At 34.7% G+C, this 83,071-nt stretch carries 55 protein-coding genes (1 of these 55 only partly in view); 27 read left to right on the plus strand and 28 right to left on the minus strand.

The features are described 5' to 3' along the window. From B0A75_RS13740 to B0A75_RS13750, 3 genes are all read right to left on the minus strand, one after another. On the minus strand, positions 1-1,617 hold the 5' portion of the coding sequence (locus B0A75_RS13740; protein ID WP_089054844.1) for a TonB-dependent receptor domain-containing protein. 378 nt of this gene lie to the left of the window's left edge; only the first 1,617 of its 1,995 coding nucleotides appear in the window; it begins with the start codon at positions 1,615-1,617; the stop codon falls past the left edge of the window. Between the two features lie 62 nt (positions 1,618-1,679). Next, entirely contained in the window at positions 1,680-2,531 is an 852-nt protein-coding gene (locus B0A75_RS13745) for a hypothetical protein (protein ID WP_089054845.1), read from the minus strand. An 80-nt stretch (positions 2,532-2,611) separates the two neighbouring features. Beyond that, positions 2,612-2,983 (minus strand): hypothetical protein, encoded by a 372-nt coding sequence (locus B0A75_RS13750; RefSeq protein ID WP_244284402.1) that lies wholly within the window; start codon positions 2,981-2,983, stop codon positions 2,612-2,614. Between the two features lie 124 nt (positions 2,984-3,107). Here B0A75_RS13750 and B0A75_RS13755 point away from each other — a divergent pair, with 124 nt between their 5' ends. The 7 genes from B0A75_RS13755 (at position 3,108) to B0A75_RS13785 (ending at position 9,805) form a co-directional block, all read left to right on the plus strand. Beyond that, entirely contained in the window at positions 3,108-3,584 is a 477-nt protein-coding gene (locus tag B0A75_RS13755) for a c-type cytochrome (protein ID WP_089054847.1), read from the plus strand. 34 nt (positions 3,585-3,618) lie between these two features. Beyond that, positions 3,619-5,592, plus strand: coding sequence for a Sec-dependent nitrous-oxide reductase (gene nosZ, locus B0A75_RS13760; protein WP_089054848.1), 1,974 nt, complete (start codon positions 3,619-3,621; stop codon positions 5,590-5,592). A 61-nt stretch (positions 5,593-5,653) separates the two neighbouring features. Further along, the gene (locus B0A75_RS13765; protein ID WP_089054849.1) at positions 5,654-6,661 is read left to right on the plus strand and encodes a nitrous oxide reductase accessory protein NosL; all 1,008 of its coding nucleotides are present in this window, start codon (positions 5,654-5,656) and stop codon (positions 6,659-6,661) included. 32 nt (positions 6,662-6,693) lie between these two features. Next, a complete protein-coding gene (locus B0A75_RS13770) occupies positions 6,694-7,926 on the plus strand; it encodes a nitrous oxide reductase family maturation protein NosD (RefSeq protein WP_089054850.1) in 1,233 nt (410 codons plus the stop codon). After that, the gene (locus B0A75_RS13775) at positions 7,923-8,645 is read left to right on the plus strand and encodes an ABC transporter ATP-binding protein (RefSeq protein ID WP_089054851.1); all 723 of its coding nucleotides are present in this window, start codon (positions 7,923-7,925) and stop codon (positions 8,643-8,645) included. The genes B0A75_RS13770 and B0A75_RS13775 overlap by 4 nt, the downstream gene beginning before the upstream one ends. After that, a complete protein-coding gene (locus tag B0A75_RS13780) occupies positions 8,629-9,396 on the plus strand; it encodes an ABC transporter permease subunit (RefSeq protein ID WP_089054852.1) in 768 nt (255 codons plus the stop codon). The genes B0A75_RS13775 and B0A75_RS13780 overlap by 17 nt, the downstream gene beginning before the upstream one ends. A 37-nt stretch (positions 9,397-9,433) precedes the next feature. Beyond that, positions 9,434-9,805: a group III truncated hemoglobin gene (locus B0A75_RS13785; protein ID WP_089054853.1), complete on the plus strand. Its 372-nt coding sequence runs from the start codon at positions 9,434-9,436 to the stop codon at positions 9,803-9,805. Between the two features lie 152 nt (positions 9,806-9,957). Here the strand turns inward: B0A75_RS13785 and B0A75_RS13790 are convergent, their stop codons facing one another. From B0A75_RS13790 to B0A75_RS13805, 4 genes are all read right to left on the minus strand, one after another. Continuing rightward, positions 9,958-10,554: a Crp/Fnr family transcriptional regulator gene (locus B0A75_RS13790; protein WP_089054854.1), complete on the minus strand. Its 597-nt coding sequence runs from the start codon at positions 10,552-10,554 to the stop codon at positions 9,958-9,960. A 414-nt stretch (positions 10,555-10,968) separates the two neighbouring features. Further along, entirely contained in the window at positions 10,969-12,198 is a 1,230-nt protein-coding gene (locus tag B0A75_RS13795) for an MFS transporter (protein ID WP_089054855.1), read from the minus strand. Positions 12,199-12,202: 4 nt separating this feature from the next. Next, positions 12,203-12,412, minus strand: coding sequence for a hypothetical protein (locus B0A75_RS13800; protein WP_089054856.1), 210 nt, complete (start codon positions 12,410-12,412; stop codon positions 12,203-12,205). Positions 12,413-12,424: 12 nt separating this feature from the next. Next, positions 12,425-13,018 (minus strand): TetR/AcrR family transcriptional regulator, encoded by a 594-nt coding sequence (locus tag B0A75_RS13805; RefSeq protein WP_208861272.1) that lies wholly within the window; start codon positions 13,016-13,018, stop codon positions 12,425-12,427. A gap of 224 nt (positions 13,019-13,242) precedes the next feature. Between B0A75_RS13805 and B0A75_RS13810 the strand changes: the two genes are divergently transcribed. After that, complete coding sequence (locus B0A75_RS13810; protein ID WP_089054857.1) at positions 13,243-13,644, plus strand: DoxX family protein; 402 nt, start codon at positions 13,243-13,245, stop codon at positions 13,642-13,644. A gap of 93 nt (positions 13,645-13,737) precedes the next feature. Here B0A75_RS13810 and B0A75_RS13815 read toward each other — a convergent pair whose 3' ends face one another. Genes B0A75_RS13815 through B0A75_RS13825 form a run of 3 tightly spaced genes read right to left on the minus strand, consistent with a single transcriptional unit; the run spans position 13,738 to position 26,625 of the window. Then, complete coding sequence (locus tag B0A75_RS13815; protein ID WP_089054858.1) at positions 13,738-15,666, minus strand: OmpA family protein; 1,929 nt, start codon at positions 15,664-15,666, stop codon at positions 13,738-13,740. Positions 15,667-15,677: 11 nt separating this feature from the next. Further along, on the minus strand, positions 15,678-16,601 hold the full coding sequence (locus B0A75_RS13820; protein ID WP_089054859.1) for a PorP/SprF family type IX secretion system membrane protein: 924 nt from the start codon (positions 16,599-16,601) through the stop codon (positions 15,678-15,680). A gap of 28 nt (positions 16,602-16,629) precedes the next feature. Next, positions 16,630-26,625 (minus strand): PKD domain-containing protein, encoded by a 9,996-nt coding sequence (locus tag B0A75_RS13825; RefSeq protein WP_089054860.1) that lies wholly within the window; start codon positions 26,623-26,625, stop codon positions 16,630-16,632. Between the two features lie 537 nt (positions 26,626-27,162). Here B0A75_RS13825 and B0A75_RS13830 point away from each other — a divergent pair. Next, entirely contained in the window at positions 27,163-28,782 is a 1,620-nt protein-coding gene (locus tag B0A75_RS13830) for an arylsulfatase (protein WP_089054861.1), read from the plus strand. Positions 28,783-28,937: 155 nt separating this feature from the next. Here B0A75_RS13830 and B0A75_RS13835 read toward each other — a convergent pair whose 3' ends face one another. The 11 genes from B0A75_RS13835 to B0A75_RS13885 all read right to left on the minus strand — a co-directional run bounded on the left by B0A75_RS13835 (position 28,938) and on the right by B0A75_RS13885 (position 45,950). Beyond that, on the minus strand, positions 28,938-29,858 hold the full coding sequence (locus B0A75_RS13835; RefSeq protein WP_089054862.1) for a DMT family transporter: 921 nt from the start codon (positions 29,856-29,858) through the stop codon (positions 28,938-28,940). Position 29,859: 1 nt separating this feature from the next. Beyond that, the gene (gene nagA, locus B0A75_RS13840; RefSeq protein WP_089054863.1) at positions 29,860-30,999 is read right to left on the minus strand and encodes an N-acetylglucosamine-6-phosphate deacetylase; all 1,140 of its coding nucleotides are present in this window, start codon (positions 30,997-30,999) and stop codon (positions 29,860-29,862) included. Between the two features lie 46 nt (positions 31,000-31,045). Further along, positions 31,046-32,188, minus strand: coding sequence for a sialidase family protein (locus B0A75_RS13845; RefSeq protein ID WP_089054864.1), 1,143 nt, complete (start codon positions 32,186-32,188; stop codon positions 31,046-31,048). Positions 32,189-32,271: 83 nt separating this feature from the next. Beyond that, complete coding sequence (locus tag B0A75_RS13850; RefSeq protein WP_089054865.1) at positions 32,272-33,456, minus strand: AGE family epimerase/isomerase; 1,185 nt, start codon at positions 33,454-33,456, stop codon at positions 32,272-32,274. A gap of 108 nt (positions 33,457-33,564) precedes the next feature. Continuing rightward, positions 33,565-35,670: a GDSL-type esterase/lipase family protein gene (locus B0A75_RS13855; RefSeq protein WP_089054866.1), complete on the minus strand. Its 2,106-nt coding sequence runs from the start codon at positions 35,668-35,670 to the stop codon at positions 33,565-33,567. Between the two features lie 130 nt (positions 35,671-35,800). Next, positions 35,801-37,042, minus strand: a complete 1,242-nt coding sequence (locus B0A75_RS13860) for an MFS transporter (protein WP_089054867.1) — start codon at positions 37,040-37,042, stop codon at positions 35,801-35,803. 66 nt (positions 37,043-37,108) lie between these two features. Beyond that, positions 37,109-38,281: a galactose oxidase gene (locus B0A75_RS13865; protein WP_089054868.1), complete on the minus strand. Its 1,173-nt coding sequence runs from the start codon at positions 38,279-38,281 to the stop codon at positions 37,109-37,111. Between the two features lie 29 nt (positions 38,282-38,310). Next, positions 38,311-39,231: a dihydrodipicolinate synthase family protein gene (locus B0A75_RS13870; protein WP_089054869.1), complete on the minus strand. Its 921-nt coding sequence runs from the start codon at positions 39,229-39,231 to the stop codon at positions 38,311-38,313. Positions 39,232-39,324: 93 nt separating this feature from the next. Next, entirely contained in the window at positions 39,325-40,788 is a 1,464-nt protein-coding gene (locus B0A75_RS13875) for a RagB/SusD family nutrient uptake outer membrane protein (RefSeq protein WP_089054870.1), read from the minus strand. A gap of 17 nt (positions 40,789-40,805) precedes the next feature. Then, positions 40,806-44,240 (minus strand): SusC/RagA family TonB-linked outer membrane protein, encoded by a 3,435-nt coding sequence (locus B0A75_RS13880; protein WP_089054871.1) that lies wholly within the window; start codon positions 44,238-44,240, stop codon positions 40,806-40,808. Between the two features lie 477 nt (positions 44,241-44,717). Then, the gene (locus tag B0A75_RS13885) at positions 44,718-45,950 is read right to left on the minus strand and encodes an ROK family transcriptional regulator (protein ID WP_089054872.1); all 1,233 of its coding nucleotides are present in this window, start codon (positions 45,948-45,950) and stop codon (positions 44,718-44,720) included. 268 nt (positions 45,951-46,218) lie between these two features. Between B0A75_RS13885 and B0A75_RS13890 the strand changes: the two genes are divergently transcribed. After that, a complete protein-coding gene (locus tag B0A75_RS13890) occupies positions 46,219-46,572 on the plus strand; it encodes a DUF488 domain-containing protein (protein WP_089054873.1) in 354 nt (117 codons plus the stop codon). Between the two features lie 8 nt (positions 46,573-46,580). Next, on the plus strand, positions 46,581-46,913 hold the full coding sequence (locus tag B0A75_RS13895; protein WP_089054874.1) for a 2Fe-2S iron-sulfur cluster-binding protein: 333 nt from the start codon (positions 46,581-46,583) through the stop codon (positions 46,911-46,913). A 10-nt stretch (positions 46,914-46,923) separates the two neighbouring features. Here B0A75_RS13895 and B0A75_RS13900 read toward each other — a convergent pair whose 3' ends face one another. Together B0A75_RS13900 and B0A75_RS13905 are read right to left on the minus strand one after the other, a co-directional pair. Then, complete coding sequence (locus B0A75_RS13900) at positions 46,924-47,637, minus strand: LytR/AlgR family response regulator transcription factor (protein WP_089054875.1); 714 nt, start codon at positions 47,635-47,637, stop codon at positions 46,924-46,926. 65 nt (positions 47,638-47,702) lie between these two features. Continuing rightward, positions 47,703-48,761, minus strand: a complete 1,059-nt coding sequence (locus B0A75_RS13905; RefSeq protein WP_089054876.1) for a sensor histidine kinase — start codon at positions 48,759-48,761, stop codon at positions 47,703-47,705. A gap of 540 nt (positions 48,762-49,301) precedes the next feature. On the opposite strand from B0A75_RS13905, the gene B0A75_RS13915 reads away from it, so the two are divergent. The 7 genes from B0A75_RS13915 to B0A75_RS13945 all read left to right on the plus strand — a co-directional run bounded on the left by B0A75_RS13915 (position 49,302) and on the right by B0A75_RS13945 (position 60,928). Beyond that, complete coding sequence (locus B0A75_RS13915; protein WP_089054878.1) at positions 49,302-51,179, plus strand: sodium:solute symporter family protein; 1,878 nt, start codon at positions 49,302-49,304, stop codon at positions 51,177-51,179. Between the two features lie 214 nt (positions 51,180-51,393). Then, the gene (locus tag B0A75_RS13920) at positions 51,394-52,359 is read left to right on the plus strand and encodes a glycoside hydrolase family 130 protein (protein WP_089054879.1); all 966 of its coding nucleotides are present in this window, start codon (positions 51,394-51,396) and stop codon (positions 52,357-52,359) included. A 7-nt stretch (positions 52,360-52,366) separates the two neighbouring features. Then, positions 52,367-53,434, plus strand: a complete 1,068-nt coding sequence (locus B0A75_RS13925) for a carbohydrate-binding family 9-like protein (protein ID WP_089054880.1) — start codon at positions 52,367-52,369, stop codon at positions 53,432-53,434. Positions 53,435-53,440: 6 nt separating this feature from the next. Further along, positions 53,441-54,520 carry a putative glycoside hydrolase gene (locus tag B0A75_RS13930; RefSeq protein ID WP_089054881.1) on the plus strand — a complete coding sequence of 360 codons (1,080 nt, stop codon included), beginning with the start codon at positions 53,441-53,443 and terminating at the stop codon, positions 54,518-54,520. A gap of 255 nt (positions 54,521-54,775) precedes the next feature. Then, positions 54,776-57,097, plus strand: coding sequence for a glycoside hydrolase family 20 protein (locus B0A75_RS13935; protein ID WP_089054882.1), 2,322 nt, complete (start codon positions 54,776-54,778; stop codon positions 57,095-57,097). 98 nt (positions 57,098-57,195) lie between these two features. Then, positions 57,196-58,680: an alpha-L-fucosidase gene (locus B0A75_RS13940; protein ID WP_089054883.1), complete on the plus strand. Its 1,485-nt coding sequence runs from the start codon at positions 57,196-57,198 to the stop codon at positions 58,678-58,680. Between the two features lie 55 nt (positions 58,681-58,735). Further along, positions 58,736-60,928 (plus strand): GH92 family glycosyl hydrolase, encoded by a 2,193-nt coding sequence (locus B0A75_RS13945; protein WP_394335288.1) that lies wholly within the window; start codon positions 58,736-58,738, stop codon positions 60,926-60,928. Between the two features lie 87 nt (positions 60,929-61,015). On the opposite strand, the gene B0A75_RS13950 is transcribed toward B0A75_RS13945, so the two are convergent. The 5 genes from B0A75_RS13950 to B0A75_RS13970 all read right to left on the minus strand — a co-directional run bounded on the left by B0A75_RS13950 (position 61,016) and on the right by B0A75_RS13970 (position 69,487). After that, positions 61,016-63,130: an alpha-L-fucosidase gene (locus B0A75_RS13950; RefSeq protein WP_089054885.1), complete on the minus strand. Its 2,115-nt coding sequence runs from the start codon at positions 63,128-63,130 to the stop codon at positions 61,016-61,018. A gap of 28 nt (positions 63,131-63,158) precedes the next feature. After that, positions 63,159-64,604: an alpha-L-fucosidase gene (locus B0A75_RS13955; protein ID WP_089054886.1), complete on the minus strand. Its 1,446-nt coding sequence runs from the start codon at positions 64,602-64,604 to the stop codon at positions 63,159-63,161. Positions 64,605-64,769: 165 nt separating this feature from the next. Beyond that, positions 64,770-65,774, minus strand: a complete 1,005-nt coding sequence (locus tag B0A75_RS13960; RefSeq protein WP_129056047.1) for an isoaspartyl peptidase/L-asparaginase — start codon at positions 65,772-65,774, stop codon at positions 64,770-64,772. A 51-nt stretch (positions 65,775-65,825) separates the two neighbouring features. After that, complete coding sequence (locus B0A75_RS13965; RefSeq protein WP_089054888.1) at positions 65,826-66,728, minus strand: ROK family protein; 903 nt, start codon at positions 66,726-66,728, stop codon at positions 65,826-65,828. Between the two features lie 299 nt (positions 66,729-67,027). Then, positions 67,028-69,487, minus strand: a complete 2,460-nt coding sequence (locus tag B0A75_RS13970; RefSeq protein ID WP_089054889.1) for a carboxylesterase family protein — start codon at positions 69,485-69,487, stop codon at positions 67,028-67,030. 495 nt (positions 69,488-69,982) lie between these two features. Between B0A75_RS13970 and B0A75_RS13975 the strand changes: the two genes are divergently transcribed. The 9 genes from B0A75_RS13975 to B0A75_RS14015 all read left to right on the plus strand — a co-directional run bounded on the left by B0A75_RS13975 (position 69,983) and on the right by B0A75_RS14015 (position 82,765). Further along, a complete protein-coding gene (locus B0A75_RS13975) occupies positions 69,983-70,849 on the plus strand; it encodes an AraC family transcriptional regulator (protein WP_089054890.1) in 867 nt (288 codons plus the stop codon). Positions 70,850-71,258: 409 nt separating this feature from the next. Continuing rightward, positions 71,259-72,695, plus strand: a complete 1,437-nt coding sequence (locus B0A75_RS13980; protein ID WP_089054891.1) for an alpha-L-fucosidase — start codon at positions 71,259-71,261, stop codon at positions 72,693-72,695. Positions 72,696-72,773: 78 nt separating this feature from the next. Beyond that, on the plus strand, positions 72,774-73,121 hold the full coding sequence (locus B0A75_RS13985) for an L-rhamnose mutarotase (RefSeq protein WP_089054892.1): 348 nt from the start codon (positions 72,774-72,776) through the stop codon (positions 73,119-73,121). Beyond that, positions 73,108-73,941 (plus strand): amidohydrolase family protein, encoded by an 834-nt coding sequence (locus B0A75_RS13990; protein WP_089054893.1) that lies wholly within the window; start codon positions 73,108-73,110, stop codon positions 73,939-73,941. Before B0A75_RS13985 ends, B0A75_RS13990 begins: the two co-directional genes overlap by 14 nt. Positions 73,942-74,000: 59 nt before the next feature. After that, on the plus strand, positions 74,001-74,780 hold the full coding sequence (locus B0A75_RS13995; RefSeq protein ID WP_089054894.1) for an L-fucose dehydrogenase: 780 nt from the start codon (positions 74,001-74,003) through the stop codon (positions 74,778-74,780). Positions 74,781-74,835: 55 nt separating this feature from the next. Then, positions 74,836-77,385, plus strand: coding sequence for a beta-galactosidase GalB (gene galB, locus B0A75_RS14000; protein WP_208861273.1), 2,550 nt, complete (start codon positions 74,836-74,838; stop codon positions 77,383-77,385). 23 nt (positions 77,386-77,408) lie between these two features. Then, entirely contained in the window at positions 77,409-78,746 is a 1,338-nt protein-coding gene (locus tag B0A75_RS14005; protein ID WP_089054895.1) for an alpha-L-fucosidase, read from the plus strand. 93 nt (positions 78,747-78,839) lie between these two features. Then, positions 78,840-81,509, plus strand: a complete 2,670-nt coding sequence (locus tag B0A75_RS14010) for a glycoside hydrolase family 3 protein (RefSeq protein WP_089054896.1) — start codon at positions 78,840-78,842, stop codon at positions 81,507-81,509. 65 nt (positions 81,510-81,574) lie between these two features. Next, complete coding sequence (locus B0A75_RS14015; RefSeq protein ID WP_089054897.1) at positions 81,575-82,765, plus strand: peptide-N-glycosidase F-related protein; 1,191 nt, start codon at positions 81,575-81,577, stop codon at positions 82,763-82,765. Positions 82,766-83,071 lie beyond the last annotated feature (306 nt).

Consider the following 83,071-nt stretch of genomic DNA (forward strand, 5'->3'; position numbering starts at 1 on the left):
AAATAGAGAATATTCTAAATTTAAATCAGCATTAAAAATAGAGGCATAGCTTATAGCTTCGTATTTTTTTACACCAGACGCTCCAATTGTCATAGGCAGAGTATTAGGATCAATTTGACCTACAATAAAATCATTAATATGAAAGTATGATGCTGTAATTTTTGTGTTTAAATGATTTGTTTTATAACCCAGTAAAAGATTGGCTTCTAGGGCTTTTTCGTTCTTTAAAAATGGATTTCCAATGTAGTCATAAAAATCACTGCTGTTATAAAGATAAAAACCATAACCTTCAGAAACCGAAGGAGCTCTTTCAGCATAAGCACCTCCAAAACCATATTCAAATTTGCCTTTTTTTTGAGTAAAGTTTGCTGAGAAACTTTTTAAGAAACGGTTTTTTGAAGCCTGCATTTCAGGATAAAAAATACGAAGGCTCTGTAATCCGAAATCATTTGCAACATCATTTGAATGAAATCCAACAGAAGTTCCAATTCTCAAAGTAGTTTCTGATGCTATTTTAATATAATCTTCAAGAGACAAGCCGTTGTAAAAAGTTCGTACATCAGGCCAAGTGTACATGAACATTAAATTTTCTGTGGGATCAGCAGGATACATTGTCATTTCGGCAATCGATTTGTTGTAGAAAGCATTCAAGTCTGCTGTAAAATCATGTATTTTATATTTCCCTTTTAGTTTAGAATAAAATCCATAGGTGTCAGACCAGCCCGGCATATCCATATGAATGGGAACTGATGGTCTTTTGGTATCATCCATTTTATGAGTTATGCTGTTTCCGTAAACCTTTGTTTCCCAGTTTGAAATAATACCAGAATCAGGGGTATAACGATAGCTTAAAGACATAATTTCGGCTTTTGCCAGCGAAACATCCATTGGCAGAGCAGGATAACCTACATTTGTTGCGTTATCATAAATTAGCGAAGCTTCCAGATTATTTCTCTTATTTATGAAATATCCGGCAGTTGCAGCAATGTTGTATTTGGTAAATTGAGAAAAATTAATTTCTTGATTTCCGCCGGCTTTATAATTCTCAGCATCACGATGCATAAAATCAGCATGAGCGTAAAACTTTTCATTATTGTAACCTAATGAACCTCCAATAATTTTTTGCTGATTGTTACTTTCATAACCTGAGTTAAAACTGCCATTCCACCCCAAAGTATTTTGACTAAAAACAGAACGTTTTAGATCTATAGAGCCGCCAATTGCCGCACCATGACAGCTTGCCTGCTGACCAGAAGCAACTGCTGCTTCTGATAAATTTGAAACTTCAACATATGAGGTTATAGGATCCATTTTATCAGTACAAGCTCCAAAAATGCGCATTCCATCAATAGTAATAACAGTGCGTTCTGTAGACATGTTGTTGATTGTAGGTTCCCAGGCATAAGCGCCTCTTTTTATCATATTTACTTTTGTAGATTTTTGCAGATAATCTTCTACAGAAGTCAATGATTTTGGCTGTTTTTGATGTAAAGCTGCTTTTTTTCCAATAACAATAATTTCATTTAAATTTTGAGTCGAAAGACTGTCTTTTTGTTGTTCTTGTCCCCAGCAGATTGTTGAAAAAATAGTTAGAATACATGCTGTTATCTTTTTCATCACTAGATAAATTATAAGAAAGAGACAACTAGAATTGCCTCTTTCTTGTTAATAATGAGTGCTTAAAATTCAATTTCAAAATAAAGACTGCTTGCTGGATTTTCTGTCGTTACAGGTTCTCCTTTTAGGACTTCATCTGAGGCATTTAAAAGCTGCATATTAATTTTCCAATATCCTGTCATGGTCAATGAAAGTTTTCCTTTATAGAAACTTCCCGCTTGGAATTGTACTAAATCGGTGTTATTTGGTGATCCGTGATTTCCCATACTTGGCATTCTAGGATCTATTTTTATTTTAAAATTGTTTACTGTGGTAAACGTCATCATATCTTCCATTTTATAAAGTCCAACAGCAGCATCGTTTACGGCTACTTTCGGATTCTCGGGTGCGATATAAGCCAGTACATATTTATTGCCGTTATTGTCTTTAAATGAGGTTACAGTACGTTTTGGCGATGCCGTTACAGCAATAGTATCTGCAACGGTATAAACAACATTGTTGATGGTGTAATTAATTTTAAGTTCCCAAAACTCCTTATCGTTTTGTGCCATCTGAAAAATAATATCACCTGAGTATAAGGTTTTTTTATCAGCCGTTTTGGTTACAGCTGATTTTGGACATGAATGCTGCATTGAAGTCATATGCATAATTGGTGTCCAATCAATTTTAGCATCTGTAATATAGGCGCTGCTTTTTTTGTCTTTTATTCTAATTGTAATGGTATTGTAGCCTTGAATTAGAGTGCCTTTTTTTGAGTACAGTTCAACAACATGATTGTCATTTGTTAATTCTTGAATTTTTTGAAGTCCAAGTGTTTCATCAGCAGGAATTGAAGTTGAAGAATCATCATCAGAAGAACATGAGATATAGGTAATTGCTAAAAGGAAAAGGGTAATGTATTTTAAAGTTTTCATAGAATATTAATTTAAATAAGGATAATACGATTTCTGCCGAAATAGATTTCGGAGAAAATAAAGTGTAAAACATTGAAAAATTAATAGTTGAAAGCTGGAGGACGAAATACAGAAACTGCGTCTAAATGGGAGTATAGGTTTTTATAGACTGAGTTTATTTTTGAGTGGATTGTATGTTCTGTTTCAAAACAAAATACTGGAAGGTTTACGATGAAAAGTACAACTGTTTCAGCAGTTTCTGTTTTTTTCTCGTTAGACGCAGGAACATCATTTTTATACGCTTTTGCAAGCTCTTTTTTTAAATGACATTTTCCATTACAGCTTAGTTCTGGAGCATTTTTGTTTTCGCATAACTCGGTAACAATGTAATGGTAGTTTACTACATAATCCAAAAATGGAAAGGCAGGTCTGAAAACCACTGAAAAGAGAAATATGTAAACAAAAAACTTCATCTGTTTATTTTAGAGTACGAAGGTATCATCAACTTTTTCTTTAAAGTATGATCGTAATCATAATTTAAGAAATACATCTTGTGGAACTTTGACCTGTAGTTTAACAAATAAAAAAAGCAAACACATGAACAAATTATTTTTAATAGCAATGTTTGGCATTTTCTTTTTCGTGTCCTGCGGAAAGGATAAATCAAAAACAGATGAAGATTTTTCGACTCCGCAGCCAGCAGAGAAAACTGCGGAAGCTGAATCATACGATCCTCAAAGAGGCCTCGGGAAATACTCGACTGTAGAATTAGGAGCTTCCTTAGATAAAGCAATGGCAGAAAAAGGGCTTAAAGCTGCCGAAGTAAAATGTACTTCATGCCACAAACCTACAGATGAAAAACTTGTTGGTCCGGGATGGAAAGGTGTAACGGAAAGAAGAACACCACAATGGATTATGAATTTTATCACAAATCCTGATCCTATGATTGATAAAGATCCAGAATTGCAGGCTCAATTAGAGCTTTGCATGATTAGAATGCCTAATCAAGGTTTAAGTGATGATGAAGCTAGAAGTATTCTAGAATATATGCGTCAGAATGATGGGGTAAAATAAACACCAAAATAATCGAATTCTAAATAATAACCTTATGAAAAATAACTTTTTAAAATCAGTTTTTGCCATTACTTTGGGCTGCGCTTTTTTTGTTTCTTGCAAGCCCAAAGACTCTTCAGATACTGTTGACGGCGATGTAGCCAGTAAAGTATATGTTGCTCCCGGTAAGTATGATGAGTTTTACAACTTTGTCTCTGGCGGATTCAGCGGTCAAGTTAGTGTTTACGGGCTTCCAAGCGGGCGACTGCTTAGAGTAATGCCTGTATTTTCTGAAGATCCTCAAAGCGGCTACGGCTATAGTGAGGAAACAAAACCAATGTTAAACACTTCTCACGGATATGTGCCATGGGATGACCAGCATCACCTTGATTTGTCACAAACAAATGGTGAGGTAGACGGGCGCTGGCTTTTTGCCAATGCAAACAATACGCCTAGAATTGCACGTATTGACCTTAAAACTTTTAAAACGGCTGAAATTATCGAGCTTCCAAACTGTGGAGGAAATCACTCTTCACCATTTATTACTCAAAATACAGAGTACGTGGTTGGAGCAAGCCGTTTTAGTGTGCCTGCCGATAATGATAATGGAGATGTGCCTATCAATACATACAAGAAAAACTTTAAAGGACACTTAAGCTTTGTCAAAGTTGGGAAAGAAGGTGAGTTAGATCTTGCTTTCCAAATTGTAACGCCTGGAGTTAATTTTGATCTTAGCCATCCAGGTAAAAAAGAGTCTCACGGATGGTTCTTTTTCTCTTGCTATAATACAGAACAAGCAAATACATTGCTAGAGGTAAATGCATCTAAAAATGATAAAGATTTTATCATGGCGGTTAACTGGAAAAAAGCAGAGGAATATATTAAAGCCGGAAAAGGAAAACGTGTTCCTGCAAACTATGCTCATAATACTTGGGATGAAAAAACACAAACAGCAAAATCTGAAATTAAAAAAGAGGTGCTGATTCTTGATGCTGCAGAACTTAAAGATATCTGTTATATGATTCCTTGTCCAAAATCACCTCACGGTTGTGATATTGACCCAACGGGAGAATACATTATTGGAAGTGGAAAATTGGCAGCTTTGATTCCTGTATTTAGTTTTACAAAACTGAAAGCAGCGATTGCTAATAAACAATTTGATGGATCTTATGCGGGTATTCCAGTAGTGAAATATGAAGCTGCGCTGCACGGTGAAGTTCAAAAACCAGGATTAGGACCTTTACATACTGAATTTGATGGTAAAGGAAATGCATATACAACAATGTTTGTTTCTTCAGAGGTTGTAAAATGGAATATTAAAGATCTTAAAGTTCTAGATAGAAAAGCAACTTATTATTCTCCGGGTCACCTTATGGTTCCAGGTGGTAATACAGAAAAACCTTTTGGAAAATATATGGTGGTTTATAATAAAATTACAAAAGATCGTTTCTTGCCAACAGGTCCTGAATTAGCACAAAGTGCACAGTTGTTTGATATCAGCGGAGACAAAATGAAACTGCTGCTTGATTTTCCAACAATCGGAGAACCGCATTATGCACAAGGAATTCCAGCAGATAAGATTCGTAACAACGGACAGTTGAAGTTTTACAAAATGGCTGATAACAAACATCCTTTTGCAGCCAAAGGTGAAAAAGAGACTAAAGTGGTTAGAGAAGGAAATAAAGTACATATTTATATGACGTGTATTCGTTCTCATTTTGCTCCAGATAATATTGAGGGAATTCGTGTAGGTGATGAGGTTTATTTCCATGTTACTAATCTTGAACAAGATTGGGATGTTCCTCACGGATTTGCTATTAAAGGAGCTAATACTGCCGAATTGCTGATTATGCCGGGAGAAACACTTACCTTAAAATGGACACCTCAGAAAAAAGGAATATTCCCATTCTATTGTACAGATTTCTGCAGTGCATTGCATCAAGAAATGCAGGGTTATGTTAGAGTTTCACCAGCAGGAAGTAACGTTCCAATTAGCTACAGTCTGGGAACTAATTTACCAAAAGAATAACTACTAACCAAGTAAAGGGGACAGAGCATATTCTTTGTTCCCTTTTTTATTTTGAATTATTATGAGAAATAATACAATTTCGACATTTTCTAAAATAGTTCTCTTGTTATCAGGATTACTTTTTATTGGATCCATTTTTGTGCCCATGTGGAAAATTGAATTAACTGCACCTCAATATCCTGAAGGATTGGTTTTAAAACTTCATGCTTCTAAAATTGCTGGTGATGTTGACATTATTAATGGGCTTAATCACTATATTGGTATGAAAACTTTGCATACTGAAGATTTTATTGAGTTTACAATTCTTCCCATCATTCTAGGTTTTTTTGGAGTTATCGCTTTGGGCTGTATATTTTATAAAAACAAGAAAATTTTATTTACACTCTTTGGCTCCTTTGTCCTTTTTGGAATAGCTGCCGGCCTTGATTTTTACCGTTGGAATTATGAATATGGTCACAACCTTGATCCAAATGCAGCCATACGTGTACCCGGAATGGCATATCAGCCGCCTGTTTTAGGGTATAAACAACTGCTTAATTTTGGTGCTTATTCGATCCCGGATATTGGCGGATGGATGTTGATTACTGCTGGAGTTTTACTTTTTCTGGCTGTACTAAAAGAAAAGAAAATGCTTTTTTTCAAAACAAAAACAGTATTAAGTATTGCAATAATGGCCGTTCTATTTTCTTCATGTTCAAATGATAAACCAGTTCCAATTAAATTGAATACGGACAACTGCGATTTTTGCAAAATGGGAATTACCGATGGAAAACATGGAGCAGAGATTATTACTGAAAAAGGCCGAGCTTATAAATTTGATGACCTGGCTTGTATGGTAAATTATACTAAAGAGAATCCAGAATTAAAAGTTAAAGGATATTACGTTCATGATTATACTTTAGAAAATGAACTAATTCCTGCCGAAAAAGCTTTTTATGTCTCTGGCGGTGCAATCAAAAGTCCTATGAATGGAAATGTTGCTGCATTTTCTAATAAAAGTCAAGCCAAAGCATTTGAAGCAGAATCTCAGGGACAAGAAAAGGAATGGAGCACTTTTATTGAAAAATAAGAGTACAACAACTCAAAACACAATTAAAAAATATGAAATTATTTCTAGGTCTTTTTCTATCGCTGTTTTTTTTCAATCTGCAGTCTCAGACTATTGAGGTTGGGAAAAACAAGGTAATAAAAAGTATAAAAAAAGCTATTGATTTGGCAAACCCTGGCGATACAATCTTGGTTTATAAAGGAGTGTATCGTGAGGGAAATATCGTGATCAATAAAAGAATTGTGCTGCAAGGAAAGGATTTTCCAATTCTTGATGGACAAAGAAAATATGAAGTGGTTTCTATCAAAGCTGATAGTGTTGTTGTATCTGGTTTTAAGGTAATAGATTCTGGTTACGGTTCTCTTAACGATCCTTGCGGTATTAAAATTTATGATAAAATAGGTGTAACGGTAAAGAATAATATATTGGAGAATAACTTTTTTGGCATTTACGCTCAAAAAGGGAGCAGCTGCATAATTGAAAATAACACCATAAAAGCATATCAAAAAGAAGAACAGCGCATAGGAAATGGTATTCATTGCTGGAAAAGCGATAGTATGAAGATTATCGGAAACAGAATTTCCGGGCATCGTGATGGTATTTATTTTGAGTTTGTTTCGAATTCGATTATCTGGAGAAACATTTCTAAAGGAAATATTCGATACGGACTGCATTTTATGTTTTCTAATGACGATTCGTACATCTCAAATGTATTTAAAAACAATGGAGCAGGAGTGGCAGTAATGTTTACCAAGAATGTAAAAATGTTCAACAATTATTTTGAAGAAAACTGGGGAGACGCTGCCTATGGTTTACTGCTGAAAGAGATTGCAGACAGCTATATTATTGGAAACAAATTTATACGCAATACTTCAGGAATCTATATGGAAGGCACGAGCAGAGTAATGCTTAATCATAACATATTTAAAGACAATGGCTGGGGAATGAAAATTCAAGCAAGTTGCATGGATAACGAAATTTCATTCAATAACTTTCTTGCCAATACTTTTGATATCAGTACTAACGGAAGTCTCGTTTTAAATCATTTCAATAGTAATTATTGGGATAAGTATGAGGGATATGATTTAAACAAAGACGGGATTGGCGATGTACCTTTTCATCCATTGAGCCTTTTTGCTGTTCTTACTGAGAATAATCCTTCGGCAATGCTTCTATTCAGGAGTTTTATGATTACGCTGTTAGACAAATCAGAAAAAGTACTGCCAAGTATTACACCTGATAATTTTATTGATGAAACCCCATTTATGAAATCTCTCATTTTATGATTACGATAAAAAATATAAGCAAAAAGTTTGGAAAACTTCAAGTGTTAGAACAGGTAAACCTTGAATTTAAAAAGGGAGAATGCATTGCATTAATTGGTCCTAACGGATGCGGAAAAACAACTCTCATTAAATCGATTCTTGGAATGGTGCTTCCTGACAACGGCGATATTTTGTTTCAAGAAAATTCTATTTTAAAAGAGTTTAATTACAGAAATAAAATTGGATATATGCCGCAGATTGGGAGATATCCTGATAATATGGAAATAGGCCAGATAATTAGTATTATTAAAGAAATTAGAAATTCAAAAACAGTTTTAGACGAAGATTTGATAAAAGCCTTTAATCTTGACAAAATGTATGCTAAACAAATGCGCACACTTTCTGGCGGAACTACTCAAAAGGTAAGTGCGGCACTGGCTTTTCTTTTTAATCCTGATGTTCTTATACTTGATGAGCCTACAGCAGGATTAGATCCATTAGCGTCTGAAATTCTCAAAGAAAAGATTCTAAAAGAACGTGACGCTGGAAAATTAATTTTAATAACATCACATTTATTAAGTGAACTCGATGATATGATTACTCAGATTATTTTCATGCAGGATGGAAAAGTACACTTTCATAAAACGATCAGCGATTTACTTGAATATACAGGCGAAAGCAAAATCTCAAAAGCCATAGCCGCAATCTTAAAAGAGAAACATCATGAACAGAATAATTAAAATTGTTTTACTCGATATACTTAAAAATAAGATTGTTGTTAGTTACACCATTATTTTAGCGTTACTTTCTTGGGGATCTTTTGGATTAGAAGACAATTCAGCTAAAGGATTACTTACTATATTGAATGTAATTTTGTTTACGGTGCCTTTAGTATCGATATTGTTTTCGACGATTTATCTTTATAATAGTGCTGAATTTATTGAACTTTTACTAAGCCAGCCTTTAAAGAGAAGAAAAATCTGGATTAGTTTATTTGCAGGCCTTTCGATCGCAATGGTTACCGCGTTTTTTCTTGGAGCTGGAATTCCGCTAATAATAAATGCACCAGGTATAGTTGGATTTATGATGCTTTTGGTGGGTTGTCTCATTTCAGTAGTTTTTGTCTCATTGGCTTTTTTAAGCTGTATTTATGCAAGAGACAAAGCAAAAGGAATTGGAGTTGCCATAATGTTCTGGCTGTATTTTGCAATGCTTTTTGATGCTGTAGTATTGTTTTTACTTTTTCAGTTTTCTGAATATCCTATTGAGAAAGCTATGGTTGGTGTAACAGCATTGAGTCCTATAGATTTGGCACGTATTCAAATATTACTGCATCTCGATCAATCGGCAATGATGGGGTATACAGGAGCGATTTTTAAAGATTTTTTTGGAACAACAATTGGACTGATACTATCTTTTTTATTATTGTTGTTATGGATCGTAATTCCGTTTTTTATATCTCTTAAAAAGTTTAATAAAAAAGATTTGTAAAAATATTTTGAACACAAATGAAGAAATAAATTGAAAGATGAAAACAGATATTAAAGACAAAGACGATATTATAATCTTAGTAGATGCTTTTTATTTAAAAATTAGAAGTGATCCTACTATTGGTTATTTGTTTACAGAAGTAGCAGCGGTAAACTGGGAAAAACACCTTCCGATAATGTATGATTTTTGGGATAATATTTTATTTCATACGGGAAACTTTGATGGAAATCCGATGATGAAACATCGAATGTTAAATCAGAAAAGCCTTTTGACGGAGGCTCATTTTAAGCACTGGACAAAGTTGTGGAAAAAAACGGTCGATGATTTGTTTGAAGGAGAAAAGGCTAGAGAAGTCAAAATTAGGGCTGACAATATCTCAAAAGCAATGATGAACAAAGTAATAAGTTAAAAAAGCGGGAACTATTGAAGTTCCCGCTTTTTTACTTTAAAACGTTATGAAATTTGAATTAATAATTTATCATTTAACCTTTTCTCAAAGGACGTGAATATTTGAACCATAGATTATGATTTGAGTCATACTGCTGTAATTTTTTAGACATTCTAGTAGAATAATTTGTGATCAATTATTTCAATTTTTTTATTCTTTTTCATGAGAGTCAAAGTTCTAATTACAGTTTCAACTCTTAATCCCGTAAAATCAGCAATTTCCTGACGTGTATATGGAATTTTAATTTTTTGATTCGATTTTGTGCTATGCTGTCTTTTAAAATTATCTAAAAAATATTGTATGCGATGTTCTGGTTTATGGTTAATAATATTTTTAGAGAAAACGATTTTATTATAAATTCTTGAGGCAAATAATTTCAATATTTTCTTTTGTGCTTCAGGATTTTCTTCAAGAAAAGAGAAAAAATTAAGTCTAGAAAGTTTTAAAATCACACAGTCTGTTTGAGCTAATGCCGATGCAGGATAGGGCTCGCCAATAATTAACGGCGGTTCTCCAAAACTATCTCCTTTATTAAATACACCAATAGTAAGATCTTTACCATCTTCGTTAGTGTAGCTCATTTTTACGGTTCCTTCTAAAATTTGAAAAAAGGATAACGCGGGATCATTCTCATAAAAAATGATTGCGTTTTTGGGAACTTTTTTTGCAATTGCTCCCCACGTATAGAGCAAATCAGTATCAATGTGCATTTTTATCAATAATTAATTTATTAATAAATGATATATGCTCTTCCTTTTTAATTCTACGTTTAACACTCTTATTCATTATGTTTTGGTTGGTTTGTGGTATTGTTTTAGCTTAACAAAGGAAAGAAATCATCAAAAGTAAAAACATGATAATTGTTAGTTTCTTGAAGTAATCTATTATTTAAAAATATTTGTAATTTATTAATTATTAGTTTTTTATGTAAAGTCAGGTGTAGTGGTTTTTTTTTGTATTTGATGAATCTGAAAGGTATTTTTTAAAGACATTTTCGTTCTCCAAAAACAGAAAAAATCTTACTTTTTAGTTTTTATCCCTACAGGTAAATAAAAAACTCCTACAAATAATGCAGGAGTTTTAAGTTTAGGTTTTATTTTGCTTTAAAAAAGCTTACAACTTTATCACTTTTTGTAAACAATTTTGCTGACGCGAGAGACTAAATAAATGCTTATAAGCATAATAACAGAAGCAACCATTGCTAGAGTATCATAATGTTCTAATGGTGCATAATTGTCTTTTTGTACTATGATTAATCCAGCGATCATAGCACCAAAACCTCCTGCCATTTGTTGTAGAGAAGAGTTAATACTCATAAAAGCTCCTCGATCCTGAGGTTCTGGTATTGCTGAGGTTAATGTTGTTGAAGGCACCATTCTGCTCATAATGGCCATCATCATTAAGATGTTAGTAACTAATACAATCCAAAATGGAGTAGCGGCAAAATGCGCATAAACATTCATTACAATTATAGCAAACAAAGTAGCAAAGGCAAAGAGCTTAAATTTGCTGAATTTATCACTTAATTTTCCTGCAATAGGCATAGTAATTAATGTTGCAACACCAGTAATCATAAAAAGTAAAGGTAACTCATCAGTGGTTACTTTTAAGTTGTTTATAGCAAAGGCACTTCCAAATGGCATCATCATAAAACCTCCAATAGAGAGCAGGGCAGTAGACAAGAAACCAACTTGATAGTGTGGTTTTGATATAGTATGCCACAAGTGTTGAATAGGTGTTTTTTCTTGTTTTAAACTTAAATGCTCCACGATTGGCTGCAGTTTAAAGGATAAAACCAAAGTTATTATCGCTGCCATAGCGGCAATCCATAAAAAAGGTACGTGCCAGCCCCAAGCATTAGCAATGTATAGCCCAATCGGAATTCCTAAAACTTGACTTACTCCAAATCCCATTTGAATAAATCCCATTACTTTTCCTCTTTGCTTCAGGCTGAATAAATCGGCAACAATTGCCATAGAAATAGAACCAATTACACCGCCAAATATACCGGTAAAAATACGCGCTGCAACAAGTAATATAAAGTTTGGTGCTATGGCACAAAATACAGTTCCTATTGTAAAGCCAATATAGAAGAAAAGTAAAAGTTTTTTTCGATCAAATTTATCAGCAAAACCTGCTGTTAACAGTCCTGAAATTCCAGCACTAAAGGCATAAGCCGAAACGGCAATACCAAATTGTGATGCCGTAATTTTTAGTGTTTTCATCATAATATCTCCAAGAGGCGACATTACCATAAAGTCGAGCACAACTGTAAATTGTGTAAGGGCTAAAAGAAATATAACAAGTTTTTGATAGCCGTTGAAACCTGTTTCGAGTGTTTGTTTTTCGTTCATTTATTTAAAGTTCTTTGCAGTCAAAATTAAGAAAGTTCAACATCTCGATTATTTGATCTGCGTTTAGATTTTTACTTATAATTCTGAGTACACAATCAATATCTTCTTGATCGATACTCCATTGCAGGATTGATTTGTTTGTATTAAAGAATGCTGCAATTTTATTTTTGCTGGTTTCTGTTTTTATATTAGTAGCAAATATCATGACATTCATGGCTATTAATTTTTAGGGGGTTAGTGCTTTGATTACTAAACGTAATGCTTCTTGTTGTACATCGTTTGTTAATTTAAACGGAGTGGTTCCGCCCAATCCTTTTCCTTTTTCATGAAAACGCAGTAAATTGTATAAAGGTCCGTAAGCGATACTCCAAAACACTTCTTTTGTAACTGGTACGATCTCTTTTCTCTCGATGGCTCCATTTAGAAATTTTGTCATAATTTCTTTTAATTCCATCAAGCTTTCATTTACTATAAAATCACCGTAGTTTGAATTCTGGAGAATCTCCCAGCAAACCAGTTTATCAGTGTTGTTCATCATAAATGAAGACCGATTTTCCCATTGCTTAGCAAGCCCTATTGCAAAAGGCATATCGGGAGTAAAGTCTTTTAAAGAGCTTTTAAAAAAGAATGTTCCCATCTCAATCCCTATTTTTTTTATGAGATCCTCCTTATCTGCATAATAAATGTAAAGGGTTGCGACAGAGATACCGCATTCTTTTGCTAAACGATTCATTGCAAAGCCTTCAATGCCATACTTTACAATCATTTCTATCGTTTTTTGCTTAACTAATTCTTCTTTATTACTATCTCTAGTTCTCAAATGAAAGGATATTTAAATTGAAAACAAAGATATAATAATAAGTGAACGTTTGCTTATTTATAATAAAAAAAATATCCAACGTTATTTAAAATAAAAAATAGAAATTTTTTTACAGATTTAGATTGTATGTTTTTTTTGCTATTTTTACTAACAGCAGTTATCGTACAAAATGGTGAATTTTGTTTATAAAACTGGTTTGTCTGACTAAATTTAATTCTTAAAAAATGAAAAAAAACAATGATTTTGGCCTTTTAATACTTCGTATTACAATTGGATTATTAATGCTTTTGCATGGTTTTGCAAAGTTCAATGGAGCTTTAGATTATATTTCGGGAATGTTAGTAGAAAAAGGTCTTCCAGGTTTCTTTTCGTATGGTGTATTAGTGGGAGAAATTCTAGCCCCAATTGCTATTATAGTTGGTTTTAGAACCAGAATCGCAGCATTAATTTACGCTTTTAATTGTTTTGTTGCTGCATTAATGGCTCATAGTGCTGATATATTTAAAATGGGTGAGCATGGTGGCTGGGCTTTAGAATTGCTTGGTTTGTACTTTTTTACTGCACTTGTTTTATTTTTTACTGGAGGAGGAAAGTATAGTGCTTCTACAAAAAGTAATTGGGATTAACATATTCTTGATAAGAGCTCAAATAAAAAAAACGGTTTAATACCGTTTTTTTTTATTCCATATTCTAAGTTTAAACTTTGTAATTTAAGGTTTTTACATTTTTGTAATAATGAATTCGCTTCGTCTGTTCATTTGATGCTGTGCTTCGGTACATGGGACACCGTTTGAGCAATTATTAATAAGCTGGGTTTCGCCGTAACCAATCGCGCTTTCAATTCGTTCTGCAGCAATTCCTTGAGAGATTATATAATCTCTGGTAGCTTTGGCTCTTCGATCAGATAATTCAAGATTGTATTGATCATTGGCTCTTGAATCTGTGTGAGATTCAATCTTAATGACTACTGTAGGATATTGATTCATTAATAAAACTACTTTGTTAAGTTCTATTGCAGCATCATAGCGTATATCTGATTTGTTGAGGTCAAAGAAAATAATTCCGATTTTTATTTTTAGAATACCATCTTTACGTTCTATAAGATTTGGATCAAGTCCAATTGGTACCTCGGTTATTCCTGAATTCTCGGCAGTAACGATTGCTTTTGATGAGGTTGTAAAGTTATCTTTAGCAGCTTCTATAGCGTAAGGAGTATTGCAATTGATGTTTTCTTCAAACTCAAATTTTCCATCCATTCTAGAAACGGTTTGCTGTAATTGCTGGTTTTCATTGTTTTTGAGTGTAACTATGGCACCTGGAATTTTTTTATTCGATATGGCATCAAAAACGTAACCTTCTATAGATTGTGTACAGCTTCTTTCGAAAGAGTAAATATCATCATCGCCTTTACCTGTTTTTCTATTTGAGCATACAAAACCTTTGTTGGTTTCTTCATTTACAATATAGCCAAAATCGTCTAAACTGCTGTTTAAAGGTGCACCAAGATTTACGGGTGAATTAAATACTTCATTATTTAATCGGCTTTCAAAAACGTCAAGACCTCCTAAACCTAAAAAACCATCAGAGGCAAAGTACAAGGCTTTGTCTGTTATAAACGGAAACATTTCGCGTCCGCTGGTATTTATTTTCTCGCCTAAGTTTTTAGGATTCGAATATTGGTCTTCGTCTAAAATGTCTACCATAAAGATATCGGTAGAACCAATTGTTCCGGGCATATCAGAAACAAAATAGAGCTTTTTACCGTCTTTGCTTACAGTTGGCTGTCCAACAGAATAGTTGTCACTGTTAAACGGAAGTTCTTTTAGATTTTCCCATCGAACGGTGCCATTGCTGTTTTCTACTGCTTTGGCAGAGTATAATTTTAAATTATTTACACCTTTATCGTCTCTTTTTAATTTGCCGTTATAATTGTTTCTAGTAAAATAAATGGTTTTTTCATCTGGAGAAAAAGCGACACAAGCCTCATGATATTGGGTTGTAATTTCTTTTGCGAAACGTTCCTTAAAAGTTACGTTTGTTTGTGTCGGACTTATTTTTCCCAGCTGCATATTTAAATAAGGCTGATCGTTCCACCCGTATTTTGCTGTTTTTAAAAAGGAAGAATCTACTGTTGTTGAGTAAACTAAGTCGCCTTTATAGAACATTGGTGCGAAATCGGAGTAAGCGGAGTTTATTTCTAGATTTTCTAGGATAAACTGTGGTTTTATTTTCTTTATATCTTCGAGAGTTACCGTTTTTAGAGAGAAGTTTTGTGCTCTAGAATCTGAGGATTTTTGTTTCTCGGAGAAATTTTTCATCCATTTTTTTGCCAGATCATAATTCTTTATTCCCTGTAAAGATTGTGCATAACGAAAGTAATATTCTGCTGAAACTTCGGCAGAATAATCAGCAAGCAGTTTGCTGTACCATTTGCTGGCATCTTGCATTTGGGTATTAAAATAGTGTGCATCTCCTAAACGCTGCAAAATTTCTTTTGAAGTATCGCCATTTTTTACGGATAGTTCATATGATTTTGCGGCATCTATATAGTACATTTTATCAAAAAGAGCATCGGCCGTTTTGTTCTTTGTTTGCGCATTAACCATTTGGATGATTAGCAAGGCGAGTATAATAATTCTTTTTTCCATGGCTGCTAGTATTAAAAGAATCTAGGAGATTTTAATCCCTTTTTGCGTGATACTAATTCAAATCGGAGCATAATTTCGTGTGTGCCGCTATTGTAGTTTTGTAATTCTGTGGTAGTATAATCATAAGCGTAGCCTACAAGGAATTGCGGTGTGATTTGTAACGATGCTAAAGCACTTACAGAATCTGCTGTTCTATATGAAACACCAAGTGTTACGCAGTTATTGAACATAAAATTGGCTGAGAAATCGGCAATTAATGGAGCTCCGGCTACATATTTTACCATTGCAGCTGGTTTAAACTTAGTGTGAGCTGAAAGGTCAAAAACAATTCCGCCTATAAGATAAAGATGCATTCGTTCATTGACTAGATCATCGGCAATATCATCATAATTGTATCGTTCTCTAGTCATAAAATTTGGAACAGCCAATCCGATATAATCTCTTTCGCCGTGCCAATATAATCCCGCACCAACTACCGGAAGGAATTTATTGGTGATATTTTCACGAAACTGAACATCTGGATCTCTATAACTTCCTTTTGTCCAGTCAATATTTATTACTCTTCCACCTCCTTTAATTCCGAAAGATAATTTATGGGTTTGTCCAGATGGAATGGTGTAAGAGAAGTTAGCATCAAGATATTGCTCTTCCGAAGGGCCTATTTCTTCGCTTACTACAGATAACCCCAAACCTACGTTTTTTCCAAGTGGAGTATCGAGTGTAAAAGACTGTGTGTTTGGTGCTCCTTCAAGTCCAACCCATTGTGTTCTATATATACCAGTTATAGCTAAATGCCCTAATGAGCCGGCATACGCAGAGTTAACACTAAGCGTATTATACATATACTGTGTGTATTGGGGATCTTGCTGAGCCATCGCACCAAATACAGAAAGCATTGTAAGGATTGTGAAAATCTTTTTTATACTTTTAATCATAGCCAATTCTATTTTGGTTATTGCTATTTTATTTTAAATAAAGCCATCCAGATGTTTTTGGGGAACCATTTCCTAGATCAAGAATATAGAAGTAGGTGCCTTCTGGAAGTGTTTTTGCAGATCCGTCTGCCTTACCGTCCCAAGTGTTATTGTACCCCTTTTTGTAATACACTAAATTACCCCAGCGATTAAATATTTCGAGTTGATTGTCTGGATATTGTGAGATACAGTCGATGTAGAAAGTATCATTTTGGCCATCATCATTTGGAGAAAATTCATTAAAAATTTTCAAACAATTTGGAGCAACAGTTGCGCTGTCTTGGTTATTTGACGAGTTGCTGTCTATTTGATCCATTTTAACAAAGTGAGCCGTGTTTAAATAGTCATTAAAATCAACCACTTTTGCAGTAATTGTCAAAGTTTGAGATCCTTTTACAGCTACAGATGGAATTGTCCAAGTTCCTGTTGTACTGTTGTATACTCCAGACGATACAGTGAATGTATCTAATTTATAGCCTTTAGGAAGTATATCTTGAACTTCGACATTTGTAGCAGTTAGGTTTCCAAGATTTTCAGCTGTAATAGTAAAGGTTACGGTGCTGTACATTGGCACATCTGTTTTGTCAACTTCTTTGTTTATAGCAATATCTGTTGATGAAATGTTGATGAATTCTGAGTCTTCGTCATCTTCGCTTTGATCGCCATTATCGTTATTTGGTTTACTATCAGGATCGTATTGATCACTTGCAGTTACTTGGGCAACATTTAAATAATCGTAACCATCAAGTCCGTGCGGACTTGCAACGGTAACTTGATAAGTTAAAGTAATGCCTCCAACTGGAACAGTTAAATTAGTCCATTTTATGATGTTGCCTCTAAATAATCCTCCGTTTGAGATATTGGTAATATTTCGATAGCCTAACGGAATTATATCATCAACGGCGACTCCAGTTGCTTGACTTGGTCCTTCGTTGTTAAGCTGTAAGGTAAAGGTTATAACCTCGTCTACATTTGGATTTTTATTGCTTACCGTTTTTTCTAAACTTAAATCAGCGATAGAAACATTGATTTGACTACTGCCATAATCATCTTCTGTGGTAACTCCGTTATTAGGAGTAGAATCTGGATCGGGCATGTTACTTGCGGTCACTTCTGCAATATTGAGATAATCTCCTGTGGCGTTTACTGTTGCAGTAACTTGCAAAGTATGAGAATCCCCATTTACAAAAGAACCGATATTCCAGATTCCAGTATTTCTATTATAAGATCCTTTTGTAGCGGTAAAACTCTTAAAAGTATAGCCAGAAGGAAGTAAATCTTTAACAAGTACACCCGAAGTATTTTGTGGACCGCTATTGGTTATCACAACTTCAAAAGTAACTTGCGCTCCAACTTGCGGAGTTGCATTATTAACCGTTTTGGTCAAAGATAAATCTGCAGCTTGATTAGTTGGAGTCGTGACAGCTGTTGCATAATCATCTTCTGTAGTAACTCCATTATTAGGAGTTGAATCAGGATCAGGAAGATCTGCTGCCGTTACCTCGGCAATATTAGTATAGTTACCTGTAAGATTTACCGTTGCCGTTACTTGCAGTGTTTCAGATTTACCGTTTATCAAATTTCCTACAGTCCATAATCCAGTTGACGGATTATAAGTTCCCGTAGAGATTGTAAATGAATTATAAGTATACCCAGATGGGAGTAAATCTGTTATTTGCACGTTAGTATTAGTATCTTTTCCACCATTAGTCACCACAACTTCAAAAGTAACTTGAGAGCCCACAAGAGGAGTTGTATTGTTGACAGACTTAGTTATTGATAAATCAGAGAATGGAGGCGGAGGTGGAGTTTTTTCAACTATTAATATCTTAACGGAAGCAAAATCATCCTCTGTTGTAATTCCATTATTTGGTGTTGAATCAGGATCAGGAAGATCGGCGGCAATTACTTCAGTAGTATTCACAAATTCTCCAACGATACTAGCTATTGCATTGATTTGAAGTGTTTCAGATTGTCCTTTTCTTAAATTTCCTATATTCCATAATCCTGTAGTTGCATTATATGTTCCTGTGGAAACAGTATAGCGGTTAAAAGTAAAACCTACTGGAAGTAAATCAGTTACTTGAATACCAGTATTATCCTGTGGACCATTATTGGTTATTACAATTTCAAAAGTGACTTCTGTGTCTATTATTGGAGCCGCATTATCTACAGTTTTTGTTAAAGATAAATCAGATGTTTGATTGATTGGTGTAGTTGTCGCAGTTGAATAGTCATCTTCGGTAATAACTCCATTATTAGGTGTTGAATCAGGATCCTTAATATCTGCTGCTATAACTTCTGCAACATTAGTGTAGTCCCCAGTAGGATTTACGGTTGCCATTATCTCTAAGGTTTCGGATTTTCCATTAACTAAACCATCTACAGTCCAAACTCCAGTTGTAGAATCATAAGTTCCTGTAGAGATGGAATAACCATTAAAAGTATATCCGCTTGGAAGCAAATCTCGAACCTTAACGCCAGTATTATCTAATGGACCGTTATTGCTGACAATAATTTCGAAAATAACTTGAGATCCGACTAAAGGAGTAGCATTGTTTACTTTTTTTGTTAACGATAAGTCTGAATCAGTTCCTCTTAATATTGGTACTGTAAATGCAGTATCGTAATCATCTTCAGTGGTTACTCCATTGTTTGGAGTTGAATCTGGATCTGGAAGATCTGCTGCTGTTATTTCGGCAGAATTAACATAATTTCCAGTTGGATTTATAATTGCAGTTATTTGTAAAGTTTCAGATTTTCCGTTATTTAAGTTCCCTATATTCCATAGTCCTGTGGTTGGATTATAAGTTCCAGTTGAAACAGTGAATCCACTGTATGTATACCCAGAAGGTAATAAATCAGTTACTTGAACACCTGTGTTATCTTGTGGTCCGCTGTTAGTTACTACAATTTCAAAAGTATCTATTGAACCGACTACAGGAGTAGCGTTATTTACTACTTTAGATAATGACAGATCCGAAGATTTATTTATTGGAGTTGTTGATACAGCTGCGTAATCATCTTCTGTTGTTATTCCATTATTTGGAGTAGAATCAGAATCAGGAAGATCTGCTGCTGTAATTTCTGCAATATTGGTATAATCTCCCACAGGGTTTACCGTTGCAATTATCTGTAAGGTTTCAGATTTTCCATTTATCAAATTGCCTACATTCCAAATACCAGTAGTTGAATTGTAAGTTCCTGTTGAAATTGTATATCCATTTAAGATATATCCAGAAGGTAGTAAATCTTTTACTTGAACTCCTGTATTATCTTGCGGGCCGTTGTTTGTTACAATTACTTCAAAAGTTACTAATGTACCTACAAGCGGAGTGGCATTATTAACGGTTTTAGTTAGTGATAGATCAGAAGATTGATATATTGGAACTGTCGTTGCTGTTGAATAATCATCTTCGGTTGTATTTCCATTGTTTGGAGTTGAATCTGGATCAGGGAGATCAGCAGCTGTTATTTCGGTGCTATTCGTGTAATTACCAGATGCATTTACTCGAGCTGTGATTTGCAGTGTTTCAAATTTCCCATTAACTAAATTACCTACAGTCCAAACTCCTGTAGTTGGATTATAAGCACCAGTCGACAGTGTAAAATTGTTGTATGTATATCCAGAAGGCAGTAAGTCAGTAACTTCAACACCAGTGTTATCTTGTGGTCCTCCATTGGTTACAATAATTGTAAAAGTGACTAAAGAACCAACTGTTGGAGTAGTATTATTGACTGTTTTGGTCAAAGATAAATCGGCTACAGCTGTTACTGGAGTTGTCGAAATCTCGGCATAATCATCTTCTGTTGTCACATTATTATTTGGAGTAGAATTTGGATCAGGAAGATCGCTGGCACTTACCTCAGCAGAATTAAGATAAATTCCTGTTGGGTTTACGATTGCAGTAACTTGCAGTGTTTCAAATTTTCCATTAACTAAATTTCCAATAATCCAAACACCTGTTGCTGGGTCATATGTTCCAGTAGATACCGTAAATGAATCATAGGTATAGCCTGAAGGCAGCTTATCGGTTACTTGTACACCAGTAGTATCATTTGGGCCATTATTGGTTACTATAATTTCAAAAGTAACATTGGAACCAATTAAAGGCGATGATTTGTTCACCGATTTAGTAAGTGATAAATCAGCTGTTGGTTGAATAGGAGTAACAATTGCATTGGCTTCGTCATCCTCGCTTTGATCACCATCATCATTGTTAGGCGTACTATCTGGGTCAGGTAAACTGCTGGCTGTTACTTGAGCAGTGTTGAGATAAATACCGCTAGGCAGTACTTTGGCATCAATAATAAGTGATTCTGCATCTCCATTATCAACAGAACCAACACTCCAAATACCTGTAGTACTATTGTATAAACCTGCTGTTGAACTGTAATTTACAAATTGATATCCCGTTGGCAGTAAATCCTTGATCTGAATTCCTGCAGCATTATTTGGACCGTCATTGCGAATGATAAGTTCAAAAGAAATCTGACTTCCTACTACTGGACTTGTATTGCCGGCCATTACATTTTTAGTCAATGATAAATCTGCAGAAGGTCCAATATAGGTAATTTCTGCATTGTCTTCGTCATCTTCGCTTTGATCACCGTCATCGTTATTTGGCGTACTATCAGGATCTGGTAAATCACTGGCAGTTATTTGAGCGACATTTTTATAACTTCCTAATGGATTTACAAATGCACTAAAAGTTAAGTTGGTGTTTGCACCATTTGCTAATGCGATATTTTTCCATTCAAGAGTAGCCGTTGCCACTTGGTAGGTTCCTCCAACTGATACAGATCCAGGAATTAATGTATAACCTACAGGAATAACATCCTGTACAGTTACTCCTGTAGCATTTCCAGGACCTTTATTGATTAAATTTAAAGTAAAGTTTACTTGTTGACCTGCAGCAGCAGATGTTGGCGTAACCGTTTTAGTAAGCTCTAAATCAGCGGATTTTAGTGTAATATTCGCACTTGCCATATCATCTTCAGGAAGACCGTTTCCTGGTGTACTGTCTGGGTCAACTTGACGGGCAGTTTGTACTTCTGCAGTGTTTTTATAATTTGCTGCTGTTGCAACATTAACCTTTGCAGTAATTTGTAACGTAATAGTGTTTCCGTTATTTAAGTTGCCAATATTCCAAATACCGGTAGTACTATTATATTTACCAGAACCATTATCGCTTACATAGGTATAACCCGGAGGAAGCTTATCTAAAACAGTTACCCCTGTGGCATTGTTTGGACCGCTGTTGGTTGCTCTAATCGTAAATATTACATTATCATTTATACTTACAGAAGTTGGTGAAACTGTTTTTTGAAGGGATAAATCGGCAACGTCTATTGAGACAGATACACTATCCTGATCATCTTCAGTTTCTATTTGGTTGTTTGGCGTACTGTCAGGATCAAATTGATCAGATTCTACAATTTCAGCCTTATTTAATGTGCTTCCAACAGTATTAATAGTAGCTTTGAATGTTAAATTTAGTCTTCCTCCGTTAGGAACCGTAAGATTGTACCAAGTCAAAGTATTATCACCTACATTATACTGTCCATTTAAATTTGCAGATCCTGGGACTATTGTAAATCCAGTAGGAATGTAATCTCTTACGGCTACACCAGTTGCAGTTACTGTTCCTCCAAGTGAATTGTTATTAAAAATTTGAATTGTAAAGGTTACTACATCTCCCGCACTACCATGAGTAGGAGACACAGATTTTGTTAGTTCAAGATCTGAAACGGAAAGTATTGTAAGGGTCATAACATCAGAAGAGACAGCACAATTTCCATTACTTACCGTCCATTGAAGTTGATATGTACCTGCAATAGTACCACTAATGGCTGTTGTGGGTGATGTACTGTCAACGAAACCTAAAGTACTTGGTCCTGTTATTTGAGTCCATTCTCCTGTACCTACTGTTGGAGGCAGAGCGTTCATGTTTACGGGAGAGAATTGGGGAACTGTCTGATTTGGTCCAGCGTCTGCAGTTGAAGGCTGGTCGTAAATGGTAACTATAACTGAATCTTCAGAGATACAACCATTACTATTTAATGTTGTCACCGTCCACAAAAATTCATAAGTGCCAGGCTGAAGTCCGAGCATTACAGAATTAGGGTCATTTGGAGCACCAATATTAACAGCAGGTCCCGAGACCTTAGTCCAAGTACCAATACCAGAAGTTACAGGAACTGCCGCCATAGTAGTAGAATCTACATTACATAATTCTTGATCAGGTCCTGCTTCTGCTTTTGAAGGCGGTATATCGTTAAAGGTTATCGAAACTTTATCAACAGAAGGCTGGCATGACGACGGATCTGTAAAAGAACCATTTGTTACTGTCCATGTTAATATGTAAGTTCCTAGAACGGTAATATTTGATAGGGTTGTAGTAGGACTGTTTGGGTTATCGATTACAGCGGTACTTCCAGATGGTACAGTATCAAAAGTCCATGTTCCAATACCTACTGCTGGTGGCACAGCGGCTGTTTTGTATGTAGTTTGACATGCAGCAGTATCATTGGGTCCTGCTTCTGCAGTACTAGGCGGAGCATTCATTTCAATACGAACTATATCAGATAGTGTTCGACAAGAGGCACTTTCAAAAACCCATTCTAAAATATAAAGTCCAGGAACAGTTAAGTTTAAAAGATTACTTTTTGGTGCCGTTGGTGTCTCAATAACAGCAACGCTTCCCGATGGTTGATAAACAAATTTCCATTCAGCTTTTGAAACATCTGGAGGAGGGAGGTTCCCGTCTAAAATTGTTTTGCCAGAAACATCAGCAATACAAAGATTTTGATCAGCTCCTGCATTAGGATCAACGCTTGCACCATTAAAGACATCTATATTTACTTCATCTGTAGATCCAGGACAAACCGGATTGGTAGAAGAAGATGTGGTATAGGTAAAGATATATGTGTTTCCAGGAACTACTGTAGCATTTGCAATATAACTGTTTGGAGGAGATTGTGTAATAACAACATCAGCAATATTTCCAGAGGTATTGGTAAGTGTCCAAGTTCCAGTTGAGTTTTCGTTGCCCATAAGCTGTATACTGGTAACATCACAATATGTTTTATCTGGACCAGCATTGGCAGCAGGAGTAACGGTTACAATCATGTCATCAAATGTTGGCGGACATAAAAACACACTTTTGGCATTAATTGTCCACCTAAATGTATAAGTTCCCTCTATAAGCCCATTGATAACTGTATTCGGATTGGATGGATTTACAATGTTTGGCTGATTTGGTGCACCAGTAACGACAGACCACTGACCCACTTCAAAAAAGCTGTCATAAGCATTTCCTGCCATCGTAACACTGGTAGTATTGCAAACATTTTGATCTGGTCCTGCAGCTGCAATGTGTGGAGGGATTCCAATAGTTAAGTTAATATCATCAAAAGCTTCTCCGCAAATATTTGCATTTACTGTCCATCGAAAAATATAATAGCCGCTAAATGCAAAAGTAAAAACAGCATTAGGATCATGTTGATCGCTGATCGTATAATTACCTGCACCTGATATTCTTGTCCAAGTTCCAACTGCACCAGCGCTGACTGTGGCAGCCATCGTTATTACAGAACCACAAGTTTCTTGATCAGGACCTGCTGAGGAAGCAGGTGGTGTAGCAGCAATGGTTACGTCTACACTGCTTGTGCTTGGTAAACATAATCTTAGTCTATTTGCTATTGCCCAGGTAAAAGTATATGTTCCTTCTCCTGGAACGGTTACCATAGTATTAGGATCATTTATATTGGCAATTATTACTCCTGCAGAAGGCGATACTGACCAAGTTCCAAAATCTTGTACTTCAGGTGTGTTTCCACTTAAGTTAAAGGTGCTGGTTCCATTTGGATAACAACTATCGGGGCCAGCATCAGAACTTGTTGGAGCAATACTATTTGTAGTAAGAATTTGAACATTGTCAGAGACAGAAGAACTACAGGAAGGCCCTGGATGCAAGTAAGATACTGTCCACTTTAACTCATATGTGCCATTTGTGGTTAAAAATCCTGATGCAATAGCGTTAGGGTCATTTATATTAGAAAATGTTATAGTATCAGGTCCAGAAACGTAACTCCAAGTACCTATTTCACCGCTTTCTGCTGGTTTAGCAGCAAGAGGCACATCACTTTTCGTACAAACTACATTATCAGGTCCTGCATCAGTAGTACCTAGTGAGCTTCCAGATACATATATTGTTACAGTCGAAATAGAAAATCCGCAGGTTGCTCCACCGCCTTTTGTTATATATTGAAAAACATAAGTGCCCGGAATAAGTCCGCTTACTTGTGTATCTACAGCAAAGACATCAGCAATTACAGCTTCATTAGGACCGTTTAGCTGGCTCCAAAAATGTAACCCATCGTCAGTAGCAACGCCAGAAAGCATTGTAGTGGTATCCCCGCAAGGCAGACTCACATCAGATCCTGCATTAGAAGGTGTTGGAGCACCTGAAACAAGAATGTTTAAAGTGTCAAAACCATAATCACAGCCTACATTTAATGCTCCGTTTTGACTTCTAATAAATTCAACTGTATAATCTCCCGCAGCTGTGAGGGTTAAAGTAAGTGAGTTACCAACATCTTGTAGTAAAGTTGGAAAAGGACCTAAAGGAGAGCCGGCCGGTCCATCTGTAATTCTATATTGATTTACTCCTGTACCTGTTACAGTAAGCGGAATTGTAAAAACTGTTGCATTGCAGCTTCCTACAATATCATTGCCATTATTGGCAACAATCGTTCTACTTGCACCATTATACTGTACATTATAGTCTTTAGTAAAAACGCAGCCTGTATTAGCATTGGTGAGAGTGTATCTGAAAGTATATGGATCTCCTGAATCAGAAATGTTTTTAACTAATGTTGTAGGATTTGTAGGTGAGATAATTTGGGCACCAGTGTCCCCTGCAATTTGTGTCCATTGAACAGTTTCACCTGCATACAATGGCGTTTGGGCTACTAGTGTAACCTGAGTGATGGTATTGTCACAAAAGTATATATTTTCGGCACCCCCAGGCAATGTTGTTACATCTTGCGTTGCTGGAGGAACAATAATAGTAACGGAAGCATTTCCAGAAGCACAAGGTCCTGTTACGGTCCATCTAAAAGTATAAGTACCTTCAGTTAGATTTGAAATTTGAGTAGTATTTGAAGTAGGATCGTTTATCGTTGGCGTATTTGGTCCGCTTACAAATGTCCATATTCCGCCTTGCCCGTTTAATCCGCATCCGCCATATGTACCGCTTAAATTGGTACTTTGTGTAGTAGTGTAACAATTACTTAATGTTTGATTTGGCCCTGCAGAAATAGGTTTAACACCGCCATAATTAGTCACCGTAATTTGCGAGGTAGTTCTGCAGCGAATTCCGGGAGCAAGTTCTGGACCTTCAATAACCCATTGTAATGTAGTTACCCCGCAGCTTGTTGCAGGCAGATTTATGGTTGAAGTAGGTAAGTTGGGAAAATTAATTACAACCCCTGCATTATTATTGCCTACAATTTCCCAGTAACCATTTTCTCCTGTATTCTGCGGTGTGTTTGCCGTAATAGTTAGTGTTCCTGCACTGTTAGGACAACTTGCTACGTCTCCGCCAGCTTGTGCTCGAGTTATAGGAGCAACATTAACAACTTTATCTTGATAGGTTAAAACACCATCACCGCAGACTGCACTGTATCTAAAAATGTAAGTATTTCCTCCTGTATAACCAGATACTGTAGTACTAGTACTGTTTGGAGAATTGATGACAACCGCAGGACCTGAAATTTGAGACCACAAAACATTACCTATAATTGGCGAAGGCGTGCTTCCTTCTAAAACTAATGCATCAGTTTCACAAATAGTGATATTTAGAACTCCAGCATTTACTGTACAGTTTTGAGCGAATGAATTTATAGTATTAAACAGAACTATAAATAATACTGGAATCAGTTTTTTAAAGTGCTTCTTAATTTGTAAAGATTGTCTCATAGGCTTCGAGATTGCAAAGTGGATACGAACAAGTATAACCACATTAAATTAAAATTTATGCTGTTCGTTAATTTCGAAAAGAATGATTGGTAATTGTAAATAGGGGGTACTCAAATTTATGAAAAGTTAGCTTTAAGATGCCGATTTATATGTTTCAAGTTATAATTTGCAACAAGAAAATTGAATAAAATAAGTTTTTTAAAAAGATTTTTTCAACAAAAACACTCATAATAAACACTGTTTTTGTTTTGTAATTAATTGATATGTTGTGTTTTGATATTTTTACGTTTTTATAATTGTATCTAAGATTGATTTATAACTCAACTTAAGGCCGATATTTATGTAAGCTTTTTTTCTTGAATTAGAAATTGGTTGCAGATTATAATTTGGAACATTATTGTGAAGTATTTACTTAGGCAGACTTTTTATATTATCTAAATTTGAGAATCAATATATTGGCATAAAGTCTTCCGCAGATAATTAAAACGTATTCCCATACAATTTCATTTATAAGTTATAATCTTTAAATTTTAAACTATGAAAAAAAATGCCTTACGAATACTTTTTGCATGTTTGTTCTGCATCGCTTCGATTGGAGTTATCCAAGCACAAACTAAAAAGAAGCCAAATATCATTATGGTAATTTCTGATGATACAGGCTGGGGAGATTTAGGAGTATATGGCGGCGGTGTTGGCCGTGGAATGCCAACTCCAAATTTGGATAGGATGGCTAAGGAAGGCATGCAGTTTTGGTCGTTTTATGGACAACCAAGTTGTACTCCGGGAAGAGCTGCGATGATTACTGGTAGAATTCCAAACAGAAGCGGTATGACAACAGTTGCTTTTCAGGGGCAAGGAGGTGGACTTCCGGCAGCAGAATGGACATTGGCATCTATTTTGAAAAAGGCAAATTATAAAACATACTTTTCTGGAAAATGGCATTTGGGTGAAGCAGATTATGCGATGCCAATTGCGCATGGTTTTGATAAAATGCAAAATGTGGTGTTGTATCACTTAAATGCTTATACGTATTGTTTTCCTTCATGGAATCCTGATATGGCTCCTGAAATTTCTGATTTTATAAAAAAAGCGACTAAAGGTATTCTTGAAGGAGAAGCTGGAAAACCAGCACGTGATATAGGTCCTGTAACAGAAGAAAATATTGCTGAACTGGATATAAATATGGTAGATAATAATCTAAAACAGCTTGATGAATATGGAAAATCAAAAGATCCATTTTTTATGTGTATCAATTTTGCCAAAAACCATCAGCCAAATTTGCCATCAAAACAATTTAAAGGAAAGTCACCAGCTAAAAGTAAATATGGTGATGCCGTTGTAGAAATGGATTATAATGTTGGCCGAATTATGGATAAAATTCGTCAGCTTGGAATTGCAGATAATACCATTGTAATTTATACAGTTGATAATGGTGCATGGCAAGACGTTCATCCAGATTCTGGATATACTCCATTTAGAGGATCAAAAGGAACTGACAGAGAAGGAGGAAGTCGAGTACCAGCGATTGCATGGTGGCCGGGACAAATTGAAGCAGGAAGCCAAAGTCATGACATCGTTGGAGGTTTAGATTTGATGGCTACATTTGCAAGTCTTGCAGGAGTGGAATTGCCAAAGAACGATAAAGAAGGAAAACCTATGGTTTTTGACAGCTACGATATGTCGAATGTTTTATTCAAAAAAGGAAAACCACTTCGTGACAGATGGTTTTACTTTACAGAAAATGAACTTTCACCTGGAGCTGTGCGTATAGGAAAATGGAAAGCAGTCTTTAATACTCGCGGGGATAATGGAGCACAAGCAGGAAGTGATATGCCGGGACAACAATTAGGCTGGAGAGGCGATCAAACTTATGTAGCAACTGTTCCCGCCGTATATGATTTATGGCAGGATCCGCAAGAACGTTACGATCTTTTCATGAACAGTTTTACAGAAAAAACATGGACAATGGTAATTTTTGATCAAGTTACTCTTGAACTTATGAAAACTTATGCAGCCGTTCCTCCAAGACCACAACAAAGCGGATCTTATGGCGGACCAATGGAAATTGGTAAATACAGAACTATTGAGCAGGCAAAACAATTGCTTAATACTAAACAGTTGTCGCTGCCGTCTTTGAGTGTCGATCCAAAAAATTAAATAATACTATCTTACTTTATATTACCAAGCCCGATACAAATCGGGCTTTTTTTATGGAATAAATCAAATGCGTGACAATATGTAAAAAAAGAAAGCCTTTAAAGTTGTGGCTAAAAAGGCTTTTCTCTTCTTCAAAAAATCAATTTAATTGTAGTTTACTTATGTGTTTTTTTTCTATCGATAGAAAGGCTGGTATACAATCCTATTATTACAAAGATTACCCCAAAAAGAGTATACAAAGTAAGCGGTTCATTTACCATAAAATAGGCAATTAGAAAACCAAAAATAGGACATAGAAAAAGCCAGTAAGAAGCTTTTATGGGATTAATTTTTAATAAATACAACCAAAATTGCACTGCTCCAATAGAAACAGCAATGGCCAGCCACGAAGTCGAAAACCAAAAATCACTGTTAAAAACATTTTGATCAGATCGATAGGTGATCCATAATACTGGAATCAGAAACACAGCTCCAATAATGGTTTGCCACCCATTAATGGTAAGAATGTGTAATCCGTTCCAGTTTTGTTTAGAGTAATAAATTGTGCCTAACGAATAAGCAATCATACTAGCAACTAAAATAAGTATGCCGCCGGGAGTTGCAAAACTGCTTTGCAATAAAGGATATGCCGCTAAAAAAACACCAATAAAACAAAGAAACAGACTAAGAATATTTTTAATTTTAATTTTATGAGATAACCAAATCGCCGAGATCAAAACAATAAAAACAGGATTAGTAGCAACAGCCAAACTCCCTAAACCGGCAGATACTTTTTGCATGGCGACAACATATAAGCCTAAATAAAAAGTAATATTAAACAAACCATAAATACTAATTTGAATCCACTCTTTTTTTTGAGGCAGTCGCTTTGCCATTAAAATATGAGAAATAAAAAGCATAATGCTTCCGGCTATTACAAACCTAAAAATTGAAATCACAAAAGGCTGTGCTGCATGAAGACCTATTTTGGTAGCGGTCGATGCCGATGCCCATAAAAAGGCAAATAATATTCCAGCAAAAATGATTTTAAATTCCTTGATTTTAGCAGTAATCGGAAGCAGTTTTTCTTTAACCATTTTATAAAACTGCCGTTGAGGTTTTAGAAAAATTAAGCGTTTCTATATTGGATAAATCAGCATTGAATTGAACAAAACTTGCCGGAAAGCCCGTTTTTATTTTTCCAAATTTCTCTCCTAATCCAATTGCATTTGCAACACGTATTGTTCCCATTTTTACAGCTTCATCTACAGAAATATTCAAATGATTATAAGCATTTTGAACTGCTTCTAACATTGAGATTGTAGCTCCAGCCAAATTACCTTCGTCATTTCTATAGAAGCCATTTTCAAGATGAGCATCAAAATTGTCCCATTTAAAACTTTCTACTTTTCGGCCTAAAAATGTCGCATCACTTATCAAAAAGAATTTATCTTGTTTAAGTTTATATGCTAATCTCGCGGCTGCATAATCGCAATGTGCACCGTCTAAAATAACAGGAGCATAAACATTCTCATTCTCAAAAACAGCACCAACTAATCCAGGTTCGCGATGACCGAATTGAGTCATTGCATTAAACAAATGTGTTACAAGGTTTATGCCTTTTGAAAAATAATGCTGTGCTTCTTTATAACCTATTGTAGAATGCCCTGCTGAAATTGTAATTCCGCTTTCTAAAAGCATATTCAATTGCTCGTCAGTAAAACATTCGGGAGCAATTGTAATAACTTTTATCACATCTTTCCCATATCTAATAATTTCTTCAAGTTCACTATTTGTTGGTTTACGAACCTGATCGATACTGTGCGCGCCGCGTTTTAACGGATTTAGAAACGGACCTTCTAAATGCATTCCAATTACACCATTATTGTGTTTTTTAATGTAATTTCGAGTCGCTTCAATTCCTTGCAGAATGGTTTCGTTAGAAGATGAAATTAAACAAGGCAAAACATGAGTTGTACCATACTTTAAACTTGAATCATAAATATCCTGAATCGTTTCTTCAGTAGGAGTCTGGCTGAAATAAAGTTTTTCACCTCCATTTATCTGAATATCTATAAATCCTGCCGCTATATGCTTTCCTTTTAAATCGAGTTGAGGTATATCGTTTGGAATTTCCTTTTGAACCGAAAGAATAACTCCATTTTCTACAATAATCACTCCGTTATCAATTATTTCCTCACCCGTATGCACAATAGCATTAACAATAGCTTGTTTCATTGTTTTATCTGTAAATTAAACTGCTCAATAAATTATGAATAGTTTCTTATTTCTTTAATTTTCCTTTTTTAGAAGGTTTTTTGTAATTGTCTTTCCCATCTGTAAGCCATTTTAATGAAAAGCTTACAAAAGTATTTTGAGTATAATCATCTTTCTCAAAGAATACCCCAATATCTCCATTTTCAAGTATTGTAAGAGACGAATAAGCAGAGCCGCCGCCGTATATAGTTTTTCCTTCTGTCCATGTTTTTCCTTCATCATAACTAATACGAACCGTTAGATTCATTCTGTCCTTTTCCATTTTAGCATTCGAAAACAGAATTCTATTCTTATCAAAACCATCAGTTTTAGCAGTGTATCGAATAATCTCAGCATTACAGCCTGGATCTATTAATTTAGGTTCTGGTTTAGTACTCCACGTTTTTCCCTCATCTGTAGAAGTATGCACATATCGCATTCCGCCTTTGTTTACTCTTGCATTAACCATCAAGCTTCCATCAGCCAATTCTATAATTTTTGATTCGTCTGCAGGTTTTATAGGTGTATCAATAAAGTACCATGTTTTTCCATGATCATCACTTCCAAAAATATATAAGCCGTTCGTTAAATTTACTAAAGTATGTAATAACTTTCCGTTTTTTGTTTGTATTCCGCGTCCAGAAGTTATAAACTTAAAATCCTTATGCCATTCAGGTTTTGCAATTTGGCTCGTAATATCTTGAGCTTTACTCCAAGTTTTACCATTGTCACTGCTTTTTACAACATGTAGATAATAAACATCTTTTTCCTTATCTAAATCCATAAAATTATAGAACAAAAAGATTTCATTAGTTTGTTTGTCTACAATCATCGAAGGATCTGATGCAGATTGCCCGAAAGGAAAATCGGCCACCTTTTCAATCTCCGACCATGTTTTTCCATTATCCGTGCTTCTGCGAATAACGATATTAATGTCTTTGCTCCATTTTAAATCGCCGCATGAAGGAACACGTTCGTCAATAGCAGCAATTAAATCGCCATTTGGAGCCGTAACTATAGATGGAATTCGAAAACAGGAAACATCCTTAACCATCGATTTATTAAATAAATCCTGGCTGGTGATTATGCCATCTGCAATTTTATAAGTGTCCTTCTGAGCATAAATTATTGTTGCAGAAGTTAATAATAGTAATGTGAAATATTTTTTCATAATTAAAATAAAAATAGATTTTTAGGTTTTATATTTCAGAAACATTCAGTCTAATTCGAATTGTTGTTGCTAATATATCTAAATTATTGGTTTAAAGTTTCATTTAGAAGCTGCAGGCAGTACCATTCTTGACGTGGTAAATGAAAAGGTCCTTTATAAAGATTTCCTTTTGCAGTTTGTGCAACGCTTCCGTCTCGATGCAGATAACCAAACCATTCTCCGTTTTCTTTATCATGAAACTTACTGTAAGAGTAGTCATGAATCATTTTATGCCATTTTGCATATTTTTCATTTCCAGTCATAGTGTAGGCGAGAAGCGTAGCAATAATTACTTCATTATGAGGCCACCAGAATTTCATATCCTGCCAATATTCCTGTACAGGATTGCCATATACATCAAGAAAATACAAAATTCCTCCATGTTCTTTATCCCAGCCGCGTTCCCACATATAATCGAGCATTTTACATCCCAATTCAATTAAATGCGGATCATTATTTCTATATTTTGCTTCATGCAGGATAAACCATGCGCCTTCAATCGCATGTCCCGGATTTAAAGTTCGTCCGTCAATATGATCAATAATAGAACCGTCTGGCGCAACCTGTTCCATCACGCATTCAATATCGTGTTTGACAAAATCATTTTCGATTTCAGCAATCCATTTAGTAATCCATTCATCACATCTTGGATCACCAATTGTTTCTCTTATCTGTTGTGCAGTGTTTATCATAATCATTGGAGAACCAATTCCTTTTGCTGGACGCACATCCGTATATTTTGGTTGTAACAATCCAGGTGTAGTGGCATATTTAATGCATTCTCCAAATAAATGACGTGCTTGTTCAGCAATCTTTTCATCACCGCTGGCTTTTGCGTAAGCACTCATGGCAATAACAGCAAAAGTCTCAGAGAAGTAATAACGGCGTTTGCGGATAGGACTTCCATCGCGCGTTACATGAAAAAACATTCTTCCATCCGTATCAAAACAATGTTTGTTTATAAAATCGATACCCGATTTTGCGCCGTCCAGCCATTCTTGCTTAGGTTCAATTGTATTATAAAGCGTTGAAAGAAGCCAAGCCGTGCGTCCTTGAAACCAAACCGATTTATCATCATCTATTAATTCACCCGTTTGATTTCGCATTAACAAATAACCGCCATGAACAGTGTCAATAGAGCGCGGAAACCAGAAAGGAACTGTATTTTTAAGTAATTGCTTCTGATAAAAATCTTTTAAATCTATCAGGTCTGTTGTTGTATAGCTCATTTTTTAAGTATTTTTTTATACCCATCGATATCGTTAGGCTTTGATTTACTATGTTTTACTATTTGTACTGTATTTTGGATACGTTTTATATATTGTGGGAGATGTATTCTAATTTGTGTTTGAAGAAATTAGTTCTGTTTGAAAAGTCGAGCAAGGCAAATTTTCCTCATTTACCAAATTGGCTTTTGTATAAGGTTTCCAAGCATACAAGACTGTTTTAATCTTTTCGATTTTCGGAATAATAATCTCAACTTGATTATTGACTATTTCAGCTTTACATTCTATTCTATTTCCTTTTTCGGTTACTAATTCAAAACCGATTAATTCCTTTTTATCTGCAGTTTGTAATTGTTTTGCATTTGAAAAAGAAACTAGAATTACATCTCCTTTTTGTATCGCTTTTAAAACAGCTGGACCTTCTGCAATTATGTTTTTTCCATAAGTATATTTTAAGGCAAGAAGAGCCAGTCTGTCTCCAATTTGTTTTTTCCTAATCGGATGCACATTTGTCGAATCGCCAAAATCCATACTCACCGCCATACCGCTGTTTGGAATTTCTTTCTGAACTCTGTTTTGCATATCTCTAAACGAAGGCCAAGACGGGCGATCGATACTTGATAATTGTACATAATAAAAGGGTAGAGAAGCTCCCCAAGCTTTTCGCCAGCTTTGAACCATTACAGGCATTAAATGTTCGTATAACTCAATATTATGTGCATTGCTTTCGCCTTGGTACCACAGAAATCCTTTTATGGGAAATTCTGTAAATTGAGCAACTCCTGCCTCATAGTTGTAACTTGGCGCGTATGGATGGCGTTGTTTTGGGTTTACAGCATTTTTTAAGTTTTCATCAGCTCGTGATCTCACCCAAGGCATTATAAAATCAGATTTTCGCCAGTTAGTTAAAACATCTACAACTTTATCGTCGTGTTCTAAAGTATATCTGTCAATCCAGGATTCTATAGGAGATCCGCCAACAGCAACTTCGATTAAGCCTATTGGTACATTTTCTTCTCTTGTAATATTTTGACCAAAATAAAAGGCAATTGCCGAGAAGTTTTTGGCACTTATAGAATCGCAGACTTTCCATTTTCCGGAGAAGTATTGTAATTGATTGGTTTTTTCTAAAGCAATTGAATCCCAAGCTTTTTCATCTGTTTCTCGAAGAACTTCAAAATTAAAGAGACGTAATGTGGTATTGTTTTGTGCATTTTTAATGACTGAAGTTCCGTTTTCGGCGTTTTTTAGTGGAAACGCCATATTCGATTGCCCTGAGCAGAACCAAATATCTCCAATTAAAATATTCTTTAAAACAATGCTTTTTTTGTCAGATGAAATTTTAATTTGATGTGTTCCGCCAGATTTCATTGCAGGAAAAATGGCTTTCCATTTTCCATATTCATTTGTGGTCACAATTTCTTTTTGATTGTCAAAGAATACTTCGATTTTACTGCCTCCGTTTGCGTTTCCGTAAATTGTAATTGGGTGTTCACGTTGTATTATCATATTATCGCTAAAAACGGGACCAAGTTTTAAACCTCCAAAATTCTGAGAGATATTTTCATAAACAGTCTGCGCTAAGATTGCTGCGCCTTCTTTTGTTGGATGTAAAGCATCTGGAAAAAGATCTGGACGATTGTATAATTTTTCATGAAGATCAATGAGTTTTACATTATTTGCGACGGCAATCTCAGAGATATGTTCCTGAATCTGCCAAAACCAATCTCGTGTTCCCGATTTAAAACGATTGTGTTCGTTAAAAATGGGAGTCATGCGGCAGATGTAAATTTTTACTTTTGGATTTTGTTTTTTTAACGTATCAATAATCCAAGAATAATCAGCATTAAAATCTTCTCTGTAATTCGGCCAGTTTCTAGGATCGGTATCGTTTAAACCTAAATGAATAATGGCGATATCTGGTTTGTAAGCGATAGCTTTGGCACATTCTTCTGTTTTGTAATAAGGTTTACTGCCTTTTTTTAAGAGTGTTGCACCGCTGTTTCCAAAATTTAGAACTTCAAATTTATTACCAAGCAAAATTTGCAGCTGCGACGGATATGATTCTGTTTTTGAATTGGCTAGAAGATATCCAGCTGTCACAGAATCTCCAATGCAGGCAACTTTTACAATATTTTGCTGCGCATTTATTTTAGTGTGAACGAGCACAAAAAAAAGCAAGGCGAGCAAGAGCAAATTTCGATTTAGTATTCTCATTTTCTAACTAAATTTTTAAAACTTAATACATTATAAGCTGGGCAGAGCGCAAGGCTCCGCCCTGACTTATAAAACCAAAAGCCAACTAATTAATTTTCAGGATAAATAAATTAAGGGATAACGTTACGTTTTAGGCATCGACAAAATCATTTACTTTGGGGCGTAAAAAACTGATTTGAGCGATTAATGCAACCAGAACGACACCGGCCATTAAGGAAAAACCATAACCTAAGCTGCCGGTATCGGCTGATTTACCTAACAATGACGTAACCAATGCACCGCAGGCAACTCCTGTCATATTCAAAACACCATAAGCGGTTGCTCTGTGTTTTGAAGAAACAAACTGACAGATAATAGGCATATTATTGGCATCGAACATTCCGTATCCTATACCAAAACATAAAACCGCTCCAACCACATGCCATAAAGAATGTCCAAAACCAATTAGCATTAATGCTGGAATTGTTAAACTTAAACCTATGGCACTGGTATAAACTCTTCCTTTTATATTTTTTTGAACCCATTTGTCAGATAAAATACCTCCAAATAGAACGCCTAATAATGATGAAAATGAAATGGTAATTGTTGCTAAAGGCCCAGCCTGATCCATTGAAATATCTAAGTTGTCCGAGAATAGGGTAGGAAGCCAGTTTTTAGTTGCCCAGCCCGGTAAACTTATAATGGCAAAATAAAACAGAATTACCCAAAACGAAATATTGGTAAATAATAATGCCAGACCTTTGAACAATGAATCTTTTTCATGTGTTTTATTAAACTTAGGGTCAAAAGTTTTAGTTTCGACTTTTTTCTCACTTAATAAAAAAACTAATAGAAATGAATAAACAATACCCACGATACCAAAGTGATGAAAAGTAGTGTGCCAAGAAAATTTAGCGGCAATCGTAGCGCCAAACCCCCCCAATGCTGAACCTACATATAAACCTGTCATATGAATACCAATGGCAAGTGATCTCGTTTTTTGCTGATGAAAATCGGCAATTAAAGATAAACCAGCAGGAATGTATAATGCTTCACTCACACCCATAACAGCTCGCAGCCAATAAATTTGATTATAGGTTGTGGCATAACCCATTGCATATGTTACAGCAGACCAAACAAACAAACTGCCTATAATAAGCCATTTTCTGTTTAACTTATCAGCAATAATTCCTGAAATTGGACTCATTAAAGCATAAATCCAAAGAAAAATAGCCATTAAACGTCCAAAGTTTTCACCAGACACCAATTCTGGAATATCATTTTCCATCGATGGTCTCATAGTGGCAAGCATCTGCCTGTCCATGTAGTTTAGTAAGGCTACAATCCAAAGTAAGGCGACTACTAACCAAGGATAATATTTAGAGTTTTTCATTTCTTTTAATATGGTTTATTTTTTGATTGTGTTTTGGTAAATCTAATAGGTTTTAGGATTGTTACGTTATTTGACATTTCCTATCATAACATCCGGCGTGCGTATTCCGGGTTTGATTTCCCCATTTGATAAAACAATTTTATTGTTCCATAATACTGCCGGTGTGGTTACATGTGCAAGAAAGGGAAGTTCTCCAATTTTTGACCATTTATTTGTTTGTGTGTTGTAAAGTAAAATAGCATTATAAAAGCCTTTATGCGTTGTATTTAATATGTTTTTCTCTGCAATAAGCTTTGATTTTTCTTCCTCAGAAGAAGCTTTTGAAATTTGCGATAAATACGTTTCGATTTTATGAAAAGTAGTTCCGTTATCTCCGCCGGTAATCAAAATGTATTGATTCCCAAATGCGACACCGGCACCCGCAGAAAAATTCGTCGTATTTTTACCATCAGTAATTATGGCTTTACTTTCCCAAGTTTGACTTTTTAAATTGAAAGCCAATGTAGTATTGTGTAAATCACTTATTCCTGATGGCGTTTTTGTTCTTCCGCCAATGATATAAATGTTCGTTTCGTTTTTATCTTTCTGAACTACTGCAACTGAATTCGCTAAAGCAAAAGGCAATTTTGGTAATAATTTCCATTGTGGTTCAGTAGTATTTAAATCAATACTAAAAACCAAATCAGATGATTTTGAAGCTTCGTCTCCACCAATTGCATATACTATATTATTTAAACTAGTAAGGGCAATATTGGTTACAGCAATTGGAAAATCGGGCAGTGATTTTAGTTCTATTTCATTTTGTTTGCCGTTCCATTTTAAAAGATATGCTTTTTTAGAAAGTCCATTTTCATTTTCTCCTCCAACATATACAATTCCAAGACTAGTTGATGTACTTCCTGCATATGCAATAGGTTCTGGCAATGAAATGGAATTTTTCTTATTCCAGTGATATTGATCTTTGCTTTTTTCTAAAACATGAATTTCTTTTGAATACTGTTTTTTTCCTCCTTCCCAAGGCATTTTATCAGGAAAATTTGCTCCGCCAGCCGTAATAAAAACGTCATTATAAACTCCGTTAATCGGACCTGCAAAACCTAGAGACAGACTTCCGTCTTCATTTTGTAATTGCGCGGCTTTTTGCCATTCGACGCTTTTTATAGTTGTTTTTTGCGCAGAACTTATTGTTGTCGACATCATAAAAAAGGTAAAAATTAAAGAAGAAAATACAGTATTCATAAAGGCTTGTTTTAGAAAAACGAACTTAATTATTTTGATTTAAATTCATCAAAATTTAAACCTTCAACATCTTTTTGGAATAACTCAAATTGTGCCGCACTCATATTTTTAACAGGTAATCTAAATTCGCCTAAATTATGCCCAACCAATTTCATATAGGCTTTTCCAACAGAAATTCCGCCGTATTTCCCTAAGAAACGAATCATATCAATAGATTTCTGCTGCAGTTTACGCGCCTTCACCAAATCGTTTGCATTAAAAGCGTCGATTAAATCATTGTACAATGGAGCAGCGTAGTTAAAAGTACTTCCTACAGCACCTTTTGCACCTAAAACTAGAGCAGAAAGCATATTTTCGTCACGTCCCCAAAGCATATCAAACTTTCCATCAGCATAACTCATACAGCTTTGAAAATCCATAAAATCCTCATGTGTATATTTCACGCCCGCAAAGTTTGGCAGTTTTCCGTCTAAAGCTCTAACTAAATCATACATTGCAATATTTACTCCTGTTAATACTGGAATATGATAGTAGTACAAAGGCATATTTGGAACACTTTCTCCAACTTTAATACAAATTTCTGCCAAGGTATCAACGCTTGATGGTTTGAAATAAAATGGTGCAGTTATAGAAACGGCATATAAACCAATTTCATAAGAGTGTTTTGCCAATTCGATGCAGTCCGTAAGCGAAGTTCCGCCAAGAAAAACCATTACTTTAAAATCGGCATCGTGATTCGAGCAATCAGCCCATGCCTTCGCAACAGCTTTCTTTTCTTCAAGCGAAATAGAAACACCTTCTCCAGTTGAACCAATAATGAATGCGCCGGTAACTCCATTTCTTTTTAAGAAAGCGTAATAAGGAGGAATCAAACTTAAATCTAGTTTTCCGCTGCTGTCGAATGGAGTAAAAGGAGCAGCAATAAGTCCTTGTAAATGTTCAATTTTCATGATTGTATTTTTTTATTATTGATGTGTTTTGTTGTAATCAGGCTGTGAACTTTTATGATTCTCAGCCTGATTTTAAACTTGTATTTTAAAATGTTATTTACTTAGAGGGTTTTGAACAATTTTTGGATTGAAATTAATGGTATTCTGAGAGATTGGGAACAGAACTTCTTTACCAGCAGTCATAGATGGCACTAAGCTTGTTTTGTTAAAACGAACCAAATCCCACCATGATTTACCTTCAAAAGCCAATTCTTTTAAACGCTCTTTTAAAATTAGATCATCATTTGCCGTTTGTGAACCGTTTGTGAAAGACGCCGTTGCATCAGCTCTTTTCATAACCAAATTCATTTCTGTTGATGGATCTTGACCTAAAGCGTTTTTAATTTCAGCTTTCATTAATAAAACATCAGCCCAACGGTATATAATAATATCACTTACAAATCGTCTAATTGTGCCATCAACCGTTCCATTATATTTAACCATTCCTGTAACAACAGGAGTTGTACCATTGTATAAAGTTAAATAAGTTGCTGCTTTTCTGGTATCTGAAGCAGCAAAGTTGAATCTTGTAATATCAGGTTGAACTCTCGAGATTCCTGCATTACCAGCTCCAGTTCCTAAGGTTCCAAAAACTGCAGTTGCCTGCGCTGCCGTTAATGGAGCAAAATCACTAGGTCCAACAAACATAAATTGATTCCAGTTATCTGACAATGAAGATGGTAAATCTGCTAGGGAATAACGAACAGCAAAAAGCACTTCGGCATTTCCTTTTTTATCATACGCAAAAACATCTTTAAAGTTAGGCAATAAAGTTGGAGTTCCTGGTATTGCATTCACAGCGGCTAAAGCTGTGTTTAAATCTGCCGTTCCTCCGCCCAATTGTTTCGCTGTCCACAAATAAACATCAGCTTTTAAGGCTTGAACTGAAGGCATTGCTAATTGCGTTGTGTTAATCGCTGTATCAGGAAAATTTGCAATTGCTTTGTCTAGATCTGATTTAATAAATGCAAATGTTTCTTGGATTGTATTACGCGGAATTATGTATTGCGATTGATTTGTATTTTCTGTTGGTTCTGTAACAATTGGAACACCACCCCACGAACGCGCCATAATAAAGTAGCATAAAGCACGCATTGTATACGCTTGTGCAAGGTATCTTTTTTGCTCTTTTGCGGTACTTGGACTAAATTGAATTTGCGGTACATACTTTAAAATCAAATTTGCCTGATGTATTGTAGTGTACAATCCTGCCCAATCTACGTCGATGTTTTGCGGCGTAAGATTGTTATTGTAATAATTGGCTAATGTTAATGGAGATTGAACTCCGCCAGTTATTTCGGCACTTCTTGCACCTCCAAGAAGATAATAGTTTTGCTGTGTTTGGATTCTGAAGTTAACATACATACCGTTTACACCAGCCTTTGCGTCGTCTTCTGTTTTCCAAAAACTATCAGAGGTAATTACACTATCAGAGGTTAGTTCTAATTCATCCTGACACGAGGTGAATAGTGAAAGACCAGCGAATAGTATTGTATATAAAAGAAATTTCTTTTTCATGATTTTAGTATTAAAATTTACAAACTGATATTTAAACCAAGTATAATGTTTCTAGGTACTGGATAAGTACCAGTAGATCCTGCAGCGTTTAAACCTAAACTAGATCCTCCGTCGATACCTTGCACCTCAGGGCTTAATCCTTTATATTTAGTAAAGTAGTATAAGTTGCTTCCTGTTACATACATACGAAGTGATGATAACCTTGCTTTTTCGACTAATGATTTTGGAAAGCTGTAACTGAATGTGATTTCTCTAATACATAAGTAATCTCCACTTTCGTAGTAACGGCTGTTTCCTTGAAACATGTTTGTGTTGTAAGCTGCACCGCTCGCTTCTGATCTGAATAAATTATTTTGATTGGTTTGATCTGCCCAACGGTAACGAGGAACATCTGTAATATCACCTTCTTTTTGCCAAGCTTGTGCACTTTCGGCTAATAAACCATAGTTTCCTTGAAACTGACCTAAGAAACGTGCTCTTGCTTCGTTGTATATTGTAGCTCCTAACGAATAATCTGTTCTTACAGTTAAAGAGAATCCTTTGTAAGCCGCATCAAAATTAAATCCTCCTACAAATGTTGGGAACATATTACCCATGTATTGTCTGTCTCGGCTGTCGATTATACCATTATTATCTGTATCTTCAAATACAGCATCTCCAGCAAATTTTTTACCAGTTGGGTTTCCGCCGTTTGCTGCTGTTTTTGTTACATATGTATCTTGAACTTTTAAGTTATAAGCATCGGCTTCTGCTTGATTCGAAAGAATATATAATTGTTTGTGTGCATAGAAATCTCCAATTTTTTGACCTTCCTGTAATCCGCCTACATATTTATAAGTACCGCTTTTTACATCGTAAATTTCAGTTCCGCCAATTCTGTTGTTTGTGTTTCCATTAAATGGAAGCTTTTCAACCGTATTGGTGTTGTGCGAAACGTTTGCTCCAACATTGATTTTCCAATCGTTTTGATTATAAACATTTGCTTGTACTTCAAGCTCAAAACCTTTACTTCTTAATCCTCCTAAATTGGTTAAAACGGTAGAGAAACCACTGTTTGAAGGTAAAGTCAAATTCGTTAATAAATCAGAAGTTAACTTGTTGTAGAAATCTCCAATAATTCTAATCTTATCATTATTAAACCCGATATCAAAACCACCATTAATTGTTTCAGATTGTTCCCATTTTAAACCTGGATTTGCAATTTGAGAATTAATGATTGCCGATTGTCCGTTGTAACTGTTGGCTATACCATTTGTAGAACCAGCATATAATCCGCCAGCCTGAAAATCGCCTAAAGTTCCTAAGTTACCATTTACACCGTAACTCCCACGAAGTTTAAGAGATGAAAAGAATTTAGGCATTACTTTTGTCCAAAACTTTTCTTCCTGCATATTCCATCCAGCAGAGATTCCTGGGAAAAATCCATATCTATTGTCTGGTCCTAAACTTGATGAACCATCATAACGGAAAGAAGCTGTTGCAAAATATCTGTTTTTATAGTCATAATTTAAACGTCCAAATACACTGTTTAAAACTAATTTTGTGTTGTTGCTGTAAACTGAAACTGGAACAGGAGACGAGTCTAAAGTTTGTGCTAAGTCAGAAGGACTTCCTTTTCCTGAAGCATTAAAAGCTTTAATTGTTCGATCGTATTTTGAAGCTCCCAATTTTGCATCAAAATCACCAATCGCATCCCATCCTTTTTTATAAGCAAAAACTCCTTCGTATTGTACTTGATAGATTTGATTGCTTAATCGAGTTGCAGTACGTGTATTGTCTACCAATCCGCTGCTTCCGCTTAAAAATGCTTGTTGAAAAGTATTGTCGTTTTCGTTTTCACTGTAAAGAGACATAGAAGGAGTGAAGGTAAAGTCTGTCGCCAGTTTTAATTCACCATCTACACTCATTTGCAGTTTATTGTTTTCGTTGATTCCTTTTACTTTACCCATTTGATATAATGGATTTCCGTTGATATTATTTTGCCCCGGAGCCAATGAACCATCTTCTAAATACATTTTTGTTGTAGGTGAGTTTCCTAAATATCTGTTGAAAACAACACTATTGGCAACAACTTGATTATTACTCGATTTAGAAAATAACACACGTCCGTTTAAAGTAAAATTATCAGCAACTTTTAATGATGCATTCAATTTACTTGTAAATCTTTGATAACCTGTAAAAATGGTAATTCCATCGCCTTTTAAGTAACCAAGGCTCAAATCAAAAACACCGGTATCAGTACCTCCGCTGAAACCAAGATTATGATTTTGCGTTACAGCACTTTGAAACAAAACGTCGTTCCAATCTGTGCTTTTGTAGATAATAGTATTACTTGGATTTAATGGATCTGCAATTTCCTGCCAGCCTTTTGCTTGCAATTGACTAACGGTATCGGCAGATAAATTAGATTTTAGTAAGGTTGCAAAAGGAGTATTACTCTGCAAATTATTTCCAGTTCCTGCAGGCGTAGCACCTGTTAACTGTCCTAATCGCGCAATACCTGTAGTTGTCGAAAGTCCTGCAAGTTCTGCAGCATTATATAAACCTTGACGTTGAAATTTAATATAATCTCCGCCATCCATAAAATCATATTTTTTTGCAATATGGCTGACTTGTGTAGAGGCATTATATGTAACTTTTAATTTGCCTGCTTTTCCTGTAGTAGTAGTAATGATAATTACACCATTTGAAGCTCTTGCACCGTAAATAGAGGTAGCAGCGGCATCTTTTAAAACTTGAAGCGAGGCTATATCTGCTGAATTTATATCGTCAATCTGCGTACGAATTACACCATCAACAATATACAAAGGTGTTGCTCCAGAAGGGTTGTCGATAGATGTACCTCCTCGGACTATCACATTAGATGCTTTTCCGGGTTGACCAGATGAAGTTTTAACCACCAAACCTGTTACACTTCCTTGCAAAGACTGGGTTACGTTTGAGTAAGGAACATTTTCTAAAACTTTTTTGTCTAGTTTAGAAACTGCAGTACTCAAAGTTCTTCTGTTCTGAGAACCATATCCTACAACAATTACCTCATTCATCTGTTGTCCAATTTCTTTCAAAACAATGTTGAGAGAACCTCCTGTTATTGTTACTTCCTGATCTTGTAAACCTATATAGGTAACAATTAAAGTGGTAGCATTATCTGGAACTTCAAAAGCAAAGTTTCCGTCAAAATCTGTTTGTGTACTTACATTAGTTCCTTTGGCAACGATATTTACACCCGGCAGTGATTCTCCTTTTTCGTTGGTCACTTTTCCGGTTACTTTCTTTTGAATAGGGTTGTTCTTTTTTACATTTTTATCTGTAAAAACAATACTTCTTTCCGTTTTTGCAGCAGCTAACTGCATAGTAAAAACTAAAAGTAACGTCGACGTTAATTTAATAACTTTTACGTGTTTAGGAGTAAACCTGCAATTTTTAGGTTTACTTTTAGGCAATAATTTCATACTTTTGTAATGGTTAGGTTAATAATAACTTGGTTAAAGGTCTATGTGTTTATTCTCCAATCATTGTTCCTAAATGGAACTTGGCCAGCTATGTTTCCAGCATTAGCTGGCTTTTTTATGATTAGAAATTAAACAGGGTATGCAATTGGTTCTATTGATAATTCTCTATGATCTTTAATTCTATTGTTATTGTATATAAAATTTGTATTCTCCTTTTTCTCCTTCCTGTGTTTATTTTTTAAGAGGATTTGATTAACCTCTAGTTAGATGACTTATAAATGTGTGCCGCTTCGTAATAATAAGTCATTATTCATTTTTTAAGTTATTATGGATTGATTAAATTTTAACAGCTTAACCAAGGTTATGATAACTTTACGAATAAATTATTTTATTATTACGAAGTAAAGATATAAAATATTTTAATATAATAACTTTAGTTATTAAAATATTTTAATAATTAACAAAAGAATCTCTAAATTAGTTGTTGATCAGAGGAAATAACATCTTTTCTTTTATAACGCAGCAGGCACCAATAACGCCCGCACGACGGCCTAAAGTAGATTTTTTAAGCTTCATATCACGGTTGACTAAACCAAGTGAGTATTTTTTTAATGCAGATTGAATCGGTAATAATGAATAGTCTCCTAACTGTGCGAAATCTCCTCCAACTACAAGTAAGTCAGGATTGAAGATGTTAAGTAAAATAGATAAATAACGACCCATTTTTTCGCTTTGCTGTGTTACAAGATCAACACAAAGAGTGTCTTCTAGATTTACAGCGCCTTTTATAATAGCGTGATGCTGAAGTTCTGATGAAGAATCGTCTAGAATTACCTTAGATTGTTTGCCTTCTTTTACGGCTTCTTTAAACTGGTTTACAAGTGACCAGCCCGATATTTCTGTTTCTAAACAACCCAGTTTTCCGCATTTGCACATGATTTCATTATTAAAAATGGTACTATGTCCAAACTCGCCTGAATAGCCTGATTTACCGTAATAAAGTTTTCCATCGGTAATCATCCCAATAGCAACTCCCCAGCTGTAGTTTACAAAAATTATGTTTTGCTCATCGTCGACAACTCCTTCACAATATTCACCAAAGGCCATTGCTCGAGTATCATTTTCTAGATGAACAGGAAGATCTAATTGCTCAGAGATTATTTCGGTTAAAGGTCTATTTTCGCTAAAGAAGTAGTTATAACTAAAACCTTCCATTGAGTTAATTCGTCCCGAAAAGTTGATGCAGACTCCTACAATCAATTTTTTCTCAACAGAGCTGTCTTCTATAAAAGAGTTGATTAAGTTACAGAAATTTAGTAAAGATTCTTGAGTGTTTTCTAACGCAAATGAAGTTCCAAGTTCGATGCTTACTAATTCATTTTTAATGTTTTGAAGACCTATAGACATGCTTGTCAATCCTACTTCGACACCAAGAAAATAAGCACAAGTTGGATTAATACTGAACAAAGAAGGTCTTCTGCCGCCGCTATTTGTAATTTTTCCCATATCAACAACATAACCTTCAGCCAGAAGTTCGTTAACAGCTTTAGTTACCGTAGGAACGCTCGATTGTATTTCAGCACTTAATTCTGCAATGGTTGCATTTCCGCCAGTAAGCAAACGTTTAGTGATAAATTGTCTTAACATATGCCACTTTTGTTCTGACAGACTTTTGTCTTTACTATTGTCTAATAAATCTTTTAAACTCATTGCTTTGTGTTTTTATGGGTTAACACAAATTTAATTTATTTTTTAAATTAGAATTAAAAAACAGTAAACAATATTAAATATTTTTAAAATAGTGTTTGGGTATTTTAAATTTCTGGCTTTTTTTAGTAAAATAGGAAGAACTCATAAGATGATGTTTTCAAATTCTCAATTAATTTGTAAATTTATAGAATGCGGTGTTATGGTGGTTGTTTCTGAATTTTGTTTCTAATAAATTAAAAGAATCAGCTGCAAAAAGAAGCTAATAAAAATGAAAGCTATAATTATAAAAAGGGTTTATGATAATAAAACAAGTGATGGAACGTACCGAATACTTGTTGACCGATTATGGCCGCGCGGACTTAGTAAAACAGATTTAAGTTTTGATGAATGGGATAAAGAAATTACACCATCGACAGAACTGCGTAAATGGTTTGCTCATAAAGAGGAGCGTTACGCCGAATTTACTAAACGTTACATTCAAGAATTGAGTTTAAAAAGTGAAGAAATCGCACGTTTAAGAAATATGGCAGAAAAGAAATCTTTGACATTATTATATGCCGCAAAAGATCCTATAATAAATCATGCAGTAATTTTGAGAGATTTTTTGCTCAACAATAAATAACCTGAGTTTTGATTACAGATAGAAAGAATATTTGCTTTACTGTTATATACAACGGTACAATTCGTACAATTGAAACTTATGTACACGAATATCCCAGTTTGATGTTTTTGCTTCGAGATAAACTCTTTTTGGATGATTTTGGCGAATGCGGCGGCGTTGGCAGATGTGCCACTTGCGTTATCAAGTTAAATGATATTAAAGAAAATGCGTTAAAAAAAGATCGAAACGAACCAGCGACATTATCTAAACTAGGATATACGGCTGAGAATGTACGGCTTTCTTGTCAATTGTATGTTACAACTGATTTAGAAGATTCGCAGATTGAAATTGTGGAAATGTAGTTTGTAAAAGTTAGTTAGCAGAATTTAAAATTCTTTGTTTTACATGATCCATGTACGATCTGCCAATTACATATCTTAAACCTTCAATTTCTACGCTGTTTCCTTCAACTGCGTCGATCTTATCAATGGCAACAGTATACGATCTATGTATTCTTAAAAAATTTCTTTCCGGCAGTAAATCGGTAAAGTCGGATAAGGTGCTGTGTATGATGTATTTACCTGTTAAGGTGCTTATTTTTAGATAATCTTTCAAGCTTTCGATAACCAAAATCTCATTCAGGAAAATCTTCTTCATTCTTTTCTTATCTATTTTGATAAAAATAAAAGGATTTTCAGCAGAATTTTCAGGAGTAGGATTGGATTTACTTTCCAGTCTTTTACTGATTTTGTTCAAGGCCTTCATTAGCCTTGGAAACTCGACAGGTTTCACTAAGAAATCCAAAACATCAAGTTCATAAGTTTCTATTGCAAATTGACTGTACGCACTAGTAATAATAAGTAAAGGCGGATCTTCCAGGCTTTTTATAAAATTAATACCATCAAGAACAGGCATATTAATGTCTAGAAAAATGACATCAACTTTATTGTTTTTTACAAAATTCAAACCTTCTATTGGATTACTAAAAGTATTTATAACCTCAAAATTTTCAAGCGGTTCTAAATAATTTTTAATAACATTAATAGCCAATGGCTCGTCATCTATAATCAAACAATTTATTTTCATTTCTCTATTATTACTTTTTAAGCAAAATAATCCAGCGTATAAAATTTAGTATAAGAAAAGTCGTTCTAAGTGACTTTAATTACAAGCTTTACGACAAAAATATTCTTTTTCTTTTTAAATGAAAGGTTATACTCGTTTTTATTATAACCCAGTTCTAACCTTTTTTTTACATTCTCGATACCTATACCGCTTGATACATTAAAATTGTCTTCAAGATCAGTAGTTTCGGGTTGTGGGTTCGAAACTGTAAAGTGCAGAAAATTGCCTTTTACCTTAAATTTTATATCAATTACAACTTTCCCCGTGTTTTTGTTTACACCGTGTTTAAAAGCATTTTCTATAAAAGTCAATAATATAATAGGAGCAATCTCTTTGTCGTGAATATCTCCCGAAACAGACATGTTTATAATCAATCGATCGTCGTTTCTAATTCGCTCGAGATCAAGATAATTCTGAATACATAATATTTCATTTTCCAGCGATTGTCTGGTGCTTTTTGTGTCATACAACATATAACGCATTAACTCTGAAAGCTTAAGTACAATTTTTGGTGCTTTGTTTGACTTTTCGACAGACAGCGAATAAATATTATTAAGTGTATTAAAGAGAAAATGCGGCGATATTTGAGATTTCAAAAACAATAATTCTGTTTCTAATTGTGATTTTTCAAGATCAGTTACGCGTTTTTGCTCCTTCATGAAATCTAATGTAATCTTAATAGCCGTAACAAAAGTGATGACATATAATTCGCCAATCATCATATCAATCGTGTAATTGAGCGAAAGTTTGTCGATAGTTTCTGGTCCTTCCGGCCAAACATCATGATTTATTAATAAATAAGTAAGATTGAATTTTATAATAACCATTATAAATATCGAAGACAAAACCGCAAGTATATATAAAAGGTATTTTTTTCGGTAAACTAAATAAGGCATGAAGACAAGAATATTCAAGTAACATAAGGTCATATGAATAGGAAATCCTAGTAAATTAGTCTTGAAAGAGTAGCCGTAATCATTAAAATAAATTCCCCAGCGAAAAGTATTAAACAAGAAATAAGTAAGCCAAAAAAGGATATGATATTGTAATGGTATTCGATATAATTTGCTCGTGCTGAAATTCATAATTCAAAGTATGTTTTGAGACCTTTTTTGATGTTTGTCTTCGTTTAGATGTCGTTTGTCTAAAATAATTTAAGTAAAATTTAATTTTGCATAAATTTAAAGTTAAATTATTATTTTTTTTAATGAATGGCCTTACTTGTAAGTTTTGTTTGTAATTCTAAAAGTAAGCTGTAAAATAAAGCAAATTAAAAATAATAGTCAACAAGCTTTCTTTGTTCAACAAACAGTAATTAGTGATTTGAGAAAATTTTTATTTAAAACCGCTGGAAAAAAACTTGCTTTTGCAACAAAGAAAAACACTCAACATTATAAAATATTAAGTCATGCTTACAAAAGATCAGTACCGTGTTATTACCAAGTTTTTCTTAAAGATTCTAAAATCTATGTAGGAGTAACATCTTCAAAACCTGAGACTTTACATTGCAGTCCATGTCATAAAAGTCGAAATAATAGATCAATGTTATTGGTCTAAAATTGTCACGAATAAAAACGGAATACCAACATAAATTTAACTAACCCCTAAAAACAATATAATAATTAATGAATATCATTGACATAGCAATCATCATAGCATACATTGTGCTATCAGTAGGAATAGGAATCTGGATTTCCAGAAAAGCTTCAAAAGGTTTAGATGATTATTTCCTTGGCGGAAAAACAATCAAATGGTATTTTTTAGGTTTAAGTAACGGATCAGGAATGTTTGATGTTTCAGGAACTTCCTGGATGATTGGAGTACTGTTTTTATACGGTGTAAAAAGTTTTATGTTTATGTGGCTTTGGCCCATTTGGAATCAGATTTTTGTAATGATGTTTCTCGCCGTTTGGATACGAAGGTCAAAAGTAATGACGGGTTCTGAATGGATTTTAACTCGTTTTGGAAACGATAAAGCTGGAAAAGCATCTCATATTATTGTCGCTATTTTTGCGATTATTTCTACAATAGGTTTTATTGCCTACTTTTTTGAAGGAATTGGGAAATTTATAACCATTATTCTTCCTTGGGATTTAACGCTTCATTCTGGCGATTTAATTCTATTAACCTCAGAGCGTTCTTATGCTTTAATAATCATATTTTTAACTACAATTTATACGGTAAAAGGCGGGATGTTCTCTGTAGTTGCAACTGAAGTTGTGCAATATTTAATTATGATTATTGCCAGCGTTTTAATTGCAGGTTATGCTTTTGTAAATTACACAGATATTCAAATAAACTCAGTAATTACTGAAGAATGGAAAAACGTCTTCTTTGGATGGCAGTTTGAAACGCAGTGGAGTGAAAAGTTCCAAACCTTCAATAATTTAATTGATTCTGAGGGTTATAAAATGTTTGGCGCTTTTATCGGAATGACATTGTTTAAAGGTTTCTTTGCCAGTGTTGCAGGACCAACGCCAAGCTACGATTTACAAAGAATTTTGTCTACAAAATCAGTAAAAGAAGCTGCTTATATGAGTGGTTTTACCAACTTAATTTTGTTCATTCCAAGATATTTATTAATTACAGGAATTGTTGTAATTGCCTTGATAAATTTAGCGCCGGAATTAAATGCTAATTTAAATTTAACGGGAGCCGATTTAGAATTATTAATGCCAAAAGTGGTCAATTTATATCTTCCAGTAGGTATTAAAGGACTTTTATTAGCTGGTTTATTAGCCGCTTTTATGTCTGGGTTCTCTGCTTTTGTAAATGCGGGACCAGCTTACATTGTAAATGATATTTACAAAAAGTACTTCAAGCCGGTTGCATCAAATGCACACTATATAAAAGTAAGCCAGATATCTTCATTCGTAGTTGTTGGTTTGGGAGTTTTTATGGGATTCTTCGCAGAATCGATTAATTCTTTAACCTTATGGATTACAAGTGCTTTATACGGCGGTTATGTAGCAGCGAATTTCCTAAAATGGATTTGGTGGCGTTTTAACGGCTGGGGATATTTCTGGGGAATGTTTGCAGGTTTAATCGTAGCTTCTTTACAATTTGTTTTAGGACAATATAAAGGAACATTTGCAGAAGGAACATTTTTGTATGATTTATCACAAGTGCAGGCGATTTACTTGTTTCCAGCAATATTTGGATTCTCAATTTTAGGCTGTCTTTTAGGAACGTTTTTAAGCAAACCTACAGATATGGAAGTTTTAAGATCTTTCTATACAAATGTTAGACCTTGGGGATGGTGGGGACCAGTTTATAAAACATTAAAAGCAGAAGATCAAAAATTCGAAAAGAACAACGATTTCTGGAAAGATATGCTAAATTGTGTAATCGGAATTGTGTGGCAGTCAAGCATGATTTTACTTCCAATTTATTTTGTTATCAGAGATTATCCAAAAGCGTTTGCAGCGTTACTGGTATTTTTAGTAACAATGATAATTTTAAAATTCACTTGGCTTGATAAAGTTCGAAAAATAACGGATTAGAAAAAAGTAAACACGGTAGAAACATAGATTTTTATAATTAGAAAAGAAGAATTACAAAAGAAAGGTTCCACACATATAGCTGCATCTTTTGAACTAACCAAAACCACTTTTTAGATTTTAAAAACTATGTTTCTATGTGTTTAAGAAATAGAAAGCTTTGATAAAGTCTTTACAACAAACAACAGAAAAAAAACAATAAACAAAAAATATAAAAATGAGCACTATTCCTTGGCAAGACAGACCCGAAAACAGCAATGATGTAATGTGGAGATACACTGAAAATCCTATTATTGAAAGATATGCTATACCATCATCAAACAGTATTTTTAACAGTGCTGTAGTTCCTTTTGGAGATGGGTTTGCGGGAGTTTTCCGTTGTGATAATAAAGCAGTTCAAATGAACATTTTTGCCGGTTTTAGTAAAAACGGAATCGATTGGGAAATTAATCATGAACCAATCGAAATGAAAGCAGGTAATACAGATATGATCGAATCTGCTTACAAATATGACCCACGTGTTGTTTTTATCGAAGATCGTTACTGGATTACTTGGTGTAATGGTTACAACGGGCCAACGATTGGTATTGGATATACATTTGATTTTAAAGAGTTTTTTCAATGTGAAAATGCCTATTTGCCATTCAACAGAAATGGTGTTTTGTTCCCGCAAAAAATCAATGGAAAATATGCTATGTTAAGTCGTCCAAGTGATAACGGACATACACCTTTTGGAGATATTTGGATTAGTTACAGCCCAGATATGAAATACTGGGGAGAACACCGTTTGGTCATGAAACCAACTCCTTTTGAAAATAGTGCTTGGCAGTGTACCAAAATTGGAGCAGGACCAATTCCAATTCTTACAAACGAAGGCTGGTTAATGATCTACCACGGAGTTATTAATACTTGCAACGGTTTCCGTTATGCAATGGGTTCAGCACTTTTAGATGTTGATTCTCCAGACAAAGTAAAATACAGAACACAGCCTTATTTATTAGGACCTGCAGAACTTTATGAAATGGTTGGAGATGTACCAAACGTAGTTTTCCCATGTGCTGCTTTGCATGATACAGAAGAAGATAAATTAGCCGTTTATTACGGTGCAGCTGATACAGTAGTTGCCATTGCATTTGGTAAATTAAGTGAAGTAGTGCAGTTTACAAAAGATAACAGTTTATAAAAAAGAGATGGTTTTAAAACTTAAATGGCTTGCTGTTGCTTTAGGCTTGATTTCGATAACTGGATATTCACAGTCAAAGAAACCGGTTATTCCTAAAACGTATGTTGCGGCAAAAACAACGAAACCAATCGTAATTGACGGAGACGAGTCTGATGCTTCGTGGAGTAAAGCAAATTGGACAGATCTTTTTGAAGATATTGAAAATGGTGTAAAACCAAAGTATGCAACCAAAGTAAAAATGCTTTGGGATGAAACCAATTTCTATATATTAGCAAAAATGGAAGAACCGCACGTTTGGGCAAATTTAAAACAACGCGATACCATTATTTTTTACAACAATGATTTTGAAGTTTTTGTTGATCCAGACAGTGATACCTTTAACTATTACGAATTAGAAATAAACGCTTTAAATACTGCTTGGGATTTGTTCCTGACAAAACCATATAGAGAAAGCGATATTGTCGTGGCAAACGATTGGAATATTCCAGGTTTAAAATCAGCAGTAAAAGTTAACGGAACACTTAATAATCCAAACGATACAGATGAAGGCTGGGTTTTAGAAATGGCCATTCCGTGGGCAGCTTACAAAACCACATTCTTTGATCAAAATGTTCCAGCAGATAAATTTTGGAGAGTCAATTTTTCGAGAGTCAACTGGCAGCACAGCATTAAAAATGGAACTTACGAGCGAAAGAAAGATGCCGAAGGAAAATTTTTGCCTGAGTACAACTGGGTTTGGTCGCCAATGGGTGTAATCAACATGCATGAGCCAGAAAAATGGGGTTATGTTTATTTCTCCTCTAAAGAAGGAAAAGATACCTTTACAATTCCGCAAGACGAAAAAGTAAGATGGGAATTGTATACACTATACCGCGCTCAAAAAGGATACTTTGAAAAACATAAAACTTGGGCAAAGTCTATTGCAGATCTTACCGCAAAAAGCATTAGTGTTGATGGTAAAATTTTAAAACCAACAATAGAAAATCACTCATCAGGATATAATATTTTAGTAAAAAGTCCATTCAGCAATACAACATTTGTAATAAGGCAGGATGGAAAAATAATCACAAAATAAACCACTATGAAACTACCAAAACTATTACTTTTTTTATTAGCATTTAGTATTTTTTCATGTACTAAAAAAGAAGAACAAACCACTTTTAAATTTGGAGTATGGACAACAGCCGATGCCAAAAAATCGGATGCAGATTATACAAAAGAATTTAAAAAATACAAAGATGGAGGAATTGATGAAGTGCTTATAAACACTTCGACAGATCCAAAACTTTTAAGCCGCTTAGTGCCTTTGGCAGCAAAAGAAGGTTTAAAAGTACATGCTTGGATTATGGCAATGAACAGACCTGGAGACTCAATTGCATTGCAGCATCCAGAATGGTATCAAGTAAGTAAAGAAGGTAAATCATGCTTTGATACACGCCCTTATGTAGATTACTACCAATGGTTATGTCCAACTAGAAAAGAATCTAGAGAGCATGTTTTAAAATTAGTTGAAGAATTAGCAAAAGTGGAAGGAATCGAAAGTGTTCACTTAGATTATATTCGTTTCCCAGACATCTTTTTACCAATTAGTTTATTGCCAAAATACAACTTAGTTCAAGATGTAGAATTACCGCAATTTGATTTCTGTTATTGTGATGAATGTGTGAAAGCATTCGAAAAAATCCATCACAAAAATCCAAAAGAAAGCCACAATACTTCAATAGATATGGAGTGGAAAAACTTTAGATTAAATGCTATTCAAGCTGTAGTAAATGATGCTTATGATATTGTTCATAAACACAATAAAAACCTAACTGCAGCAGTATTTCCTTATCCAGAAATGGCGGATCATATGGTGCGTCAGCGTTGGGACAAATGGAATATTGACCAAGTGTATCCAATGATTTACAACAGTTTTTACGATGAAGAAATTGACTGGGTTGGTTATGCTACAAAACAAGGTGTTGCTGATTTAAAAGATAAAAAAACAAAAATCAACACAGGAATTTATGTTCCAGGCTTAAAGACAGATAAAGAGCTGAAAGAAGCAATTTTATATGCAAAAGAAAATGGAGCAGTTGGAGTTTCTTTCTTTGATGGAAATGCTTTGTCTGAAAGTAATTTTAAAACAATTAAAGAAACAAAAGCAAGTTTAAAATAAGAAAAACTTTATTTAGAACAAAAGCATAGTATCGTTACAAATTACTTCAATAATAGCTGCGAGCGTATACCAAACGTTTTGGCAGAATAATAAAATAAAGGAATATAATAGGGAGCCCATAAATGCTTCCTATTGTGTTTTTTAAGAATGTTGCAATGACACAGAAAAATGCATAGCGTTTTCTAAAAAAGAGTATCTTTTGAAGGATAAAAAAATACATCAGTTTAAAATCATATCCTATTTAAAATAATAATTATGAGAACATTAAAACCCTTATTCACCTTACTATTTTTAGCCGTTTTAAGTTCGGGTTACAGTCAAAAAGTTTTTACAGAAAAAGACATTCTAATCATTCCAAAACCCAATCAGCTGGTTTTACAAACGGGATCATTTGAGTTTTCTAAGAATACCGTATTTGTTGCCGCAACAGATTTTCAAAAAGACATTTCGAACGCTTTAATAAATAAATTTGGAGCTGCAGCAGGCTGGCGCCCAATTATTGGAACAAAAGCGCCAAAGAATAATTACATACAGTTTAAAGTTGATTCAAATCTTCACAACGAAGCCTACAAATTAGAAATCAATAACAATACAATTACTATTACAGCAAAAGGTAATGCAGGTTTTATCTACGGATTAGAAACCATTAGACAATTGCTTCCAACAGCGATCGAAAGTAAAAACGCTGTCAACCTTGCAAAATGGGAAATTCCGAATGTAACGATTACGGATGAACCTCGTTTTCAATGGAGAGGTTTAATGTTGGATTTATCACGTCATTTCTTTGATAAAAATTATATTTTGGCAACAATCGATCGTTTGGCAATGCACAAAATGAACGTTTTGCATTTGCATTTAGTAGACGATCAAGGCTGGAGAATCGAAATTAAAAAATACCCAAAACTAACAGAAGTTGGTGCATGGAGAGTCGATCAGGAAAATTTAGCATGGAATGCAAGATTGCTTACAAACCCTGATCAAAAAGGTACTTACGGCGGATTTTTAACACAAGAAGAATTAAAAGAAATCGTAAAATATGCTGCAACAAAAAATGTAGAAGTTGTTCCTGAAATCGAAATGCCGGCACATGTAAGCAGTGCAATTGCTGCGTATCCAGAATTAGCGTGTTTTGATCAGCGCATTGGAGTGCCGTCTGGCGGATTATGGCCGATAACGGATATTTACTGTGCAGGAAAAGAATCTACATTTGAGTTTCTTCAGAATGTAATTGATGAAGTAATTACAATATTCCCTTCAAAATATATTCATATCGGTGGTGATGAAGCAACAAAAACAAATTGGGAAAAATGCCCGCATTGCCAGAAAAGAATGAAAGAACACGGCTTAAAAAATGTTCATGAACTGCAAAGTTATTTTGTAAAAAGAATGGAGAAATACATCAATTCTAAAGGCAAGAAACTTATTGGCTGGGATGAAATCTTAGAAGGCGGATTAGCTCCAGAAGCTACCGTAATGAGCTGGAGAGGAACAAAAGGAGGAACAGAAGCAGCACAGCAAGGTCATGATGTTATTATGACTCCAGAATCTCCTTGTTATTTTAATTTTTACCAAGGACCTCAAAATGAGGAACCATTAGCTTTTGATGCTTACAATCCTTTAAATAAAGTTTATGAGTTTGATCCAGTAGTAACTGGAATGACACCGCAAGAAGCAGCACATGTTTTGGGCGGACAAGCTAATTTATGGGCAGAATTCCTTTCGGCGCCAAAAGATTCGGAGTATATGATTTTTCCAAGATTAGCGGCTTTATCCGAAGTTTTATGGAGCTATAAAGAAAGCCGTAATTGGAATGACTTTACAACCAGACTAGCACCATTATTAAAGCGCTACGATTATTTGGGAATCAATTATGCAAAAAGTGCTTATTTAGTTACAGCAGTTTCAAGTGCAGATATAGCTAAGAAACAAATTAATGTGAGTTTGAAAAATGAATTTCCAAATCCAGATATTCGATATGTATTAGGGGATAAAACTTTGGATATGAACGCTCTGAAATATACAAATCCAATTCAGTTTAATCAAACTACAGTTTTAAAAGCTTCTTTGTTTCAAAACGAAAAACCAGTTGGAAAAACGTTTACAGACACTATTGTATTTCACAAAGCAGTGGCGCATAAAGTCAATTACTTAACACCATTTAACAATAGTTACAAAGGCGACGGTCCATTTACGATGGTAAATACAATTCGTGGATCTAAGAACTTTCATGACGGACAATGGCAGGCTTGGCTGGTTAACGACATGGAACTTGTTATTGATCTTGAAAAACAAGAAAGTGTAAAAGAAGTAATTGTTGGAACTTTAGAAAGTCAAGGTGCGGGCATATTTTTCCCGATACAAGTAAAAGTTTTAGTTTCAAATGACGGTATCAAATACAAAGAAGTCGGCAAAATATCACGCCCATATGCATCTAACCCAACTTCAGAGTTAAAAGATTTTAAAATCAATTTTGAAAAAACGAATGTTCGATTCATCAAAGTAATTGGATCAAACTTAAAGAAAAGTCCAAGAGGCGAAAGTTCTTGGTTGTTTGTGGATGAGATTCTAGTGAATTAAACAAGAAGAAATAAACTTTGACAAAGTTTGATTTACAAATTTTAGCATCGTAAATAAGATTTTTGCAGTAAAACCAAACCAAAAAAAATAAACCAAAGATGAAAAAAGTAATAGTATTAATCGCAGTATTATTTTCTGCACAAATGTTCTCTCAGGCTATTTATGAAGACGAACGTTATGTACCGGAAACAGATCCATTAGTTTTAAAAAACTTAGAACAATGGCAAGGCAAAAAGTTTGGATTGTTAATGCACTGGGGAACATACAGTCAGTGGGGAATTGTAGAATCATGGTCGATTTGCCCTGAAGATTATGGATGGTGCGAGCGTAAAAAAGGCAGTAATCCGGGTAATTACAGTCAATATGTAAAAGAGTATGAAGGTTTAAAGAAAACCTTTAACCCAACAAAGTTTGATCCTGTAAAATGGGCAAAAGCGGCAAAAGCAGCAGGAATGAAATACATGGTTTTTACCACAAAACACCATGACGGATTTTCGATGTATGATTCTAAATACACAGATTACAAGGTAACTGATAAAGAATGTGCTTTCAGCAGTAATCCAAAAGCGGATATTTTGAAAGAAGTTTTTAATGCCTTTAGAAATGAAAGCATTTCTACAGGTGCCTATTTCTCAAAACCAGACTGGCACAACGAAAACTATTGGGATCCTTATTTTCCTCCGTTTGATAGAAACGTAAATTATGATCCAGCACTATATCCTGAAAAATGGCAGAAATATGTTGATTTTACCCACAATCAAATTTTAGAAATTTTAACCAATTACGGAAAAGTTGATATTTTATGGCTTGATGGCGGCTGGGTAGAAAAGGGAGATCAAAAAAGTATTAGCGAGCACTATAAATCTAAGTTCTTAGAAAACACTTCTAAAAACGGATTTATAAAACATAGAGTTGTAAGTCAAGATGTTAAAATGGATGAATTGGTTGTAAAAGCACGTCAGAAACAACCTGGCTTAATAGTAGTTGACAGAGCAGTTCATGGCAAAAATCAAAATTATTTAACACCTGAAAACCGCGTTCCTGAAAAAACTCTTCCTTATCCTTGGGAATCTTGTATTACTTCTGGCGGCGGCTGGTCGTATACTCCAGATGCAAAATATATGACAGGCAGACAAGGGATTCATATGCTTATTGATGTAGTGGCAAAAGGCGGTAATTTATTGTTGAATGTTGCACCAAGTCCAGAAGGAGAATGGCAGCAGGGAGCATACGATTTATTAGCCTCTTTTGGAGATTGGATGAAAGTAAACAGTACTGCAATTTATGACACCAAACCAATTGCACCTTATAAGGAAGATAATATTTGTATGACACAGAATAAAGCAGGAAGTGTTTACTTGTTTTATCTAGTAAAAGAGGGAGAAGATAAAATTCCTGCAGAGATTACATTAAAATCGATCAATCCTAAAAAAGGAACAAAAATTACAATGTTAGGTTCGAAAATACCATTGAAATGGACTAAATTTGCGGACGGATTTAAAGTTACAATTCCAGAAAATTTACGTAATAATTTACCATGTAATGAAGCTTGGACTTTAAAAATTGAAGCGATTAACAGATAGAGAATTAAATATGATTTTTAATAGTAAAATAACACAGGCAGCATGTTTTTTCAGCATGCTGTTTTTTAGCATAAACACTTTTGCCCAACAGCCCGCAGATTTTGTAAATCCGCTTATAGGAACTTCTAATTATGGAGCTACTTTTCCTGGGCCGATTGCGCCAAGGGGAATGGCAAGCATAAGTCCTTTTAATGTGGCTGGACGACAAAATAGTTTAGAAAAAGACAGTCAATGGCTGTCGAATCCTTATGTAAACGAGAATACATTTTTAACCGGATTTAGTCAAGTAAATTTAAGTGGTGTAGGTTGTCCTGATTTAGGTGTTATTTTGTTAATGCCAACAACAGGAGCGGTCGAAACCAATCATTTAAAATATGGTTCTACTTATTCTAAAGAATTGGCTAAAACGGCTTATTATAGTGTAAACATTGATAAATATAAAGTCAAAGGTGAATTTACAGCTTCGAAAAGAGTAGGAGTAAGCAGATTCACTTTTCCGAAAGGACAGTCTAATATTTTATTGAATCTTGGCTTAGGATTAACAAATGAAGAAGGAGCGATGGTAAAAGTAGTTTCTTCAACAGAGATTGAAGGAATGCGTTCTGTAGGTTCATTTTGCTATAATAGTCCTGAAGACGCTTACCCGGTATATTTTGTTGCCAAGTTTTCGAAACCGGCAAATCATTTTGGCGTTTGGAAAAATACGCCTAAATACGAAGGTACAGAAGCGCAATGGATGGGTTACAATGGTAAAATCCGAATGATGAAAAATACGATTAAAACTGTTGTTGGAGATAGTATTGGGACTTATTTCACCTATCAATTTGATAAAGAAGAAACTGTTGAAGTAAAAATAGGAGTTTCGTATGTAAGTATTCAAAACGCGCGTGAGAATCTGGAAAAAGAAACGGGATATAAATCATTTGATGATGTTTATAAAGAAACATTTAACGAATGGAACGAAGAACTTTCTAAAATTTTGGTAGAAGGCGGTTCTTATCAAGATAAGGTTATTTTTTACACGGCATTGTATCATACTTTAATTCATCCCAATACTTTAAATGATATTAACGGAGAATTTCCTCAAATAAAAAGAAGCAAGATTGGAAAAACTTTGGGTACGCGATATACAGTGTTTTCTTTGTGGGATACCTATCGAAATATGCATCCTTTAACGTCTTTAGTTTATCCTAAGCAGCAATCTGATATGATAAAAAGTATGCTGCAAATGTATGATGAAAACGGCTGGCTGCCTAAATGGGAATTAAATTCAACGGAAACATTTACAATGGTTGGAGATCCTGCGAGTATAGTTATAGCAGATGCCTGCTTAAAAGGAATTCAAGATTTTGATATTTATAAAGCTTATCATGCAATGTTGAAAGGAGCGGATCAAATCGAAGAAAATCCGCTGCGTCCAGGACTTAAAGAATACCTTCAAAAAGGATATTTGTCTACAAATTATCATGGATCAGTTTCAACAACAGAAGAATATAATGCTTCAGATTATGCGATTGCACTTATGGCAAAAGCTTTAGGAGAAAAAGAAGATTATAAGCGTTTTTATAAACGATCTTTATCCTATCAAAAATTATATGATAAAGATTTAAAATTACTTCGACCACGAACAGCTGACGGAAAGTGGTATGAGCCTTTTGATCCTAATGCAGGAGCTAATTTTCAGGAAAATGTTGGATTTATAGAAGGCAACGCATGGCAATATGCTTTTATGGTATCGCATGATATAAAAGGACTTATTAAATTAATGGGAGGTGATAAAGTTTTCTCTGATCAATTGCAGAAAATTTTTGACATCAAACAATTTGATATGGCAAACGAGCCTGATATTGCTTACCCTTATCTATTCAATTATGTAAAAGGTGAGGAGTGGAAAAGTCAGGAAATGGTTAAGAAATTGGTGAGAGAATATTTTAGAAATGAACCAAAAGGATTACCTGGAAATGACGATACAGGAACTATGTCGGCTTGGCTGGTGTATTCTATGATGGGAATTTATCCAATATCTCCAGGAGATCCAATTTATACCGTTACAACACCAATGTTTGATAAAGTAACAATTAAACTAGATTCGAGGTATTACAATAAAGAAAATGTAGTAATTGAAAGGGCAATGAATAGTGATGGAAAAATTAAAGAAATTCAGTTAAACGGAAAAACATTGAATAGTTTTTTTATTAACCATGATGATTTTGTTAATGGAACTACATTAAAAGTGATTCAAGAATAACTAAGAATAATAATACTTAGAACAAAAAAAGGACTTTCAATTGAAAGTCCTTTTTTTGTTCTATTAATCTATTAAAAGAAAACTGGATTATTTCGTTTTTACACCAATTTCGGCGACAGAAATATATCTGCCGTCTACACTTGTTTTTCCTGTAAATCTAATATATCTTGCTTTTGCCGATGCTTTTAAAGTTATATTTTGTTCAACCAGATTACTTTTGATATTGGCAAATTCACCTTCAGCAATTGTTGTCCAATTTGTATTATCGGTGCTTACCTGCCATTGGTAGTCTTTGACAATTCCGCCAGTTCCGTTTTGACGAGGTAAATACGATAAAGATTTGATTTCCAATTCTTGCCCCATGTCAATAACAATGAATTGTGGCAAAGGCATTAACGATGTGTTGTCTGCGGTACTCCAGATAGTTTCTGCATTTTCATCAATAGCATTTGATGTTTGTTCATTTTCGAAAGAAGCAGTAACTATTTTCCAGTCTTTTTTGCAAATATTGAAGGATTGAATCGCAGTTTCACCAGATTTCATATCTGTTCCAAATGATTTGGCTTTAACATCTCCAGAAGTTAAAAACGAAAAAGCTTCTTTGTAAATTGGTGAGTGAATAGTAGGTTCCGTTCCGTCAATTGTATAATGAATCTGATTTACAGTTGTTTCAGTGGTGATAGAAACAGTACCATTTTTGTCTCTTTTAATTTTTGGAAGAGGCAATTGTTCTGGTTCCTTAAAAACACCTACATCGCTTAAAGTAATGCAAACAGGAGATTCTACAATGCGAATTCTCAATTTTGAAGTTGTAATATAATTTGGTAAACGTACCAATCGATTAGCGCCAATACTTGTAGCTTCGGCTACTTTTTTCCAATTTTTATTAGCGAAAGCTTCAATTTCGATTTTTTCAATACGTTGTCCTAATTTGATGTTTTCTCTTAAACGAATGATATTAAAGGTTTGCTCTTTATCCCATTCTAAAGTTATAAACGCTTTTTTTACATTATCACTGGTTGCCCAATACGAGTAACGATCGTTGTCAGTAAGATTTTTGGTTCCGAAAAAGATTTGGTTCTCACCTCGAACTTCCGAGGCTGTAATTACAGCAGATTGTGCAAGATTATTTGAAAATGTCTGTTTTAAAAAATCTCCAAAATCTTTCAACGCTTTTACATCATTTGGATGTAATATACCTTCGGTAGTTGGTGCAAGGCCAATATCCATACCAGCACCGCGGCCTACAGATTTACAATAAATCTCAAACAACTCCGAAACTGATTTTACGTGATTGTCTTCATTAGCATGGTAAAACCATCCGTTTCTAAGCGGTACATCACACTCAGCAGGTTTCCAGTATTTACCATTTCGAGTTCCCATTGGTGCTTTTTCGTAATTAGTTTCTCCCGGCACAGCTACTGTTTTACCTGCAATTGGTTCAGGCGTAAAAGTGGCCCAAGAGGTTTCGTCTGCAAAACCCCTTTCGTTTCCTACCCAGCGCACTTCGCCGTTGTCAGAGAAAATAACAGCTTCTGGCTGCAATTCTTTAGAAATCGCCCATGTTTTATCCCAATCATAATAAGTAGCGCGGTCAATACTTCGGCTTTCTTTTTTACCTCCGTAATAGCCGTCGCCGCCATTTGCACCATCAAACCAAGTGATGAATAATTTACCGTAGTTTGTGTACAATTCTCTTAATTGATTTCGGTATTTAGTAACGTACTCAGGTTTTCCATAATCTTCATTATTTCTGTCCCAAGGCGAACAATAAAGCCCGAATTTCATTCCTGCATTGCGTGTTGCGGTTTCAAATTCTTTTACCATATCGCCTTTTCCATTACGAAACGGACTTGCGCTAATGTTGTAAGCTGTTGTTTTTGTAGGCCATAAACAAAATCCATCATGATGTTTAGCCACAAAAATAACCCCCTTAAAACCACCAGATTTTGCTGCGTTTACAATTTGGCTTGCATCGAATTTTGTTGGATTAAATATTTTAGGATCGGCATCGCCATATCCCCATTCTTTATTCTGAAAAGTTGTAGGTGTAAAATGGACTAAAACATATTGCTCGATTTCGTGCCAGCGCAATTGCGGTTCGCTTGGCAATGCACCGTATGGTGCAGGAGCGCTGATTCTTTGAGCTGTCACAGATAAAAAGGCAAGACATCCCAAAATTGTTATTAATTGTTTTTTCATCTTTAGATTTTAAAATTTATTTAAGCTGTTAAATCACTTTAATTACAACAGCTTCTTGAGCCGCTAAAGAAGTTCTAAGTTCTTTCGGAATTGTGACTTCGATACCACCGTTTACTTTTTTACTGGCTAGTTTTTGTTTAACCCCCAATAAAGAGACTTTTAAACCGCCTTTCTTATCCGTTTTGATAGTGATTGATGCCGGTAACTCTTTTTCTTCTTTTGATGGCATATAGATGCCGTAAACAGCATTTCCTTTTTGAGTATAACCCACTTTTCCGTCTAAGTATGGAGCAACAGGTTTAGTGTCGTAGATAGCTTCGCCATTTGCAGTTAACCATTTTCCAACATTAGCTAAAGTAGTCTCAATTTTTGGATCAAATTCTCCTTTGGCATCTGGACCAACGCCTAATAGTAAGTTTCCGCCTTTAACAACAATGCTTGTCATTAATTGAATAACTTCTTTTGATGATTTATAATGATCGTTTGGTACCCATCCCCAAGCTCCGCCAAGAGTAATGCAGCTTTCCCAAGGTACGCTTAATGGCTTTTCAGGTGTTTTTTGTTCCGGTGTTAAATAGTTTTCATATTCACTCGGAACCCAGCGGTCTACAACGAGCATACCCGGTTGCTTTTTGCGGGCAGTTTCTGAGACTAATTTCATGTCAATATCCATATCATAAGGATATTTGCAAAACTCTTCTACTTTTTTATTTATGGTCGAAAGCGGCCTAACCCAGCAGCCGTCAAGCCATAGAATATCAACTTTACCATAATTTGTGGTCAATTCGTTCAGCTGATTTTGGGTGTATTGCACATAACTTTTCCATCTTTCAGGAAATTTAGTAATGTCATAAGTTGGATTTCTGTCTTTTGGCGGATAATACGGCCACCAAAAAGTTTCGGTCGTCCAGTCAGGTTTAGAGAAATAAACACCAACAGCCAAACCTTCTTTTCTTGAAGCATCCAAAACATCTTTTAGTACATCGGCTTTTGCATTTTTGCTATATGGCAATTCTGGATTTGTGATTTTAAAATCGGTAAATTTTGAATCATACATACAAAATCCGTCATGATGTTTGGAGGTAAATATCATATATTTGGCTCCCGCATTCTTGAACATTTTAGCCCACTTTTCTGAATTTAGATTCGTAGGATTCAGTTTGTATTTTGTATTTCTATAATCAGTAGCATATTTGTAATAATCATTGTAACCATCTCTAGTTACCCAGTCTTCAGGAGCTAATCCCCAAGATTCTACTGTTCCTAACTGAGTGTAAAGCCCCATATGGATTAATACACCAAATTTGTAACCCTGCCATTTGTCAAGATTGGCTTTTACCAATGGATCTTTTGGCGCAATATAACCTGCTTCTTCAGATTTGTTGGCTTCCATGCTGAAATCACCTTGGGCATGCAGCGAGAAAGTACTAGCACAGACTAATGCAGTAAATAATAACTGGAATTTATTTTTCATTGTGGTTGTTTGTTTTATCTGTATTTGGTTAGATAGTTTTTTATTTAATATTCGTTGGATATTATTAATTTCAACACATAGTGCCGAAGTTTAGGGACTATGTGTTGAAGAAATTTATAGTATGCAGAAGAGATACTTAGAAACGAATCAATAACAAGCAAAATGTTATTTAAGATAAAAATCAGGATCGATTAAGCGATTCCCGGTTTCGTCATAAACGGCGTAGTTAAAGCCGCTTTGAACGCAATACGAACCGTAATCTCCTTTTTTGTTCAAGGCAATAAAACCAACCTGAATGTCTTTCAGATTTTTATTTCGGTTTTTCATCAATTTGACAACTCTTGAAACCGCTTCTTCACAAGCTTTTTGTGGTGATCTTCCTTGACGCATTAATTCAACAACCAAGTGGCAGCCCGAAATTCTAATTACTTCTTCGCCATGTCCAGTTGCAGTTGCAGCACCAATTTCGTTATCTACATATAAACCAGCGCCAATAATAGGAGAGTCGCCTAAACGTCCGTGCATTTTAAACGCCATACCGCTTGTAGTACAAGCTCCAGATAGATTTCCTGCAGCATCAAGAGCGATCATACCAATAGTATCGTGGTTTTCGATATTGGCAATTGGTTTATATTCTGATGTTTTTAACCATTCTTTCCATTCACGTTCTGAATCAGGAAGTAATAAATTTTCTTTTGGAAAACCTTGCGATAAAGCAAATTGAAGCGCTCCATCACCAACCAACATAACGTGAGGTGTTTTTTCCATCACGGCACGAGCAACAGAAATAGGATGTTTTATATACTCAAGACAGCCAACAGAACCAATATTAGACATTTCGTCCATAATACAAGCATCCAGAGTTACACGTCCGTCGCGATCAGGTCTTCCGCCGTAACCAACACTTCTTTCTTTTGGATCAGCTTCGGGAACTTTTACACCTGCTTCTACAGCATCTAAAGCTCGTCCTCCTTTTTTCAATACTTCCCAAGCAGCTTCATTGGCCTGCAGACCAAAACGCCAAGTCGAAAGTACAATTGGTTTTCTCACTTTTCCGTCAAGAAGTTCATTTTGTTCCTCAAGTTCTCCCGCTCGCCCGGCAAAAGAACCGAATGCAACAGCCGCAGATGCCATTGCCGTTTTTTTTAGAAAATTTCTACGATTTGTCATTATTATCTATTTTTTAAATCTGATTGTTAAAAATCAGAAATGGGTTTATTTTTAGGCTTCATAAAGTAAGCTTGCAGCTCCTAATAAAGCAGTAGTTTCATTATCTGTCGAAATAACCAGTTCAATTTCGATTCCTGATTCTTCTAATTTTTTTCTAAGAACATTTAAAAACAAGTCTCCTGCATTTGCAATTTTACCGCCAATAACCAGCATATTGACGTTAAAGCTTTTTAACCACGGAATTATAATTTCGGCTAGATCTTCTCCAAATTCAGTAAAAGCCTGAATCGCTTTTTGATCTCCATCAACAGCCAAAAGATATAAGTCGAGTCCGTTATTAATTTGAATACCGCTTAAATTATGATAGCCAGAAAGTAATGCTCTTAAAGAAACAGCGTCTTCCGCCATTCCGTTTTTGTAAGAGAGATTCCATATTTCACCATTTGGCGGTACTTTGTGACCAGTGCTTACAATTTTTCCTTTTTTAATAAAACAGGCACCAAGACCAGTTCCTAAAGTAACTGCCATAACATTTTTAGGCAGATTTTCCATGTTTTTGTAAACTTCTCCTTTGCCAAAGCTTTTAGCATCATTTTCAAAAACAATTGGAAGGTTTTGATCAAAATCAAAACGTTCTCTCAAAAGGTCTTTTATATTTAGACCATAAAAGTTTTCATATTTATCTTGGTCTTTAATCCAGCAGGTTCCTTCTTCATAATCAAACGGGCCAGGAATTGCCATGGCTATTCCAGATAAATTCTCTAATTGTGGTTTTTCTAAAACTGCACGAATGGCATTTTCCCAGAAATCCATTACTTCATTGGTGGGCAGATTGGAATCAAAAGAAACCTTAAAAAGGGATTCTTTAAAAACTTTCATCTCATTAAGATCAACAACTGCAGAAGTAATATGTGAACCGCCGACATCCATCGCTATTGCAAATCTTTTTTTCATTTTTGTAGTTTTGTTCTATGTTATTTTTCGTTTTTAATTTTAAAGCTCAAAAAGTGCTGGCATCACAGTATTATTTATTTTTTTTGAATATTAATCTACAGTTGTTTAATTGCAAACTAATTAACAAGGGTGCCAAAAGGTTGTTTATTCTATACTAAATAATTATCGTTTTGTTTTGTATTCTTTAATTTTTCGTTAAAAGTAATTGTTTTTTATCGAAATACTAAATCGTATTAGTAAATAAATACCAGTCTGCTTTTTTTGAATATAAAATCATGATTTTGCAGTTTTTAAATTGTTTATTTTTGAAAAAATTCAAGCGTTTTGGCAGACCAGTCATTGTCGAAGAAACCACTTACTTTCATATTAGGTAAACCATTTAAAAGCAAATCAGTTTTAAAGATCATTACATCAGGAAAACCAGTAATTCCAGAAATATAATTATTTGCCCAAGTTGCCTTCATTCCTTTTTCTGAAGTTCCGGCAACAACACCAATCATTGCAGTTTTGCTGTCGTTTCTTGGTACTACAAAATAAGCAGCTAAATCAGTTCCTTTCAATACTTTGGTGCCAATTTTTACCTGTTGATTGTCAATTTGAATAGGAGCATTTTTTAGTAGTAATTTCCAAGCGCTATTATTAGAAGCATTACCATAAATAATTACGTTTCTGTCTTTGTACTTATCCAATGAAAACTCGCTGTCTGCAATCACATCAATACTTCCGTTTCCTCTATAATAAAAAGTTTCGGCATCAAAACGAGCTCTGTTTAAGTACCATTCGCGCTCAGAAGCTGATCCGCCTGTAGCATAAACAAAAACCACATTGTTATTAAAAGCGAATTTGAAACCGCCTTGACGATCACCATATTTTTGATTCGTATTGATCTCGTTAATTAAAGACCATTTATTATCTTTTAAAGCCAGAATTGCTTTCTTATCAGTTGCTGTTTTTAAAATTTGATCGTTGATATTGATTGTGATTTCACCTTTTAAATCTAAAGAAACCAAGTCAAGTTCCATTATAGAAACATTTTTCGTTTTAATCGCAATTTGTTCTTTCTCTATTTTTGCATTAATATTTGAAAAATCAAATGGAAGAATCTGTTGCTGCAGTTTTATCCAATAATCAGTTGAAGAAACAGCAGGAGAAGCAGTATGAAAATCAATTTCTTTAACTTCTTTATTTGCTGGAATGGTCTGACGTTTGAAAAACTCGAAAATAGGGAACCAATCTACAGAATGATCTCCGTACCAATGTTCTCCGCCCGGATATTCGTAATAACAAAAGTTGGGATGAAAAGTTCCTAGAATTTGTCGCATTTCTCGCACTTGCGAAATTGGAACAGTCGAATCGGCATCGCCATGTAGGATATAAACACCAGATTGTTTTAAGTTTTGTACAAGACTTCTAACACGACCTGAGTTAGCAGAACGTTTGATTGGTTCATAAGCTTTAAACATATCGTGCATTTCATCGCCTTTATCAAAACCATAAGTTGCAATATCAGGATAAGAGGCGCAAGGAGCAATTGCAGCAAATTTACTCGGATAAGTAGTTCCTAGAAACCAAGTTCCGTGGCCACCCATTGAGTGACCGGTTAAATAAGTTTGAGCAGGAATAGTATTGAATACTTTTTTAGCCTCTGCTAAAACTTCCATTGCATCAATTCTTCCCCAATCTTCCCAGTTAAAACCAAACGGACGACGGTTTGTTGCGGCAACAATATGTGCCCAATCTTTTTGTTTGTAAGCTCTTGCTTGATTTCTAGCTTCTACAGAAGCACCGTGAACCGAAAGTATTAAAGCTTTTGGGCCGCTTTCTAAAGCAGGAGCAATGCTGTAATATTGCACACTGTTATCAACCTTGCTTACAAAAGTTCGCTCATGATGCACCGTTGCAGATCGCTGTTGAATAGGAAATTCGGTTTTGTCGATTATCTTTCCGCTTTTATCCGTAAGCGTTAATTCGATCTTCAATTCGCCCGTAAAATTGGCTTTTGCAGCTGGAACTTTAAATTTTACTTTTCTAACAAACAAAGGCATAATAGCATCTGTTGCGTAAACTGCAGTTTCTCCGCTTGATAATTTGGCTTTGATCACAAGGTTTTTTAGCTCTTTTTCTGTTGCATTTATGACTCGAACGGAAGCCCATTTCTCGTCATTTTCACCATTAATAACATCTGGTAAAGTTAAATCACGTTTGGTAAATTGTATACTTTTTGAAGGTACAACAAGTTTTGATTTCACACGTCCAAAACGGCCTTTTGTGTATACAAATTCATTTACGCCTTTGCGAAGTTTAAACGGAATCAATGTGTACCCGAAATCATAATGATCACCTTCATGCGGGAAACCATTTATATAAGTACGTGTGCCGCCGGTTGTTTCAAGCAGTACAATTTGTTCTTTTGGAGCATTATATTCCGTAAATAAAAAAGCTGATCTCATATCCTTGCCGCTAAAAACACCGGCAGAATCAACTTTAATAGGCTGCCAATCTCCTTTTTGTTTGTTCGGATTCACATATTTTCCAACCGAATACTGCCAAGCTACAGGATCTTGCCCGTTAAAAAGCGTCCCCGATTTTTTATCAGCGGGAAGGGTAAAGCCTGTGCTGAAGTTGTGTAAAACGCTCCCCTCAGCGGTTGTAACAATTTTTTCTTTTCCAAAATATTCAACAACATTACCTGTAGTTTTGGTTTGTGCAATAGCATTTGCACTTAAGCCAATAAGGAAAATCACGAGGGCTTTTTTCATTTTTTTTAGTTTTAGTTTTTTCAGTTTTACTCCACAATGACTTCGAAAGAAATTTTGCTAAAAATTTAAATTTGAGGAGTAAAAAACGATGAATTGTATGGTATTCTTGAAAGGTTTTGTTTTAAAAGAAAGCCTTTCTTTAATTTTTTTTTTAGTTTTTTTTTAATGTTTTTGAGAAATCTCTGCCTAAATATAAAGTCCTTTTTTTTCATATAATCACCTCTATTTTATCTTTGATTATTTGCATAATCTGCCAATATATCAAGGTAAAGCATAGAAAAAATTGTGCTGCTTTTTTTGTAATAAATGAAAATTAATCATTCATTTTCGTCTTTATTTTTATATTTTTCAAACTTAGTAAATCGATTTAGTATTCTCGTATGAATTTTTTATTATTTTTGTTTTTTGGGAAATTTAAAATTATATCTAAAAAAAATAAGTGATTAATTCGATTTTATCCTTATTTAATTATTAATTATCATTACTATTCTGAAAATGAAAATTGTAAAGACTAACATTGCTTCTTATACCAATACATCATTGTCTGTATTCTCGCGTGAAGAATCTTTTTTTCAGTCGCCTTTTCATTCACATCCAGAATTTGAGTTGGTCTATATTTTAGAAAGCCACGGAAAAAGAATTATTGGAAATTCTGTAGAATCGTTTGAATCTGGCGATATGGTTTTTCTAGGAGATGATATTCCACACGTTTGGCTTAATGATGAAATTTTCTATAAAGGAATTAATAGTTTAAAGGCGAAAGCGATTGTAATCTATTTTAGCCGAGATCTATTTGGAACGTCTTTTTATGAACTGCCAGAAGCGCAGGAAATTAAAAAGTTTTTCTCTCAGGCTATAAAAGGAGTTTCGATTACTGGTCAGACAAATGCTATTGTTTCTAAAAAATTAGAAAAACTGCTTAAGAAAAAAGGCTTTGAAGTGGTTATAGGACTAATCGAAATCATTTTTCTTTTATCAAAAAGTAAAGATTTAAGATTTATCAATGACAGTTCATATGTTTCGGTAGATGATGATAATAAAAATGACCGTTTAGCAGAGGTTTTCAAATATGTAAAATCAAATTTTAAAGAAGAGATATCACTCGACGAAATTTCTAAAATTGCCAATTTGACACCTACATCTTTTTGTAGAATGTTCAAGGCTAAAACCAAAAAGCCTTTTGTAGAATATCTTAATGAAATTAGAGTTTCTAATGCTTGCAAATATTTAATCGAAACAGATTTAGGCGTTTCTGAGATTGCCTATGAGTGCGGTTATAAAACAGCTTCAAACTTCAATAAGCTGTTTAAAAAATTAATTGGTACAACACCAAAGGAATATAGAAAGAAAGCATTAGTCTAGTTTTAAGACTCCTTATTTTATTTATAAATACTGCTGATATTATTCTGAAAGAATGCAGTGCTATTTTACTAAAACTGTTTTATTTCTGCAAGAAAATAGAAACAAACAGTTTGGATTTATAAATAATAAAAAGCAGATATTCTTATAAAAGACTTGAAAAAATCGGGATTGTATTATTTTTTCTTTCTTTTTTTATGAAATTAATTGTAAAGATAATAAATGCTTAATTAATGATAATTTTGGAGTAATATAAGACTTAATAATACGATAATTTTATTTTTTTGAGTTTGCATCAAAAAAGAGTGTCAAAATATATAAAACGATTTAGTAAATAAGTTAGTTTTTGCTTAAAAGAAAGACACTCTATTTTATAATAAGGTATAAGTTTAGAAAAACATAATTATAGCACATGAAAAGCAGATTAAAACTAGTATTATCCGTTTGTTGTTTTGCCGTAGGAACTTTGTCTCAGGCACAGGGAGATATTATGCCGGAAAATGAAAAAACACCTGCAGATACTTATATTGCTCCAAAGGATAAAGCTGTAAAAGAAAACTTGGCCAAATGGCAGGATTATAAGTTTGGAGTCCTTATTCATATGGGATTATACAGTCAGCTTGGAATTTGCGAATCGTGGGGATTGGCTCCTGAAGATTGGGTGACTCGCAATGGTTATGACGATTACAATTCTTTTGCTTCAGATTATCGCGGAGCACGATTTAGCTTGAATCCTGTAAATTTAGATTCAGACAAATGGGCAAAAATGTTTAAAAGTGCTGGTGCAAAATATTTGATTTTTACATCAAAACACCACGATGGATTTTGTATGTACGATTCAAAATTTACCGATTTTAAAATCACAAATCCGAATTTGCCAAGTGCTAAAAATGCAAAACCAGACGTATTAAGAAATGTTTTGGATGCTTCTAGAAAAGAGGGATTATCAGTAGGAATTTATTTTTCGAAACCAGACTGGACTTCACAAGATTTTTGGTGGAAGTATTATCCGCCAAAAGATCGAAATCCAAATTATGATATAAAAGCGCATCCTGAAAGATGGCAGAATTTTGTAAAATATACCCAAAATCAGTTAAACGAATTAACAACAGATTATGGTAAAGTTGATATTCTTTGGCTTGACGGAGGATGGGTTCGTCCGGCAAAACAAATTGAAGGAAAAAAGAACCGTCAGAACTTAGATATCGATATGAAATTGATTGCTGAAACGGCTCGTAAAAAGCAGCCGGGACTTATTGTCGTTGACCGTTGGGTGCCGGGTGAATATGAAGATTATCTAACTCCTGAGCGCAAAGTACTTGAAAAACCAATTGCGGTGCCATGGGAAAGCTGTGTAACACTTGGTAATGATTGGGGCTGGGTGCCAAATGATAAATATAAATCAGGGACAGAAGTAATTCAATTATTAACTGGAATTGTTGCCAAAGGCGGTAATTTACTTCTTGGCGTTGGTCCTGACGGAAAAGGTGATTTTGAACCTAAAATACAAAAAGCATTAGCCGAAGTTGGAAAATGGCTGGATGTAAACGGCGAAGCGATTTATGCTACAAAACCAATTGCTCCATATTCTGAAGGTAATTTGTACTACACTTCAAAAGGAGAAAAAACAGTTTTTGGAATTTATCTTCCATCAGCAAATGAGAAAGAAATTCCTTCTGAAATTATTATCAAGAATGATTTAAAAGGTAAATTAAATGTTGTGCTTTTAGGAAGCAAAACAAAGTTAAGTTATAAAAAAGTAAGCGGTGGAATCAGTGTTTCGGTTCCTAAATCGCAGCGTGCAGAATTAGCTAAACAAGCTGGTATTGTTATTAAAGTAAGCGCTTAATTGGCAGTTTTGTTTTAATTGTTTTTAATTGAAAATAAATGAATTTAGATTTTTTATCTAAAGTTTTAAATAAAGTATATGGTAACTCAAAAATATTGTCTCGCATTAGATTTAATTGAAGATCCGATTTTAATGGCAGAATACAAAAAGTATCACGAAAAAATCTGGCCGGAAATTACAGAAAGCATCACCAATTCTGGTATTGAGAATCTGGATATTTATTGCGTTGGTAACAGAATGTTTATGATTATTGAGGCGAATGACACTTTTACTTTTGAAAGAAAAGGAGAAATGGATGCTAATAATCCTGTAGTGCAAAAATGGGAAGAATTGATGTGGAAATACCAAAAAGCACTGCCTTGGGCAAAAGAGGGTGAAAAATGGATGTTGATGGATAAATTATTCGATTTGCATGAAAATAGATAGTCATCAGCATTTTTGGAAATACCATCCTATAAAAGACGCTTGGATTACTGACGATATGAAAGTAATCCAGCAGGATTTTATGCCTTCGGATTTGGAGCCTTTATTGATAAAGAATCAGTTCGAGGGATGTGTGGCAGTTCAGGCAGATCAAAGTGAAGAGGAAACAGGTTTTCTTTTAGATCTTGCCAAAGAAAATGTTTTTATAAAAGGTGTTGTTGGCTGGGTTGATTTATGCGCTGAAAATATTGATGAACGTTTAGAGTATTATACTCAGTATGAAAAATTAAAGGGATTCAGACACATTGTTCAAGCTGAAGCTGATCTTGATTTTATGCTGCAAGAAAAATTTCAAAATGGAATTTCGAAATTGGTAAAACACAATTTTACGTATGATATTTTGATTTTTCCTAAACATTTGGAAAATGCTGCAAAATTAGTTGAGAAGTTTCCGAAACAAAAATTTGTTATCGATCATTTGGCAAAACCAGATTTCAAAAATAAAGAGTTCAACGAGTGGGAGAAAGGAATTAGAGCAATTGCAAAATTCCCTAATGTAATGTGTAAGGTTTCAGGTTTGGTAACTGAAGCGGATTGGAGTAATTGGACTCGCGAGGATTTTACATATTGCTTAGATGTAGTTACTGAAGTATTTGGAATTGATTGCTTGATGTTTGGCAGTGACTGGCCTGTGAGTTTGCTTGCAGCTTCGTATTCGTCTTCCTGTGATATTGTTGAAGATTATTTTTCGAAGTTTTCGAGAGCAGATCAAGATAAATTTTGGAGCAGTAATGCAATTCAATTTTATCATTTACAAGGATAATTGTGAAATTGGCTGAAAACATTTAACATAAAAAACTATCTAACCATAATAAAGAATAAATGAACCTTAATTTAAAAGACAAAATAATTATCGTAACCGGCGGAGCAAAAGGAATTGGACTAGGAATTTGCAAAGTTCTGGCTGGCGAAGGAGCAATTCCTGTGATAATTGGAAGAGATGATGATGACAATCAGGCGGCTATAAGACAAATAGAAGCTGAAAACGGAAAAGCCTTGTCTGTAGTGGCAGAATTAACGAATCCAGAGGCTTGCAAAACTGCTATAGATCAGATTATTGCTTTATACGGACGTATTGATGGATTGGTGAATAATGCAGGTGTAAATGATGGCGTTGGTTTAGAAAGCGGTAATTATGAAAAGTTTATTGCATCGATTCATAAGAATCTGACTCATTATTATTTAATTGCGCAGCACGCTTTGCCAGAATTGAAAAAAACAAAAGGGGCAATTGTAAATATAGGTTCAAAAACTGCTGATACTGGACAGGGAAATACTTCGGCTTATGCTGCGTCAAATGGTGGTCGTAATGCTTTGACTCGTGAGTGGGCAGTTGAATTATTAAAATACGGAATACGTGTAAACTCGGTTATTGTGGCTGAATGTTATACGCCTTTATACGAAACATGGATTAACACTCTTGAAAATCCAGAACAAAAATTAAAAGATATTACAGCCAAAATTCCGTTAGAAAACAGAATGACGACTGCAGAAGAAATTGCAAATATGACTGTATTCTTGTTGTCTGATAAATCAAGTCATACAACAGGACAGCTGATATATGTTGACGGAGGATATACACATTTAGACCGTTCCTTGTAGCGGAACACATTTGCTTTAACAATACCAAAAAACAGAATAACTAAATAAACCAAACATGAACAAAAAGATGTTTTCGATAAGCAAAAGCCTAGTAGTAGTGCTTTGTTTAATCATGGGATCGTCTGTGTTTTCGCAGCAAGCAGTCATAAAGAGAATGGGATCAACAGATACACAGTCTTTTGATGATAACTGGCTCTTTTCAAGATACGGATCTCTAGCGGACGGATTAGTAAAAGAAGAACCTAAAAATTTAGAAGCCGTTTCTTTAAACGAATCTAATTGGGAAAAATTAAATCTGCCGCACGATTGGGCTATCAAAGGACCTTTTAGAATCGAATTAAGAGGTGAAACGGGAAAATTGCCTTGGAAAGGAATAGGATGGTATCGTAAGCATTTTACGGTTCCTGCTTCAGATTCTGGAAAACAAATTTTTGTTGATTTTGACGGCGCTATGGCTAATGCTAAAATTTATTTAAACGGAAATTATGTAGGAACATGGCCGTTTGGTTATAATTCATTTCGTATGAACTTGACTCCGTTTTTAAAATTTGGTCAAGAGAATATTTTAGCCGTTCGCTTAGATACTGAAAATTGGGATTCCCGCTGGTATCCAGGTGCCGGAATCTATCGTCATGTTTGGCTGGTAAAAACGAGTCCGGTACATGTGGCACATTGGGGAACTTTTGTGACAACACCAAATATTACCAAAGAAGCTGCTGATATCAAAGTATTGGTAAACGTACAAAATGCTTCAAATAAGTCTGTAAAAGCTGTTGTGACAACTGATTTATATGAAATTGATATCAATGACAATCTCAAAGCAAAAGTAGGTTCATTAATTACTTCAACACTTGACATTAAAGCAAACGGAAGTGAAGAAGCAGAAACACATTCGGTTTTGAATAATCCTAAATTATGGGATTTAAAAACACCAAATCGTTATGTAGCGCAAACTAAAATAAGCGTTGACGGAAAAGTAGTTGATACATATAATACTCCTTTTGGTATTAGAACCATTGAGTTTACACCAAGAAACGGGTTTTTATTAAACGGAAAAAGAGTAGAAATATTTGGAACCTGCAACCATCATGACTTAGGGGCGCTGGGAGCTGCTATAAATACATCGGCATTAAAAAGACAATTAGTAATGTTGAAAGAAATGGGTTGTAATTCATTAAGAACTTCTCATAATCCGCCTGCACCAGAATTGTTGGAATTGGCTGATAAAATGGGATTCTTAGTTTGGGATGAAGCTTTTGACGCTTGGAGAATCGGAAAAAAGAAGTTTGATTACAATGTGATTTTCGACGAATGGCATGAAAGAGATTTAATGGCATTGGTTCGTAGAGATAGAAACAATCCTTCGGTATTTATTTGGTCAATTGGAAACGAAGTTCCAGATCAGCAAAACGTAAAATTAACCAAAGAATTGGCTGATATTATGCGCAGAGAAGATCCAACGCGTCCAATTTCTAACGGTTATAATGACCCTGACGGCGGCAGAGGTTCAGGAGCAGCTATGGCACTTGACATTATGGGAGTAAATTACTTTTTTGACCAACAGCCAAAATGGGATGTTGATCCAAGATATGCAAATAAACCAACGCTTGGAAGCGAAACAGCTTCGACTGTAAGTTCAAGAGGAGAATACTTTTTCGATGATAAATTCGATAAAAAATCTTGGCAGATTTCCTCTTATGATGATGCTTTTCCGGGTTGGGGATGTTCGCCAGATACGCAATTTCGTACCAACGCAAAATATCCGCATTTATTAGGAGAATATGTTTGGACAGGTTTTGATTATTTGGGAGAACCAACACCATATAATTCAGATGAAACAAATTTGTTGAATTTTAGAACAGATCCTTCTAAACAAAAAGAATTAGAAGCAAAATTGGCAGAATTGCAAAAAAGTAATCCGCCGTCAAGAAGCAGTTATTTTGGAATTATCGATTTGGCTGGATTTCCAAAAGACCGTTATTACAGCTACAGATCACATTGGAGACCAGATGTTCCTACTGCGCACATTCTGCCTCATTGGAATTGGAGTGAAAGAGTTGGAAAAGTAGTTCCTGTACATGTTTACACTTCTGGAAACGAAGGCGAATTGTTCTTAAACGGAAAAAGCCTTGGAAGAAAGAAAATGGAAGCTGGAAAAGACTTTCGTTTAACTTGGGACAATGTAGTGTATACACCAGGTGAACTGAAAGTGGTTTGCTATAAAAATGGCAAAGTTTGGGCAACAGATATTGTTAAAACAACAGGAAGAGAGGCAAAATTAAAAATGGCAGCAGATAGAACAGAAGTTCTTGCAGACGATGTTGATTTGGTTTTTGTAACGGTTGATGTAACTGATAATAGTGGTTTGGTAGTTCCGCGTTCAAATCCATTAGTGAAATTTTCAATTGAAGGAGCTGGAGAAATTGTAGCTACAGATAATGGAGACGCTACTAGTTTTGTGCCATTTCAAAGTACAGAAAGACCTGCTTTTAATGGTAAAGTGTTAGTAATTGTTAAAGCTAAAAAAGATCAAAAAGGACAATTTACAGTAAAAGCAGAAAGTGCTGGATTACAAGGTGCTTCAACAACAATCAGAATTAAATAATAAACAAACAAAATAAACTTAAAATGATTAAAAAGATAATCTTAACCGCTTTGTTCTTAGGAACATCTATTGCGGGCAGTGCGCAGAACAAAATTGCTGCAAAAGATATTGCTGAAAAAATGAAATGGTTTGAAGATGCTAAGCTTGGAATTTTTATTCATGCCGGAATTTATTCGGTTGCTGATGTTTCTGAATCTTGGAGTTTTCACAATGGAAAAATTTCGGTAGAAGATTATATGAAACAGCAAAAAAGTTACACTTTGAGTAAATACGATCCTGCGGCTTGGGCAGATATGATTAAAGATTCGGGTGCTAAATATGCTGTAATTACAACAAAACACCACGACGGTGTAGCTATGTACGATACTAAATTAGGTAAGTTGAGTTCAGTAAAAACTACTCCTGCCAAAAAAGATATGATTAAACCATTCTTTGAAGAATTGCGTAAACGTGATATAAAATGCGGTGCTTATTTTTCCTTAATCGATTGGACACACAACGATTATCCAGGTTTCTTGAAAGATAAAGCACGTTATGATATTAAAAAAGAACCAGCTCGCTGGGAACGTTTTCAAAAGTTCTTTCAAGGACAAATTAAAGAAATTTCAGATTGGTACAATCCAGATTTATGGTGGTTTGACGGTGATTGGGAGCATAGTGCTGACGAATGGCAGGCTGAGAAAACGCGTAAAATGATGTTAGATAGAAATCCAAACACCATCATTAACGGACGTTTGCAGGGTTACGGTGATTATGATACTCCAGAACAAAACTTTCCGGTTGTGCGTCCAGCATTCAAATGGTGGGAATTATGTATGACGATGAATGAAAACTGGGGATACCGTGTGAGCGATAACAATTGGAAAACACCTTACGAAATTATTACGATTTTTGTAGATGCAGTTTCAAACGGAGGAAATTTATTACTTGATATAGGACCAAAACCTGACGGAACTTATCCAGATACTGTTGTTTCAACATTGAAAGAACTTGGAGATTGGAACAGAAGAAATGGCGAAGGTATTTTTGGAACTATTCCAGGAATTCCGTTAGGGCATTTTTATGGACCAACTACGCTTTCTAAAGACTCAAAAACACTTTACTTATTTGTACACGGAAAAACGTCAGGACAATTGATGTTAAAAGGTCTTGATAACAAAATTCAAGATATTACAGTTTTAGGATCAAATGTAAAATTAACGCACAAAGTAGTAGGGAAAATCTCTTGGAGCGCAGTTCCAGGATTGGTTTATATCGATTTACCAGAGAATACAGCAGATAAATATGTGACTTGTATTAAAGTAACATTAGATGCGCCAATTAAATTGTACAGAGGTCAAGGCGGTTTCTTGACAAATTAATAAAAGCATAAAAAATGTCATCTTCATCTTTTTGAGGATGGCATTTTTTATAAAGAATATATTCAATCCATTCAGCACAACAGCAGTATTATCATGAACAAAAAAACACTTTTAATAGTTTTATTTCTTGGAGTTCAAACCATTTTTTCACAAAACACTCCAAAGTATAAAAATCCAAAATTACCCATCGACGAACGCGTTCAGGATTTATTATCCCGAATGACAGTTGAGGAAAAATTTTGGCAGATGTTTATGATTCCCGGTGATTTGTCTGATGGAGCAGAGAATTATAAAAACGGAATTTTTGGCTTTCAGGTAAGTGCCAAAGGAAGTACCGATGCAAGTAACCAAATTTTAGATTACAGTGCAGCAAGCAACGCAAAAGAAACAGTAAAATTAATCAACAAAATGCAGAAGTATTTTGTCGAAAAAACACGTTTGGGAATTCCTATAATCGCTTTTGATGAAGCATTACATGGATTAGTAAGAGATGGAGCAACAGCATTCCCGCAATCTATTTCATTGGCGGCAACATTTGATCCAGGATTAATGAAAAGAGTTTCTACCGCAATTGCATTGGAATCAAAAAGTCGTGGAATTCGTCAAATTTTATCACCTGTTGTAAATCTTGCTTCAGATGTTCGCTGGGGGCGAGTAGAGGAAACGTATGGTGAAGATCCTTTTCTTTCTTCAAAAATGGGAGTCGCTTATGTGTCGTCTTTTGAAGAAAGAGGAGTAATCACAACTCCAAAACATTTCCTTGCAAACAGCGGAGACGGCGGCCGTGACAGCTATCCAATTGATTATAATGAACGTTACTTAGAAGAATATCAGTTTCCTCCATTCCGTGCCTGCTTTAATGAAGGCGGAAGCCGAAGCGTTATGACTTCATACAATACCATAAACGGAAGTCCTTGTACGGCAAATGATTGGCTGTTGAATAAAAAACTAAAAGGCGAAATGAATTTTAAAGGATTTATTATTTCTGATGCAAATGCCGTGGGGGGAGGAAATGTATTGCATTATACGGCAAAAGATTACCCAGAATCTAGTGCAAATGCGATCAACAATGGTTTAGATGTTATTTTTCAAACGGCTTACGATCACTATAAGTTATTTCAACCGCCTTTCTTAGACGGAAGAATAGATATGAAAAATATCGACGAAGCCGTAACGCGTGTTTTGAGATTAAAATTCGAGTTAGGATTGTTCGAAAATCCATATGCCGATGAAAGAGAAACTAATAAATGGAATGGAAATCCAGCTCATAAATTATTAGCAAGAGAAGCTGCAGAAAAAGGAATGGTTTTATTGAAAAATGAGAACAATGTACTGCCTCTTAAAAAATCAATACAATCAATTGCTTTAATAGGAAGTGATATTACCGAAGCACGTTTAGGCGGTTACAGTGGTCCCGGAAATGGAAAAGTAAGTATGCTTGACGGTATAAAAGCAAAGCTGGGTTCTTCAGCTGTAATTAATTTAGCTGAAGGCTGTGCAAGAAGAAATAAAGAATATACCGTTGTTCCGTCTGCTAATTTATTCAGCGTTGAAAATGGGAAAACCGTAAATGGATTATCTGCAGAATATTTCAACAATGTGCAATTAAGCGGAGCTCCTGCTTTGTCAAGATTAGACAATGCAATTAGTTTTGATTGGACATTATACTCTCCAGATCAAGAAAAAATAAATTATGATTTTTATTCTGCAAAATGGACAGGGAAAATTAAATCACCAATATCAGGAATTTATAAAATAGGTTTTGAAGGCAATGATGGTTACCGTTTGTATTTGAATGGAAAACTAATTATTGACAACTGGAAAAGCCAAACTTATTCGACAAAATTGGTTGATTTCAATTTTGTGAAAGATAAAGAATACGATATTAAAATTGAGTTTTTTGAATCGCAGGGTTATGCTAAATTCAAATTAGTTTGGAACGTAGGAATTGATAATGATTGGCAAAAGAAGATTGAAGAAGCTGTTGCTGCTGCTAAAAAATCTGACGTTGCTGTAATTGCTGCGGGAATTGAAGAAGGAGAATTTAATGATAGAGCGTATTTAGGTTTACTGGGACATCAGGAAGAATTAATCAACGCTGTTGCTGCTACAGGAAAACCAGTTGTTGTAGTTTTAGTTGGCGGGAGTGCTATTACAATGGATAAATGGATTAACAATGTGCCTTCTATTTTAGACGTCTGGTATCCAGGTGAAGATGGCGGACATGCTGTAGCTAATATTTTGTTTGGAGATAAAAATCCAGCGGGACGTTTACCAATTACTTTCCCTGTTTTTGAAGGGCAATTACCATTAGTTTACAATCATAAACCAACAGGACGTTCTGATGATTATACAAATTTAAACGGAGCACCTTTATTTCCATTTGGTTACGGATTAAGTTATTCGACTTTTGAATACAGCAATTTGCGATTCGACAAAAAACAAATCGGAAAATCAGAAACTACAAAAGTGTATTGCACCATAAAAAATACGAGTAAAGTTGATGGTGACGAAGTGGTTCAGTTGTATGTAAGAGATCTTTTATCATCAATTGCCCAGCCAATTAAACAAATGAAAGGTTTTCAAAGAATTTCGCTTAAAGCAGGAGAATCAAAAGAGGTTTCGTTTGAGATTAACAAAGAAGTATTACAAATGTTAAACGAAGATATGAAATGGGTTGTTGAACCTGGAGATTTCAGAATTATGATTGGAGCTTCGTCAAGAGACATTCGATTAAGAGAAATTATTACGGTTACCAAATAATTTAGAGTTTTAGTTAGGAGGTTTTAAACCTTTGAATAAAAAAATACAAAAGAAATTTAAAGAATATGAAAAAAATAATTTTTGCAATACTGTTAAAAACATTACTATTTAGTAATCATGTTACAGGGCAAAAACTTGAAATATTTAATCAGGTAAGAGTACAGCATGATGATAAATGCAAAGACTTTTCGACTGATGCTAATGGAAACGTTTATTATGGCGGCGGGCAATATGTTTTTAAAAAGCTGACTTTTCCAAAGCAAAAAGTAAATACTAAATACGAAATTAATGTAAGTGTTATTTCGGGCGGCGATCGTTACGATAGAGCAGGATCAATTTTTGTTCTTCCAGTTGATAAGAACAATTCTTTAGAAGAAGTGGTGAAAGGAAAAAAGTTTGCTTCAAATGAATATACTAAAATAAAAATGATAGCTCCAGAAGGTAACTTTGCACCAACAGTAGAATTGATGCGTTTTATGACCACTTTCGGTATTGGCTTTTTTAGCAATGATTCATTACAGCGCAAACCAGTTTATATTCCGTATTGGGAAAAAGAGGTGAGATGGAAAGAAGATATTTCGCAGTTTTCAACATTGCTTCAAGGTGAAGTTTGGGTTGGAGTTCATATAGGAAATTATACTAAAGGAGGGCATATTGTAAATGCATCTATTAATCTTACTCCAAGTGAGTTAAGCTGCGATTTACCAAAGAATAAAATCATTGTTCCAATTTTGAATACAGAACCATTTGGAACTAATCAAGGTAATGATGAATTATTCGCATACAAAGATTTTCAGGTAGAATTTAATCTGCCAAAAGGAGCTAAGAATCCAAAATTATATTATATCACAACTGGTCATGGAGGTCATGGCGAAGGAGATGAATTTGTTAAGAAACAGAATATTGTAAAAATAGACGGAAAAAAAGTAATTGATTTTATTCCGTGGCGAGATGACTGCGCCAGTTTCCGTCGATTCAACCCAGGAACAGGAGTTTGGCTGAAGAAAAGAAAAGCGCCTTATATTCAGGATGATAAAGGAACTTACGCAGTAAAAGAAATTGAAGAGCCAATTGCTAGCAGTGATTTAAGCCGTTCAAACTGGTGTCCGGGAAGTAATGTTCCGCCTATGATTGTTCCATTAGAATTAAATGAAGGAAAACACGCAGCTGTTTTTAGTATTCCAGAAGCTCAAAAAAATGCTAACGGAACTTCAAATCATTGGATGGTAAGTGCTTATGTTGTTTATGAGCTTTGATGTAAAGGACGTAAAGTGACTTTTTTGAGTTCAAAAGAAGGAGTTTACACTAAAAAAACGGAGTGCTTTATGAGAAAAGCATCGGTTTATAAAAATAAACATAAATAAAAGATTACAATTTTTAAAATATAAAAAGTAAGAGAGTAAATTTTTAAAATGAAGAGGTGATTATTTGATGAAGTTAATAAAATAATGAAAATGAAAAATTTAAAAAAAGTTACATTTATTACAAAATTGTTATTTGTTAGCAAGAATTAAGCTTAACATATATTTATGTTAAATAATTTACAATAACACTGTTTTTTT

Source organism: Flavobacterium oncorhynchi, assembly GCF_002217355.1.
Lineage (GTDB): Bacteria > Bacteroidota > Bacteroidia > Flavobacteriales > Flavobacteriaceae > Flavobacterium > Flavobacterium oncorhynchi.

Excerpts from the sequence above, each read along its gene's own strand:
- B0A75_RS13810 (WP_089054857.1), top strand. The coding sequence starts at position 13,243 with ATGAAAAAAAACAATGATTTTGGCCTTTTAATACTTCGTATTACAATT.
- B0A75_RS13755 (WP_089054847.1), top strand. The coding sequence starts at position 3,108 with ATGAACAAATTATTTTTAATAGCAATGTTTGGCATTTTCTTTTTCGTG.
- B0A75_RS13770 (WP_089054850.1), top strand. The coding sequence starts at position 6,694 with ATGAAATTATTTCTAGGTCTTTTTCTATCGCTGTTTTTTTTCAATCTG.
- B0A75_RS13880 (WP_089054871.1), bottom strand. The coding sequence starts at position 44,240 with ATGAAATTATTGCCTAAAAGTAAACCTAAAAATTGCAGGTTTACTCCT.
- B0A75_RS13745 (WP_089054845.1), bottom strand. The coding sequence starts at position 2,531 with ATGAAAACTTTAAAATACATTACCCTTTTCCTTTTAGCAATTACCTAT.
- B0A75_RS13870 (WP_089054869.1), bottom strand. The coding sequence starts at position 39,231 with ATGAAAATTGAACATTTACAAGGACTTATTGCTGCTCCTTTTACTCCA.
- B0A75_RS13765 (WP_089054849.1), top strand. The coding sequence starts at position 5,654 with ATGAGAAATAATACAATTTCGACATTTTCTAAAATAGTTCTCTTGTTA.
- B0A75_RS13955 (WP_089054886.1), bottom strand. The coding sequence starts at position 64,604 with ATGAAAAATAAATTCCAGTTATTATTTACTGCATTAGTCTGTGCTAGT.
- B0A75_RS13845 (WP_089054864.1), bottom strand. The coding sequence starts at position 32,188 with ATGAAAAAATATTTCACATTACTATTATTAACTTCTGCAACAATAATT.
- B0A75_RS13935 (WP_089054882.1), top strand. The coding sequence starts at position 54,776 with ATGAGAACATTAAAACCCTTATTCACCTTACTATTTTTAGCCGTTTTA.
- B0A75_RS13985 (WP_089054892.1), top strand. The coding sequence starts at position 72,774 with ATGGTAACTCAAAAATATTGTCTCGCATTAGATTTAATTGAAGATCCG.
- B0A75_RS13900 (WP_089054875.1), bottom strand. The coding sequence starts at position 47,637 with ATGAAAATAAATTGTTTGATTATAGATGACGAGCCATTGGCTATTAAT.
- B0A75_RS13890 (WP_089054873.1), top strand. The coding sequence starts at position 46,219 with ATGAAAGCTATAATTATAAAAAGGGTTTATGATAATAAAACAAGTGAT.
- B0A75_RS13865 (WP_089054868.1), bottom strand. The coding sequence starts at position 38,281 with ATGAATACTGTATTTTCTTCTTTAATTTTTACCTTTTTTATGATGTCG.
- B0A75_RS13920 (WP_089054879.1), top strand. The coding sequence starts at position 51,394 with ATGAGCACTATTCCTTGGCAAGACAGACCCGAAAACAGCAATGATGTA.
- B0A75_RS13825 (WP_089054860.1), bottom strand. The coding sequence starts at position 26,625 with ATGAGACAATCTTTACAAATTAAGAAGCACTTTAAAAAACTGATTCCA.
- B0A75_RS13785 (WP_089054853.1), top strand. The coding sequence starts at position 9,434 with ATGAAAACAGATATTAAAGACAAAGACGATATTATAATCTTAGTAGAT.
- B0A75_RS13925 (WP_089054880.1), top strand. The coding sequence starts at position 52,367 with ATGGTTTTAAAACTTAAATGGCTTGCTGTTGCTTTAGGCTTGATTTCG.
- B0A75_RS13915 (WP_089054878.1), top strand. The coding sequence starts at position 49,302 with ATGAATATCATTGACATAGCAATCATCATAGCATACATTGTGCTATCA.
- B0A75_RS13970 (WP_089054889.1), bottom strand. The coding sequence starts at position 69,487 with ATGAAAAAAGCCCTCGTGATTTTCCTTATTGGCTTAAGTGCAAATGCT.
- B0A75_RS13775 (WP_089054851.1), top strand. The coding sequence starts at position 7,923 with ATGATTACGATAAAAAATATAAGCAAAAAGTTTGGAAAACTTCAAGTG.
- B0A75_RS13950 (WP_089054885.1), bottom strand. The coding sequence starts at position 63,130 with ATGAAAAAACAATTAATAACAATTTTGGGATGTCTTGCCTTTTTATCT.
- B0A75_RS13820 (WP_089054859.1), bottom strand. The coding sequence starts at position 16,601 with ATGATTAAAAGTATAAAAAAGATTTTCACAATCCTTACAATGCTTTCT.
- B0A75_RS13855 (WP_089054866.1), bottom strand. The coding sequence starts at position 35,670 with ATGAGAATACTAAATCGAAATTTGCTCTTGCTCGCCTTGCTTTTTTTT.
- B0A75_RS13965 (WP_089054888.1), bottom strand. The coding sequence starts at position 66,728 with ATGAAAAAAAGATTTGCAATAGCGATGGATGTCGGCGGTTCACATATT.
- B0A75_RS13815 (WP_089054858.1), bottom strand. The coding sequence starts at position 15,666 with ATGGAAAAAAGAATTATTATACTCGCCTTGCTAATCATCCAAATGGTT.
- B0A75_RS13960 (WP_129056047.1), bottom strand. The coding sequence starts at position 65,774 with ATGACAAATCGTAGAAATTTTCTAAAAAAAACGGCAATGGCATCTGCG.
- B0A75_RS13940 (WP_089054883.1), top strand. The coding sequence starts at position 57,196 with ATGAAAAAAGTAATAGTATTAATCGCAGTATTATTTTCTGCACAAATG.
- B0A75_RS13930 (WP_089054881.1), top strand. The coding sequence starts at position 53,441 with ATGAAACTACCAAAACTATTACTTTTTTTATTAGCATTTAGTATTTTT.
- nosZ (WP_089054848.1), top strand. The coding sequence starts at position 3,619 with ATGAAAAATAACTTTTTAAAATCAGTTTTTGCCATTACTTTGGGCTGC.
- B0A75_RS13780 (WP_089054852.1), top strand. The coding sequence starts at position 8,629 with ATGAACAGAATAATTAAAATTGTTTTACTCGATATACTTAAAAATAAG.
- B0A75_RS14010 (WP_089054896.1), top strand. The coding sequence starts at position 78,840 with ATGAACAAAAAAACACTTTTAATAGTTTTATTTCTTGGAGTTCAAACC.
- B0A75_RS13875 (WP_089054870.1), bottom strand. The coding sequence starts at position 40,788 with ATGAAAAAGAAATTTCTTTTATATACAATACTATTCGCTGGTCTTTCA.
- B0A75_RS13835 (WP_089054862.1), bottom strand. The coding sequence starts at position 29,858 with ATGGTTAAAGAAAAACTGCTTCCGATTACTGCTAAAATCAAGGAATTT.
- B0A75_RS13850 (WP_089054865.1), bottom strand. The coding sequence starts at position 33,456 with ATGAGCTATACAACAACAGACCTGATAGATTTAAAAGATTTTTATCAG.
- B0A75_RS13885 (WP_089054872.1), bottom strand. The coding sequence starts at position 45,950 with ATGAGTTTAAAAGATTTATTAGACAATAGTAAAGACAAAAGTCTGTCA.
- B0A75_RS13905 (WP_089054876.1), bottom strand. The coding sequence starts at position 48,761 with ATGAATTTCAGCACGAGCAAATTATATCGAATACCATTACAATATCAT.
- B0A75_RS13750 (WP_244284402.1), bottom strand. The coding sequence starts at position 2,983 with ATGAAGTTTTTTGTTTACATATTTCTCTTTTCAGTGGTTTTCAGACCT.
- B0A75_RS13995 (WP_089054894.1), top strand. The coding sequence starts at position 74,001 with ATGAACCTTAATTTAAAAGACAAAATAATTATCGTAACCGGCGGAGCA.
- B0A75_RS13860 (WP_089054867.1), bottom strand. The coding sequence starts at position 37,042 with ATGAAAAACTCTAAATATTATCCTTGGTTAGTAGTCGCCTTACTTTGG.
- B0A75_RS13945 (WP_394335288.1), top strand. The coding sequence starts at position 58,736 with ATGCTGTTTTTTAGCATAAACACTTTTGCCCAACAGCCCGCAGATTTT.
- B0A75_RS13975 (WP_089054890.1), top strand. The coding sequence starts at position 69,983 with ATGAAAATTGTAAAGACTAACATTGCTTCTTATACCAATACATCATTG.
- B0A75_RS13990 (WP_089054893.1), top strand. The coding sequence starts at position 73,108 with ATGAAAATAGATAGTCATCAGCATTTTTGGAAATACCATCCTATAAAA.
- B0A75_RS13800 (WP_089054856.1), bottom strand. The coding sequence starts at position 12,412 with ATGAATGTCATGATATTTGCTACTAATATAAAAACAGAAACCAGCAAA.
- B0A75_RS13795 (WP_089054855.1), bottom strand. The coding sequence starts at position 12,198 with ATGAACGAAAAACAAACACTCGAAACAGGTTTCAACGGCTATCAAAAA.
- B0A75_RS13790 (WP_089054854.1), bottom strand. The coding sequence starts at position 10,554 with ATGCACATTGATACTGATTTGCTCTATACGTGGGGAGCAATTGCAAAA.
- B0A75_RS13830 (WP_089054861.1), top strand. The coding sequence starts at position 27,163 with ATGAAAAAAAATGCCTTACGAATACTTTTTGCATGTTTGTTCTGCATC.
- B0A75_RS13980 (WP_089054891.1), top strand. The coding sequence starts at position 71,259 with ATGAAAAGCAGATTAAAACTAGTATTATCCGTTTGTTGTTTTGCCGTA.
- galB (WP_208861273.1), top strand. The coding sequence starts at position 74,836 with ATGAACAAAAAGATGTTTTCGATAAGCAAAAGCCTAGTAGTAGTGCTT.
- B0A75_RS14015 (WP_089054897.1), top strand. The coding sequence starts at position 81,575 with ATGAAAAAAATAATTTTTGCAATACTGTTAAAAACATTACTATTTAGT.
- B0A75_RS14005 (WP_089054895.1), top strand. The coding sequence starts at position 77,409 with ATGATTAAAAAGATAATCTTAACCGCTTTGTTCTTAGGAACATCTATT.
- nagA (WP_089054863.1), bottom strand. The coding sequence starts at position 30,999 with ATGAAACAAGCTATTGTTAATGCTATTGTGCATACGGGTGAGGAAATA.